This window comes from Ideonella sp., assembly GCF_041914305.1.
GTDB lineage: Bacteria > Pseudomonadota > Gammaproteobacteria > Burkholderiales > Burkholderiaceae_C > Ideonella.
This window is the reverse complement of sequence record NZ_JAYSDQ010000009.1, coordinates 111,189-213,621: the sequence shown is the minus strand read 5'-3', so window position 1 is coordinate 213,621 and position 102,433 is coordinate 111,189. Positions and strand designations below refer to the sequence as shown.

Here is a 102,433-nt window from a genome sequence, read left to right as displayed (position 1 = left end):
CGGAGTTTGAAAAGCTGGAAGGCTGCGTGACGTGCTTGTCGGTGCGACTGCGAGCACTGCCTTCGCCTTAGTTGGGAGATCACAAGATCTCGGAGCCGGTGTCCGTGTCGTCCGCCGCCAGTCCATCCTTCAAGGCAGGGCGTGACGGCGGTCGCGGCTAACCGCTGACCTGCCCGTACAGGCCCGTTGACCGTTGACCGTTGGCCCGGTGCTGGCGGCCTCGTCGCTGCAGCGCCTCTCGATCAACGTAGGTAGCCATGATCTTCAACGCCTACCACCCGACCGATCGACCGCATGACCGCTGAGGAAGCCCTTCAACGGGTTCGAACGATCTACGCCGAAACAGGCAAGACGCTTGGCGAAGACGTCAGCGTCAGACCGTCGCATGTTCGAACCGGTGGATGGTTTTCTCCCCGGAAACAGATCTGGGTCGTTTGGACGAATGCGACCCAGCGCGGTGGGAACCGCGTCTTCGAGTTTGATGCGAAGTCAGGTGAGTTGCTGAAGGACTTTGTGCTGCCAAGGTAGGTGATGCGATGCCGAGGGAGATGCGCCTGTCGCACCCCGGACTGTCGCCATGGTGGGTGGCAGGTCCAGACTGGGTGCTGTCGCTCGCTGACAGCGGCCCGAATGTCGGCGGAGTTGGTCACCTGTCGTTCGTCGACCGGCGCCGCGAAGGGCCGCTGCACCTAGGTCACCGGTCACTCGATCGTTGTGGTCAGCTGATGGCGAGCGAGCGTCTCCATCCGCTTGCGTTGGTCGTCGGCGCCCGACCCATCGGCGACATAGCCGCCTTCGAACTCGTCGCCCCCAAGCTACCAGTCGCATGCCTTCCAGAGGAAGGGACTTAGGTCGCTTTTCACAAGGAACCAGCAGCAGCCCACTCGTCGTAGTTCATCGGTGGATGCTATTTTCTTTAGCTGACAAGCCTGGCCTACCAACGGCTGTGACCGATCAAAGACGGATGACTGTCAAACCGCCTGCGTTGGCAGGATCAGTCAGGAGCCTCTCCAACTTCCTGACCTGAGTGTGGGGCGTAGCAATCGCCAGCAAGCGCTGGGCACGCGAGGCCCCGACGTAGACTTTCCGAAGCTCCTCCGCCATTGCGGGCGGCGCGCCGGTCTCGAGATACTCGATCGTGCGCTTCGCCTTTCTAGGGGAGAGCACCACGCACACCGCGGGGAACTCGGCTCCCTTCACACTATGAATGGTCCGAGCTGAGTAGCCATGCGTCGGAAGCGGTGGCAGTGCCTCTGCCAGCAAGTCATTGCGCTTCAGAACCTGCTTGATCGACTTGTCACTACATGCAGGCAGCTTAGCTTTAAGAATGTCTCGAGTTCAAGCATTCGATCATTCGGGTAGCACTGCGCCGAGAGAGCATTGTGCAGGTCAAGACGGTGGTGCTGATCGCCTTGCTGGCCCTGTCCAGGAAGTTCATCGTGCTGGACAGCAAGGTCACGGAAGCACAGACCATTGCCGCACTGGCGCTTGCCACGCTCGTCTTGGGAATTGTCTACTGGCTGCTCCGCGAGCGCGATGATCGACTGTCGAAGGACCGTTGTACGGGTCCGGGAGATGAGCTGGGAGACGCGTGACGGGGCTCAGTTCTGCGCCACAGCGCGTCTCGGCTCTGAGCGCCCCTACTTTCACCGAGTCTGGGAACGCATCGTAGCGTGCGCCCACTGTTGGGAGGCAGCTCTGCGGCCGAGTCTCGCGGGTTGTAAGACCGCTGTGGGTCGGGCGCGTGAGTTGGCGTCCAGATGAAGCAGCCGCTCAATTGCCCGACGACTCATGAAAGCACTGCCCGCTAGTCGAAGGTCAGCAGTGCCTTCGAGACCAGTCGGTCGTGGCGCAATCGTTCGTGTGGATCACCGACTGGTAGGTGGCCGTGACCGTGACTGCCGCGTCGAGGATTGACCGACTGGACCCGCTGCAAAGCCGCCGATAAACCCCCGACTCCGCCCCCTTGCTGGCTGCAAGAGCGCCGCTCAATCTGCGGCAGGCTTGACCTGCCCGTTGATGTTGACCAAGCGAACGGTCGACACGTTGAGCACAGCCCTCAAGGACTCCAGGTCTGGCACTTCGACCATCACGACCGGGAGAACGGAAAAGTCGTAGACGACCCGGGCACCCGCGAGTTGGCCGTCGGGGAATGCGCCGTCTTTGGCTGCGCGCAGCCGACTCTTCAGCTTGGCCACGACGGCGGCGTCGCGCGTCTTGGCCTCGGCGTCGATTGCATCGATGAGTTCCTTGGCGCCGCCGGCAGCAGCCCTTCGCCGATCCGTCTCGTCGGAAATCGCGACCCGCTCTCTGGCAATCACCGTATCCAGAAAGCCCACGTTCAACTCGACCAGCAGGCGCTGCACCTTGCCTGCCTTGGCGTTCTCCCAGACCTCCTGAGACCCCAGCTTGTGCGCGTAGGCCGCCGCTTCAGGGTCCGACTGGGCACTCGCGAACTGTGCTGACGTGACCAGTGCGATCACAATCGCTGTCCATCCAAGCCACTTCACGTTTCTTCGTCTTTCCATTGCCAAGAATACCTGTCACAGGACAGCGCCTCAGGCGCCGGATGGCCACGCAAGGGCTGGCCTCCGGCATGGCAGCGCACCAACCCCTGCGCAGCATGCCGCAGGATTCTCCTTGCGTCGAACGTTGGGTCTCATGATGCATCCCCCGAACGGCACCTTCATCTACCTCTTGGGCATCGCAGGATGCGGGAAGCTGACGATTGCGAAGGCCATCCACAGGCGTCACGGCTGCATCATCGTCGACAACCATCACATCAACAACGTCATCTTCTCGCTCATCGATCCAGACGGAATCACGCCGCTTGTGCCGGAGGTCTGGGAGAAGGTTTCGCGCGTCCGAGCTGCGGTGCTGGAGACAGTGAGAGATCTTGGCAAGCCCGGGCGAACCTTCATTTTCACGAACGAACTGCTTGAGGGAATTCCAAAGCACAACGAGGTCTTCGAAGACGTGCGGCGAGCCTCGGCTGAGCGTGGGGCGCGCTTGTGCGCGGTCCGTCTGCAAATCGATCCCGAAGAGGCTGCGCGTCGAGCAACGTGCCCTGGCCGAGCAGAAGCCTTCAAGGAGATTGATCCAGACAATGCAAGAAGGAAGGCCAGGGAAGCGACTGTGCTGCGCCCGCAGGGCGTTGAAACCTTGAACCTCGATGTGACCCGCCTCACGCCGGATGAGGCGGCGGAGCGAATACTTGCGCATGTACTCGCCTCCGAGGCCTAGCGGCCAACTGTTCGACTGAGCCACGCCACCGAGAGCCGCTCGCCTCTTCGCTGGTGAGCGCAGATCACTCTTAGGTCAACCACCCTTGCGGCTCCATCGCGCTGTTCCAGAACAGCACCTGTCCATGGCGGGTGTAGTCGCCGACGAAGAGCACGAAGTAGGAATCGGCGCCCTCTCCTCTTCGCTCGTATTGGAAGGCGCCCAACTCGGTGACGACAGGGGCAACGCCCGCCTCCTGTAGCGACGCGGCATAGTGCCCGTGGGTCTGCTCGTAGCCCATCAAGGCCCGAACCATCGGATCTCCAGCAGCCTTCACGGCTTCGAGACTAATCGCGGGAGCCTGGGGACTGCACGCCGCCACGGCAAGACACAGCGCGAAGTGAACACGGCGAATGGCGTGTCCGAACGGGCCGGCCAGATGCATCGTCGCCAGGCTCACACCGGCTCCACCGTCACCCCCACCAACGGCTGCGCCCGGCCCCCACCGCGGATCACGCCGCGCAGCGGCGCCACATCCGCATAGTCCCGCCCCCACGCCAGCGTGACGTGGTCGGTGCCGGCGGGCACGGCGTTGGTCGGGTCCAGCGCCACCCAGCCTTGGGTGGGGCACCAGACCTGGACCCAGGCATGCGAGGCGTCGGCGCCGACGAGCCTGGGTTGACCGGGTGGCGGTTGGGTGAGCAGGTAGCCGCTGACGTAGCGCGCCGCCAGGCCGAGGGATCGGCAGGCGCCGATCATCACGTGGGCAAAGTCTTGGCAGACGCCGCGCAGCTCGGCGAGCGCTTCGGGCGCGCGCGTGGCCACTGTGGTGGACAAGGGCTCGTAGGTGAAGCGCTCGTGGATCAGCTGCATCAACGCGAGCGCGCCGGCGACCACGCTCACGCCGGGTGTGAAGGCCTCGTGGCCCAGCGCGGCCAACGCGGCGTCGCGCGGGGCGTAGGCCGAGGGCAGGCTGAACTCCACCGCTTCGGATCGCACGGCGCCGGCGTGGTAGCGCAGCGCTTGGGCCACTTCTTCCCACGGTGGGCTGTTGGCGGGGTCGGGCTCGGGCTGCGGCAACAGGCCGGCTTCGAAGGTGCTTTGCACCTGCAGGCGCTCGTGCACACGCGCGTGGCTGAAGGCGACGCGGGTGTTGCCCCAGCTGTCGACGCTGCTCTGGCCTTGGGGCACGCCGCAGGCATCGGTCGGGCGGCCTTGCAGCCATTCGTCGGGCGGTGGGTCGACGACCAGGCGCCAGCCGCGCACCTGCTGCAGCGCCGTGTCGCGCGGCGCCAGGTGGGCCATGTGGTGGGCCAGCTCGACCGGCGCGTCGTAGTCGTAGGCGGTGTCGTGGCGCACCTTGAGCCAGATGCGGCCGTCGGCACCGGTGGCCGCTGGCGCGGCGGCGTTGCCGCCGGGCTCGGGCAGTGCTTCGTTGGCGGCGTCGGGCATGGTGGTCATCGGGTGGGTCGCTGCGGGCGCGCTCACTGCCACACGGCGCGGTCCACCGCGCCCACGTGCGAGAACAAGCGCCTGCCCAGTGCATCGGACAGGCCCTGCGCCTGCACGCTGCAGTCACGCAGCGCGGCCACCAGCGGGCCGTGGCTGCCGGTGTCGTCGGGGGCGGCCATCAGGTCCAGCGGCCAGTCTTCGGGGCGCGGCAGTGTCTGTGCCATTTCATGGGCCCACAGTGGCTCGTGGCGTGCCAGTTTGACGAAGCGGTCGCGCATGGTGCGCGCCACCCAGGCCAGCGAGCGCGGGTTGTCGGTGTCGTGCACCAGCAGGTGCAGCAGCGGCGGCACCTCGCGCCGGGCCTGAAACTGCGCGCGGTAGGTGATGGTGGAGTCGAAGATGCCCAGCAGCAGCGCGAAGCCGTCGTCGCGCTGCTGCAGGCCATGCTCGAAACCGGTGGCCAGCGCATGGCTCAAGAAATCGAGCCGCTCGATCTGGCGGCCGACGCTGAGCAGGCGCCAGCCGTCGTCGCGTGTCATGCGGTCGGTCTGGGCACCGGTGATCGCGGCCAGGTGCGTGGTCACGCGCCCCAGCACGCCCAGCGCATCGGCCAGCGGCTCGTTGACCGGGCTTTGCATCACCTGCTCGTAGTGCTGCTGAAAATGGTCGCCCACCTCGTGGATGAGCTTCCAGTGCTCTTGCGACAGCCGCTCGCGCAGCGCTTGTGCGCAGCTGCGCAGCGCCAGCAGGTTGAAGGCCACACTGCGGCTCGATTCGGCATCGCCCAGCGCATAGACCAGCGAGCGCTCGAACACGCGCAGGCTCTGCTCGGGCGACGGCACCTCGGCGCCGACCAGGCCGTGGCGGCGGGCCAGCGTGTCCAGCACGCGCAGCACGGCGGGCGATGCGCCGTAGATGAACGAGCCGGTCAGCGCCTCCAGCGTCAGGCGGGCCAGGCGCACGGTGTTTTCGGCGCGCTCGGTGTAGCGGCCGAGCCAGAACAGGTTCTCGGCCGAGCGGCTGGTCACCGTGCGGTGCCAGCCGGCCAGGTCGGCTGCGGTCAGCGGCTTGGGCAGCAGGCTGGTGGTGTCGATCTCGCCTTCGGTCTGGACCCAGGTGTCGGCGCTGGCGCTGCCGCGCTGCATGCTCAGCCATGGGTCGTGCGCGGCGTCGCGCCGGTGGCTCACGCGCGCCAGGCCGCCGGGCAGCACGCGCCAGCCGCCGGCGCCGTCGCTCAACGCGAACACGCGCAGCACGGTGGCGCGCGGCTCCAGCGCGCCCTCGCGCCAGACGGGCGTTTCGCTCGGGCGCACGCGGGCCTGCAGCGTGTGAGCGGCGGGGTCGGCGTCGATGCGGGCCTGCAGCGTGGCGCGGGCGCCGGGGGCGAGCGCGGCCGTCACCAGCGGGGCGAAGCCGCTGGTGGGTGCGCCGCTGCCAAAGCCGCCGGCACTGGCGTTGTTGCTCGGGAAGGTGGGCGCCACCACAAAGTCGGCCAGCTTGGGCGCGAGGCGTTTCCACACCGCCTCTTCGCCGCACCACCAGTTGGTGGTGGCCGGCAGCAGCAACTCTTCACCCAACAGCTTCTCGGCCACGCTGGGCCAGAAGGCGGCCAGGCCCGGGCTTTCGAGCCAGCCGGCGCCGGGCGAGTTGGCCACCACCACCTCGCCGGCGCGCAGGGCCTGCAACAGGCCGGGCACGCCTAACGCCGAATCAGGGCGCAGCTCCAGCGGGTCCAGATAGTCGTCGTCGACACGGCGCAGCAGCACGTGCACACGCTCCAGCCCGTGCAGCGTCTTCAGGTACAGGCGGTTGCCGCGCACGGTGAGGTCGCCGCCTTCCACCAGCGTCAGGCCCAGGTAGCGGGCGAGAAAAACCTGCTCGAAGTAGGTTTCGTTGTGCGGCCCAGGTGTCAGCAGCACCACGCGCGAGCGTTCACCTGCTGGCGAGAGGCGCAGCAAGCCCTGCAGCAGCGTCTGGAAGCTGGCCGCCACGCGCTGCACGCGCAGGTCGCGAAACGCCTCGGGAAACTGCTGGGCGATGATCAGCCGGTTCTCCAGCAGGTAGCCCAGGCCAGATGGCGCCTGCGTGCGCTGGCCCAGCACCCACCAGCCGCCGTCGGGGCCGCGCGTCAGCTCGAAGGCGGCGATGTGCAGGTGCACGCCGCCGCGCGGCTTGACGCCGTGCAAGGGCCGCAGGTATTGCGGGTGGCCCAGCACCAGCGAAGGCGGCAGCAGGCCTTCGTCCAACAGGCGGCGCTCGCCGTAGACATCGGCCATGGCCGCGTTCAGCAGCCGGGCGCGCTGCGCCACGCCGGCCTCGATGCCGGCCCACGCTTCGGCGCCGATCAGCACCGGCAGCAGCTCCAGCGGCCACTGCCGGGTGGCCTCGGTGTTGCCGTCGGAGTAGACGTTGTAGGTGGCGCCGTCTTCCTGCACGCGGCGCTGCACGCGCTGGGCGCGGGTGGCCAGGTCTTGCCAGCCTGCGGTGCCGCTGGCGTCGAAGAACTGCTGCCACAACGGGGCCAGTTGCACGCGGGCCGCGCGCGTGGTGCCGGGCTCGTTCAGCCGGCCGTGCAGTTCGTCGTAGTGGCCTTCGGTGCCCTGGGTGGCGGCGGCCGCGGCGAGCACGGCCGCCTCTGGCAGCTCGTCGGACAGCAGGCTGGATTGGCGAGGCGACTCGGCGCCAGGGGGCAGGCTCGTGGGGGACATGACAGCGCGGTATGAGCCCGCATCATGCCTGCCCGCCCCGGGGCCGCCAATTCATGGCGCCCCCAAGGGGCAGCAAGGCCGGGGCATCACGCACGCCGCAGGTCGAGCGTGAACGGGAACTCGAGGCTGCGTTGCGGCGGCGGCACCTGGCTCGTGCCCGCCGTGTGGCCCATCGGGAAAAAGCGCGACAGGCGGCGGCTTTCGGCCTCGAAGGCGTTGACCGGGAAGGTGGCGTAGTTGCGGCCGCCCGGGTGGGCCACGTGGTACTGGCAGCCGGCGAGCGAGCGGTTCATCCAGGTGTCGATGAGGTCGATCGTCAACGGCACGTGGGCGCCGATGGTGGGGTGCAGCGCCGAAGGCAGCTCCCACGCCCGGTAGCGCACGCCGGCCACGTATTCACCGACGCGGCCGGTGGGCTGCAGCGGCACCGCCACGCCGTTCACCGCCACACGGTGTCGCGGGTCGACCAGGCCGCTGACATGCAGCTCGATGCGCTCGAGCGACGAATCGACATAACGCACCGTGGTGCCGGCGGCCCCCTCTTCGCCCATCACATGCCACGGCTCCAGCGCGTTGCGCAGCGTCAGGTGCACACCGCGCGCCGTCAACTCGCCGATCTTCGGGAAGCGGAACTCGAAGTGCGGCGCAAACCACGCCGCGTCGAAGCCGTAGCCGGCGGCGGCCATGTCTTCGAGCACGTCGTCGAAATCCATCTTCAAGAAGCTGGGCAGCAAGAAGCGGTCGTGCAGCTCGGTGCCCCAGCGCACCAGCGCGGCCTTGTAGGGTGTCTTCCAAAAGCGGGCGACCAGCGAGCGCAACAGCAACTGCTGCACGATGCTCATGCGCGCGTGCGGCGGCATCTCGAAGGCGCGCAGCTCCAGCAGGCCCAGGCGCCCGGTGGCCGAGTCTGGCGAGTAGAGCTTGTCGATGCAGAACTCGCTGCGATGGGTGTTGCCGGTCACGTCGACCAGCACGTTGCGCAAGGTGCGGTCGACCAGCCATGGTGGCATTTGCGAACCGTGGATCTGCGTGGCGCGTTCGATCTCACCCAGCGCGATCTCCAGCTCACGCAATTGGTCGTTGCGGGCTTCGTCGACGCGCGGGGCCTGGCTGGTCGGGCCGATGAACAGGCCTGAGAACAGGTAGCTCAAGGCCGGGTGGTTGTGCCAGTAGGCCAGCAGCGAGGCCAGCAGATCGGGCCGGCGCAAGAAGGGCGAATCGGCCGGCGTGGCGCCGCCGAGCACGAAGTGGTTGCCGCCGCCGGTGCCGGTGTGGCGGCCATCGAGCATGAACTTCTCGGTCGACAGGCGCGACTGGAACGCGGCGTCGTAGAGAAACTCGGTTTGCTGCACCAGTTGGCGCCAGCTGTGCGCGGGGTGGATGTTCACCTCGATCACGCCGGGGTCGGGCGTGACCTGCAGCAGCTTCAGCCGCGGGTCGCGCGGCGGCGGGTAGCCTTCGAGCACGATCTTCACGCGCTGCGCGGCGGCGGTGGCTTCGACCGCGGCGAGCAGCTCGAGATAGTCTTCCAGCGCTTGCAGCGGCGGCATGAAGACGTACAACACGCCGGTGGCCTTGCCGGTGTTCTCGGCCTTCGGGCCGTTGGCACGGCGCGGGTCGCGCGCTTCGACGCACAGCGCGGTGCGGGTGATCCAGTGGGCCGACTGTTGGCGCTCGGGGAAGGTGGTGTCGGTGGCGACGGGGCCGCTGCCCTCGCCCTGCCCGGGCGCACCACTGGGCGCACCACCGGCCCCACCACCACCAGGGGCACCTTCGCCCGGCGCCCCCCGCAGCGCCTGCAGCCCGACCACGCCACCTTCGGCAAAACCGCCACCTTCGCTGTGCGGCGCGTAGCCGCCACCGTATTGCGCGCGCAGCGCGGCCGGGCCGGGCAGCTGGCCGCGCGGGGCGAACGGGTCTTGCTCGTGCAGGTAGGGGTAGTCGCTCTTGGCGACCCAGGGCAGCGAGTCGAGCGGCAAGCGGTAGCCCATCGGCGAGTCGCCGGGGTGCAGGTACATGCGCTCGTCGCGAAAGAACCAGGGCCCGGTGACCCACTTGTTGCCGCCGAGCTGCGGGCCTTCGCTGCGCTTCAACGGCAGCACATAGCCCACCTCGTGCTCCAGCCCCTGGCTGAAGATGCGGCGCAGGCGAGTGCGCTCGAGCTCGTCGTCGAGCCTGGCGTTGAACGGGTCGACGTTGACCGGCAGCCGGCGCTCGCGCCACAGGTAGTACCAGGTGTCTTCATAGCCGGTCTGCACATACTGCGCATCGAGCCCGAGGCGGTCGGTGAGCCCGCGGATGAAGCGCTTGGCGTCTTCGCTGGTGTAGGCGTGCGGGTCGCGCTCGTCGGCGAAGAGGCTGGGGTCGTGCCAGCAGGGTTGGCCATCGGCACGCCAGCAGATCGACAAGGCCCAGCGCGGCAGCTGCTCGCCCGGGTACCACTTGCCTTGGCCAAAGTGCAAGAAGCCGCCTTGGCCGTATTCGGCGCGCAGCCGGTGCACCAGGTCTTGCGCGAACATGCGCTTGGTGGGGCCCAGCGCGTCGGTGTTCCACTCGGCGCCGTCGCGGTCATCCACCGAGACGAACGTGGGCTCGCCGCCCATCGTCAGGCGCACGTCGCCGGCCTGCAGCTCGTCGTCGACCTGCTCGCCGAGTTGCAGCACCCGCGTCCACTGATCTTCGGTGTAAGGCTTGGTGACGCGGGGCGATTCCCAGATGCGGGTGATCGCCATCTCGTGCTTGAACTGCACCTCGCTCTCGTCGACCGCGCCGCTGACCGGCGCCGCGCTCGAAGGCTGCGGCGTGCAGGCCAGCGGAATATGGCCCTCGCCGGCCAGCAGGCCCGAGGTGGGGTCGAAGCCGATCCAGCCGGCCCCCGGCAGGTAGACCTCGCACCAGGCGTGCAGGTCGGTGAAGTCGACCTCGGTGCCGCTCGGGCCATCGAGTGCCTTCACGTCCGGCGTCAGCTGGATCAGATAGCCCGAGACGAAGCGCGCGGCCAGGCCCAGGTGGCGCAGCGTCTGCACCAGTAGCCAGCCGGTATCGCGGCACGAGCCGCTGGCGTTGACCAGCGTCTGCTCCGGCGTCTGCACGCCGGGCTCCATGCGGATCAGGTAGCGAATGCCGTGCTGCAGCCGCTGGTTCAGCCCGACGAGAAAGTCGATCGTGCGGGTTTCGCTGCGGTCGATGCTGTCGACGAACTTGGCGAACGCGGGGGTCAGCGGCTCGGTGACGAGGTACGGCGCCAGCTCTTGCGCCAGCGCCTCGTCGTAGCTGAAGGGAAAGGTCTCGGCGCCCGGTTCGAGAAAGAAGTCGAACGGGTTGTAGACCGACATCTCGGCCACCAGGTCGACCGTGACCTTGAACTCGGTCGTCTTCTCGGGAAAGACCAGCCGCGCCAGGTAGTTGGCGAACGGGTCTTGCTGCCAGTTGATGAAGTGCTCGGCCGGCTCGATCTTCAGCGAGTACGACAGGATCGGCGTGCGGCAGTGCGGCGCCGGGCGCAGCCGCACGATCTGGGGCGACAGCCCGACGTTGCGATCGTATTGGTAGTGCGTGACATGCTTGAGCGCGACATGAATCGACAAGGGGCGTCCTTCGCGTTCGTTGATCAGTGCACGGCCGCGACGAGGAAATCGCGGCTGATGCCGGCACCGAGGTCGCCCACGCGGTCCAGAAACTGCGTCAGGTAGGCATGCAGGCCGGTGGCGAGGATCTCGTCGATGCGGCCGTAGTCCAGGTCGGCCTGCAAGCGGCCAGCACGGCGCTGGGTGTCGGCCGACTGCTCGTTGGCGACCAGCTTCAGGTTGGTGACCACCTCGTGCATGCAAGCCGCCAGCGAGCGCGGCATGTCGTGCCGCAGGATCAGCAGCTCGGCCACCTTCTCGGGCGTGATCACGTTGCGGTAGACCTTGCGGTAGACCTCGAAGCCCGACACCGAACGCAGGATCGCCGACCAGTGGTAGAAGTCGTACTCGTTGTCCTTCTCGTCGGCGGCGCCGTAGAAGTCGCTCTGCACGGCGTGAAATTTCACGTCGAGCAGGCGCGCGGTGTTGTCGGCCCGCTCGAGGAACGAGCCGATGCGGATGAAGTGAAAGGCTTCGTCTTGCAGCATCGTGCCCACGGTGACACCGCGGCTCAGGTGCGAGCGGAACTTGACCCACTCGAACAGGCTGGCCGGGTCGCGCGTCAGGCTGCCGTCGGCCAGCAGGCGGTTGAACTCGAGCCAGGTCTGGTTCGTCGTCTCCCACACCTCGGTGGTCAGCGTGCCGCGCACGGCGCGGGCGTTTTCGCGCGCGGCGCGCAGGCAGCTCAGGATCGACGACGGGTTGCGCTCGTCTTTCACCATGAACGACATCACCTGGCGCGGGTTGATGCCGCCGTAGCGAGTGGTGTAGTCGTGCGTCAGCTCGCTGATGCTGAGCAGCCCCTGCCAGCCCTGCTCGGCCACGCCGGCCGATTGCGGCAGCAGCGCGGTCTGGTAGTTGACGTCCAACATCCGAGCAGTGTTCTCTGCTCTTTCCATGTAGCGCGCCATCCAGAAAAGATGGTCTGCTGTACGTGAAAGCATCTCGTCCTCCCGACCCGTTAGTCTTCCAACACCCAGGTGTCCTTCGTGCCACCGCCTTGAGACGAGTTGACGACGAGGGAGCCTTCTTTCAGCGCGACGCGGGTCAGGCCGCCGGGCACCGTCTGCACGCTGGTACCCGACAGCACGAAGGGCCGCAGGTCGATGTGGCGCGGCGCGATACCGGACTCGACGAAGGTCGGGCAGGTGGACAGGCTCAGCGTCGGCTGGGCGATGTAGTTGCTGGGGTTGGCGACGAGGTGCTCGCGGAACGCCGCGATCTCGTCCTTCGTGGCCGCCGGGCCGACGAGCATGCCGTAGCCGCCGGCGCCGTGCACCTCTTTGACCACCAGGTCGGGCAGGTGGTCGAGCACGTATTTCAGATCACCGGCCTCGCGGCACAGGTAGGTCGGCACGTTGTTGAGGATCGGTTTCTCGCCGAGGTAGAACTCGATCATCTTCGGCACATACGGGTAGATCGACTTGTCGTCGGCGATGCCCGTGCCGATGGCGTTGCTGAGCGTCACGTTGCCGGCCTTGTAGGCCTCGACCAGGCCGGCGCAGCCCAGGGTCGAATTCGGGCGGAAGACCTTGGGGTCGATGAAGTCGTCGTCGATGCGGCGGTAGATCACGTCGACCCGCTTCGGGCCCTGCGTGGTGCGCATGAAGACGAACTTGTCTTTGACGAACAGGTCTTGCCCCTCGACCAGCTCCACGCCCATCTGCTGCGCGAGGAACGCATGCTCGAAGTAGGCCGAGTTGTACATGCCGGGCGTGAGCACGACGACGGTCGGCTCGTTCACGCCCTGCGGCGCGACGCTGCGCAGCGTTTCCAGCAGCAGGTCGGGGTAGTGGGCCACCGGCGCGATGCGGTGCTCGCTGAACAGCTCGGGGAACAGCCGCATCATCATCTTGCGGTCTTCGAGCATGTAGCTGACACCGCTGGGCACGCGCAGGTTGTCTTCGAGCACGTAGTAGCTGCCCGAGCCGTCGGGGTTGGCGGCGCGCACGATGTCGATGCCGGCGATGTGCGAGTAGACGTTCTGCGGCACGTCCACGCCCATCATCTCGGGGCGGAACTGCGCATTCCTCAGGATCTGCTCTTCGGGCACCAGGCCGGCCTTGAGGATCTCTTGGCCGTGGTAGACATCGTGGATGAAGCGATTCAGCGCGGTCACCCGCTGGCGCAGGCCTTTTTCCATCTCGCGCCATTCGTGCGCGGGGATCACGCGGGGGATCAGGTCGAAGGGGATCAGGCGTTCGGTGCCCTCGCCTTCGTCCTTGTCGCCATAGACGGCGAAGGTGATGCCGACGCGGCGGAAGATGACCTCGGCTTCTTCGCGCCGGCTCTTCATCATGTCGCGCGGCTGTTGCGCGAGCCACTGGGCGTAGGTCTTGTAGTGCTCGCGAACGCTGTCGCTGCTGGCATGCATCTCGTCGAAGCTGGGTCTCGTCATTCAGACACTCCTCTGACTTCAATCAGTAGCAACAACCACACCACCTGCGGGCGACAGCGCAGGGGCCTGCCAGTGCCAGTATCGCTTGCGCACGACTCTTGTGCACCATGCACCATCGTCTTGCTCGAGCCACGCACCGCAATGGTCGCTGCGCACCACCGGGATGCCCGCGGCGGCGTAACGCGCCAGCACCGCAGGGTGCGGGTGGCCGAAACGGCTGCGGTAGCCCACCTGGATCACCGCCACCTTCGGCTGCACGGCGGCCAGGAAAGCGGGGGTCGACGAGGTCTGGCTGCCGTGGTGGGGCACGAGCAGGATGTCGCTCTTCAGGCCTGAGCCCAGGCGCTCGACCAGGGCCTGCTCTTGCTCGGCCTCGATGTCGCCGGTGAGGAAGGCGCTGTGACCAGCGGCGTCTTGCACGCGGACGGCGCAGCTCATCGCGTTGGGCTTCAGGCCGTGGTGCCACAGGTGGGCGGGCGGGTGCAGCACCTCGAACCGCACACCGTCCCACTGCCAGGTTTGGCCGGCTTCGCAGTCGACATGCGGCACTGGCTGCCCGCCGGGGCCGGTGGACTGGCGCAGCGGGTGGTTCGGCTCCAGCCCGGTGCGCAGCTCGCCCACCGGCAGGGCGGCCAGGATGGCCGGCGCACCGCCGACGTGGTCGGTGTCGCGGTGGCTGATCACCAGGCTGTCGATGCGCGTTTCGCCGCGGGCGCGCAGCAGCGGCAGCAGCACGCGCTGGCCGGCGTCGTTGTCCTGGCCGTAGCTGGGACCGGTGTCGTGCAACAGCAGGTGATGGGCCGTGCGGACGAGGATGGCGCTGCCCTGCCCCACGTCGGCGGCCAGCAGCTCGAAGTGGCCGGGCGCCGGGCGCTGGATGGCCGGCCACAGCAGCGGCAGCAGCAAGGGCAGCCCGGCCAGGCGGGCGCGCCAGGGCAGCGGCAGCACCAGCAGCGCGCCGCCGAGCAAGCACAGCGCAGCGGCCCAGGTGGGCGCGGCCGGCACCGTCCACACAGCCATCGGCACCTGGCCCAGCCAGCCCAGCACCGTGAGCAACGGCTGCAGCGCCCAGCCGGCCAGCGCCCACAACGGCGGCAGCACCAGCCCGGCCAGCGCCAGCGGCGTGACCACCAGCGTGACCCAGGGCACCGCCAGCAGGTTGGCGACGAAGCCAATCAGCGAGATCTGCTGGAACAGCAGCAACGTCAGCGGCGCCAGCGCGAGCGTGGCGATCACCTGCTGGCGCAGGGCCCCCCGCAACGCGGCAACGGCACGCTCGCGCCAGCCCAGCGCCTGTTCGGTGTCGACCTCGGGTGGGTGGCTGGCGATCAGCAGCGCCACCGCCACGAACGACAGCCAGAAGCCCGGCTGCAGCAAGGCCCACGGGTCCAGCGCCGCCACCGCCGCGCCGGCCAGCAGGCAGACCAGCAGCGCGGGCCAGCGCAGGCCCAGCTGCTGCAGGCCCACGGTCAGCGCCAGCATCCACACCGTGCGCTGCGCCGGCACGCCCCAGCCGGCGACCAGCGCATAGCCGGTGGCCAGCAACACACCGCCCCAGCGCGCGGCATAAGGCGTTGGCCACGCAAGCATCAGGCGGCGGCTCTGGCGCCAGAGGTGGCCGACCAGCCCACCAGCCAGCCAGGCGAACAGCGTGATGTGCAGGCCGCTGATGCTCATCAGGTGCGCCACGCCGGTCTGGCGGAACAGGGCCCAGCCCGGTGAATCGATCGCCGACTGGTCGCCCACCGTGAGCGCGGCCAGCACGCCGGCCACGTCGGGCCCGCCGCCTTGCAGCAGCGCCGCGTCGCGCCAGCGCTGGCGGGCGGCGTCGAGTTGCTCGTCGGGCCGCCACCAGCGGGGGTGGCCCAGCCGCTGGGGGTCGGTCGGTGCACTGGCGCGCACCGAGCCGACCGCGCCAATGCCTTGCTCGAACAGCCACAGCTCGGCGTCGAAGCCTTCGGGGTTCATCGCGCCGTGCGGGCGCTTCAGCCGCAGCGGCAGTTGCCAGCGCTCGCCGGCCAGCACCTGCGGCAGCGCACCGGCGCCCTCGCGCGGCCAGGCCAGCCACAGGCGCGGCGGCAAGGTGACGGGTTGGTTGTCGGCGCCGCGGGCGTCGTCGGGCGCGAAGAGAAAGTGCAGGCCTTCGGCATCGACCTGCGGCAAGCGGATGATGCGGCCGCTGACGACCAGGTCACGGCCTTCGAGCGCGGCCGGCAGCGTGTCGGCCACACGCGCACCGCCACGCAGCCCTGCTTGAGCGCAGGCGAGCGCGCCGGTGGCCACGCAGGCGGCCAGACACACCGCCACGCCAGCGCCAAGTCGGCCGGCCCGCCAGGCGGCCCCTGCTAGCACCAGCACCGCCGCCGCCCCCATCACCAGGTAGACGCCGGGCGCCCACAATTCGGCCTGCTGCAGTTGCAGGGCGCTGCCGGCCAACCAGGCCAGTGCCAGCGCCGCGATCACGCCCCCCTGCATGCCCCAGTGTAGGATGCCCGCCGAATCATTTTCTTACCGGAGAAACCCATGTCTGTTGCCGCACGCCTGGCAGAGCTCGGCATCGATCTGCCGCCCGTGGCCATCCCCGCCGCCGCCTATGTGCCTTTCGTGCAGACGGGCAACCTCGTGTTCATCTCCGGCCACATCGCCAAGAAAGACGGCAAGCCGCACGTGGGCCAACTGGGCCTGACGATGGGCACCGAAGAAGGCAAGGCCGCCGCCCGCGCGATCGCGATCGAGCTGATGGGCACGCTGAAGGCGGCCTGCGGCGGCGACCTGGAGCGCGTGGCCCGCATCGTCAAGGTGATGAGCCTGGTCAACTCGGCCCCGACCTTCACCGAGCAGCACCTGGTGACCAACGGCTGCTCTGAGCTGATCGGCGAGGTGTTCGGCCCGCAGGTCGGCGCTCATGCGCGCAGCGCCTTTGGCGTGGCGCAGATCCCGCTCGGCGCGTGCGTCGAGATCGAACTGATCGCAGAACTCAAACCCTGAGGTTGATGCCCATGGATGGCTTGCTCGGCCGCCCGGCCCCGGTGCTGGCACTGATCGCGCTGATGTGCTTCGGCTCGGTCGGCCTGGCGCTGGTGTCGCAGTACCAGTTCGACATGCAGCCCTGCCCCTGGTGCACGTTCCAGCGGCTGCTCTTCTTGCTGATCGGCGCTTTTGCCGTGCTGGGGCTGTTGATGTCGAACGGCATCCGCCGCGTGCTGGCCGCCGGCGGGCTGATGATCGCGGTGTGCGGTGTCGCCGCGGCGCTGTGGCAGTATTTTGTCGCGGCCAAGAGCGACAGCTGCAACCTCACGCTGGCCGACCGCATCATGCAGGCGATGGGCCTGTACGACCATGCGCCGCAGGTGTTCGCGCCGATGGCCTCGTGCGCCGAGGCATCGGTCACGCTGCTGGGCATCCCCTATGCGTTCTGGAGCCTGTTGGCCTTCTTGCTGGTGGGGCTGGGGTGTGTGCAGGTGATGCGCGTCGCGCGCATCTGATCGCCCGGCCTGTCGAGCTGGCATGAAACGGGGCGGCTCGCGGGCCGCCCCGTTGTCATTTGGGGCCTGTTAATGCATAAATCACGGCCCCGCCGGGGTGCTCTGGGGATGCAGCGCTAGACGCCGGCCGAGGTACGGGCCTGATGCCCGTGCCTCGGCCGGTAACGCCGCGATGCGCTCCAAAGCACCCCGGCCCTTCGGGTGACCGTCCAGAGCGGGCGCACTCGTTGTTACGAGGCCACCGACGTGGGATCGACCACGTCGGCAGCCTCGCGCCTAGATTGAGCCCGCTCCGAACGGCCACGCGGCCGCGATTTACGCAATAACAGGCCCTACCCGTTGGCGCGCGGCTCGCCGTATTGGTTGACGGTCACCGTGCGGCCCGGCGGGCGCTCCATCTGCACGTGGTGCTCGGTGCCACGGAAGGTGTAGATCACGTCCCAGTAGTCGGGCCGCTCGTCACCGCGCACGGTGGCGCAGCGCTGCACCCGCGTGGTGTTGGGCCGGCCGTCGTCGACGTTGGCACCGATCACCGCGCCGGCCACGGCGCCGCCGGCGGTGGCCAGGTCGCGCCCACTGCCGGCGCCGATCTGGTGACCGAGGATGCCGCCGAGCACCGCGCCGACCACCGCACCGCCCACGTTGGGCCCGTCGGGCACACGCTCGCGCTCGATCCAGCAGCGCTGCTCCGGCGGGCCGACCACGGCCCGCACGGCCACCACGTTGGCCTCGAACAGCTTTTCACCGCCGCGGCGGCGGTAGTCGACCACCATCACCGGCGGCGGCGCATAGCGGCGGTCGTCAACGCGCACGTTCGATGCGATCAGGCGCACCGAGCTGACCTGGTTGTTCAGGCCCATCGCCGCGAGCGAGGGGTAGCTGCCGGGCCGCAGGATCACGCAGTGGCCGCGGAACGAGGCGTCTTCGCAGACCTCGTAGCGCTGCCGGTCGACGATGACCGACGACGCACGGTCGTTCAGGCCATAACGGGCCAGGTTGTTGATCGGGCTGTAGGTCGTGAAGGCGCGCCCGCCGAACGACTCGTGTTGGTAGAACGTGACCTCGGCCACCGCGTGGCCGGCCAGGATGGCGGCGGCCGACAACACCACCGCGGTCTTCAGGGAGCTTTTCATCGCCTTCTCCATGGATGTGATCAACGCCTTGCCCGGTCCCTCCAAGGGCCTGGACAAGGGCTGGTGCACAGCATGGAGACGAGCGAGCGCCGCGACTACCGGACGCATTCGCCGCGCGCTGTAGCCGCAGTCCTACACGGCCGCGGCAGGCGTGCCCCTCGGCGGGCGTGGGCGCCACAGGTAGCCGGGGTCAGGCGCGCTCGCACCCGCGCATCCCGCGCGGGCCGAAGGCAGCCTCCAAAACGACAGCGCCCGCCGAAGCGGGCGCCGGTGTCTTCAGGGGAAGGCTGGCATCGTGAGGTCGATGCCTTTGCGCTGGGCCTCGGGGTGGCGGTTCTCGAGCAGCGCCTGGATCTCTTCGACGCGCGAGTGCGGCACGTCGACCATCAGCAGGATCTTGCCGGCTTCGAGCTCTTCTTCGAACGGCTTCAGCGCCACGCTGGGGGTCGACACCCCGATCAGCGTGGACGCCCAGGCACCGAGCAACAGGCCGGCGATCGTGCAGATGATCAGCGTGCCCACGTCGAAGTTGTAGCCCCCGCCCAGGTCGGTCATCTTCAGGATGACGCCGAGGGTGGCGCCGCCCAGCACGCCCAGGCCGGCGCCCAGGAAGAAGGCATGCCGCACATCCGACTTCTGCAAGAAGCTGGCCTCGCGCAGCTCGCCGAGCGACATGTCGCGCCGGCTCAGGAAGTGCATGTGCCGGTCCTCGATGCGGGCCAGCAACAGATCGTTGGCGGTCTGGCGTGCACTGGCCACGTCAGGTAACACCACATACAGGCGTCTACGCATACGGCCTCCTCACCCGCCCGAAGACACACAAGAGGTGGGCGCGGTGCGACAGGTTTACGCCTGAAGCGAAAACCTGTCAATCAGCGCGGGCAAGCCCACCTAAACGTTGTGACAGGCGCTCGGCGGCGCGCCGCACGGTGGCGGCGAAGGTGGCCTTCAGGCGCGTGTCCGGCAGGGTCAGCGTCAGCGCGCCGAGCAGCTCGCCCGCCGACCCCCAGACCGGTGCCGAGATGCCGGTGAGGCCAGGCACGCGGTCGCCGCTGGCGGCATAGACCCCGTCGCGGCGGATCTGGTCATAAAGCTTGCCGCGCGCGCCGCCGCCGGGCCCGAACGCCAGCAGCACCCGGCCACCGGCGCCGCGGTCGAGCGGCAGCACGTCGCCGGCGCGGATGTGGTCGCGCAGCAGCTGCGGCGAATCGACCCGGTACAGGCACAGCCGCTGCTCGCCCTGGCGCACGTGGAAGGCTGCGCTTTCCCGCGTTGCCTCGACCAGCGCCTGCAACGCGGGCAGCACCTGCGCTTCGAGCGAGAACGAGGCCGCGTAGACCGACTGCAGCCGCGCCACCTCGGGGCCGAGCGCGTAGCGGCCATCGGGCGTGCGCTGCAGCAGCCGCGCATGCTCCAGCGAGGCCAACAGCCTCAGCGCGGTGCTTTTGTACAGCCGCGTGCGCTCGGCCAGCTCGGCCAGCGACAAGGCCGCATCGCCCGCGTGAAACGCCGTCAGCAGGCTCAGCGCCCGGTCGACCGAGGCGGCGCCGCCGGGGGCGGCATCTTCATCGGCGGCAGCAGGTTGGGCGGCCTTGCGCGGCATGGTCGGCTGGGCTTATGATTTCAATTGACAGAACGATGTTCTATCTTACAGAACACACTGAAACGATGTCAATCGCACCCCCATCCGACCGCCCGTCCGTCCTCATCAGCGAGGTCGGCCCGCGTGACGGCCTGCAGAGCGTGGCGCGCACCATGCCCACCGCCGCCAAGCTGGCCTGGGTCGACGCGCTGGTCGGCGCTGGCCTGCGCGAGATCGAGATCGGCTCGTTCGTGCCCGCCCGGCTGCTGCCGCAGATGGCCGATGTGGCCGAGGTGGTGCGCCATGCCCTGCGCCACCCGGGGCTGACGGTGATGGCGCTGGTGCCCAACCTGCGCGGCGCCGAGGCCGCGCTGGCCGCCGGCGTGCACAAGCTGACCGTGCCGGTATCGGCCAGCACCGCGCACTCGCTGGCCAATGTGCGCAAGACGCCCGAGCAGATGGTCGACGAGGTGCGCGCCATCGTGGCGCTGTGCCGCGAGCGTTCGCCGCGCGTGGTGGTCGAAGCCGGCATCTCGACCGCCTTCGGCTGCACGCTGCAAGGCCCGGTGGCCGAAGACGACGTGCTGCGGCTGGCCGAGGCGCTGGTGCACGCGGGCGTCGACGAAGCGGGCTTGTCCGACACCACCGGCATGGCCAACCCGGCGCAGGTGCGGCGCCTGTTCCAGCGCCTGCGCGCGGCCGTGGGCGAGCACGCCGGTGCCGCCCACCTGCACAACACCCGCGGCCTCGGCCTGGCCAATTGCCTGGCGGCCTACGATGTCGGTGTACGCACCTTCGATGCCTCCCAGGGCGGCCTCGGCGGCTGCCCGTATGCACCCGGCGCGTCGGGCAACGTCGTGACCGAAGACCTGGTGTTCATGTTCGAGGCGATGGGGGTGGACACCGGCGTCGACCTCGAACGCCTGGGCGCCGCGCGCGCCACCTTGCTGCAGGGCCTGCCGGGCGAAGCGCTGTACGGCATGACGCCCGAGGCCGGCCTGACCAAGGGCTTTGCCTATGCCGATGGGCGCCGCCCGGCCCGCGAAACCTTGTTGAACACCGCCGAGAAAGAGACCGAATGAGCGATGCCCCCACCCTGCCGCTGGCCGGCACCCGCGTGGTCGAGTTCACCCACATGGTGATGGGCCCGACCTGCGGGCTGATCCTGGCCGACCTGGGCGCCGAGGTGGTCAAGATCGAGCCGCTGGCGGGCGACAACACACGCCGCTTGCTCGGCTCGGGCGCCGGCTTCTTCGGCATGTTCAACCGCAACAAGCAAAGCCTGGCGGTCGACGTGAAAGACGCGCGCGGCCGCGAAATCGTGCTGAAGCTGGCCGCGGGCGCCGATGTGTTCAGCGAGAACTTCAAGGCCGGCACGATGGACAAGCTGGGCTTCGGCTACGCCGCGTTGTCGGCACTGAACCCACGGCTCGTCTATGTCTCGCACAAGGGCTTTCTGCCCGGCCCCTACGACCACCGCACCGCGCTCGACGAGGTGGTGCAGATGATGGGCGGCCTGGCCTACATGACCGGCCCCGAAGGCCGGCCGCTGCGCGCCGGCAGCAGCGTCAACGACATCATGGGCGGCATGTTCGGCGCGATCGGTGTGCTGGCCGCGCTGCAGCAGCGTGAACGCACCGGCCACGGCCAGCAGGTGCAAAGCGCGCTGTTCGAGAACAACGTGTTCCTGGTCGCGCAGCACATGCTGCAGTACGCGGTCACCGGCCAGCCCGCGGCGCCGATGCCCAGTCGCATCTCGGCCTGGGGCGTGTACGACGTGTTCACCGTGAGAGACGGCGAGCAGATCTTCCTCGCCGCGGTGAGCGACACCCAGTGGGCGCTGATGTGCCGCGAGTTCGGTTTCGACGACCTGCTGGCCGACACGCGGCTAACCAGCAACAACGACCGCGTGCGGGCCCGCGAGTGGCTGCTGCCGGTGCTGCGCGAGCGCTTCGCCGATCTTTCCGCGGGCGAGCTCGGCCAGCGCTTCGAGCGCGTCGGCCTGCCCTATGCGCCGATCACCAAGCCGCAAGATCTGTTCGACGACCCGCACCTGCTGGCCACCGGCGGGCTGGCGCCGATGACGATCCCGGCCGATGGCAGCGGCGCCGGCGAGGCGGTGAACACCCGCACGGCGCTGCTGCCGCTGACGCTCGATGGCGAACGGCTGCCCGTCAGGCGCGACCCGCCCGCATTGGGCGAACACACCAATGCGCTGCTGCGCGGGCTGGGCTACCGCGACGGCGAGATCGCCGCGCTGCATGAGGCGGGCATCGTGCGCTGGCCCGGCCACGGGCTTGGCGTGGCATGATCAGCCCATGGACAGCTTTGGCATCGAAGCCCACGGCAAGCACCCGGCCACGTCGCACCGCAAGCCTGCGCGCTACCTGCTGCTGATCGACTCTGGCGGCAGCACGGTGGCGCAGCTCTTCACCGAAGCGCGCGAGCTCGCCGCCGAGTTCGACGCCGGCTCGGAAGAGGTCGCCGTGATGACCCAGCGCCTGAAGCCCGGCGGCGGCGCCGAAGCCCCCGAATGGGACCACGCCCTCGAAGGCCACAGCCAAGCCGAGCGCGCGGCCGCGGTGGTCTACACACTCGACATCTGACCTCCATGCTTTGCTGGGCCTCCCCCACGTGGGGGGATTCGACAGGCACGGCGCCGGCGCTATGCTCCCTCGACATCGAGGGAGGATCGAAATGAACCGGTTATTTCAACGCGCCAGTCTGCTGCTGCTTGTGCTGCCAGCCCTGGCCAGCGCCGAGCAGCTCTACCGCTGCGGCAACACCTTCAGCCAGAAGCCCTGCGGCACGGATGCCACCACGGTGCGTGTGCCCGGTGCCGCGGTCCCCACCGCGGGTGGCGGCGGCTCGCCGGGCCAGGTTTGCGGGCAACGGGTCATCGCCTCGATGAGCGCGCAGGGCGGCAGCGCCCAGATCGACAGCGTTCAAACCGCAGGCACCGAGGTGATCCAGTACGCCAAACAATCGGTCGCCGCGCACCTGTATGCCGTGACGCTGTCGCGCATCGACTCGCAAGGCCGCAGCCTGGGCCAGGTCACCGTTCAGTGTTACCTGAGCGAAGACGACCAGCGCGTGCTGAGGGTCGTGAACTGACGCCGCGGCGCGGCCACGCCGGCCCGCGCCGCCAGCAGGCACCCCGCCCCACCCGAACCTGAGATCGCGCCGCGCCGCCATCGCCGGCGATGGCCGAAAGACCATTTAAATTGTGTGCAATTAAATTGCTCGCTACAGTTACGGCCATGACGAACAGCCGCAAGCCCCGCACAACCAGCCCAACCCCCGCCTCGTGGCTGGCGCTGGACATGCAGCTGTGCTTCGCCTTGTATTCGGCTTCGCTGGCGATGACCAAGCTGTACAAGCCGCTGCTCGCGCCACTGGGCCTGACCTACCCGCAGTACCTGGTGATGCTGGTGCTGTGGGAGGAAGACGGCCAACCCGTGAACGCGATCGGCGAGCGGCTGACGCTCGACTCGGGCACGCTGACCCCGCTGCTCAAGCGCCTCGAAGCCGCGGGCTTGGTGCAGCGGCTGCGCGACGCGGCCGACGAGCGACGCGTGCTGATCCAGCTCACCGCCGAAGGCCGCGCGCTGAAGACCCGCGCCCAGGCCATCCCGCAACACGTGCTGTGCGCCACCGATTGCCAGCTCGACGAAGTTTCCTCGCTCACGCAGCGTTTGAAGTCGCTGCGCGACAACATCGCCCAGGCCGCGGCCTGAGCACCTGATCCCTCCCCCGACCATCATCAAACCCAAGGAAGACACCATGGCTCTCGACAAGGTTCTGTACACCGCCCACGCCACCTCCACCGGCGGCCGCGCCGGCACCTCGAAGTCCGACGACGGCCGGCTCGAGCTCAACCTGAGCACGCCGAAGGAACTGGGCGGCGACAGCGGCCCGGGCACCAACCCCGAGCAGCTGTTTGCGGCCGGTTATTCGGCCTGCTTCATCGGCGCGATGAAGGCGGTTGCCGCGGGCCAGAAGATCGCCCTGCCGGCCAACGTGTCGATCACGGCCGACGTGGGCATCGGCCCGATCACCGGCGGCTTCGGCATCCAGGTGGCGATGGCCATCACCGTGCCGGGCATGGAGCGCGCCGCGGCTGAAGCGCTGGTCGCCGCCGCCCACAAGGTGTGCCCGTACTCGAACGCCACGCGCGGCAACATCGACGTCACGCTGACGGTGGTCTAAGGCCTCAGCGCTGTCACCGGCCCGTCATGCACGGGTCACGACAGCGTCACCCGCCTTCGCGAAGCTCCTCGGGTTGTATCGACCCGAGGAGCTTTTTTCATGCTGAACAAGACCATCGTCGGCGCCGTGGCGCTGGCCTGCGCCGCCGTTTTCGCACCCGCTCATGCCGCCGTCACGCTGATCGCCAAGGGCAGCCTGCCCGGTGATGGCAGCGACCTGTCGGGCCTGACCCACACGCTGGAAAACGGCGTGCCCGCCAACCTACTGGGCGGCCTCGGATCTGGCCTGGCCTGGGCCGGCGGCAACACCTTCGTCGCCATCCCCGACCGCGGCCCGAACGCCACGACCTGGAACGACTTCGTCGACAACACCACCAACTGGGTGCCGCGCTTCGACACGCTGACGCTGGCCTTGTCGCCGGTGGCCGACGGTGCCCTGCCCTTCACGCTGACGCCGCAGCTGACCGGCACCACGCTGCTGTATGCACGCGAGGCCCTCGTCTACGGCCCGGCCGTGCCGCCGAACAACCACAAGGGCGTGCGGTACTTCAGCGGCCGCTCGGACAACTTCGACGGCGACACCGGCTCGCTGAGCCCGATGGACGCGCGCCTGGACCCCGAAGGCATCCGCGTGTCGCGCAACGGCAAGCATGTCTACGTGTCGGACGAATACGGCCCCTACGTCTACGAGTTCAGCCGCGAGACCGGCAAGCGCACCCGCGTGTTCGCGCTGCCCGAGTCGACCTTCGCGGTGGCCACCAAGTCGGCCCTGGGCGCAACCGAGATCAGCGGCAACACCCGCGGCCGGGTGGCCAACAAGGGCATGGAAGGGCTGGCGATTTCGCCCGATGGCAAGACCCTGTTCGGCTTCGTGCAAAGCCCGCTGATCCAGGACGGCGGTGACGGTGGCCGCGCCAACCGCATCGTCAAGATCGACATCGCCACCGGCGCGGTGAGCCAGTACGCCTACGACAACTTCATCCCGGCGCTGAACAAGGCCTACAACTCGAGCGAGATCCTCGCGCTGAACAGCCACGAGTTGCTGGTGCTCGAGCGCGACGGCAAGGGCCTGGGCGACAACTCGGTCGCCGTCGTCAAGCAGGTCTGGAAGGTCGACCTGGCCGGCGCCGAGGACGTGAGCGCCCTCGAAGGCGCGACCGCGTTGCTGGCCAAGGCGCCGGCGAAGACGCTGTTCGTCGACCTGCGCGCCGCGCTGAACGCCGCCGGCATCGGCGACGCGCAGATCCCCGCCAAGCTCGAAGGCATGGCCTTCGGCGACGACGTGGTGGTCGATGGCGTCACCAAGCACACGCTGTACGTCGCCAACGACAACGACTTTCTGGCGGTGGCGCCGGGCGGCCTGGCCAACCCGAACCAGTTCTTCGTCTTCGCCTTCGACGACGCAGACCTGGCCGGCTCGGCCTACGAGCCGCAGAAGTTCAAGCTGCAGAACTGAGCAGCTGCAACAGCAGCTCGACGCGCGCCTTGGCCGGCGACAGCTCGCCGGCCGAGGGCAGCGCGCCGGCCGGCGCCCCGACCACCGCGGCGCCCGCGCACCGGGTGCCGCGCAGCACCGGCAAGCCCGCAGCCTGGGCCCGCTCGACCGCAGCCAGCAGCGACACATGCACCGTGCCGTTGCCGGTGCCCTCGATCACCAGGCCACGCGCACCGGCGGCCACCAGCGCGTCGACCACCACGCCGTCGACCCCCGCGTGGCTGACGACGATGTCGACCCGCGGCCAGCTCGATGCCTGGAACGCGATCGTGTCCAGCCCCAGCGCCTGACACGCCGGCCACGGCCGCAGCGGGCGAACCTGCCCCTCCTGGATCAGCGCCACCGGGCCTGCCTCGCCCGAGCTGAACGCGTCCAGCGCGAACGGCAGGGCCTTGCGCACATCCACCGGCCCGTGCACGCGGCCATGCAGCGCCGCCAGCACGCCACTGGCACCCGGGTGGGCGGCCAGCGTCACGGCGTCCAGCAGGTTCTGCGGGCCATCGGATTGCAGCGAGGTCACGGGCCGCATCGCCGCGGTGAAGACCACCGGCTTGGCGGGTGACAGCACCCGGTGCAGGAAGTAGGCGGTTTCTTCCAGCGTGTCGGTGCCGTGGGTGATCACGATGCCCGCCACCTCGGGCCGCGCCAGGTGGTGCGCCACGCGCGCCGCGAGCGTCTGCCAGATCGCGTGGCTCATGTCCTTGCTGTCGACCTGGGCGACCTGCTCGGCTTCGAGCGGCCGGTCGGCCAGGGCCGGCACCGCGGCCACCAGCTCTTTCACGCCGACCTGGCCGGCCACGTAGCCGACGTCGTCACCCGAGCCGGCGATCGTGCCGCCTGTGGCGAGGATGACGATCAACGGTGCTTGTCCCGATTTGTTTTGCATTTCTTGCATGTCTGGATAAAAATACAGATACTGGATGCAACCTCAGCCGTACCGTTCTCGCGCTAGTTTTCACTCGCGAGGGCGGTCTGGCGCCAAGCCGCCATGATCGAAAGCCCCAAGCTCACCGCCCGCCAGCAGCAGATTCTCGACCTGGTGCAAACCACGATCGAGCGCACGGGCGCCCCACCCACCCGCGCCGAGATCGCGGCCGAGCTGGGCTTTCGCTCACCCAACGCGGCCGAAGAGCACTTGCAGGCGCTGGCGCGCAAGGGCGTGATCGAGCTGGTGGGGGGCACCTCGCGCGGCATCCGCTTGCAGTCCGGCACGCTGCGGGCCCTGAACGAGGCCCGCGGCAAGCAATTCTCGCTGCCCTTGCCGAGCCTGGCCCAACTCACCTTGCCGCTGGTCGGCCGGGTGGCCGCCGGCAACCCCATCCTCGCGCAAGAAAACATCGACCAGACCTATGTGCTCGAAGCCAGCCTGTTCCCGCGCCGGCCCGACTACCTGCTGAAGGTCAAGGGCATGAGCATGCGCGACGCCGGCATCATGGACGGCGACCTGCTCGCGGTGCAGAAGACGGCCGAAGCCCGCAACGGCCAGATCGTCGTCGCCCGGCTCGATGACGAGGTCACCGTCAAGCGCCTGCACCGCACCAAGCAGACGATCGAGCTGCTGCCCGAGAACCCCGACTTCGAGCCGATCATCATCGCCCCGGGTGACGTCGAGTTCGCGATCGAGGGCGTCGCCGTGGGGCTGGTGCGCCAGCACATGCTGTTCTGAGCCCCTGACCGTCGAAGGATGTCGCAGTGAGCCGCACGTCGTCACCAGTCCGGCAGATCAAGGCACCCAAGGCCGCCTCGGCCGGCGAATGCCAGACGCTGGAACAGCTGCCCAACGTGGGCCCCGCGATGGCCGGCGACCTGCGCCTGCTCGGCCTGCACCACCCCACCGACCTGCGCGGGCAAGACGCTTTTGCGCTGTACCGCCGGCTCGAGCGCGCCACCGGCCACCGGCAAGACCCCTGCGTGCTCGACACCTTCATGGCGATCGTCGACTTCATGAACGGCGCCGCCCCCAAGCCCTGGTGGGCCTACACCGCCGAGCGCAAGCAGCTGCATGGGCAGGTGCACGACCCGGTGCACAGCTGAGCGATCTGCCCCACGCGTGGGGCGTCAGGCGACACAAGACGTACCATGGCCCTTGCCTTTCCACGTCAGTCACCTACAAGGTTGCCCGCCCCATGACCGCATTCGCAGTGAAACACATCGTCGGCGACCTCGGACCTCTTTCGAAGGTCATGAAACAGGTCAGGAAGGCCCCATACTCGTACACGTCCAGCGAGCCCGAAGCCACGAACGCCGCGCTGGGCAATTTCATCTACGTGTTCGAGGTGCGCGCAGAGCCCAAGGGCCTGCGCTCGTACTGGCTGGGCTACAAGTTTCGGGCGTTCGAAAAGTACCCGCCTGCCGGCGGCGGCAAATGGCTCGAACAGTTCAAGTTCAAGAACGCCGCCAGGGCCTGTGAACACGCCGAAGGCAGCTATGTGGACGAGCCGATCGAGATCGTCGAGCCCCGGCTCACCGCCTGGCTGGGCGACAAGCGGCCGGGCATGGCCGAGATCCCGCCCGAGTTCGTGGCGACCTTGGACGACCTGTTGGGCGACCCCGCCAACAATGCCAAGGCGTTTGCCTGACGCCTGAGCCGCGAACGGCGCGCACCGGGTGAAGCACGCCGCGTTCTTTCGCAACCTGCGCCTGCTGGACAAACACGGCTGAACACAGGCCCGGCAGGCCCGGCGCAGCGCCCACGCGGGCCCACTGCAGCGCCTATAGTGCGCAACTCCCACCGCTGCCGGGTGCTGCCATGACCGCCGGACTCTCGCTCGCCTCGTTGCCCCGCCGATTCGCCCGGCCGCTGCTGGCCGCATGCATGGCCTGCCTGCCGGCGCTGGCCGCGGCGGCCACCACTGAAGAGGAATTGCGCGCCGTCGAAGACCAGCGCCAGGAGGCGATCCGCATTCAGGATTTCGCCACACTGGGCCGCATCTACGCGCCCGAGTTCGTCGCGGTGGACGGCAGCGGCCAGGTGATCGACCGCAGCCAGTTGTTCCAGGTCTTTGCCAAGGGCGGCTCGGCGCAGAAGTTCAGCACCGACGAGATCCGCGTGCTGGACCTGGGCGAGACGGCGGTGTTCATCGGCCGCCTGGTGGCCCGCGCGCCGACCGGCGTCATCACCTACAGCGCCCGCTTCAGCCACGTGTTCGTGCGGCGCGACGGTCACTGGCTGTGCGTGTCGGGCCAGTCGACGACGATCCCCGAACCTTGATGCTTCACTGACCATCCATCCCGTCGCCAACGCATGACCCACCTGCCCCGCCGCCCCGCGCTGGCAAACCTGGCCGCCACCTTGCTCGGCGCCCTGGCGTTGACGCTCGCTGAGCCCGCCCTGGCCGCCGCGCCGAACGCTGCCGACCTGGCCCACCTGACCCGGCAATCGAATGAATGGGACGCAGCGATCGTGCGCAAGGACCGCGCCGCGATCGAGGCCAACATGGCCGATGACTTTCGCCAGATCGATGGCGATGCCGACATCGAGACCAAGGCCTCGTTCGTCGATGGCCTGATGTCGCCCAAGCTCAAGATCGACCCGTACACCGTCGAGGATTTCGAAGTCCGCCAGTACGGCGACACCGCCCTGCTCAGCGGCCGCACCCACATGACCGGCAGCTGGGACGGCAAGCCGTTCACCAGCCACTACCGCTACATCGACATCTACACCCGGCAGAACGGCGCGTGGAAGATCGTCAGCGTGCAGATCACGCGCCTGGCGAAACCCTGACGCCCAGGTTCAGCGCAACCCGGCGTTCAGCTTGGCCAGCACCGCGGCCCCCGGGCACAGCTCGGGCTCGGCCAGCGCATTGAGCGGCCGTGCCGCGGTCTTCAGGGCGTGGTGCAGGTCGCTCGCATCCGGGTCCACGTACAGCAGCCCCGAGACGATCTCGCCCTTGGCCTGTTGCGCCATCAGGTATTCCATCGCCCGCACCCGGTCGGTCGGGTCGTAGCCCGCGTGCAGCTTGCGCAGCCGCATCGTGCTGCCATCGGGCTGCGGCAGGTCGATCGATTCACCCGGCGCGGGCTCGGCAATGCGCTCGGGGGCGGGGTCGTAGAAGTCGATGCGGCTCACCGCCTCGTTGTGCTCGCGCACGTAGTCGTAGCTGCGGGTGCTGCCGGCGTGGTTGTTGAAGGTCACGCAGGGGCTGATGATGTCGATGAAGGCGGCGCCGCCGTGCGCGATCGCGCCTTTGATCAGCGGCACCATCTGCGCCTTGTCGCCCGAGAAGCTGCGCGCCACGTAGGTGGCCCCCAGTTGCAGCGCCATCGCCACCATGTCGACCGGCGCATCGGGGTTCGGCACCCCCTTCTTCGAGGTCGAGCCCCGGTCGGCGGTGGCCGAGAACTGGCCCTTGGTCAGGCCGTAGACGCCGTTGTTCTCGACGATGTAGACCATGCGCACGCCGCGCCGCATCGAGTGGGCGAACTGGCCGAGGCCGATCGACGCCGAATCGCCGTCGCCCGACACGCCGAGGTACAACAACCCGCGGTTGGCGAGGTTGGCGCCGGTCAGCACGCTGGGCATGCGGCCGTGCACGGTGTTGAAGCCGTGGCTCGCGCCGAGAAAGTAGTCGGGCGTCTTGCTCGAACAGCCGATGCCCGACAGCTTGGCGACACGGTGCGGCGCAATGTCGAGCTCCCACGCGGCCTGCACGATCGCGGCCGAGACCGAGTCGTGGCCACAGCCGGCGCAGAGCGTCGAGACCTTGCCCTCGTAGTCGCGCCGCGTGTAGCCCACGGCATTGCGCTCCAGCGAGGGGTGGTGGAGCTGCGGTTTCGCCAGATAGGTCATGGGTGCACCCTTCGGCCTGAGGCCGGCCCCGCCGAGCGGGAATGAGCCCTTTCGGGCGATCGTGCGAGGCTCATGCCTGCTCCCTCTTCGGCTCCACCGCCAGCTTCAGCACCCGCTCGGTGATCGCCTGGGTGATGAAGCGCGCGGTGATCGGCGTGCCGTCGTAGTGCAGCACCGGCGGCAGTCGCTTGGGGTCGATCTCGAGCTCGTCGACCAGCAGGCGCCGCATCTGGCCGTCGCGGTTCTGCTCGACGACGAAGACCTGTTCGTGCGCGGCGATGAACTCGGCCACGCTGGCCGGGAACGGGAACGCGCGCAGGCGCATCGCATCGAGGTGGATGTGCTGGCCGGCCAGCGTGTGCAGCGCTTCGTCCATCGCCGGCGTGGTGGAGCCGAAGTACAGCACGCCCAGGCGGGTCTTCTGTGCGGCCGCCCGCAGCACCGGCGCCGGCACCAGCGTTGCCGCGGTGGCGAACTTCTTCAGCAAGCGCTGCACGTTGTAGACGTAGTCTGCACCGGCCTCCGAGTAGCGGGCGTACGGGTCGCGCGTGGTGCCGCGGGTGAAGTAGGCCCCCTTCGACGGGTGCGTGCCCGGCAGCGTTCGCCACGGGATGCCGTCGCCGTCCACGTCCTTGTAGCGGGCGAATTCCTTGCCGGCTTCCAGCTCGTCGGCGGTCATCACCTTGCCGCGGTCGTAGCGGCGCTCGTCGCTCCAGGCCAAAGGCTGGGCCAGACGCTGGTTCATGCCGATGTCCAGGTCGGTCATCAGGAAGACCGGGGTCTGCAGCCGGTCGGCCAGGTCGAGCGACGTGGCGGCGAACTCGAAGCATTCGGCCGGATCCTGCGGCAACAGCAGCACATGCTTGGTGTCGCCGTGCGAGGCGTAGGCGCAGGCCAGGATGTCGGCCTGCTGCGTGCGCGTGGGCATGCCGGTCGACGGGCCGCCGCGCTGCACGTTGATGATCGTGACCGGGATCTCGGCGAAGTACGCCAGGCCGATGAACTCGGTCATCAGCGATACGCCGGGGCCCGAGGTGGCCGTGAAGGCGCGTGCGCCGTTCCAGCCCGCGCCGGTGACCATGCCGATCGACGCGATCTCGTCTTCGGCCTGCACGATAGCATAGCGGTGCTCGCCGGTCTCGGGGTCGACGCGGAACTTCTCGCAGTATTTCTGAAAGGCCTCGGCCACCGACGACGACGGCGTGATCGGATACCAGGCGCAGACCGTGGCACCGCCGTACACGCAGCCCAGCGCCGCGGCGCTGTTGCCGTCGACGAAGATGCGATCGCCCACGGCTTCGGCTCGCCGCACGCGCAAGCCCAGCCCGGGCCCGCGTGGCGGGCTCAGGTGGTCACGCGCGAATTCGCGGCCGGCGTGCAGCGCGCGCACATTCGACTCCAGCAGCTTCTCCTTGCCCCGGTATTGCTCGGAGAACAGCTTCTCGATCACCGACGCATCGATGTCCATCAACGCCGACAAGGCGCCGAGCACCATGATGTTCTTGAACAGCTGGCGCTGGCGCGAGTCTTCGTAGGTCGCGTTGCAGATCGCCGTGACCGGCATGCCGATCACGGTGATGTCCTTGCGAAAGGCGCTCTGGGGCAAGGGCCGCGTGCTGTCGTAGAAAAGGTAGCCCCCCGGCTCGACCTCGGCCACGTCCTGCGCCCAGGTCTGCGGGTTCATCGCGACCATCAAATCGACACCACCGCGCCGGCCTAACCAGCCCGCCTCACTGACGCGCACCTCGTACCAGGTCGGCAAGCCCTGGATGTTGCTCGGAAAGATGTTGCGCGGGCTCACGGGCACGCCCATGCGCAAGATCGCCTTCGCGAACAGCTCGTTGGCCGAGGCCGAACCCGAGCCGTTGACGTTGGCGAACTTGACGACGAAGTCGTTGACTGCTTCTACACGTTGCGTCATGTCTGCCCCTCGTTCGATGAATACATCGACCGATCCCCCGAGGGGATGCCGGCCGGCTCGGGAGCGGCCCAGCGCTCGTCCGGCTTCATTTGCAGTGCACCCCCACCTGGCGCCCACCATGGCTGCGACACGCGGGCCCGGCCTGCGTCGTCTGCAGCAAGAACTTCTGCATGTCCCACGCCCCGGTGGGGCACCGCTCGGCGCACAGCCCGCAGTGCAGGCAGACGTCTTCGTCTTTCACCATCACCCGCGCGGTCTTCAAGGGCCCGCTCACGTACAGGTCTTGCTCGGCGTGGGGGGCGGGCGCCTGCAGCCGGCCACGCAGGTCGGCCTCGTCACCGTTGGTGGTGAAGCTGATGCAGTCCATCGGGCAGATGTCGACGCACGAATCGCACTCGATGCAGGCCTTGGCGGTGAACACCGTCTGCACGTCGCAGTTCAGGCAACGCTGCGCTTCCTTGAACGCCGTCGCGGCGTCGAAGCCCAGTTCGACCTCGATCTTGATGCTGGCCAGCGCCGTCTCGGCGGCCGTCCACGGCACCTTGTTGCGCAGGTCGTTCGACACCGCGTTGTCGTAGCTCCACTCGTGGATGCCCATCTTCTGCGACATCAGGTTCACATGCGGCGGCGGCCGGTCGGCCACCGCCTCGCCGTGCAGGAACTTGTCGATCGACACCGCCGCCTCGTGGCCGTGGGCCACGGCGGTGATGATGTTCTTCGGCCCGAAGGCCGCATCGCCGCCGAAAAAGACGTTCGGCAGGCTGGACTGCATCGTCTTCTCGCCCACCACCGGCAAGCCCCATTTGTCGAACGCAATGCCGCAGTCGGGCTCGATCCACGGGAAGGCGTTCTCTTGCCCAACCGCGATCAACACCTCGTCGCACGGCAGCAGCACATCGGGCTGGCCGGTCGGCACCAGCTCGCGCTTGCCCTTGGCGTCGTAGCGCGCCTCGACGATCTCGAAGCGCATGCCGACCAGCTTGCCACCCTCGATCTCGAACGACTTCGGCACGTGGAAGTTGAGGATCGGGATGCCCTCGTGCATCGCGTCTTCCTTCTCCCACGGCGAGGCCTTCATCTCGTCGAAGCCGCTGCGCACGACCACCTTCACGTCGCTGGCGCCCAGGCGCCTCGCCGAGCGGCAACAGTCCATCGCCGTGTTGCCGCCGCCCAGCACGATGACACGCGGCTCGACCTTCGTCACATGGCCGAACGAGACCGACGACAACCAGTCGATGCCGATGTGGATCTGGTCTTTCGCCTCGTCGCGCCCGGGAACACGCAGGTCGCGCCCGCGCGGTGCGCCGGAGCCGACGAAGACGGCGTCCCAGCCTTCGGCCAGCAGCGCCTTCATCGAGCCGATGTAGTGACCGCTGCGAAACTCGACGCCCAGGCCCAGGATGTAGCCGCACTCCTCGTCGATCACGGTCTCGGGCAGGCGAAAGCGCGGCACCTGCGTGCGCATGAATCCACCGGGCTTGGCATCGCCATCGAACACGGTGACCTCGTAGCCTTGCGTCGCCAGGTCGCGCGCCACGGTCAGCGACGCCGGGCCGGCACCGACGCAGGCCACGCGCTTGCCGTTTTTCGCCTCGGGCCGCGGCATGCGCGCCCGCACCTCGCCACCCTTGAAATCGGCGGCCACGCGCTTCAGGCGGCAGATGGCGACCGGCTCGGGCTTCTCGGCGTTGCGCTCTTCGACCCGGCCGCGCCGGCAAGCGGGCTCGCAGGGCCTGTCGCACGTTCGCCCCAGGATGCCCGGGAAGACGTTGGACACCCAGTTGACCATGTAGGCGTCGTCGTAACGACCCTGGGCGATCAGCCGGATGTATTCCGGCACCGGCGTGTGGGCGGGGCACGCCCATTGGCAGTCGACAACCTTGTGAAAGTAGGCCGGGTCCGCCACGTTGGTGGGTTGCACGCGCGCTGTCTCCTGAAGCCGGAGTAGCCGCACGCGCCAGGATCACTGCCGCTGTCGCCGCACCCCGATCACCTTGATCGAGCCAGTCTACTCCCGCGCGTGCACCACCCGGTTCAGGCGGCGCTGAATAAGCCCCCGCGAGGCTGCGCGCCCTGGTTTGGGGTGACTGCGTTGCCTTCAGTCAAACCCGGGTGGGCGTGGCCATCGTCGGCGAGGCCTGGGCCACAGGGCTCGCGCCGCGGCTGCCAGCGCCGTAGTGGTCGAGGTTCACGTCGCGGCAGGCCAGCATCGCGCCCAGGCGGCGATCGGCCGGTGCGTCGAAACCGCACTCGCCCTCGAAGCGCCGGGGGTTGCGGAACGAGCCGAACAGCAGGTCCCACAGCGGGAAGTCGGCGTAGTTCAGCGCGTGGATGCCGCGCCGGTGGTGCTCGCAATGCGACTCGGGCCGCTGAATGACATAGCCAACCCAGGCGGGCGTGTTCACGTTCCAGTGCTGGAACATGCCATGGAACGCCGCCACCACGCCGACCAGCGCCGCCGCGAGCGGATCGAGCCCCAGCACGATCACCGTGACGAACAGCTGCAACATCACCTGAACCCCCATCTCGAACGGGTGGAAGACCACCGAGCCCGAGATGTCAACACGCTGCGGCGCGTGGTGAACCTGGTGCGACAGCCGCCACATCAGCGGCGATGCGTGGCACAGCCGGTGGTAGCCGTAGCTGACGAGCGAGAGCACCACCCAGCCGGCCAATGTGCCGCCCGCCACGCCCAGGCGGGTGCCGTCGACCCAGCGTTGCGCCGCCATCCAGTCCACCGGCAGCAGCAGCGGCACGACCGCGCCGACCGTGGCGATCAGCACCAGAAAGCCCAGGCCCACCCAGCGCCAGCCGCGCCGCGGCGGAAACACCCGCGCCGGCCAGCGCGCCTCGGCGGCCAGCATTACACCGTACATCAAGGGCACCAGCAGGCCGACGCTCTCGGCCAGTTCGTCGTTCGACATGATCCACTCCTTTCGAGGGCAACGGGCTCGCACGCCCCACCACTTGGTCGGCGCGCCCTGCACCACCTTACGCTGTAAGTCGAGATCTGGATGCAGGGTTCTTACGGTGTAAGCTCAACCCATGGTCACCCGCCCGGCCCACCCGCCCCGATCACCGGCGCCCCGCCGGCCCCGCCCCACGCTGACGCCCGCCAGCATCCTGCAGGCCGCCCTCGACCTGGTGGCCGAAGACGGCCTGGCGGCCTTCAGCACCCGCCGCCTCGGCCAGCGCCTGGGCTGCGAGGCGATGAGCATCTACCACCACTACCCGAGCAAGCACCACCTGCTCGACGCGATGGTCGACCACGCGGTCGGCAGCATGGCCTGGCCCGCGGCCGACCTGCCGCCCCGCGACCGGTTGCGCCAGGCGATGTACGCCTACCGCGAGATGGCGCATCGCTGGCCGGCCTTGTTTCCGCTGGTGGCCGTGCACCGGCTGAACACGCCCACCGGGGTGCGCTTCATCGAGACCGTGTTGTCGCTGGTGCAGGCGGTGGTGCCCGACGCCGAGCTGGCCGCCCGGCACTTTCGAACGCTCGGCTACTTCCTGGTCGGCGCCGCGCTGGACGAAACCTCGGGCTATGCGCGCGGGCCGTCGGCCGCCGAGCCTGTCGACGGCGCCTACATCGCCCGCGAGTGCCCCCGCCTGGCGAGTTCGGCGCCCTATTTCCAGTCTTCGCAATGGGACGCGACATTCGAATTGGGCGCCCAGGCGTTGCTCGACGCGATGACGCGCGACGCCGGGCGGGTGCGGCGTTCGACCTGAACTCGGGCCACGGCCCATGGCCACAACCGCCGATCGACCGTCAATCAACCACCTACAAATTTCTCTCTTGACAGAAATTACAGAAGCGATACGCTCGGCACCATGGAACTCAGCGAAACCGGCCGCCGCTTCATCGTCCACTGGGGTGAGATGGGCTCGGCCTGGGGCGTCAACCGCACGGTGGCGCAGATCCACGCGCTGCTGTTCTTTCACGGCAAGCCGCTGAATGCCGAAGACATCAGCGACACGCTGGCCGCCGCGCGCTCCAACGTGAGCACCAGCCTGAAAGAGCTGCAGAACTGGAACCTGATTCGCGTGACCCATGTGCTGGGCGACCGGCGCGACTACTTCGAAACTTCGCACGACGTGTGGGAGCTGTTTCGCACCATCGTGCGCGAGCGCAAGGAGCGCGAGTTCGACCCCACATCGCGCCTGCTGCAAGAGCTGGTCTCGCAGCCCTCGTTCCAGCAAGAGCCGCCCGACGTGCAAGACCGCCTGCGCGAAACCCAGCGCTTCATGGAGGCCCTGGGCGCCTGGTCCGACGAGATGCTGCGCCTGACCCCCGCCACGCTCGAAAAGGTGATGGGCCTGGGCGCCAAGGTGCAGAAGTTCTTGCGCAGCCCCGAGCCCGGCACCGCCCTGGCCGAGCCGCCGCAACTGCCACCGCCGCTTTTCTGACGCCAGCCCCTTTTTTTGAGTACATATTTCTGTCTTTGCCGAAATTTCAGAAGGAGAAAACATGACCACCGCCCTCTACCCGCTGACGCTGTACTACGAGTCGGCCTGCGCGCTGTGCAACGGCGAGATGACCAACCTGATGCTGCGCGACACCGACAGCAAGCTGCGCTTCGTCGATGTCTCGGCCCCGGGCTTCGACAGCCTGCCGCCCGGCACCACCACCGCCGACCTGCTGGAGCTGATCCACGCCCAGACGGCCGACGGGCGCGTGCTGCGCGGCGTCGAGGTGTTTCGCCACGCCTACCGCGCGGTCGGCCTCGACTGGCTGGTCGCGCCGACCAACTGTCCGCTGCTGGGGCCGCTGGCCGACCGGCTCTACCCGCTGCTGGCCCGCAACCGGCACCGCATCCCGCGCGTGGTCAGCCACCTGCTGTTCGAGACGGCCACCCGCCGCGCCGCCGAACGCGCCGCGTTGCGCCGTTGCCGCCCCGGCAGCGCCTGCGAACTTTGAAGACAAGGAGTCGTCGATGAACACCACCACGTTCGTGCTCTCGCTCGCACTGGCCGGCAGCCTGCCGATCGTCGCCGTGCGCTACCTCGAACCGATCCTCGTCAAGGTGTTGCGCGGCATTTGCGATGCCGAGGGCGGCGCCGAGTTCTGGGTCCGCTCGGCCTACCTGCTGGCCGTCAGCGGCACGCTGGTGCTGCTGCTGAGCTTTGGCCGCTTCGAGCCGCTGGCCGACCCGGTGGATGTGCTGCGCCGCACGCTGTGGCTGGTGCTGGCGGGCGTGTTCGCCACTGTCGCCTTCATCGCCAGCAGGGTCTGGAAGCAGATCGCGCGCATGCTCGACCCCGCGCCACTGGCCACCCGCCCGGCGCAGCCCGTCAACCCGGCCCACGCGGCGGTGAGGAGCACGTCATGAAAGTGCTGGTGTGTGGCGGGCGCGGCTTCATCGGCCGGCACATCGCCACGGCCCTGCGCGGCGCCGGCCACGAGGTGTTGGCCACCGTCTCGGGCCAGCCCGGCCCGGGCGAGCTGCGGGTGGACTTTGCGCGCGACACCACCGCCGCCGCCTGGCTGCCTCGCCTGGCCGGCATCGACGCGGTGGTCAATGCGGTGGGGGTGCTGCGCGACTCACCACGCCGGCCGATGACGGCGGTGCACCTGCTGGCGCCGATGGCGCTGTTCGCCGCCTGCGCGCAGGCCGGGGTCAGGCCCGTGGTTCACCTGTCTGCCCTGGGGATCGACAGCGGCACGACGCCGTATGCCCACACCAAGCGCGCGGCCGAGCGGCAACTGCTGGAGCGAAGCGCCCGCGGCGAACTCGACGGCGTGGTACTGCGCCCGAGCGTGGTCTACGGGCCGGGTGGCGCCAGCAGCCGGTTGTTCGACACCCTCGCGCGGCTGCCGGTGCTGCCGCTGCCAAGCGTGGCCGCAAGTGCCCGGATCCAGCCCGTCCACGTGAGCGACCTGGCCGAGGCGGTGGTGCGCCTGCTCACCCCGGCCGCAGTGCGCCACGGCTCGATCGATGCGACCGGGCCACGCGCGATGACGCTGGCCGCCTTCATCGGCGAGTTGCGTGCACAGCGGGGCCGGGCGCCGGCACGCACCTGCCCCCTGCCCGAGCGCTGGACGCGGTGGTCCGCCAGGCTGGGTGATGCATGCCCACTGACGCCATGGGGCACGCAGACGCTGGCGCTGCTGTCGGTCGACAACACCGCCGACCCGGGCCCGTTTCGCTCGCTGCTGGGCCGCGAGGCGCAGGACCCGTGCCGGTTCACCGCCCCGCCCCACCCGTTCGCCCACCCACCCGCCGGATCGGCATGTCCACCTACCTCGTCCTGAAGTGGCTGCACGTGTTGTCGAGCGTGCTGCTGGTCGGCACCGGCTTCGGCACGGCGTTCTTCGGCTTCTTCGCCCACCGCAGCGGCAACCTGCAGGCGCAGGCGGTGGTGGGCCGGCTGGTCGTGCGCGCAGACAGCTGGTTCACCACGCCGGCGGCGATCTTCCAGCCCCTGTCGGGCATCGCGCTGGCGCACCTGGCCGGGTGGCCGCTCGGCACACCCTGGCTGGCCACCTCGATCGGCCTGTTCGCACTCACCGGCGCCTGCTGGCTGCCGGTGCTGTGGCTGCAGTGGCGCATGGCCCAGATGGCCGGGGCCGCCGTGGCGCGCAGCGAGCCCCTGCCGCCCGCCTATGCGCGCTACGCCCGCTGCTGGCAAGCGCTCGGCTACCCGGCGTTCATCGCGATGCTCGGCGTGTACTACCTGATGGTGAACAAGCCGGCGCTGTGGCGTTAGTGTCCTGTCCTGCGGGACAGGACACTGGATCAGCCGGCAATCACCCGCAGCGGCTTGACGATGCCTTCGACCTTGTGGCCCTTGCGGGCGCGCTTGCCGACATGGCCCGCCAGCGAGGCGCCCTTCAGCAACTCGTCCTTCGCCTTGCCGCCGCGGCCGGTGCCGAGCACGCGCAGCGTCTCGCCGCAGGTCGCCACCGACAGCAGCGGGTCTTTCGCGTCGACATCCATCAGCGTCAGCCCACGGCCGCCCTTCGATTGCAGCTTCAGCTCGTTCAGCGGGTAGACCAGCAACCGGCCGCTCAGCGACAGGCAGGCCACGTTGCCGTGTGTCGTGGCCACGGCGGCCGGCGGCAACACGTGCTCCTTGTCTTCCAGCGTCAGGAAGCTCTTGCCGCCGCGCTGGCGCGTGGCCAGGTCGGCGCAGCGCGCCAGCAGGCCGAAGCCGCCGGTGTTGGCCAGCAGCAGCGTGGTCTCGCCGGCACCGGCAAAGTAGTGCGCGGGCTGCGAGCCGGCCTCCAGGTCGATCAGCGAGGTGATCGGCTGGCCGTCGCCGCGGCCGCCCGGCAGGCTGGCCACCGCCACGTTGTAGACGCGGCCATTGCTGCCGAACACATAGAGCGTGTCCACCGAGCGGCAGGGGAACGCACCATACAGCGAATCGCCGGCCTTGAAGGTCTGTGCCGCCACGTCCACCTCGTGGCCCTTCAACGCGCGCACCCAGCCCTTCAGGCTGACGATCACCGTGACCGGCTCGTCGATGATCTTCACCTCGGCCACCGCGCGCTTTTCTTCCTGGATCAGCGTGCGGCGCTCGTCGCCATACTGCTTGGTGTCGGCCTCGATCTCCTTGATCATCGTGCGGCGCAGCGTGGCCGGGCTGCCGAGGATGTCTTCGAGCCTGGCCTGATCCTCGCGCAGGCCCTTCAGCTCCTGCTCGATCTTGATCGCCTCCAGCCGCGCCAGCTGACGCAGGCGGATTTCGAGGATGTCTTCGGCCTGGCGGTCGCTGAGCTTGAAGCGCTCGATCAGCGCAGGCTTCGGCTCGTCCGCGTTGCGGATGATGTGGATCACCTCATCGATGTTCAGCAGCACCGTCTGCCGGCCTTCGAGGATGTGGATGCGGTCGAGCACCTTCTGCAGCCGGTGCTGCGAGCGGCGCTGCATCGTCGTCTGGCGGAAGGCGATCCACTCGACCAGCATCTGGCGCAGGCTCTTCTGCGTCGGCCGGCCGTCGATGCCCACCATCGTCAGGTTCACCGAGACGCTCGATTCGAGGCTGGTGTGCGCCAGCAGCGTGTTGATCAGCTCCTGTTGCTCGACCGTGCGGCTCTTGGGCTCGATGACCAGGCGCACCGGCGCGTCCTTGCTGGACTCGTCGCGCACCGTGTCGAGAATGGCCAGCACCGCGGCTTTGAGCTGCGTCTGCTCGGCGGTCAGCGCCTTCTTGCCGGCCTTGACCTTCGGGTTGATCAGCTCCTCGATCTCTTCCTGCACGATCTTCGTGCTGCTGCCCGGCGGCAGCTCGGTGACCACCAGCTGCCACTGGCCGCGGGCGAGGTCTTCGATCTTCCAGCAGGCACGCACCTTCAGGCTGCCGCGCCCGCTGGCATACGCCGCGCGGATCTCGGCCGCGCTGGAGATGATCTGGCCGCCGCCCGGGAAGTCGGGGCCCGGCAGCAGCGTGTGCAACTCGTCGTCGCTCAGCTTGTCGTTGCGGATCAGCGCCACCGCGGCGGCGGCCACCTCGCGCAGGTTGTGGCTGGGGATCTCGGTCGCCAGGCCCACGGCGATGCCCGAGGCGCCGTTGAGCAGCGAGAACGGCAGGCGTGCCGGCATCAGGCGCGGCTCTTCTTCGCTGCCGTCGTAGTTCGGCATGAAGTCGACCGTGCCTTCGTCGATCTCGTCGAGCAGCAGGCGGGCGATCGGCGCCAGGCGCGCTTCGGTGTAGCGCATCGCGGCGGCGCCGTCGCCATCGCGGCTGCCGAAGTTGCCCTGGCCGTCGATCAGCGGGTAACGCAGGCTGAAGTTCTGCGCCATGCGCACCAGTGCGTCGTAGGCGGCCTGGTCGCTGTGCGGGTGGTACTTGCCGAGCACATCGCCGACGACCTTGGCGCACTTGACCGGCTTCGGGCCGCTGGCCGTGGTGAAGCCCAGGCCCAGGCGGTCCATCGCGTAGAGGATGCGGCGCTGCACCGGCTTGGAGCCGTCGCACACATCGGGCAGCGCGCGGCCCTTGACCACGCTGAGTGCGTATTCAAGGTAGGCGCGCTCGGCGTAGTGGGCCAGCGTGATCGCATCGCTGCCGCCGCCGTCGCCACCGTCGGGCGTAAAGGTCAAAGGGGTCTGTTCCATCGTCATGCTTTTCAGAGGATTCGTTCAACGCCGGCGCGTGGATGCGCGGCGGCCGGGTCAATGGGCGCCAGGCTCCACGCTGACCACCGGGCCGGCCAGGCGCAGCTCGCGCGCCCGGCCCAGCTGGCGCTGCTGCAGCAGCGCCCAGTAAAGCTCCAGCACCATGTGCACGTGCGAGCGGGTTTCGGCGATCTCGGGCATCTGCCCGCCGCTCTGGCGCACGCGGCCTTCGCCGGCGTTCCAGGCGGCCAGCGCCAGGTGCATGCCACCGAAGCGGCGCGACAGGTCGGCGAGCATGCGCGCGCCGATCAAGACATTGCTGCGTGCATCGCGCAGGTAGTCGTCCACCGGGCGGGCGGCCGTTTCTTCGCGCGTCAGGTAACGGCCCGCGGTGGCCGGCGTGATCTGCATCAGGCCCACCGCGCCACGCGGGGACACGCTGTCACCCTTGTAGCCCGACTCGACCGTGATCACGGCTTTCAGCAGCTCGGCGTCGACCCCGGTGGCCAGCTCAGCCTCGCGCAGCCAGGGCTGCGCCGCCTTGACCTCGGGGGCAAACTCCAGCCAGGTCAGCAGCTTGCTGCGCGTCATCGTCTTGCCGGGCACGTGGTCGGCCTCGCCCGACTCGCGGCCGCGCAGCACCAGCGAATAGCGCGAGTCCACCGCGTGGTCTGCCACATGCGCCACGCCGGCGCCGTCGACATAACCCCAGACATCGTTGCCCGCCGCCTGCGCAGGCAGCGCAGCGATCAGCAGACAGGCGAGCCACGCGCTCTTCACGCGAGTCCCTCCAGCGGGGCTTCCAGGCCCATCGCGCGGCGGGCCTGGTATTCGCGGTCCAGCAGGCTCATCACGACCAGCGTGTCGTAGCCATCGGCGCCGTCGATCTCGACCCGCACGCTCTCGCGCAGGCGGCCTTCGATGACGAAGCCTTCGCTCTCGTACAGCGCCAGCGCGCGGGTGTTGAGCGACTTCACGTCGAGCCAGAAGCGGTGTGCGCCGAGGTCGCTGAAGGCCATCGCCTTGAGGCGCCGCACACAGGCCCGCCCCAGGCCCTGGCCCTTGGTCTGCAGCACGATGCGCTTGAGCTCGACGCTGCGGTGCTGGTTGCGGCAGCCCTGCAAGATCACGAAGCCCAGCCGCTCGTGGCTGTCGCCGGCTTCGACGATGAAGTGGCGAAAGTCAGGAAAGCGGATCGCGCCCTCGTGCTGCGTGCGGTCCCACGGCGTGATGAACGGCAGGTTCTGCTGGTCGCGCTCGATCGCAACCACAGCGTCCAGGTCCGACACCATCGTGGGCCGCAGCAACACACGAGACACCATCAAATGTCCACCTCGACGGAGTCGCCGTGCAGTTCCATCAGCTCGCGGCGGGCTTGGGCTTCACCCTTGCCCATCAGCTTGGTCAGCGATTCGGTGGTGGCGGCCGTGTCGAGCACGCCGTAGCCCACTTGCAGCAAGCGGCGGGTGTCGGGGTTCAGCGTGGTGTCCCACAACTGCTCGGCGTTCATTTCGCCCAGGCCCTTGAAGCGGCTGATGGTCCAGCTGTTCTCGCGGGCGCCTTCCTTGCGCAGCTTGTCCAGCGAGGCTTCCAGCTCGCCTTCGTCCAGCGCATAGAGCTTGGCCGCGGGCTTCTTGCCGCGGGCCGGTGCGTCCAGGCGAAACAGCGGCGGCTTGGCCACGTAGATGTGGCCAGTCTCGATCAGCTTGGGGAAGTGGCGGTAGAACAGTGTCAACAGCAGCACCTGGATGTGCGAGCCGTCGACGTCCGCGTCCGACAGGATGCAGACCTTGCCATAGCGCAGGCCCGACAAGTCGGGGGTGTCGTTCGGCCCGTGCGGGTCGACGCCGACGGCGACCGAGATGTCGTGGATCTCGTTGTTCTTGAACAGCAGGTCGCGCTCGACCTCCCAGGCGTTCAGCACCTTGCCGCGCAGCGGCAGGATGGCCTGGGTCTCCTTGTTGCGGCCCATCTTGGCCGAACCACCGGCAGAGTCACCCTCGACCAGGAACAGCTCGTTCAGGTTGAGGTCGCGGCTTTCGCAATCGGTCAGCTTGCCCGGCAACACCGCCACGCCCGAGCCCTTGCGCTTCTCGACCTTCTGGCTCGCGCGCTGGCGCGTCTGCGCCTGCTTGATCACCAGCTCGGCCAGCTTCTTGCCGTAGTCCACATGCTGGCTGAGCCACAGCTCGAGCGCCGGCTTGACGTAGGCCGAAACGAGCCGCAGTGCGTCGCGGCTGTTCAGGCGCTCCTTGGTCTGGCCCTGGAACTGCGGGTCGAGCACCTTGGCGCTCAGCACGAAACTGGCGCGAGAGAACACGTCTTCGGGCATCAGCTTGACACCCTTGGGCAGCAGCGAATGCATCTCGATGAAGCCCTTGATGGCGCCGAACAGGCCGTCCTTCAAGCCGGCTTCGTGCGTGCCGCCGGCCACTGTCGGGATCAGGTTGACATAGCTCTCGCGCAGCAGGTTGCCCTCTTCGGTGAAGGCCACACACCAGGCCGCGCCCTCGCCCTCGGCGAAGTTCTCGGTCTCGCCCTTGTCGGCGTAGTGCGCGCCTTCGAACAGCGGGATCATCGGGTCTGCCGGCAGCGACTGCTGCAGGTAGTCGCGCAGGCCGCCCTTGTAGGCCCAGGTCTGCGTCTCGCCGGTCTTCTCGCTCGTCAAGGTGACGGTCACGCCGGGCATCAGCACGGCCTTGCTGCGCAGCAGATGCATCAGCTCGTGGCGCGGCAGCTCGGCACTTTCGAAATACTTGGCATCGGGCCACACGCGCACCGACGTGCCTTGCTTGCGCTCGCCGGCCGCCGACTTGCGCGTGACCAGCGGCTCGATCACGTCGCCGCCCGAAAACGCCAGGCTCGCGCACTGGCCTTCGCGCCACACGGCCACCTGCAGCCGCTTGGCCAGCGCGTTGGTCACGCTGACGCCCACGCCGTGCAGGCCGCCCGAGAAGCTGTAGGCGCCGCCCGAGCCCTTGTCGAACTTGCCGCCGGCATGCAGCCGGGTGAAGACGATCTCGACCACCGGCACCTTTTCTTCGGGGTGCAGGCCAAAGGGGATGCCGCGGCCATCGTCGTCGATGCTGACCGAGCCGTCGGCATGCAGGGTGACGGCGATGCGTTTGCCAAAGCCGGCGAGCGCCTCGTCGGCGGCGTTGTCGATCACTTCTTGCACGATGTGCAAGGGGTTGTCGGTGCGGGTGTACATGCCGGGCCGCTGCTTGACGGGCTCCAAGCCCTTCAGCACGCGGATCGACGCCTCACCGTAGTTCACGGGTGTCTGAGCCATAGGGGCGTGATTCTAGGGAGGCGGGTCGGGCCTCCCCGGCCAAAGCCCCCTGCCGGCGGTCAGGCCGTGCAAAGCTGCCGCCGGCCGAGGGGTGGCGCCGTCAGCGGTAGCGGTCCAGCGTCAGGCCGTCGAGCGAAATCTCGGGTTGGCGGCCCGAAATCAGGTCGGCGATGACCCGGCCGGTGCCGGCGGCCATCGTCCAGCCCAGCGTACCGTGGCCGGTGGCCAGCAGCAGGTTGGGCACTTTCGTCGGCCCGACGAGCGGCGTGCCGTCGGGCGTCATCGGGCGCAGGCCGCACCAGAAACTGGCTTTGGAGACATCGCCACCGGTCGGGAACAGGTCGGTCACCACGTGGGTCAAGGTTTCGCGGCGCGGTTCACGCAAGGCCAGGCTGAAACCCGCGATCTCGGCCGTGCCGCCAACGCGGATGCGCTCGCCCAGCCGCGTCACCGCGACCTTGTGGGTCTCGTCCATCACGGTCGACTCGGGCGCGCCTTTCGGGTCGGTGATCGGCACGGTGATCGAGTAACCCTTGATCGGGTAGACCGGCAGGTCCAGGCCCAGCGGGCGAACCATCTGTGGCGTGAAGCTGCCGAGCGCGGCCACGTAACGGTCGGCCGTCAGCGTGCCGGCGCTGGTGCGCACGCCCGTCACCTGGCGGCCGTCGTGGTCGATGCCCTCGATGCGGGTGTCGAAGTGAAAGCGCACGCCCAGCGCCTTGGCCATCTCGGCCAGCCGGGTGGTGAAGAGCTGGCAGTCGCCGGTTTCGTCGCCCGGCAGGCGCAGCGCGCCGACGAACTTGTCCTGCGTCCGCTTCAGCGCCGGCTCGACCCGCAAAAAGCCGGGCTTGTCGAGCACCTCGTAGGGCACGCCGTACTGTTTCAGGATCTCGATGTCCTTGGCGGTGCCGTCGAGCTGCTTCTGGGTGCGGAACAGCTGCAGCGTGCCCATCGCCCGGTCGTCGTAGGCGATGCCGGTCTCGGCGCGCAGGGCTTTCAGGCAATCGCGGCTGTATTCGGCGATCGGCACCATGCGGCTCTTGTTCAGCGCATAGGCCTTTTCGGTGCAGTTGGCCAGCATGCGAAGGCCCCAGCGCCACATGGCCGGGTCGAGCAGGGGCCAGATCACCAGCGGGCTGTGGCGCATCACCATCCACTGGATGGCCTTCAGCGGCACGCCGGGCCCGGCCCAGGGCGACGAATAGCCGGGCGAGACCTCGCCGGCGTTGGCGAAACTCGTCTCCAGTGCCGGCCCGGGCTGGCGGTCGACCACCGTCACCGAATGGCCGGCCTTGGCCGCGTAGTAGGCGATGCTCGTCCCGATCACGCCGCTGCCCAGCACCAACACGCTCGCCATACACGCTCCTCCTCGTAAGTTGCATCCGGCAAAACTGCATCCGGCGTTTGCAGGCTCGCTCGGGCCCACACCGCATGTGGCGATGATTCTTCCGCTAAATTGCCCCGATGCCTACCATCACCGCTCCGCAGCCGCGAGCCACGCTGTCGATGACTCAGGTGCTGCTCTGCGGCGCCGCGATCGTCACCCTGTCCATGGGCATCCGCCACGGCTTCGGCCTGTGGCTGGCGCCGATCACGATGGACCGCGGTTGGACGCGTGAGACCTTCGCCTTCGCGATCGCGATCCAGAACATCGCGTGGGGCGTGGCGGGGCCGTTCGCCGGCATGCTGGCCGATCGGTTCGGCGCCTTCCGGGTGCTGGTGGTGGGCGCGTTGCTGTATGCGGCCGGGCTGGTCGGCATGGCCTTGTCGACCTCGGGCCTGGCCTTCACCGGCTCCACCGGGCTGCTGCTGGGCATGGCGCAGTCGGGTACCACCTATGCGGTGGTCTACGGGGTGATCGGCCGCAACGTGGCGCCAGAGAAACGCTCGTGGGCCATGGGCGTGGCCGCCGCGGCCGGCTCGTTCGGCCAGTTCCTGATGGTGCCGGTGGAAAACTGGCTGATCGGCGCCTGGGGTTGGCAAAGCGCGCTGTTCATCCTGGGCTGCCTGGCGCTGGCGATCGCGCCGCTGGCCGCCGGCCTGCGCGAGCCGCCGCAAGCCGCGCACAGCGGCCCCCAGCAAAGCATCGGCGCCGCGCTGAAAGAGGCGATGGCCTACCCGAGCTTCCGCTGGCTGATGGCCGGCTATTTCGTCTGCGGCTTCCAGGTCGTCTTCATCGGCGTGCACATGCCGAGTTACCTGAAAGACAAGGGCCTGACGCCCGACGTGGCGACCACCGCGCTGGCGCTGATCGGCCTGTTCAACGTCTTCGGCACCTACACCGCCGGCGTGCTGGGCCAGCGGCTGGCCAAGCGGCACATCCTGTCGGCGATCTACCTGGCGCGCTCGGTGGCGATCACCGTGTTCCTGCTGGTCCCGCTCAGCCCGGCAAGCGTGTATGTGTTCGCGTCGGTGATGGGTTTCCTGTGGCTGTCCACGGTGCCGCCGACCAACGCGGTGGTGGCGCAGATCTTCGGCGTGCAATACATGTCGATGCTGGGCGGCCTGGTCTTCTTCAGCCACCAGGTCGGCTCGTTCATGGGCGTGTGGCTGGGCGGCCGGCTGTACGACACGACCGGCAGCTACGACATCGTCTGGTACCTGGCGATCGCGCTGGGCGTGTTCGCCGCGCTGGCCAACCTGCCGGTGCGCGAAACGCCGATCGTGCGGGCGGCGGCGCGGCCGGTCGCTGCATGAACGCCGACCCACGTCGCACCTGGCTGCGCGGCGCGGCGCTGGCTGCTGCCGGGCTCCTGTTGGCGCTGGTGTTCATGGCTTACCAGAACCCGCACACGGTGGTCGACCTGGCCAACCGCGTCTGGGCCTGCTTTTGATGACGCACGGCAGCGGCGCGCCAAGCGACTGGCTGCTGCGCTGGGCCCACCTGCTGCCGGCCGGTGGCGCGGTGCTGGATTTGGCCTGCGGTGGCGGAAGGCATGTGCGCTGGCTGGCGGAACAGGGTTTTCGCGTCACTGCGCTGGACCGCGATGCGGCGGCGGTCGAGCCGCTGCGCCCGGTGGCAGCCGAGGTGATCGTCGCCGACATCGAAGGCGGCCCGTGGCCGTCGGCCGAACGCCAGTTCGACGCAGTGCTGGTCACCAACTACCTCTGGCGGCCACTTTGGCCGGCGATCGGCGCGGCCCTGGCGCCGGGCGGATGGCTACTTTACGAAACCTTTGCCAACGGCCACGAACGGCTGGGCCGGCCGTCACGCCCTGATTTCCTGTTGCAACCGGGTGAACTGCTGCGCGTCAGCGAACAGCTGGGCCTGCGCGTTGTGGCCTACGAAAGTGGCCAGCTGGCCGACCCGCCGCGCATCGTGCAGCGCGTGGTCGCCCAGCGCCCCGGCGCGGGCCCCGAGCCCGCCGCGCCGCCCCTGGCCGGGAGTCGCTCGCCAGGTGGCTAAAATCGGCCGGTTGCAAGGAACCCTGATGAAACCGATTGTTGGCAGCATCGTCGCCCTGGTGACGCCGATGCACGAGGACGGCAGCGTCGACTACGCCGCGTTGCGCGCCCTGATCGACTGGCACATCGCCGAAGGCACCGACTGCATTGGCGTGGTCGGCACCACCGGTGAATCGGCCACCGTGTCGGTGGAAGAGCACTGCGAGATCATCCGCGTCGCCGTCGAGCACGCGGCCGGCCGCGTGCCCATCATGGCCGGCGCCGGCGCGAACTCGACCGCCGAGGCGATCAACCTGTCGCGCTATGCGAAAGAGGTGGGCGCCGACTGCACGCTGCAAGTCGTGCCCTACTACAACAAGCCGTCGCAAGAGGGCATCTACCGCCACTTCAAGGCCATCGCCGAGGCGGTGGACATCCCGGTGGTGCTTTACAACGTGCCTGGGCGCACGGTGGCCGATATGCAGCACGACACCGTGCTGCGGTTGGCTCACGTGCCCGGCATCATCGGCATCAAAGAAGCCACCGGCAACATCGAGCGTGCCGCCTGGCTGATCAAGCACGTGCCCCAGGGCTTCTCGGTCTATTCGGGCGACGACGGCACCGCCGTGGCCCTGATGCTGCTGGGCGGCCACGGCAACGTCAGCGTCACGGCCAACGTGGCGCCGCGCCAGATGCACGAGATGTGCATGGCCGCGATCGCGGGTGACGTCAAGCGCGCCCGCGAGATCCACCTCGGCCTGCTGCCGCTGCACCGGCAAATGTTCTGCGAGCCCAGCCCGGCCCCCGCCAAGTGGGCGCTGTCGCACATGGGCCGCTGCCGCGCCAACGTTCGCCTGCCGCTGGTGGAACTCACCGAGGCCGGCCAGGCTCTGGTGAGCAGCGCGCTGCGCGAATGTGGCCTTTTCTGATCTTTGCCCTCTCCCCTCAAACCGAAAACCTCTGGAACAGCCGCTGCGCGCGGTGGCTGGCGACACGACATGCATTCCAAGAAACCTGACTTCGTGATCACGCCGCTGCGTGCCGGTGTGCTCCTGCTGGCTTTCGGCCTGGGCGGATGTTCCCTGCTGAGCGACACCACGCCCGGCACCGACTCGCTGGACTACCGCAGCGGCGCCACCAAGACGGCGACGCTCGAGGTGCCGCCCGACCTGACGCCGCTGGCGCGTGATGGCCGCTACCTGCCGCAGACCGGCTCGGTCAGCGCGTCGGCCCTGGCCAATGGCACGGCCCGCCCGGTGGTCGATGCCGGCGCGCCGTCGGTGGCGATCGTGAAGGCCGGCGACGTGCACCTCGAACGCGCCGGCGACCAGCGCTGGATCGTCAGCCCGCAGACGCCCGAGCAACTGTGGCCGAAGGTGCGCCAGTTCTGGCTCGACCGCGGCTTCACCATCGCCAGCGAAGACGCCGAAGCCGGTACGCTGGAAACCGGCTGGGCCGAGAACCGCGCCAAGCTGCCGAACGACATCGTCCGCCGCACGATCGGCTCGGTCGTCAGCGGCCTGTTCGACACCGGCGAGCGTGACCGCTTCATGATGCGCATGGAGCGCGGCGCCAACGGCACCGAGATCTACGTGGCCCACCACGGCATCGAAGAAAAGGTGATGGGCCGCAACGCCAGCGAAGAGGTGAAGTGGTCGGCCCGCCCGGCCGACCCGCAGCTCGAGCGCGAGGTGCTGACCCGGCTGATGATCAGCCTGGGCGCCAAGGACGAAGTCGCCCGCGCCGAGATGGCCGCGGCCACCGGCGGCACCAGCGCGGCCCCGAAGGCGCGTGTCGTCAGCGGCAAGCCGGGCGCGGCGCTGACCGTGGACGACGGCCTCGAGCGCGCCTGGCGCCGCATCGGCCTCGCGCTGGACCGCGGCGGCTTCACGGTCGAAGACCGCGACCGCAACCAGGGCCTGTACTTCGTGCGCTTCGTCGACACCAAGGAAGCCGCGAAGGACGAACCGAACTTCTTCACCCGCTGGTTCACCAGCGACGACCAGGCCAAGAAGGCGCTGAACCGCTACCGCATCCAGGTCAAGGCCGACGGCACCGGCACGCTGGTCACGGTGCTGAACTTCAAGGGCGAGCCGGACAACTCGGCCAACGCGCAGAAGATCGTGTCCTTGCTGGCCGACGAGCTCAAGTTGTGAGCCCCCACGCCCCTTCCGGGGGCTGCCCCCCCAAGGGGGCTCGCGCAGCGGACCGGCAAAGCCGGATCCGCGCACGCCACTTGATGGGCGGCGGCGCTACGCGCGCCTAGGAAGAGCTTTCCAGAAACAACAAAGCCGCCCGAGGGCGGCTTTGTTGTTGGCAGCACCCCGGCCGTTAGACCCGGGTGCCGGCTCCAATTACTTGCTGGCGGCCGAAGCGGCTTCCATGGCAGCAGCCGGGGCTTCGGAAGCGGCGGGCATGGCGGCCGAAGCGGCTTCAACGGCCGAAGCGGCGACCGGGGCGGGAGCCACGACCGGAGCAGGAGCCTCTTCCTTCTTACCGCAGGCGGCCAGAGCAACGACAGCGACGAGGGAAGCCAACAGGAGCGACTTGTTCATGAATGTCCTCAAACAATGAATCGAACAATTACCGGTAATTTTGGAAGCTCGCTGTTCGCGCGCGCCTCCTCCTCGAGACAGACCAGAAAACACTCGAGCGCTCGAGACACTCAAGCTGAAGTTTTCTGTGCCTAGCCTTACATTATAGCCATGCTAGGGGGGATCCCTAGAGTCCCAGTGTGACGGCCGGGAAGGCCTCGGATGACCGTTGCAAAATTACATCGATCTCTTCGCGCGCGCGCTGCACGTCAGCGCCGTCCACGCGCACATAACCCCGCATCCGCTCGAGGTCCAGCATGCGCAACACGGCCACGTGGTCAGCCACCAAAAGGGTCGGCATGTCGGGCCCCGCCATCTCTTGCGGCGAGCGGCAGCTCAACACGTGCGAGAAGCTCTGCCGCCAGCGCGTCAGCCGCGGCATGCGGCGCCGCACGCGCTCGAAATCGTGACCGATCCAGGTGATGTGCGCGCCCGGCGTTCGCGCCCAGTGCGTCAAGGCATCGAGAACTTCGGGCTCGTCCAGCGGCCAGTCCGCGTAGTCGGGTGACACCCACCACAGGTGCCGCACGCCCGCCTCCGACGCATTCAGGATGAAGGCGCGCACGGCCGCCTGGAAGTCGGCGCGGGCCGCGATCGGCCCGGCCGGAAAGTGCTTGCGTTGTTCGTCAGTGCTGTTCATCGCCATGGACCCAGCCGGCCTCCGCCCAGTCGCCCAGCAGCTCGCGCGCCGGCCCGCTGAGCTTCGCGACCGAGCGGGCGTCCAGGCACCGCGCATCGGCCAGCGACTGCATCAGCCGGGCGTCACGGCCCGAGGCCTGGAAGGATTCGCCGTTGATGAAGACATGCCGAGTGTCGTACATCATGCGCGTGCGCGCATCCAGGCGAACGCCCTGCCCGTCGCCCAAGGCGCCGCCGCCGTCGAACCAGACGATGGACTTGGGCTCGGTGAGCGACTCGCCCAACGCGCAGGCCAGGCTGTGCGAATCGTTGAGCGCATCGATCACCGCTTTCGCCGCAAAGGTCTGCAGCGCTTCGGGGATGCGCCCCGGCGTTGCGGTGGCGCTGCCGGCCGGGTCGCGGTAGGGGCGCTCGTCGTCGTTGGGCTCCAGCGCGTCGGTCATGCGCTGCAGCACCTCGCGCGCCAGCTCGGTCGGCCGCGGGGTGCGAAAGCCCACCGAGCAGGTCATGCAATCGGGGCCGACCGCCACGCCGTCGTGGCCCCAGCCCGGCGGCACATACAGCATGTCGCCCGGCTCCAGCACCCACTCTTCAGTCGGCTCGAAGTGCGCCAGCAGCTTGACCGGCACGCCATCGACCAGGCGCGCATCGCCCACCGGCCCGACGCGCCAGCGCCGCCGGCCGTTGACCTGCAGCAGGAAGACGTCGTATGAATCGAAGTGCGGGCCGACGCCGCCGCCATCGCTGGCATAGCTGATCATCAGGTCATCGAGCCGCGCCTCGGGCACGAAGCGAAAACGCGACAGCAGCTCGTGGGCCGCGGGCACATGCAGGTCCAGCCCCTGCACCAGCAGCGTCCAGCCCGCCTGGCTCAATGGGGGCAGTTGACGACGATTGAACGGGCCGTGGCGCAGCTTCCAGCCGCTCTTGCCACTGGACACCACGCGCGACTCGACATCGTCGCGGCCGGCAAGGTCGAACAGCTCGGTGCGGGCGATCGGCGCCTGGGCGCCGGGCACGGCCTGGCGGATCAGGCAGGGCTTCTTTTGCCAATGACGGCGCATGAACTGCTGCGGCGACAGGCCACCCAGCAGCGTGAGTTTCTGGTCTATGTCCATCGAAGGCATTGTCGCTTGCGGAACCCGGCAAGCCTTGTGCGATCATTCTTCGATGGACATCACTTCTCCCTGCGTCGTGACGCTGATCTGGACGCTGTCGGACGCTCAGGGCCAGCTCATCGACGAGCTCAACGAGCCGGTCGAATTTCTTTATGGCGGCGACGACCTGCTGCCCAAGGTCGAAGAGGCGCTGGCCGGTCAATCGGTCGGCTTCGAGGCCCAGCTGCATCTGGAGCCTGAGCAGGCCTTCGGCGACTACGACGCCGACCTGGTCTGCTACGAAGAGCGCTCGCTGTTCCCCGAAGCGGTCGAGCCCGGCATGCAGTTCGAAGGCCTGCCCGATGGCGCGACCACCGAAGGCATGCCCGACGACCTGGTCTACACCGTGACCGAGGTCTACCCCTCGCACGTGGTGCTGGACGCCAACCACCCGCTGGCCGGCATGGCCCTGCGCATCCAGCTCAAGGTGATGGACGTGCGCGACGCGACCGAAGACGAGGTCAGCGCCGGCACGGTGGGCGACTCGCCGCTGTCGGTGTTGAACGGCGCGCCGCCGGACGAACCGCTGCACTGAACCTCTGACCCCCACGGCCCTTCCGGGCCTGCCCCCCGAGGGGGCTCGCGCAGCGGACCGGCCAAGCCGGATCCGCGCACGCCACTTGATGGGCGGCGGCGCTGCGCGCGCCTGCGGATTCAATTTCTGCCGCTGGAGCCGAAGCCGCCTTCGCCGCGGTGGCTCTGGTCGAAGCTGTCGACGCGCTTGAAGGTGGCCTGCACCACCGGCACGATGACCATCTGCGCGATGCGCTCCATCGGCTGGATCGTGAACGCGGTCTGGCCGCGGTTCCAGCAGCTGACCATCAGCTGGCCCTGGTAGTCGCTGTCGATCAGGCCGACCAGGTTGCCCAGCACGATGCCGTGCTTGTGGCCCAGGCCCGAGCGCGGCAGGATCATCGCCGCCAGCCCGGCGTCTTCGATGTGGATCGCCAGCCCCGTGGGGATCAGCGTGGTCTGGCCGGGCGCCAGCTCGATCGCCTCGTCCAGGCAGGCCCGCAGGTCCAGGCCCGCACTGCCGGGCGTGGCGTAGGCCGGCAGTTGGCTGGCCATGCGTTCGTCCAGCACCTTGATGTCGATGGTCGTGTTCACGTCGATGTCTTCAGTCGTTCGGCGATCTCGCCCACCAGTTCGCGGGCGAGCGCCAGCTTGCCGGCGGTCGGCAGTTCACGGTGGCCGTGCTCGTCCACCAGCAGCAGCGTGTTGTCGTCTTGGCCGAAGGTGGCCGGGCCCAGGTTGCCGACGATCAGCGGCACGCCCTTGCGCAGCCGCTTGGCCTGCGCGTGGGCCAGCAGGTCCTGGCTCTCGGCGGCAAACCCAACGCAGTAAGGCGGCTTGGGCAACCGCGCGACGGCGGCCAGGATGTCGGGGTTCTCGACCATCTCGATCGCCGGTGGTCGGCCGCTGCCGTCTTTCTTGATCTTGTGTTCGTGGGCCGCCGCCGGCCGCCAGTCGGCAACCGCCGCGGTGGCGATGAACACGTCGTGCGCGCCCGCCATCGGCAGCACCGCGTCGTGCATCTGCTGCGCGCTCTGCACGTCGGTGCGCATCACGCCGCGCGGCGTTGGCAGTGCGACCGGGCCGGCCACCAGCGTGACCTGGGCACCCGCCTCGCGCGCGGCGCGCGCCAACGCGAAGCCCATCTTGCCGCTGGACCGGTTGGTGATGCCCCGCACCGGGTCGATCGCCTCGAAGGTCGGGCCGGCGGTGATCAGCACGCGCTGGCCGGCCAGCCGCTTGGGCTGGAAGAACGCGATCAGCTCTTCGGCCAGGTCCGCGGGCTCGAGCATGCGGCCGTCGCCGATCTCGCCGCAAGCCTGGTCGCCGGCGTCGGGGCCCAGCAGCGTGGTGCCATCGGCGCGCAGCTGCGCGGCGTTGCGCTGCGTGGCCGGGTGGGCCCACATCTCGCGGTTCATCGCCGGCGCGATCAGCAACGGGCAGCGCTCGATCGGCCGCGCCAGGCACAGCAGCGACAGCAGGTCGTCCGCGCGCCCTTGCACCAGCTTGGCCATGAAGTCGGCACTCGCCGGCGCAATCAGCACCGCATCGGCTTCACGCGACAGGTTGATGTGCGCCATGTTGTTCGGCTCGCGCGCATCCCACTGGCTGGTGTAGACGGGCCGGTTCGACAAGGCCTGCAGCGTGACCGCGGTGATGAAGGCCTCGGCGGCCTCGGTCATCACCACCTGCACCGTCGCCCCCGCCTTGACCAGCTCGCGCACCAGCTCGGCCGACTTGTAGCAGGCGATGCCACCGCTCAGGCCCAGCACGATGTGCTTGCCTTGCAACTCGAGTGATGTGCTCATCGGTCGATCAAAGGTGAAGGTGTCCGGCGACGGGCCGCCCCTAGCCGGACGCTTCCCCTCGGGGGGGCGACGCCGCAGGCGTCTTGGGGGCCCACTACTGCATCTGTGCCCCGTGGCACTTCTTGAACTTCTTGCCGCTGCCGCAGGGGCAAGGGTCGTTGCGACCCGGCAGCGCGTCGACGCGGCGCGGCGGCGGCTTGGGCGCGTGGTCGAGCCAGTACAGGCGCAGGTCTTGCGCGGCGTAGAGCGCCTCCTGGATCAGCTCGTCGCGGCTGAGTTGTTCGCCTTCGTAGAGTTCTTCGAAGACTTCCTTCAGCTCCTCGTCGTCCATCGTCAGCGACGCGACGCGCAGCAGCGTCTCGTCGTAAAGCTGGCCTTCTTCGGTCTCCAGGTCGGGCTCGGGCCAGTCGTTCGGAAAGTCCTGCGTCGCATCGAGAAAGCCCACGGCCCAGACCTCGCCGGTCTGCTCCAGCAGCGCCATCTCGTCGGCGTTCACATGGCCTTCGCTGATCAGGCGCTCTTTGTCTTCGTCGCTCAGCTCGATCATCAGCGGCGCCAGGCGCAACACATCCGGGTCGTCGAGGATCAGCTCGGGGTCGAGTTGGTCGGCCAGCACCTGCCAGCGCGCGTCGATCACGGCGCGCGCCGCCTGGGCGTCCGCCGGGTCGGCGAAGGTGCGCGCGAACACACCGTCGGCGAACACCGCCAACCACTCGTCTGCCTCGATCCGGCGCGGGCCGGCCAGCAAGGCGGCCATGTAGCCGTCCAGCCATTCGAGCGACACCTCGTCTTCGAAACCAGCCATGCGCTGGCAGATGGCGTCCAGCGCCTCGATCTCTTCTTCGCTGCTCATGCGGGGTTCGGCCATCGCCACCCTCCTCTCGCTTCGGGTAATCCGAAAGTGTCGCACGCCGGCTCGGCGCTGCGGGGCACCTGACGCGCGTTCAGGCCGCTGTTGGTGCGGCCGGGGCCCAGCGTGGGGGGTGCGGATGCAGCCGCGCCATCATCAGCGAGTCGACGTATTCGCCGTCGCGCAGGGCATACGCCCGCTGCCGCCCCTCCAGCTCGAAACCGAACTTGCGGTACAGCGCCTGCGCGGGCAGGTTGTCGGCATAGACCCCCAGCTCGATGCGCAACACGCCCAGCCAGTTGTCGGCGTAGTTGCACAGCTCGGTCATCAGGGCCGAGCCCACGCCACGGCGCTGCCAAGGCACCGCCACCGACATGCCGAGCGCCATCACATGGCGGCGCCGCAGCTGCGTCGCCGCGGGGTGCAGGCCGGCGCTGGCGATGACCTCGCCCTGCACCTCGGCCACCAGGTGCAGCTCGGGGCTGGTCGGCGCGTTCTGGCTGCTCAGGCGGGTGCGCCACAACTCGGCGTCAGGGAACGGCAGCTGCAGCAGCTGCCGGAACACCTCGTGCTCTTGCATCATGCGGGCAAAAGCCTCGGCGTCGGACGGCCGGGCACGGCGCAAGGTCCAAGGGATGGTGCTGGGTTCGCTCATCGTGCTCACGAAAAATGCAGGCCGCCGATGCGCAGCCAGGGCAGCACGGTGCTGCCGGTGTCCAGCCGCTCGCGGCTGACGGCCAGGATCTCTTTCAGCATGCGGGCGATGTTGCCGCTGATCATGACCTCGGACAACGCCGGGCCGACCACACCGCCATCGATGCGGAAGCTGTTCTTGATCACGCCCGAGAAGTCGCCGTTGGCGGCCGGCATGCCCATCGACAGGCGGCCGACGATCGCGCCCCGCTCCACCTGGCCCACCAGTTCGGCCCTCGGGGTGGTGCCGGCCGCCATCTCCCAGCCATAGGTCGTCGGCACATGGGCCAGGCCGGTCTTGCGGCTGCCGTAGAGGCTGGGCAGCAGCGTCTGCAACCGGCCCTGGGTCAATACATCGACCGGCGGGGTGTTGAAGGCATCGCCGGACAATGGCACCACGCCAGGCGCCGCGAACCGGCTCGCCAACCCCAGCAAGGGCGAGGCAATCGCCTGGCCCACCTGGTCGCGGTAGAGCGAGCTGCCGGCGATCAGCTGCGCGTCACCCAGTTGGCCCAGCAGCCAGCCCAGCAGGTCATCGACCGCGTTCGGCGTGAACACCACGTCGCCAACGAACTTGGCGCTGAAGCGACCGGTGTCGATCTGCTGCGAGGTGTCGCGCATCATGTCGCCGATGCCGAACCAGGCCTCGGCCGACTGGCCGGCCCAATCGTGCGTGTCGCCCCCGGCGTGGTTGAACGAGCTGGTGCGGTCACCCTCGCGCGCGGTGCCGAACGCGCCGAGCGACAACCAGCCGGCGCGGCTGGCCAGGTCGCTGCCGCCCGTGGTGAGCGTGTGCGATTGGCTCAGGTGGTGCGCGGTGCTGCCCTCTTCGAGCGTAAATCGCGGCGTTTCGCGGGCACGAAAGGCCAGCAGCTCGGCCATCGTGTCGGCCAGCAGCACCGGGTCGGCCTCTTGCGGGCCCTGCACGACACGGGCGTGCTGGCTGCTGGACACGGTGTTGGCTTCGTCCTGCGGCGCGGCCTGCGCCGCGGCGAACAGCTCGGCGACACCATGGCGCAGCGAAGCCGGGTCGAGCGAGCTCAACTCGGTGCTCGCGCGCCGGCCGTCGAGCAGGCCGAGCAGCGACACCCGGCTCTGCTCGGTGCTGCGCATCAGGCTGGGCTCGTTGTGGGCCACGTTCAGCTCGCTCTGGCGATGCCAGCCGACACTCACCTGCGCCTGGTCGAAGCCCTGCGCGCGCATCAGGCCCAGCACCTGCTCGGCGTGGTCACGCAAGACGGGGTCGAAGTCTTGGGCCGCCATGATCATTCACCCCCCATGTGCGCGCGCGCCCGCAGCGCGGGCCCGCCCATCGACACCACCATCGGCTGCTTCTTGCCGCAGTAGCCGCTGCAGCTCCAGTACATGTCGTTGGACACCGCATCGACCGACTGCAGCACCTTGATCGCCGAGCCGGACACCGTGGTGTCGCGGATCGCCGGGCCCAGCTTGCCGTTGTTGATCTCGTAGGCCAGGCTGATGCCGAACATGAATTCGGTCGTCGAGTCGGCCTGGCCGTTGGCCGTCTTCATCAGCAGGTAGCCGCTGTCGACGCCGGCGATCATCTCGTCCAGCGTCGACTGGCCGGGCAGGATCGCCGTGTTGCGCATGCGCACCAGCGGCTCGTCGCTCGGCCCGTAGGCGCGCGCGCTGCCGGTGGGTGCGGCGCCCAGGCGGGCCGCCGTCTCGCGGCTGTTCATGAACTCGGTCAGGATGCCGTTCTTGATCAGCCAGGCGTCGCGCGCCGGCGTGCCTTCGTCGTCGGCGTAGACCGGGATCATCACCTCGTCGCCCTGGTAGCGGTGGGCAAAGTCGACCATGCTGACCAGGTCGCTCGCGACCCGCTGGCCCAACAGCCCACCGGTGACCGCGCCGCCGAGCACGATGTCTGCCTCGCACGGGTGCCCCATGGCCTCGTGCGCCAGCATGCCGGCCAGCGGCGGCGCCAGCACCACGGTTTGCAGGCCGCCGCGCGCCGGCACGGCCTCGCACTTGGCGCGCAGGTGGCGGTGCAGCTCGTCCAGCTGCGGCGCGAGCGTGTCGATCGACCAGTCGATGTCGGCCAGGCTGCCCTTGCCGGACACCTGCTCGACCAGCTCGACCGGCGCACCGTCGGCCGATTGGGCAACGAACACCACCTGACACAACGCACGCTGGATGCTGGCCAGCGACTGGCCGCCGGTGCTGGTGGCCAGCCACTTCGAGTGATGCTCGTCGGCCACCACGAAGCGGATCGACTTCAGGCCCGGGTAACGATGCTTGCACCACGCGTTCAGTGCAGCCAGGCGGTCCTGGATCTCGGCCTGCCCCAGGGCCTGGCGGCCGCGGTAGACATGCTCGCCGCGGTAGGCGCCCACAGGCAATGCCACCGACGAGCGCTGGCCGAAGCGCGCCATCGCCTGCACGTTGTCGTGCGCCTGGCGGCCCACCCGCTGGGCCGCGTCGGCGCCGGTGCCGGGCACTGACGCAAAGCCCCAGTAGCCATCGCGGTAGACCCGGGCGCTGGTGCCGCCCTCGCTGCTGCGGCCGTTCAACGTCAGGTTGCCGTCGATCATCATCACGCGGGACTTGCGCAGCTCGTGCTGGCGCAGTTCGCTGTACTGCAGGCCAGCCGACAAGGCGGGCGCCGACAGGGCCGGTGGGTTCGAACTCATCCGTGTCTCCCTGGCACCTTGTGGGCGCCTCGTGCTGTGAAGCGGTCGATCAATGCTGGTCGTGCTCGAGCCGTTTGCCCAGGCTCACCACGTTGTCGTCGGCGTATCCCAACGCCGCATAAAAGGCCAGCACGGCTTCGTTGCCCCGCCGGACCTGGAGGTTGATTTTGGGGCAGCCGCGCTCGCGCAGCCGCGCTTCCGACCAATCCATCAATTGACGGCCCAGACCCTGCTGCTGGCGCGACGGATCGACCGCCAGGTAGTTGATCCAGCCGCGATGGCCTTCATAGCCGGCCATCACGGTGCCGACGATCTCGCCCTCGTCGACCATCACGCCGAACAGATCGGGCTGTTCGGCGAGCTTGCGTCGAATGTCCTTGGCCGGGTCGTTCCAGGGCCGCGTCAGGCCGCAGCGCTGCCACAGTGCCACGACGGCGGGTTCGTCGGCATCCTCAAACGGGCGGATCTGAATTGCCATCGGCCAAGTCTTCCGTCAGTTGCCCGCCTGGGCGCCCAGCAGGTAGTCCGACTTGCCCAGGTCGACGCCGTTGTGGCGCAGCAGCGCATACGCCATCGTGACGTGGAAGAAGAAGTTCGGCAGCGCATAGTGCTTCAGGTAAGCCTCGCCCTTCATCGTGCGGGTCTTGTCGCGCCCGACCGGGAAGGTGATGTCGACCTCTTCGCGACCATCCAGCTTGTCGCCCGGCACGGTGGCGAGCCATTCCTGCGTCTTGGCGACGCGCTGACGCAGGTCGGCGAACGTGGATTCGTTGTCGTCGAACTTCGGTGCCTCGATGCCCGAGATGCGCGCCACGGCCAGCTTTGCCGCGTCGCAGGCGATGCGGATCTGCGCGGCGAACGGCAGCATGTCAGGCGCCAGGCGCACGCCGACCAGCACGTTCGGGTCGAACTTGCGCGCCGCGGCATTGGCCTCGGCCTTGGCCAGGCAATGGTCCAGATTGGCCAGGCCGGTACGGAAGATCGGCAGGCTCGCAGAAGACAGGGTGATGGCCACGGTGGTGTCCTTGTTGTCGCAGGGGGAGCGCCATGATACGCAGGGGTTTTCCGCGATGGTCTGGGCATTGGAATCAACCCTAAAAGCGCTGGAAAACGCGGCGCGCTCGGGCAGAATTCGCCGCTGTTTCAGATGAACACCAGAGGGAGCAGGGAATGACAATGGCGCGATTCATGGCCGGGCTCGTATTGGCCGCCGGCACGGCGGTGACGCAGGCGGCACCGCCGCCGGTCGCGGACTTTTTCAAGAAGCCTATCCTCAGTACAGCGGTACTGTCGCCTTCAGGCAAGTACCTTGCGGCCACCCGTTACAACGACAAGACGGGGCACCAGTTGCTCGTGATCATCGACCTGGGCGAGAAGCGCGAAGCGAAGATCGTGGCCGCCTACAACGACGCCGACGTGTCGGACGTGCGCTGGGTCAACGACGATCGCCTCATCTTCAAGATGCGGGAGGGGAACGCGACTTACTTTCACAGTCACGCGGCCGGCCTGTTCTCGGTCGACCGCCGTGGCGACGAGAACCCAAAAGTGCTCATCAGGCGAACTTGGGAGGCCGCAGAAGTCAACGCACCGGTAGAGATCGCGCGGGTTCGCCCACGCGACTTGTCCCTCGATCCCAATCACTCATTTCACTCGCTGCTGCATGACGGCAGCCTGAACGTGTTGGTGGTCAAGAACAACTGGGCCACCGACGACTCTCTGACCAGCCGTCAACTGATCAAGCTCAACACCGAGACGGGGCGTTCCGAAGTCGTGGGGCAAAACGCTCCACCCCAATCCACGGGTTGGGTCGCCGATTCCACCGGCAACGCGCGCGTCGTCTATTCGAACGACAAGGCGACGACCAACATCCACTGGCGATCCAACGCGCAAGGAGATTGGACGTTGTTGCGCCAGATGCCTCGATACGACAAGGTAGTCGGCAAAGACGCCGTGCTGAACGTACTCGGCCTGGGAGATGACGAGCGGCTCTACGTCGTCACCGGCGGAGAGAACGCCGACGGCACCAGCGTCCTGGCGACGATGGACATGAAGAAGCCTTCGCCGCCACTCGTGCCCCTCGTCGCCACGCCGGGCTACGATTTCTACGGCTCGCTGGTCTACAACGCCAAGGGCAAGGTCGTCGGCGTCAACTACCTGACCGATGCCAAAGGCACGCACTGGTTCGACCCCAAGCTCAAGGCCATCCAGGAACAGGTCGACAAGCTGCTGCCCAACACCAACAACCTGATCGACTGCGGTGCTTGCGACGATCCTTCCCGCGTACTGGTCGAAGCATATTCCGATCGCCAGCCCAGCGTTTTCGTGCTCTACCACGTGGCCAGCGGCAAGGTTGAACCCGTGTCCGGCACGCGCCCGTGGATCAAGCCCGAGGAAATGTCCTCGCGCAGCTTCGAGCGCATCAAGGCGCGCGACGGACTTCAGTTTCCGGTGCATGTCACGCGCCCCAATGGCGTCAAAGGTGCCGCGCCGACCATCGTGCTGGTTCACGGCGGTCCGTGGGTTCGCGGCGGCGAGTGGGAGTGGGACGAAACGAGCCAGTTCCTGGCTTCGCGCGGCTACGCAGTCTTGGAGCCTGAGTACCGCGGTAGCACGGGCTACGGCTCGAAGCTGACCTACGCTTCCTGGAAGCAATGGGGCCTCGCGATGGAGGACGACCTGGTCGACGCCGTGCAATGGGCCGTGGACAAGGGCATTACCGACCGAAAGCACGTCTGTATTGCCGGTGGCAGCTACGGCGGCTATGCCACCTTGATGGGTCTGGTCCGCTACCCCGACGTCTTCCGTTGCGGCATCGACTATTTCGGGGTGACCGACATCGAGTTGATGTACACGAGCAACTGGAGCGACTTCGGAGCGGACTGGAAAGCCTTCGGCATGCCAGCGCTCATTGGCGACCGCCAGGCCGACGCTGCGCAGCTCGACGCCACGTCGCCGCTGAAGCAAGCGGCCAAGATCAAGTCACCGTTGTTGATGGGTCACGGCCGGCAGGACCCCCGCGTGCCAATCGAGCACTACAACAAGCTGCTCGACAAGCTGAAGGGCCAGAATCCGGGCCTCGAATCCGTCGTTTACAACGAGGAAGGCCACGGCTGGTTCCTCGACAAGAACGAGATCGACTTCTGGACCCGCGCCGAGAAGTTCCTAGACAAGAACCTGAAGAACGCACCCTGACGCTCCGCCGCGTCGGCAAGCAAAAGGGCCGAGACGCCGCAAAGCGTCTCGGCCCTTTCTGTTGGGCGGTACGTCAGGCGCGCTCAGCCACCCAGTTCGGCACGCTCGCCAGCGCGGCGATCAGCTTGCTCGGGTCAGTGCCGCCAGCCATCGCCAGGTCGGGCTTGCCGCCGCCCTTGCCGCCGACCTGCTGGGCGACGAAGTTGACCAACTCGCCGGCCTTGACCTTAGCCGTAGAGTCGTTGGTCACCCCGGCCGCGAGCTGGACCTTGCCGCCGTCGACTGCCGCCAGAACGATGGCCGCGGTCTTCAGCTTGTCTTTCAGCTTGTCCATCGTCTCGCGCAAGGCCTTGGCGTCGGCGCCTTCGAGCGTCGCGGCCAGCACCTTGATGCCCTTGACGTCGACCGCTTGCGACAGCAGTTCGTCGCCTTGCGAAGACGCCAGCTTGCCCTTCAGCGCGGCGATTTCCTTCTCCAGCGTACGGACGTGGTCCAGCACGCTGGCGATGCGGGCCGGCACCTCGGCGGGCGACACCTTCAGCGAGCCGGCCAGGCCGTTCACCGTGTTCTCCAGGCTTTGCAGGTAGGCCAGCGCGTTCTCGCCGGTCACCGCTTCGACCCGGCGGATGCCGGCGGCCACGCCGCCTTCGCCCACGATCTTGAACAGGCCGATGTCGCCGGTGCGGCCGACGTGCGTGCCGCCGCACAGCTCCTTGCTGGAGCCGATGCTGAGCACGCGGACCGTGTCGCCATACTTCTCGCCGAAGAGCATCATCGCGCCGCTCTTCTGCGCATCGTCCAGCGCCATCACCTGGGCCGACGCGCCAGCGTTGGCCAGGATCTCGGCGTTGACGATGGCCTCGACCTTGGCGATCTGCTCGTCGGTCATCGGGCCGGTGTGGGCGAAGTCGAAGCGGGTGCGATCGGCGTTGACCAGCGAGCCCTTCTGCTGCACGTGGGCGCCCAGCACTTCACGCAGCGCCTTGTGCATCAGGTGGGTCGCGCTGTGGTTGCGCACGGTCTTGGCGCGGCGCTCGGCATCGACCTTGGCGGTGAACACGTCACCGACCTTGATCTCGCCTTCGGCGACGCTGCCGTGGTGGCCGAACACGTCGGCCTGGATCTTCAGCGTGTCGTCGACGACCACGCGCGTGGTGGCGTTGCGGAACTCGCCGGCGTCGCCAACCTGGCCGCCGCTCTCGGCGTAGAACGGCGTGTGGTCAAGCACCACAACGACATCGTCACCGGCGCGAGCCAGGTCGACCTGGCTGCCGTCGACGTAGAGCGCGGTGACCTTGGCGCCTTCGTGCACGAGCTCGTCGTAGCCGTGGAAGGTGGTGGGCGTGCCTTCGTACGTGAGGCCTTGGGCCATCTTGAACTTGCCCGCCTCGCGAGCACGATCCTTCTGCTCTTTCAGCAGCACGTTGAAGCGCGCTTCGTCGACCTTCACGCCACGCTCACGGCAGACATCCGCGGTCAGGTCGACCGGGAAGCCGTAGGTGTCATGCAGCTTGAAGGCGGTGTCGCCATCGAGCATGGCCGGCTTGGCCGCCAGCGCGGTCTCCAGAAGCTCCATGCCGTTCGCGATGGTCTGGAAGAAGCGCTCTTCCTCTTGCTTGAGCACCTCGGTGACACGCGTCGCGCCTTGGCGCAGCTCGGGATAGGCCTCGCCCATCTGCTCGACCAGCGCCGGCACGAGCGTGTAGAAGAAGGGCTTGCGCGAGCCGAGCTTGTAGCCATGGCGAATCGCACGCCGGGCAATGCGGCGCAGCACGGAGCCACGCCCCACGTTGCCCGGGATCACACCGTCGACCACCGCGAAGGTGCAGGTGCGGATGTGGTCGGCGATGACCTTCAGGCTCGGCGAGTCCTTGTCGCAATCACCACCACCCGCCGCATCGACCGCCTTCTTCGCCGCCGCCAGCAGCGCGACGAACAGATCGATCTCGTAGTTCGAATGCACATGCTGCAGCACCGCGGTGATGCGCTCCAGGCCCATGCCGGTGTCCACGCTCGGCTTGGGCAGCTTGTGCATCACACCGTCTTCGGTGCGGTTGAACTGCATGAAGACGTTGTTCCAGATCTCGATGTAGCGGTCACCGTCTTCATCGGGGCTGCCGGGAGGGCCACCGGCCACTTCGGGGCCGTGGTCGTAGAAGATCTCGGTGCAGGGGCCGCAGGGGCCCGTGTCGCCCATCATCCAGAAGTTGTCGCTGGCGTAGCGCTTGCCCTTGTTGTCGCCGATGCGCACGATGCGCTCGGCCGGCACGCCGACGACCTTGTTCCAGATCTCGTAGGCCTCGTCGTCTTCTTCGTAGACGGTGACCCAGAGCTTTTCCTTGGGCAGCTTGAAGTGCTCGGTCAGCAGCTCCCAGGCGTACTGGATCGCGTCGTGCTTGAAGTAGTCGCCGAACGAGAAGTTGCCCAGCATCTCGAAGAACGTGTGGTGGCGTGCCGTGTAGCCCACGTTGTCGAGGTCGTTGTGCTTGCCGCCGGCGCGGATGCACTTCTGCGAGGTCGTCGCGCGGTTGTAGGGCCGCTTGTCGAAGCCGAGGAAGACGTCCTTGAACTGGTTCATCCCGGCGTTGGTGAACAGCAGCGTCGGGTCGTCGCCGGGCACCACCGGGCTCGAGGCGACGATGGTGTGGCCCTTCGATTCGAAGAACTTCAAAAAGGTCTGGCGGATCTCGGAGGCTTTCATCCGGGGCTTTCTGGGTGCATGCCGCGCGGTGATGCGCGGAGGGAAAGGGAAACCAAAAGGGGAACTGGCGATTATTCCAGCTCGCGCGCGAGAAACGCGAACAGCCGCTCATCGCCCGAGAAGGCGACGTTGAAGCGCATCCAGTCGGTCGGCTGCAACTCGGCGCGGAACAGGTGGCCGGGGCCGAGCATGATGTCGGCCTCGGCCGCGCGGTTGGCCAACGCCGGGGCATCGGGCAGCCTGGGGTGGCGCGCCCAGAGGAACATGCCGGCCTTGGGCTCGGCGAACAGCTCGAAACCCAGCGCCACCAGCCGGCCACCGACGCGCTGGTGGGCCTCGGCCAGGCGCTCGCGCAGCGACTTCAGGTGCTTCCGGCGGCGGCCGTCGAGCAGCGCCGAGAGCGCCAGCCGCTCGCCGAACTCGGCCGAGGTCAGGCCCGAGATCATCTTCAGCTGGGCCAGGTCTTCCAGCAGGTCGGGGTGGGCGGCGAGAAAGCCGACGCGGATGTTGGGCGAGATCGTCTTCGAGTAGCTGCCGATGTAGATCACGCGGGTCAGCTGGTCGAGGCTGGCCAGGCTGGGGCGCGGCTCGGGGTCGAGCTCGACGTAGATGTCGTTCTCGACGATCGTCAGGTCGTGTTTCTCGGCCAGCTGCAGCAGCCGGTGCAACTGGCCCAGCGGCGCGGCCGAGCCGGTGGGGCTTTGCAGCCGCGGCTGGGTGAAGAAGACCTTGGGCCGGTGTTCGGTGACCAGCGCCTCCAGCGCGGCCAGGTCGTAGCCCTGCGGCGTGCGCGGCACACCCAGCAGCCGGGCGCCCTGGAAACGCAGCGAAAACAACAGGTTGGCGTAGCCCGGGTCGTCGACCAGCACGGTGTCGCCGGCGCGCACCAGGCGGCGCACGCACAGGTCCAGCGCCTGGCTGGAGCCCTGGGTCAGCAGCACCTGGGCCGGCGGCACGGTCACTTGCTGCTCGGCCAGCGCCTCGCAAATGGCCTGGCGCAGCGGCGGGTAGCCCTTGGGGTCGCCGTAGCCGCCCAGGTCGGCATCGTCGGCGGCGAGCGCGCGCAAGCCTCGGCGCAGGCCGTCTTCGAACAGCCAGTCGCCCGGCAGCCAGCCGCAGCCGGCTTTGACGGCCAAGTGGCGGTTTTCGAAGATGCGGCGCAGGTACCAGGCCGAGTCGAAACCCTGCGGGCTGGCCGGCACCGGCTCGGCCGCACCGGCTGCCGCCCGGCGCCGCACGAAAAAGCCCGAATGCGGGCGAGAGACGAGGTAGCCCTGCGCCACCAGCCGGTCGTAGGCCTCGACCACGGTGAAGACGCTGACTTGGTGGCTCTGGGCGAACTGTCGGATCGACGGCAGCTTGGTCCCTTCGCGCAGCGCCGCCTCGTCGATCTGGCGGCCCAGGCCCTGCACGATCTGGGTCACGAGCGGCAAGGCGGCCTGGGAATCGAGGGTCAGCAGCATTCGGGCGGTTGGGCGGTGTACTGGTCGTGCACCCAGCACAGTGCGCGACCAGGGGCTTGGGTGCTGTACATGGTAGCGGCTGGCCCGGCGGGACTAGAGTGGCAGTCTTGGCGCCTTGGGGCATTCGCCCGGCGCCGCACCACACCCCCAGGAGCCCGATATGCACCGCGACCCCGCCGCCACCGCCAAGACAAATGCCGCCCTGATGGCGCGCCGCCGCGCCGCCATGCCCACCGGCCTGGGCCAGACCTACGACGTGGTCGCTGACAGGGCAGAAAACGCCGAGGTGTGGGACGTCGAAGGCAAGCGCTACATCGACTTCGGCGGCGGCATCGCGGTGCTGAACACCGGCCACCGCCACCCGAAGATCGTCGCCGCCGTGAAGGCCCAGCTCGACAAGGTCCACCACACCTGCTTCCAGGTGCTGGCCTACGAGCCGTATATTGACCTGGCCGAGCGCCTGATCGCCAAGACCCCGGGCGACTTCGCGAAGAAGGCCTACTTCCTGTCGACCGGCGCTGAAGCTGTCGAGAACGCCGTCAAGATCGCCCGCGCCGCAACCAAGCGCCAGGCCGTGATCGCCTTCGGCGGCGGCTTCCACGGCCGCACGCTGCTGGGCATGGCGCTGACCGGCAAGGTCGCGCCGTACAAGGCCGGTTTCGGCCCCTTCCCGGCCGAGATCTACCACGCCGAATACCCGAACGCGCTGCACGGCGTGTCGGTGGCCGACTCGCTGAAGTCGCTCGAGCACATCTTCAAGTACGACGTCGAGGCCGAGCGTGTCGCGGCCATCATCCTGGAGCCGGTGCAAGGCGAAGGCGGCTTCTACATCGCCCCGCCGGAGTTTGCGCAAGCGCTGCGCCGCCTGTGCGACAAGCACGGCATCGTGCTGATCGCCGACGAAGTGCAGACCGGTGCCGGCCGCACCGGCACCTGGCTGGCCTGCGAGCAGTGGGGCGTGGCGCCGGACATGGTCACGATGGCCAAGTCGATGGCCGGCGGCTTCCCGATCTCGGCCGTGATCGGCCGCGCCGACCTGATGGACAAGCCGCTGCCCGGCGGCCTGGGCGGCACCTACGCCGGCAACCCGCTGGCTTGCGCCGCCGCGCTGGCGGTGCTGGACATCTTCGAAGAAGAAAAGCTGCTCGACCGCTCGAAGGCCGTCGGCGAAACGCTGGTCAACGGGCTGAAGGCGATCGCCGCCAAGCACAAGGCCATCGGCGACGTGCGCGCGCTCGGCGCGATGGTCGCGGTGGAACTGTTCAAGAACGGCGATCTGCACCAACCCGACGCCGACCTGACCAAGCGCGTCTGCGCCGAAGCGATCAAGCGTGGCCTGGTGATGCTGTCGTGCGGCAGCTATGCCAACGTGCTGCGCATCCTGGTGCCGCTGACCGTGCCGCAGGCGCAGCTCGAAGAAGGCCTGAAGATCCTCGCCGACGCCTTCGACGCCGCTGTCGCCGGCTGAGGCAACGTTGAACGAGTCCCTCGCGGCATGCCCGCAGGGACTCATGCAACGTCATCTGTAACAGCGCTCGGACGACCTCGGCATAGGATGTAGCCATGGACATGAAGACCTCCCCCCTCTCGACGCTGAACGACCCCAGCCTGCTGAAGACCGACTCGCTCATCGGTGGCGAGTGGGTGGCCGGCGACGCGCGTTTCGACGTGACCGACCCGGCCACCGGCTCCAAGCTGGCGGACGTGGCCAACCTCGGTGCCGAGTCGGCCGAAGCGGCCATCGCCGCGGCCAACAAGGCCTGGCCGGCCTGGCGCAACAAGACCGCCAAGGAACGCGCCGCGATCCTGATGAAGTGGTTCCACCTGCTGCATGCCAATGCAGACGACCTGGCCCGCATCATGACCGCCGAGCAGGGCAAGCCATTGGCCGAGGCCAAGGGCGAGGTCGGTTATGGGGCCAGCTTCCTCGAGTGGTTTGCCGAAGAGGCCAAGCGCATCTACGGCGAGACGGTGCCGACCACCGACAACAACAAGCGCTACCTGGTCATCAAGCAACCGGTGGGTGTGTGCGCGGCGATCACGCCGTGGAACTTTCCGATCGCGATGATCACGCGCAAGGTCGCGCCGGCGCTGGCCGCCGGCTGCCCGGTGGTGATCAAGCCGGCCGAGGCCACGCCGCTGTCGGCGCTGGCCGTGGCCGAGCTGGCGCAGCGCGCCGGCATGCCCGCCGGTGTGCTGAACATCGTCACCGCCGATGCCGACAACTCGATCGCCGTCGGCAAGGTGCTGTGCGATTCGGACGTGGTGCGCCACCTGTCGTTCACCGGCTCCACCGAGGTCGGCCGCATCCTGATGAAGCAGTGCGCGCCGACGGTGAAGAAGCTGTCGCTCGAACTCGGCGGCAACGCGCCCTTCATCGTCTTCGACGACGCCGACATCGACTCGGCCGTCGAGGGCGCGATGATCAGCAAGTACCGCAATGCCGGCCAGACCTGTGTCTGCGCCAACCGCTTCTACGTGCAATCCAAGGTCTACGACAGCTTCGTCGAGAAGCTGGCCGAGAAAGCCAAGGGCATCAAGGTCGGCAACGGCTTCGAAACCGGCGTCAACCAGGGCCCGATGATCGACGACCAGGCGATCGCCAAGGTCGAATCGCATGTGGCCGATGCGGTGGGCAAGGGTGCCACCGTCGTCACCGGCGGCGAGCGCATCAGCGAGCGCTTCTACAGCCCGACCGTGCTGTCCAACGTGACGCCCGAGATGGTCGTGTCGCGCGAAGAAACCTTCGGCCCGGTGGCACCGGTGTTCCGCTTCGAGACCGAAGCCGAGGCGATCGAGCTGGCCAACGCGACCGAGTTCGGCCTCGCCAGCTACTTCTACAGCCGCGACATCGGCCGCATCTTCCGCGTCGGCGAGGCGCTGGAATACGGCATGGTCGGCGTCAACACCGGCCTGATCTCGACGGCCGAAGTGCCCTTCGGCGGCGTCAAGCAATCGGGCCTGGGCCGCGAGGGCGCGCACCAGGGCATCGACGACTACGTCGAGGTCAAGTACCTCTGCCTGGGCGACATCAACAAGTGAGCGCCCGGCGCCGGGCCGCAGGGGCCGGGGCCGCACTGGCCCTTTGCCTGTTCCAGGCCGCCGTGCTGGCCGGCCCGTTGGCCGTGCGCGGGCCCGACGGCACCCGCTGGCGCATCAACGACGACGACGAGCCAACGCTGCTGGAGCGCAAGCTGCCCGGCGGCGGGCTCGACCCGGCCTTCGGCAAGGCCGGCCGGCTGGCGCTCGATTTCGGCGGCGGCGACGCCAACGTGGCCGCGCTGCGCGTGGACACCGCCGGCCGCATCTGGCTGGGCGTGACCTCGCTCGCCTCGGGCACCAGCAGCCCGATGGTGCAGCGCCTGCAGGCCAACGGCCAGGCCGACACCAGCTGGGGCGCCGCGGGGCGCAGCATCGCGTCGCCGGTGGGCCAACGCCTGATGGTGACCGACCTGCTGCCGACCGACGACGGCGGCGCCTGGGTCACCGGCACCTTGTACGGCTCACAGGGTGAGAACGACACCGGCTTGTGGCGCCTGAAGCCCAACGGCGCCATGGACTACGGCTTCGGCGCGGGCGGACTGTGGAAACGCCCGGGGGCCGAGCGCAGCCGCCCACTGTCGCTGGCCGCAGGGCCGGACGGCGTGGTGGCCCTCGGCGTCGACGTGCTGACCGGCCAGCAACCCGGCCGCGAGGTCTATGTGATCGGCCCGAACGATCGCCAGCCGCGCCTGGCGCCGATGCCCGGCGGGCCGGCGAACGAAGACGACGATGAGCCCTACCTTTTGTGGGGCGGCCTCGGCTGGCTGTGGCGCACCGGCGTGCAGACCGCCGAACTCTCGGGCCTGCCCGCGTTGACGATGGCGGCCACCACGGCCACCCCGGCAGCGCCGCCCCCGGGCGAGGCCGGGCACATCGCGCTGAACCCGTTTGCCGGCCCCGAGACAGCGGCCTCAGCCGTGGCACCCCCACCGCCGGCAGACGAACTGCCGTGGGGCTGGCTGCTGGCGGGCGGCTTGGGCCTGGTGGGCCTGTTCACCGTCTGGTGGCGCGGGCGCGGCAAGGCCGCCTAGCTGTTGAGCTTCGACGCGGGTCGGACACCAGTTCACGACTCGTCGTTCGCCGCCGCGCCCTGCCCGAGCAGCCGGCCGAAGCTGCCGCCCGAGGCCAGGCCCACGGCGTGGCGCAGCAGCGTGGCGGCATCTTTGCCGTGGGCGGGGTACTGGCTCACGCCCAGGCGCGCGCCCACCGGCACATCCTGCCCGGCCACCTGGAACGGTTGGTTGACGGCGGCCAGCAGCTTGCGCGCCACATGGTCGGCGTCTTCGTCGGCGTCGAGCCAGGCCAGCAGCACGGCGAACATGTCCGGCCCGAGCGAGGCGACCACGTCGCTCGCCCGCAGTGAGCCACGCAGGCGCACCGCCGCCTTGCGGCGCAGCACGTTGGCGGCCTCGGTGCCCAGGCTGGCCTCGACCGCGCGGAACCCGTCGAGGTGCAGCACGATCAGCGCCATCGCCGCGGGCTCACGCTCACGCAGCGCCAGCAGGTGGGTCATGTGCTCTTGCAGCTGGTTGTGGTTGGGCAGACCGGTGGTCAGGTCGATGCTGTAGGCGCGCCGCGCCGAATCGTCGATGCGCTTGCGCTCGATCGCCAGCCGCAGCACGCGGCCCAGCGCCTCGGGCGTGGCCTCGCGGCTCGACAGCACATCGCGCACCCCGGCCTGCAGCAGCCGCAGGCACACCGCCGGCGTCGGCTCGGGCCCGATCACGACCACGGCAGATTCGAGCACCGCGCGCGGCAGGCCCGCCCAATGCAGCAGGCGATCGGCCCCGCCGGTCAACTTGAGGTCGAACAGCACCGCGTCGTACGGCTGCAGGTGCAGCTGGTTGGACAGCTCATCCAGCTTGCCGCAGGCCTGGACCACAAACGGCCCGAAGGCCGAGGTCACCAAATCCGGGGCCTGGGCACTGAGGCAAAGAATATTGAAGGGGTCGGACATGGGTGCGCGCCTCTTTGCGGGCGTGAACCATCATGCACGTTCCGCGCCTGGGTCGACACGCTTGTAAACACCAAGGTGGTGCAAACCACGAGAGCGAGGTTCGGATGGCGGCGATTACCCCGGCACCAAGCGCCTCACAACGCGGCCAGCGCTCGGCCCCTCCGGAGCGGCCGCGTACCCTCTCGGAGGGTAGTGCCGGTACCCCGGCACCGGGTGTCTCACGACGCGGCCAGCGCTCGGCCGCTCCGGAGCGACCGCGCACCCTCTCGGAGAGGTAGTGCCGGTACCCCGGCACCGGGTGTCCCATCTAATGCGCCTCTTCCCAGTTCGCCCCGACCCCCACCTCGGCCAGCAGCGGCACGCTGAACGTGGCCACGCCGGCCATCAGGCGAGGCACCGCCTCCTTGGCCCAGTCGAGCTCGGCCTCGGGCACTTCGAGCACCAGTTCGTCGTGAACCTGCATCACCATGCGGGTGGCGCGCTGCTCGGTGTCGAGCGCGCCCTGCACCGCGATCATCGCGAGCTTGATCAGGTCGGCGGCCGTGCCCTGCATCGGCGCGTTGATCGCCTGGCGCTCGGCGCCCGAGCGGCGCGGGCCGTTGCCGCCGCGGATCTCGGGCAGGTAGATGCGGCGGCCGAAGATCGTCTCGACATAACCCAGCTCGGCGGCACGCAACTTGGTCTCGTCCATGTAGCGCTTCACGCCGGCGAAGCGGTCGAAGTAGCGGTCGATGTAGTTGCGCGCGGCCTTCTGGTCGATCCCCAGGCTTTGCGCCAGGCCGAAGGCGCCCATGCCGTAGATCAGGCCGAAGTTGATGGTCTTGGCATAACGCCGCTGTTCAGAGGTGACCGTGTCGGGCGCGATGCCGAACACCTCGCTCGCGGTGGCGCGGTGCACGTCCATGCCTTCGGCGAAGGCCTTGGTCAAGCCCGGGTCGCCGCTGATGTGGGCCATGATGCGCAGCTCGATCTGCGAGTAGTCGGCGCTGACGATCTTGTGGCCCGGCGGCGCGATGAAGGCCTCGCGCACGCGCCGGCCTTCGGGCGTGCGGATGGGGATGTTCTGCAGGTTCGGGTCGTTGCTCGACAGGCGCCCGGTCACCGCCACCGCCTGCGCATAGTTGGTGTGCACGCGGCCGGTGCTGGGGTTCACCATCAGCGGCAGCTTGTCGGTGTAGGTGCCTTTCAGCTTGCTTAGGCTACGGTGCTCCAGCAGCTTGGCCGGCAGCGGGTAGTCGGCGGCCAGCTCCTGCAGCACGTCTTCGTCGGTGCTCGGCGCGCCGCTGGCGGTCTTCTTTTTCACCGGCAGGCCGAGCCGGCCGAAGAGGATCTCGCCGATCTGCTTGGGCGAGCCCAGGTTGAAGGGTTGGCCGGCCAGCTCGTAGGCCCCGCGCTCGAGCGCCAGCATGCGCTCGGCCAGCTCACGGCTTTGCGTGGCCAGCAGCGCCGAATCGATCAGCACGCCATGGCGCTCGACCCGCTCGAGAATCGTCGAGACCGGCATCTCGATGCGCTCGTAGACCTCGCGCATGCCCTTCTCGGCCTCGATCTGCGGCCAAAGCGTCTGGTGCACCTGCAGCGTCATCTCGCTGTCTTCGCCGCTGTAGGTGGTGGCCTGCGCCAGGTCGACCTGCGAGAACGGGATCTGGTTCGCGCCCTTGCCGCAGACCTGCTCGTAGCTCAGGCCTTGCCGGCCCAGGTGACGCTCGGCCAGGCTTTCCAGGCTGTGTTTCAGGTGCGCTTCCAGCACATAACTCTGCAGCAGGGTGTCATGGGCGTAGCCGCGCACCTCGATGCCGTGGTTGGCGAACACGTGCTGGTCGTACTTGATGTTCTGGCCGACCTTGGCCGCCGTGGCGTCTTCGAGCCAGGGCTTCATCAGCGCCAGCACTTCGTCGAGCGGCAACTGGTCCGGCGCGCCAGGGTAGTCGTGCGCCAGCGGCACATAGGCGGCACGGCCGGGCTCGATGGCGAACGAGACGCCGACGATGCGGGCGCGCATCGGGTCGAGCGAATCGGTCTCGGTGTCGATCGCGGTCAGCGATGCGGCGCGCAGCACGTCGAGCCAGGCGTGCAGGCGCTCGCGGCTGGTGACGCACTCGTACTCGCGGGCCAGTGCCAGCGGCGGCAGCGTCAGCGCGTTGGCAGCGCGGGTCACCGACGCGTCGGTGGGCGCGCCGTTCGCGGCCCCCGCCAGCCCGGCATCCGCCGGCGCGCTGCCGCCGGCCATGGTGGCTTCCAGCTCCTTGCGGAAGGTCTTGAAACCGAAACGCTCGTAGAAGGCCAGCAGGCCTTCGCTGTCGACGGGCTTCAGGGCCAACGCGTCCAGCGCCGGCCAGCCGCTCACGTGGCCGGTCAGGTCGCAGTCGGTCACCACGGTGATCAACCGGCGCCCCTGCGGCAGCCAGTCCAGCGCCTTGCGCAGGTTCTCGCCCGCCACGCCCTTGATGCTCGCCGCGGCGGCGATCACGCCGTCGAGCGAGCCGTGGTCGGCGATCCACTTCGCGGCCGTCTTCGGCCCCACCTTCTCGACCCCGGGCACGTTGTCGACCGTGTCGCCGATCAGCGTGAGGTAGTCGATGATGCGGTCCGGCGGCACGCCGAACTTGGCCTTGACGCCCTCGATGTCGAGCGTCTCGTTGCTCATCGTGTTGATCAGCGTGACCCGGTCATTGACCAACTGGGCCAAATCCTTGTCACCAGTTGATACAACCACCGAATGCCCCGATTGGGCGCCGATGCAGGCCAAGGTGCCGATCGCGTCGTCGGCCTCGATGCCGGGCACCATCAGCACCGGCCAGCCGAGCAGCTTGACCACCTTGTGGATCGGCTCGATCTGCTTGCGCAGGTCGTCCGGCATCGGCGCGCGGTGGGCCTTGTACTCGGGGTACCACTCGTCGCGAAAGGTCTTGCCGGGGGCATCGAACACGCAGACGGCATGTTCGGAGGGCACCTGCTCACGCAGACGCTTCATCATCGCCACCATGCCGTGGATCGCCCCGGTGGGCACACCGCCCGGGCCACGCAGATCGGGCAAGGCGTGGTAGGCGCGGTACAGGTAGCTGCTGCCGTCGACGAGCAGCAGGGTGTTGTTTTCACTCATGCGCGAGATTGTGCAGCCCCCGGAGTGGCGAGTACGCCACCCCGCCCCCCGAGGGGGCGCGCGGCCGCTTCGCAGCGGCCGTTCGCTGGCCACGCCATGCGCAACCCCAGGGCAGCGCGCACGCAACCCTGGGGCGGGCCATCCGCTCAGCGCACCGGCAAAGTCATCGTCATCTGGCTGTTGCCATCGAACGCCATCGACATGCGGAACATCTCGCCGAAATGCACCGGCGCGCCGTACAGGCTGTCGGCGGTGTCGAACACCAGCGCCAGGTGGTGGCCGGCCGGCACGTCGTAGGCGATCGCGTTCATGTCGAACGAGAAGTCGGTCACTACACCGGGCGTGGCCCAATGCACCGCCCGTGCGCCGTGGGTGACCAGCGTGCCGAAGCCCGCCCAGTCGACGTCGTACAGGTACGCCACCAGCATGCCGCGCTTGAGGTTCGGCTTGGCGCGGATCTGCAGCTTGGGCGAGCCGCGCAGCTTGACAGGCGCGTTCAGCGCATCACCCTCGTAGCGGATGCCGTTGCCCGCCAGGATCGTGGCCATGTGGTTGATGACCGGCAGGCCGGCGCTTTCCATGATCGGCGACAGGATCGGGATCAGGCCGGTGGTCGCGGTCGTGTCGAGCAGGCTGTCGATCTGGTCACCATAGCTCTGGCGGTTGGGCGACGTGCCGAGCGTGCCGGTCACGCCCTTCCAGCAGAAGCAGCCGAAGTCCCAGCGCAGCGCGCCCCGCGGGCCCAGGTAGTAGGTGTTGCTGCGCAGCTCAGGCGCCGGCCAGTTGCTCAGCGTTTCGCGGTTGCCGCCGAACTTGAGCTGCATGTTCACCTTCGGCTCGGTGTCCACGCCGTTCTGGACGCCCTTCAGCCAGCGGTCCATCCAGCGGTGCACCTGGTCGAACACCGGGTTGTCGACGCCCAGCGTGGCCCCGGCCAGCTCGGCCGATGCGTGGATGCCGGGCTGCAGCAGCAGCTTCTTCGGGCCGGTCAGCCGCGTGTACATCAGCAGCGTGGAGTTCGGCGAAAACATGTCGTCCTGGTAGTTCTTGCTGATCAGCACCGGCACCTTGCGGGCGTTCAACGCGTCGACCGCGTTGAGCGGCGATCGGACCACCCCCCAGGCCGTGATCTCTGCGATCTTGGCCGGCGAGACATCGGGGTCGCGGATGGCTGCGTCGTACTCGTAGATGATCGGGTCCATGTTGCCGGTGAAGGTGCCCGACAGCGTCAGGATCGACAGCCACGTCGGGTTCGGCACCGAGTTGCCGTACATCTGGTCGATCAGGTTCGACCAGCCCGACATCGAGGCCACGGCCTTCACACGGCTGTCGCCCGCCGCACCGAGCACGGACAGCCCGGCACCGTAGGAGATCCCGGCTGCACCGATGCGGTTCACGTCGGCCGCGGTGTTGGCCACCAACCAGTCCAGCACGCTGCTGAAGTCGTACGCATCCTGCGCACCGGCCACGCCGACCACGCCTTCGGAGCCATAGAACCCCCGCGCGGTGTAGGCCAGCGCCACATAGCCGTTCTGGGCCATGCGCTGCTGCTCACCCAGGTATTCGAAGAAATCGGCGGCCGCCCAGCTGGCGGGGTAGACGACGGCAGGGAACTTGCTTCCACTGTTGGCCCCAGGGGGCAGGAAGACATTCGCGGTCAACCTCACGCCGTCGCTTGTGGCCACGGTGAAGTTGTTCAGGAAACAGGTCCCGTCCTTGGGTGAGATCACGCCCGGCATCAACAAGGGCGTGGTGTACACGGCCGCTTCGGCCGGGGTGGGCGCTCGGCAGCTGGGCGCTGCTTCTGCATAGGTGGAAAACAACGGCACGCACACAACCAGGGCAGCAAGGCGCCGCCCAAAAAATTTCGGCATGTGAAAGTCTCCGTTCCGGGGAGCAGTGGATTCACGATCGAACGCCCCGAAATCGCACGACCGTTCGTTCCATTTGCTGCTCGCTTTTCTCAATGCGCAACGGGACCAGTCCGGAGATTTTGTTACTTGTTACCTCGCCTCCGCGCCACGTCACCTGGCTGACGCGGGGAGCAGGCCGCGTCCGACAAGGCCCGCCGGGGACGGGGGCATAGAATCCGGCGCATGAAAACGCTCTGGCCTGCCCCGCTGACACTGCTGCTGCTGGCCACCGCCGCCGTGCGGGCTGAAGAGGCCGCGCCGCGCACGCCGCCCGAGCCTCAGGTGCTGCAGCAAGTCACCGAAGACGACAAGATCCGCATCGAGGAATTGCGGGTCCGCGGCCAGACCAAGCGCCTGACGGTGCAGCCCAAGATCCGCGGGGTCGGCCCCTACGAGATCGCATCGCCCGAACCCGGCCGCGCGCCGGCGGACGACCCCAAGGCGGGCCAGCGCGTCTGGCTGTCCATCACCTTCTGATACACCGCCGCGCCGTGCTTGCGCGGCGCTTCACCGGCAAGTCATGGCGGTCTACACCGAAGTGAGCCTGGGCCAGGCCCAGGCACTGTCCACGCAGCTGCAACTGGGCACCGTGCAGTCGCTGCAGCCCATTGGCAGCGGCATTGAAAACACCAACTACTTCCTGTCGACGGACGCCGGCGACTGGGTGCTGACGCTGTTCGAGCGCCTGTCGGCCGAGCAGCTGCCGTTCTACCTGCAGCTGATGCAGCACCTGGCACGGCACGGCCTGCCGGTGCCCGAGCCGCACGCCGATGGCAGCGGCGCGCTGTGCCACCAGGTGGCCGGCAAGCCGGCGGCGGTGGTGAACCGGCTGCCCGGCGCGCCGGTCGATGCGCCCGATGTGCACCACGCCGACCAAGTCGGCGCCACCCTCGCGCGCATGCACAAGGCGGTGGCCGACTTCGCGCCCTACCAGCCCAACCTGCGCGGCCTGGCCTGGTGGCAGGCCACCGCACCGGCCGTGCGCCCGCACCTGGGCGCCGACAGCGCCGCCCTGCTCGACGACGAACTGGCCTACCAGCTGCACCTGGCCGCCTCGCCCACCTACGCCCAGCTGCCGCACGGCGCGGTGCATGCCGACCTGTTCCGCGACAACGCGCTCTTCGAGGGCCTGCCCGGCCGCGAGCGCCTGTGCGGCGTGTTCGACTTCTACTTCGCCGGCGTCGACAGCTTTGCCTTCGACCTGGGCGTGGCGATCAACGACTGGTGCATCGACGACGACTCGGGCCACCTCGACGAGACACGCGCCAACGCGCTGATCGCCGGCTACCGCGCCGAGCGCGAACCCACCGGCGTCGAATGGCGCACGCTGCCGGCCATGCGCCGCGCCGCCGCCCTGCGCTTCTGGCTGTCGCGCCTGGCCGACTGGCACGCGCCACGCGACGCCGCCCTGTTGACCCCCAAGGACCCGCGCCACTTCGAGCGCGTGCTGCGCGACTGCGTGGCCAACCCCTGGCACCCCGGCGCCTGAACCACCGATGGGATTGAAACTGCAAGACGTGCCGGCCGCCGCAGGTTGGCGATGGGTCAAACAAGGCTTCGGCGAATACTTCCGCCATCCGCTGGCCTACATCGGGCTGTTCATGGCGTTCCTGTTCGCCGTGCTGCTGACGATGCTGCTGCCGTGGATCGGCGGTGTGCTGCTGATGCTGTCGGTGCCGCTGCTGAGCCTGGGCTTCATGATGGCCACCCACGCCTCGCTGCGCGAGCGGCCGGTGCATGCCGGCGTCTTCCTGCTGCCGTGGCAGCAGCGCGAGCCTGACCGGCGCGCGCCCTTGCTGGTCTTGCTGGTCGCCTATGCGGTGCTGACCGCGATGGCGTTGTGGTGGTGCGAGTGGGTCGACGGCGGCGCGTTCGATGCCTGGTTGACGGCCTTGGCCAAGGGCAACACCCCGCCAGACGAGCTGGCACGCCTGGGCAATGCACCGGGCGCCTCGGCGGGCGCGCTGTGGCGCTTCGGGCTGAGCACCTTGCTGAGCATCCCGTTCTGGTTCGCGCCGGCGCTGGTGTTCTGGGCCCAGCAGGGTGTCGCCCAGGCCTTGTTCTCGAGCACGCTCGCGCTCTGGCGCGCGCGCGGCGCCTTCCTGGTCTTCGGCATCGGCTGGCTGGCGGTGCTGGGGCTGGCCGGCACGCTGACCAGCGTCATCGCCGCGGTGCTCGGCCCGGCCGCCACCAGCCTGCTGGCGATGCCGGTCGGCCTGGTGCTGACCGCCGTCTTCTACGTCTCGCTGTACTTCAGCTTCCGCGACTGCTTCGGCGAGCCCTGAGCGCCGGGCCCCCCTTGATCAGGCCGCGCTGCGCGGCGTCACCTTCACCGTCAGGCGGCCGTCCTGGCGCGCACGCTCGAAGTCGTCGGCGGCGCGCACCAGCGCATCGGTCGAGGTGGCATCGGTGCCATTCAGGCCCACCGCCCGGTCGCGGCCCATCGCCTTCGCGCTGTAGAGGCCCATGTCGACCAGGTTGACGGCCTGCTCCCACGGCAGCGTGGTGCCGTGCGGCGGCAGCGGGAAGCCGGCGTAGGCCATCGACATCGTGACCGAGATCTCGCGCCCGTCGGGCAGCTTGAACGGCCGGTTGCCGATCTCGCCCAGCACCCGCAGCGCCAGCGTCTCGAGCGCCTCGCCACGCAGGGCCGGGGTGTGCAGCAAGAACTCTTCGCCGCCCCAGCGGCAGGCCACGTCGCCGGCACGCACGCAGGCGGCCAGGCGCTGCGCCACCTCGACCAGCACCGCATCGCCCACCGCGTGGCCATGCTCGTCGTTGATGCGCTTGAAGTGGTCCACGTCGAGCAGGATCAGGCCGCCGACGAAACCGTCGCCCTCGTCGTCCTGGCGCGCGGCCAGCGCTTCGCGGAAATGCCGGCGGTTGGCCAGGCCGGTCAGCGGGTCGCGCTCGCTCTGCACCTTCAGCAAGGCCTCGCTGCGACGCAGCTGCAGGTTGGCGTGCCGCGTGCGGCGCAGCTGCACCACCAACACACCGGCGGCCAGCGCCAGCGCCACAGACGCGAGCATCCACACCCGCTGCATCAGCGACTGGTTCTCCAGCCGCGCCGTCTTCAGGCTGTTTTCGCGCTCGGCCAGCTCCAGGTCGCGCTGGCCGGCCTCAGTGCGAAACCGCTCCTTCAGCTGGCCGAGCACGGCGTCGCGGGTGTCGTTGTCGATCTGCTCGCGCAGCCGGGTCGCGCGGTGGAAATGCTCCAGCGCTGCCTTCACGTCACCCACCGCCGCCAAGGCATCGGCCGATTCGTTCAGCGCGGCCTCGATGCGAGCACGCGCGTTGGCCTGCTCCCACAGCTGCAGGGCGGCTTCGAGGTCGGCCTTGCCCTGCGCCAGCTGGCCCAGCCGTATCCGCGCCAGCCCGCCGTTGTGCAGCATCACCGGCAGGTTGCGCCGGTCGTTGAAGCGACGCATCACCGGCAAGGCCCGCTCCACCGCGGCCAAGGCCTCGCGGGCCCGCCCGGCGCGCAGGAATTCGTCGCTCAGCGAGCCCAGGATCTGCGCCTCCAGGCGCACCGAGCCCACGTTGCGGGCGATGCGCACCGCCTCTTCGAGCGCCGGCTGCGAGCCGGCGTGGTCGTTGCGGGCCGAGGCCAGCACCGCGGTGTTCATCAGCACCCGGATCATCGCGCGCCCGGTCGGGTCTTTCTTGGCATGACGCTCGGCCTGCGCCATCTCGCGGCGCGACTTCTCGGCATCGTTCAGGTAGTGGCTCAGCACCGCCTGCGCCGACAGCCCCCAGGCCAGCAGCGCGTCGTCGTTGACCTGCGCCGCGAGCTCGTTGGCGCGTTGCTGCAGGCGTGCAGCTTCGAGCCGGTTGCCCTGGCGGTCGGCCCGCAGCGTCAACAGCCGCACCACCTGCCACCAGCCGCGGTGGTCGCAGCTGTTGCTGCGCTGCACCCCACCGGCACAAAAGCGCGCATAGGCGGCATCGGCCTCGAGCGCGTGGCCGGTGGCCGACTCAGTGCGCCACAGCTGGTCGTCGAGCATGGCCCGCACCATCGCCGCATCGGCCGCCGCCACCGGGTCGCGATCGGCCATCTGCGACAAGCGGCCCGCGGCCTCCTGGGCCACGGCCTCGCGCCCGGCGCGCGCGGCCACCAGGCCCCGCGTGCGCTCGACCACCCGCGCCCAGGCCAGCGACGGCGCCGCCGCCAGGCCTTGTTGCAGCTCTTCGAGCCGGTCCAGCACCACATCGGGTTCGTCGAAACCCTCGGCCGCCCAGCGGCTGGCGAGGTCGTTCAACTCGGCCAGCGCAATGGCGCCGTCTAGCTTTTCGAGCCCACGCCACGCCGCCAGCGGATCGGCAGCAGGCGCGTTCGAGCCAGCGCGCGACGTGCCGGCCTGCGGCGCGGCCACCATCGACGCGTTCGCGGCCGGCCAGCCCGCCACTGGCCAGGCCAGTGCGGCCACGATCAGGCAGGCCTGCAACCGGCTCACGAGTGGGCCTCCGCCGCGGGGCCTTCAAGCACCGTCAACTGCACGCGGCCTTCGCGCCACGATTGCTCCAGGTCTTGCACCACGGTATCGACCTCGGCCAGCGTGACGGCCGGCACCTGACTGACGCCACACGCGCGGTTGCGGCCCAGGGTCTTGGCCACGTACATCGCGTTGTCGACGATGTCGACCGCCAGGTCCCAGGGGATGTCCAGGCGGTGCGGGTCGAGCGGAAACTCGGCAAAACCGAGCGAGGTGGTCACGCTGACCCGCTTGTCGCCCACGATCACCGGCATGCTCGCCACCGCGTTCAGCAGCCGCTGCGCCAGCGGCTCGACACGCTCGTGCGTCATCGCCTGCACCAGCACCAGGAACTCTTCGCCGCCCCAGCGCACGACCAGGTCTTCCTCGCGCAGCACCGCGCGCAGCCGCCGCGCGGTCTCGACCAGCACCGCGTCGCCGGCGGCGTGGCCGTGGTGGTCGTTGATGCTCTTGAAGTGGTCCAGGTCCAGCAGGTACATCGTGCCGCGCGCGGGGCCGCCGCTTCCGTCGCCGCTGGTGATCTCGTGGAACTGGCGCCGGTTGGCCAGGCCGGTCAGCGGGTCTTGCAGGCTGTGGCGGCGAAGCTGCGCGTTGCGCAGGCGCAGCGCCTGCTGCGTGGCCCGCAGGCCACCGTACATGCGCGCGGCCAGCGCCAGCAACGACAGCACGATGCCGGCAGTCAGCGCCCAGATCTTGTACTCCAGCTCGCGGCCGCGCAGCTGTTCTTCCTTCAGCGCGTTGTCTTCGTTCAGCAAGGCCAGCTCGCGCTTGCGCTGCTGGGCATCGAAGCTCTCCTGCAGCTCGAGCACCGCCTCTTGCTGGTCGCGCCGGGCCAACTCGTTCGACAGCCCGCGCAGCGACTGGTAGGCCGCATAGGCCTCGGCCAGGTAGCCGGCTTTCTCGAGGTAGGTCGCCACGTCGCTGGTCGATTCGGCCAGGCTGGCGATGTCGTTGGCCGCACGGTCGATCTCGAGCAGCGGCCGGATCATCGCCAGGCCTTCGTCCTTGCGCTTCATCGAGATCAGCGCGAGGCCGCTGTTCAGCAGGGCCAGGTTCTCGGTCGACACGTCGTGCAGCGTGCGGGCCAGCGGCACCGCGCGCTGCGCGATGTCGTAGGCGCGCTGGTACTCGGCCGCGTGCAGGTAGTAGTCGGACAGATTGGCCAGGCCCAACGCCTCGTCGCGCGCGGCGCCGGCCTTGCGGGCGTATTCGATCGTGCCGGTCAGCGCCGCCAGCTCTTCGGCCGGGTGGCCGCTGTCGGTGAGCAGGATGCTCTCGGTCATCATGGCCTCGGTCATCGCCATCCAGTCCTGCGCTTCGGTGGCGATCTTCTTGGCCTCTTCGTTGAGCCGGGTGGCGTGTTCGAGCTGGCCGCCGCGGTACAGCGTGTAGGCCAGCGACGAGCGGTAGGCACTGCGCCGCCACGCCATGCCACCCTCATCGGCCAGGCGGATCACCTCCTGCGACAGGCGCACCGCCTCGTCGATGTGGCCGATGCGCTGCTTGATCCCGGCCGCGGTGGACAGGCAGCGCATGCGCAGCCGCACCGACGGGATCGCACGCAGCGAGTTCTCGACCTCGGACCACTGCGTGTCGGCACGCGTCAGCGAGCCCCCGTCCTGCAGTGCGATCGCCGCCCGAATGCACACCGCCGCCGCGTTGAGCTGGTCGGCAGGCAGCCGGGCGTAGGCCGGCGTGCCCGGCTTGACCAGCGCCTGGGCCACGGTCTCGGCCGCGCCCGGCTGGTGCACATAGGCGCGCAGCATGCCCAGCAGTTGTTCGGCGTCCAGCCGCGCGATGCCCTCGATCGGGCCATTGGCCAGCATCCGCTCCAGCTCGTCGGCGATCACCTCGGGCTTGGCGCGGCTCTCGCGCTCGAGCCGCTCGATCGCTTCGGGCTCGGCCGCCAGCGCGGTCGCCGCGGGCCCGAACGGCAGCCCCAGCCACAGCCCCGACAACAACACCCCCATGCCGGCCATGCGCCGAAACAGGGGGGGCTGCCGCGCAGGCCGGGTCATCGTCTATTCCGTCGGGGTCAGCTTGGCCACGGACAAGGCCAGCCACTTGGTGCCGTGGCGGCCGAAGTGCACCTGGGCGCGTGCATCGGGCCCGGCGCCTTCGAGCGTGACCACCACGCCCTCGCCGAACTTGTTGTGGAACACCCCCTGCCCCACCCGCAGCCCATGGCCGGCCTGCTTGGCCGCAGCTTCGGCCATGCGGGCCGGTACCGGCGGCGGTGCGGGCGCCTGCCAGCCGGCATTGCGCCCGGCGCCCACCATCGAGCCCAGGCCGCTGCCGCGTTGCCAGGCGGCTTGGTAGTCGCGTGCATAGCCCGAGCCGAAGCCCTGGTTGCGCGGCGTCAGCCACTTCAGCGCGCCTTCGGGCAGCTCGTCGAAGAAACGGCTCTTGACGTTGTAGCGCGTCTGGCCGTGCAGCATGCGGGTCTGGCTGAAGCTCAGGTACAGGCGCTGGCGGGCGCGTGTGATCGCCACGTACATCAGGCGGCGCTCTTCCTCGAGGCCGTCGGCGTCGGACAACGAGTTCTCGTGCGGAAACAGGCCTTCCTCGAGGCCGGTGATGAACACGGCGTCGAACTCGAGACCTTTGGCCGAATGAACCGTCATCAATTGCAAGGCGTCCTGTCCTGCTTGCGCTTGATTGTCACCAGCCTCCAGCGCCGCGTGTGTCAGAAATGCGGCCAAGGGGCTGATGATTTCGCCGGTTTCGGCGTCTGGCGTGACATCGACCGCGGCCAGCGCCGGCGGCGTGCCAACGGCCAGCGTGCCGGGCGACTGCTCGTCCACCGGCAGGGCCACCGCGTCCTTGCCGAAGCCCTCTTGGGTGACGAAGGCCTCGGCCGCGTTGACCAGTTCTTCCAGGTTCTCGATGCGGTCGGCGCCTTCTTTCTCGGTGCGGTAGAAGTCGACCAGGCCGCTGGCCTGCAGCATCTGCTCGATGATCTCGCGCAGCGTCATGCCCTGGGTCGTCGCGCGCAGGTTGTCGATCAGCGCGTGGAACGCCGCCAGGTTGGCGCCGCCCTTGCCGCTGATCGCGCCGGCCGCCTGCCACAGGCTGCGGCCGCTGCTGCGGGCGGCGTCCTGCAGTTGTTCGAGCGTGCGCGCACCGATGCCGCGGGTCGGGAAATTGACGACCCGCAGGTAGCTGGTGTCGTCGTTCGGGTTCTCGACCAGCCGCAGGTAGGCCAGCGCGTGCTTGACCTCGGCCCGCTCGAAGAAGCGCAAGCCGCCGTAGACGCGGTAAGGCACGCCGGCATTGAACAGCGCCGATTCGAGCACCCGCGACTGCGCATTGCTGCGGTACAGGATCGCGATCTCGCGCCGCGGCATGCCGCCGCGGTGCAACTGCTGCGCTTCTTCCAGCAGCCACTGCGCTTCGCTGAAGTCGCTGTTCGATTCCTGCACGCGAACGGGCTCGCCCGGGCCGGCCTCGGTGCGCAGGTTCTTGCCCAGCCGGTGCGTGTTGTGGCTGATCAGGTGGTTGGCACTGTCGAGGATGTTGCCGAAGCTGCGGTAGTTGCGCTCGAGCTTGATCAGGTGCTTGACGCGGAACTCGCGCTCGAAGTCGGCCATGTTGCTGACCTGCGCACCGCGGAAGGCGTAGATGCTCTGGTCATCATCGCCGACCGCGAAGACCGCGCCGCCGCCCTCGCGCGGCGGGCCGGCGAACATCTTCAGCCAGGCGTATTGCAGGCGGTTGGTATCTTGGAACTCGTCGACCAGGATGTGGGCGAAGCGGCGCTGGTAGTGCTCGCGCAGCGCCAGGTTGTCGCGCATCAATTCGTAGCTGCGCAGCATCAGCTCGGCGAAGTCGACCACGCCTTCGCGCTGGCACTGGTCTTCGTAGGCCTGGTAGACCTCGACCATCTTCTGCGTCTGGCCGTCGCGGATCTCCACGTCCTTCGGCCGCAGGCCGTCTTCCTTGCTGCCGGCAATGAACCACGCCACCTGCTTGGGCACGAAGCGCTCTTCGTCCAGGTTCATCGCCTTGATCACGCGCTTGACGGCCGACAGGCTGTCGCCCGAGTCGAGGATCTGAAAGCTCTGCGGCAACGCGGCGAGCTTCCAGTGCGCGCGCAGAAAGCGATTACACAGGCCGTGGAAGGTGCCGATCCACATGCCGCGCACATTGACCGGCAGCATCGCGCCCAGCCGCGTCATCATCTCCTTGGCGGCCTTGTTGGTGAAGGTCACGGCCATCACCCCGCCGGGCGAGACCTGGCCGGTCTGCAGCAGCCAGGCGATGCGGGTGGTCAGCACCCGGGTCTTGCCAGACCCGGCGCCGGCCAGGATCAGCGCCGGCTCGGCGGGCAGCGTCACCGCTGCCAGTTGCTCGGGGTTCAGGGCGCGCAGCAGCGCGTCGCCCGCGGCCGGGTGGCGGGCGTCGTCCGCGCCGGCAGCAAATAGATCGGTCATCGCCGCATTCTAGGGAGCAGACGGCCCGCGGCGTGCCCGCCACGCGGGCGTCACCCGGCAGGGGCATGCTTCGTGCGTGCCGGCCCCGCGCCATCACTAGACGAACGCCGATGACCTGGTTGCCCTGGCACCGCCCCCGCCCCCTGGCCCTTGCGCTGCAAGGCGGCGGTGCGCATGGCGCGTTCACCTGGGGGGTGCTGGACGCCCTGCTGGCGCGCGAAGGCGTCGAACTGCGCGCCGTCAGCGGAGCCAGCGCTGGCGCGATGAACGCGGTGGTGCTCGCGCATGGCTTGGCCGAGGGTGGTCGCGAAGGCGCCCGCGCCGCGCTGCGCGCGTTCTGGCAGGCGCTGGGCACCCGCTTGCCCTTCGAGTGGTTCACCACCGGTGGCCACGAGGCCCCGGGCTTCGCGCCGGCGGCGCGCGCCGCCTTGCGCTGGGTGCACCTGGTGTCGCCCTACCAGTTCAACCCGATGGGGCTGAACCCGCTGCGCGAGATCGTCGAGGCGCAGGTCGACTTCGAGCGCCTGCGCCGCGCGAGCCCGGTGCGGTTGTTCGTCGCCGCGACGCACGCGGCCTCGGGCCGCCTGCGCCTGTTTCGCGAGCACGAGATCAGCGCCGACGCGCTGCTCGCCTCGGCCTGCCTGCCCAACCTGCACCACAGCGTGCTGATCGACGGCGAGGCCTATTGGGACGGTGCCTTCGCCGCCAACCCGCCGCTGTGGCCACTGCTGGCCGACACCGGCGCCGACGACCTGATGCTGGTGCTGCTGGCCCCGCCGGCCGACCCCGGCGGCCCGCCGCGCAGCGCCGACGAGATCCGCCACCGTGCGCAAGAGCTGGCCTTCACCGCGCCGCTGATGCGCGAGCTGCAATGGCTGGCCGATTGGCGCCTGGCACCGGGCGGATGGCCGATGAGCGCGCGCGAGCGGCGGCTGCGCCGGCAGCGGCTGCATCTGGTGGACGGGCGCCCGCACCTGGCGGCGCTGGCCGGCGAGACCCGGCTGATCGCGCACCTGCCGTTTCTCGAGCACCTGCGCTCGTTGGGCGAGGCCGCTGCCGAGGCCTGGTGGGGCCAGCACGGCCGGCAACTGGGCCGCGAATCCACGCTTGACCTTGCCCGCCTGCTGGCAGGGGTGCCCGCGTAGAATGCGCCACCGGGCCCAAACTCTGCGCCCGGTTTTCATTTGGCCCGCACCGCCCTCGCCTGGCGGCCTTCGCGAGCCCGAACCGGCACAGGTCAAGCGCTCGCAGCCCACGGCGACGCACTGCGACCAACGCGCCGCCATGACACGCAATGCGAAGCCATGGAAATCTTTGACTACGACAACATCCTGCTCTTGCCGCGCAAGTGCCGGGTCGACAGCCGCGCCGAATGCGACCCCAGCGTCGAGTTTGGCGGCCGCCGCTTCAAGCTGCCGGTCGTGCCGGCGAACATGAAGACGGTGCTGGACGAAAACATCGCCGAATGGCTGGCCGCCAACGGCTACTTCTACGTGATGCACCGCTTCGACCTCGACAACGTCGGGTTCGCGCGCCGCATGCGCCAGGCGGGCCTGATCGTGTCGATCAGCGCCGGCGTGAAAGAGGCCGACCGCGCCGCGATCGACCAACTGGCCGCCGAGGGCCTGGGCGCCGACTACATCACGATCGACATCGCCCACGGCCACGCCGACAGCGTGCGCCGCATGATCGAGCACATCAAGCAGAAGCTGCCGCAGGCGTTCGTGATCGCCGGCAACGTGGGCACGCCCGAGGGAGTGATCGACCTCGAGAACTGGGGCGCCGACGCCACCAAGGTCGGCATCGGCCCGGGCAAGGTCTGCATCACGCGGCTGAAGACTGGCTTCGGCACCGGCGGCTGGCAGCTTTCGGCGCTCAAGTGGTGCGCCCGCGTGGCGACGAAGCCGATCATTGCCGACGGCGGCATTCGCCACCACGGCGACATCGCCAAGAGCGTGCGCTTCGGCGCCGCGATGGTGATGATCGGCTCGCTGTTCGCCGGCCACGAAGAATCACCCGGCCAGACGGTCGAGGTCGACGGCAAGCTCTACAAAGAGTACTTCGGCTCGGCCAGCGACTTCAACAAGGGCGAGTACAAGCACGTCGAAGGCAAGCGCATCCTCGAGCCGATCAAGGGCACGCTGGCCGAGACGCTGCGCGAGATGCAGGAAGACCTGCAAAGCTCGATCTCCTATGCCGGCGGCCGCGCGCTGCCTGACCTGAAGAAGGTCAACTACGTCGTGCTGGGCGGCGAGAACGCGGGCGAGCACCTGTTCATGTGAGCGCGGCGGCCGCGCACCCTCTTGGAGGGTAGCCGCCGTGCCCGGTAGCCGGGTGCGCGCGCACCCTCTCGGAGGGTGGTGGCGGCACCCTGCCACCGGGTGCCCTTACTTGCCGATCATGCCGCGGCGCTCGCCGGCCTCGACCCAGTGCGGCCGCTCGGACGGCTTGCGCAAGCCGAGGATCTTGGTCTTGGCGGCAGCCGCCAGCGTCGGGCAGCCGAAGCCGTCGGCATGGTCTTCGGCGGCGATGATCAGCGGGTCGGTCTCGGAGCCCTGGGGCTGGCTGAAGTCTTCGGCCACCGGGCACGAGGCGTCGAAGCCGTCGAAGTAGCGGCCCTCGTTCTTCGAGTTGACCGACTCGAAGTTGACCGCATTGACCACCGCGCCGCAGCCATCGGGTTGCGGCAGGAAGCCCACCGGCTTGCCGCAGGTCGTGTCGCCGATCGTCACCACCGTCACGTAGGGGCGCAGGCCGTTGATGACCTGTTCGCTGGCCGAGCAGGTGCGCGGGCCGGTCAGCACATACACGCGCGACAGCCCGGTCGCATTGGCGTAGTTCTGGAAGCGGAAGCTCTCGTTGTGGCCCGAGCGCTTGTCGTTGTAGAGCAGGCTCGCGAACACGTTGCCGCTGGTCGCCGAGGCGTTCGGGAACGATGCGATCTTGTTGGCCACCGAGACCAGGCCGCCGCCGTTGTAGCGCAGGTCGATGATCACGTCCTGCACGCCGGCGGCCTTGAACTGGCCAAACGCCACGTCGAACGGCCCCACGGCCTGGTCGATCATGTCCTTGACCTGGATGTAGCCCATCTTGCGGCCGTCGGGCGTCGCCAGCACACGGCTGCTGGGCACCGGCTGCAGGTCGTAGATGTCGGCCGCGAGCTGCACCCGGCTGTCGCCGTCGGCGGTGCGGATGTCCAGCGTCACCATGTCGCCCTCGTTCTGCGGCGACAGGTCGGCGTAGTTGTTCTCGGCAATGATCTGGGCCGAGGTCTTGCCGTTGACGGCCAGGATCTGGTCACCCCGCCGCAGGCCGGCCAGCGCCGCCGGTGAGCCCGGCTCGACGTAGCGGGCCAGCAGCGGCCAGTCCGGGTGGCCCGTGACCTCCAGGCCGGCGACCATCAGGCCGTAGCCCAGCGTGCGGCCGTCGCCGAAGGTGCGGTCGTAGGTCTCTTGCGAAACGATGTAGCTCCAGTCGTCGGCCCGCGGGAAATCGGGCAGCGAGCCGTCGTAGAGCAAGGCGTTGAAATAGCTGTCGACCGACGCGTAGCCCGACGGGTCGGGGCTGGGGCTGACCTTGTACCAGAAGTACCAGTCGTCCATGTACTCGCGCAGCCAGACCTTCTCGTCGGCGGTCGAGCAGGTCAGCGGGCCGCCGTCGCCACCACCGCCGCAGGCGGCCACCAGGACGGCCGCCGCCACCGCGGCGATACGGCCCGGCCAGCGGCCCAAAGCCACCGTTTTCACTCGGGAATGCAAGCTCATCCAGGTCTCCTCATTGGTCTTGGCCGCACACCCGTGCGACCTACAATCGGCCCAACTCTTTTGGCGCCATGCGGGTTGACATGCTTTACGTGTCAAGCTGTTGCAGCAAACGCCGTTCCTCACCCATGACCGACCTCGCCAAATCCTTCGAGCCCTCTGCCATCGAAGCCCGCTGGGCCCCTTTGTGGGAAGCCAGCGGCATCTATGCGCCGACGCTGGACACCAGCAAACCCTCGTTCTGCATCCAGCTGCCACCGCCAAACGTGACCGGCACGCTGCACATGGGCCATGCGTTCAACCAGACCATCATGGACTCGTTGACACGCTACCACCGCATGCGCGGCTTCAACACGCTGTGGGTGCCGGGCACCGACCACGCCGGCATCGCCACGCAGATCGTCGTCGAGCGCCAGCTGCAAGAGCAAGGCACCAGCCGCCACGACCTGGGCCGCCAGAATTTTGTCGCCAAGGTCTGGGAATGGAAGGCGCAGAGCGGCGCCACCATCACCCGCCAGATGCGCCGCATGGGCGACTCGGTGAGCTGGGCGCACGAGTACTTCACGATGGACGACAAGCTCTCGGCCACCGTGACCGAGACCTTCGTTCGTCTGTATGAAGAAGGCCTGATCTACCGCGGCAAACGCCTGGTCAGCTGGGACCCGGGCCTGATGTCCGCCGTGTCCGACCTCGAGGTCGAGAGCGAAGAGGAAGACGGCCACCTCTGGTTCATCCGCTACCCCATCGAGGGCAGCGGCGAATCGCTGGTCGTGGCCACCACCCGGCCCGAGACGATGCTGGGCGACACCGCGGTGATGGTGCACCCTGAAGACGAGCGTTATGCCCACCTCGTCGGCCAGCAGGTGCGCCTGCCGATCACCGGCCGCCTGGTGCCGGTGATCGCCGACGACTATGTCGACAAGACCTTCGGCACCGGCGTCGTCAAGGTGACGCCGGCACACGACCCGAACGACTACCAGGTCGGCCTGCGCCACGGCCTGCCGATGCTGACCATCTTCACGCTCGAAGCCAAGGTCAACGACGAAGCGCCTGCAGACTACCGCGGGCTTGACCGTTATGTGGCCCGCAAGAAGATCGTTGCGCAGCTCGAAGCTGAGGGCCTGCTGGTCGAGACCAAGAAGCACCGGCTGACCGTGCCGCGCTGCGCCCGCTCGGGCCAGGTGATCGAGCCGATGCTGACCGACCAGTGGTACGTCGCGATGACCAAGCCCGGCGCCGACGGCACCAGCATCGCGCAAAAGGCGATCGACGCGGTCGACTCGGGCCAGGTCAAGTTCGTGCCCGAGAACTGGGTCAACACCTACAACCAGTGGATGAAGAACATCCAGGACTGGTGCATCTCGCGCCAGCTCTGGTGGGGCCACCAGATCCCGGCCTGGTACGGCGACAAGGGCGAGCTGTTCGTCGCCCGCACCGAGGCCGAGGCACGCGCCAAGGCCGACGCGGCCGGCTACAGCGGCGCGCTGACACGCGACCCCGACGTCCTGGACACCTGGTACTCGTCGGCCCTGGTGCCGTTCTCGACGCTGGGCTGGCCCGAAAAGACCATCGAGCAAGACCTCTTCCTGCCGTCGTCCGTGCTGGTCACCGGCCACGACATCATCTTCTTCTGGGTCGCCCGGATGATCATGATGACCAAGCACTTCACCGGCCAGGTGCCGTTCAAGCACGTCTACATCCACGGCCTGGTGCTCGATGCACACGGCAACAAGATGAGCAAGTCCGAGGGCAACGTGCTCGACCCGGTCGACCTGATCGACGGCATCGCGCTGCCCGAGTTGCTGGACAAGCGCGTGGTCGGCCTGCGCAAGCCCGAGACCGCGCCGAAGGTGCGCAAGTCGACCGAGAAGGAATTCCCCGACGGCATTCCGGGCTACGGCGCGGACGCCTTGCGCTTCACCTTCGCCGCGCTGGCCTCGCTGGGCCGCACGATCAACTTCGACTCGAAGCGCTGCGAGGGCTACCGCAACTTCTGCAACAAGCTCTGGAACGCGACCAAGTTCGTGCTGATGAACTGCGAGGGCGCCGACTGCGGCCTCAAGGAGCACAGCAAGGCCGACTGCGAGCCGGGCGGGCCGTTCCACGGCTACATGAAGTTCTCGGCCGCCGACCGCTGGATCACCGGCGAGCTGCAGCGCGTCGAGATGGCGGTGGTGCAAGGCTTTGCCGACTACCGGCTCGACAACGTCGCCAACACGATCTACTCGTTCATCTGGGACGAATACTGCGACTGGTACCTCGAGCTCGCCAAGGTGCAGATCCAGACGGGCAGCGAAGCCGAAGCGCGCGCCACCCGCCGCACGCTGGTCCGCACGCTCGAAACCGTGCTGCGCCTGCTGCACCCGATCGCACCATTCATCACCGCCGAGCTGTGGGACACGGTGGCGGTGGTCGCCGGCCGCCGCGCCGAAGGTGACGGCAGCACCGTGGCCTCGGCCGCCTACCCGGTGCCGCAGCCGGACAAGATCGACCCCGCTGCCGACGCCTGGATGGCACAGCTGAAGGCGATGGTCGGCGCCAGCCGCGGCCTGCGCGGCGAGATGGGCCTGTCGCCGGCCGAGCGCGTGCCACTGATCGTGATCGGCGAGCCCGAGTTCTTTGCCGCCGCCACGCCGGCGCTGAAGGCGCTGGCCAAGCTGAGCGAGGTGCAGATCCTGTCCGACGAGGCCGCCTTCGCCGCCGCCACGGCATTGGCCCCGGTGGCCGTGCAGGGCAACGCGCGGCTGGCGCTGAAGGTCGAGATCGACGTCGCCGCCGAGCGCGAGCGCCTGGGCAAGGAAATCAAGCGCATCGAGGGCGAGGTCGGCAAGGCCGAGGCCAAGCTGGGCAACGAGAACTTCGTCGCGCGCGCCAAGCCCGAGGTGGTGGTGCAAGAGCGTCAGCGCCTGGCCGATTTCGGCCGCACGCTGGCCTCATTGCGTGAACAACTGGGCCGATTGCCGCCCGCCTGACCGCACACGGGGGCACAATCTTTGCCACCCGGACTTGATGCCTCACAAGGAACACAAAGCGTGATGAAAATCAACAAGGCCATTTTCCCGGTCGCCGGCCTGGGCACCCGCTTCCTGCCGGCCACCAAGGCGCAGCCGAAAGAGATGCTGCCGGTCGTCGACAAGCCGCTGATCCAGTACGCGGTCGAAGAGGCTTACGACGCGGGCATCCGTCAGATGATCTTCGTCAACGGCCGCAACAAACGGGCGATCCCCGACCACTTCGACACCGCCTACGAGCTGGAGTCGGAGCTCGAAGCCGCCGGCAAGACCGAGCTGCTCGAACTCGTCCACTCGATCAAGCCGGACGACATGGAGTGCATCTACATCCGCCAGCCCAAGGCCCTGGGCCTGGGCCATGCGGTGCTGTGCGCGCAGTGCGTGGTCGTCAACGAGCCCTTCGCGGTGCTGCTGGCCGACGACCTGATGGTCGGCCAGCCGTCGATCCTGAAGCAGATGGTGCAGCAGTTCGACGAATGGCACGCCTCGATCATCGCGGTGCAGGAAGTGCCGGCCGAGCACACCAAGCGCTACGGCATCGTCGCCGGCACGGCCGTCAACGACCGCATGATGGACCTGACCCACATCGTCGAGAAGCCGGCCCCTGAAAACGCCCCGTCCCGCCTGGGCGTGGCCGGCCGCTACATCCTCACCCCCGGCGTGTTCCGCGAGATCGCCAACCAGCCGCGCGGCGTGGGCGGCGAGATCCAGCTGACCGACGGCATCGCCGCGCTGATGCGCCGCGAGAAGGTCTTCGCGTACCGCTACCACGGCAAGCGCTACGACTGCGGCAGCAAGGAAGGCTTCCTCGAAGCCAACGTCGAACTCGCACTGGCCCACCCGCAACTCGGCCCGGGCTTCCGCGAGTACCTGAAAAAGCTAGAGCTGTAGGCAACGTCGACCAAGGAACCGGCATGGACGTGCACAAGGAACTGGACACCCGCGGCCTGAACTGCCCGCTGCCGATCCTGAAGGCAAAGAAGGCGCTGGCCGACATGACCAGCGGCCAGGTTCTCAAAGTGGTCGCGACCGACCCCGGCTCGATGCGCGACTTCCAAGCGTTTGCCCGCCAAACGGGCAACGAGCTGCTTGATCAGCAGACGCAGAACGCCGATTTCATCCACTTCCTGCGCAGGCGGTAGTCAGTGCCCCCAGCGCCATAAAAGAGGCCACCCGCAGGTGGCCTCTTTTATTGGCGCTCTTCGAGTGGCGTGCGCGGATCCGGCTCTGCCGGTCCGCTGCGCGAGCCCCCCTGGGGGGCAGCCCCCGGAAGGGGGCGTGGGGGCGCCACATTCGCGAACTCGATGAACTTCGGCTCGATGCCACGGCCACGCAACCATTCGGCCAGCGCGTAGCCGGTGCCGGCCGGCCAGCACAGCGTGTCGCCGGGCTCGAACAATTTGTATTCGGCCAGCTCGGGCGACAGCACGATCTCGCCGCGGGCCTGCACGTGGTAGGCGATGATCACCTGGTTCATGCGCTGGAAATCGTAGACGCCGATCAGGTGGACGGCCTCGGCGACCAGCGAGGTTTCTTCCAGCACCTCGCGCGCAATGCCTGCTTCGGGCGTTTCGCCGGCCTCCATGAAGCCGGTGATCAGCGCGAACATGCGGCCCGTCCACGCCGCGTTGCGGGCCAGCAGCAGCTTACCGCCGCGGTCCACGCACTCGACCACTGCCGCCAGCACCGGCGTCGGGTTGTTCCAGTGGGTGAAGTCGCAGGCGGCGCAGCGCAGCCGGGTCTTGGCACCGCCGTCTTCCTCGGCTTCGACCCAGGCCAGCGCGCCGGCGCACTGCGGGCAGAACTTGTAGTCCGCAGCCATGCGCGTCAGGCCGGAAAGACGCCGGTCGACAGGTAGCGGTCGCCGCGGTCGCAGACCACGAACACGATGGTCGCGTTCTCGACCACCCGCGCCACCTGCAGCGCCACCCACAGCGCACCCGCGGCCGAGATGCCAGCAAACAGGCCTTCTTCGGCCGCGAGCCGGCGCGCCATGTCCTCGGCGTCACGCTGGCTGACGTAGACCATCTCGTCGACCGCACTCGGGTCGTAGATCTTCGGCAGGTAGGCCTCGGGCCATTTGCGGATACCGGGGATGCGCGAGCCTTCGGACGGCTGGGCGCCGATGATGCGCACGCCCGGCTTCTTCTCTTTCAGGAATCGCGACACGCCGGTGATCGTGCCGGTGGTGCCCATCGCGCTGACGAAGTGCGTGACCTGGCCGTCGGTGTCGGCCCAGATCTCGGGGCCGGTGGTCTCGTAGTGGACGCGCGGGTTGTCGGGGTTGGCGAACTGGTCGAGCACGCGGCCCTTGCCGTCGTTCTGCATCTGCTCGGCCAGGTCGCGGGCCAGCTCCATGCCACCCGACTTGGGCGTCAGGATCAACTCGGCGCCGAAAGCCTTCATCGTCTGCGCCCGCTCGACCGACAGATCCTCGGGCATGATCAGCAGCATGCGGTAGCCCTTGATCGCCGCGGCCATCGCCAGCGCGATGCCGGTGTTGCCCGAGGTCGCCTCGATCAACGTGTCGCCCGGCTTGATCTCGCCGCGCGCCTCGGCGTTGCGGATCATGCTGATCGCCGGCCGGTCTTTCACCGAGCCGGCCGGGTTGTTGCCTTCGAGCTTGCCCAGGATCACGTTGCCGCGGGCCTGCACCTCGGGGCCAGGCAGGCGTTGCAGCCGCACCAGCGGGGTCGATCCAATCGCGTCTTCCAGCGTCTTGTAGGCAGGCATGTCGAGGTCGTGAAAAGGACTGCGTTGCATTATGGTCGCAGGGCCAAAGCCAGCGCCCGCGCATGCCATAATCCGCCCCCGACGTGCCTTCGGCGCTGTGCAACACAGCCGCCAGCAAGACACGAGCACACGCAAGCACACACTGGCCCGGGTGGCGAAATCGGTAGACGCAGGGGATTCAAAATCCCCCGCCGCAAGGTGTGCCGGTTCGAGTCCGGCCCCGGGCACCAGTGACCTTCAGCTTCACGCTTCCAGCGACACACCATGCCGCCGATGCCTCCCGTCACCAAGGCGCTGATGCTGGTTTGCGCAGCGATCTACCTGCTCGATCAGCTACTGGGAAATATGTTCCCGCTGGGCGTGTGGTTTGCGCTGTGGCCGCTCGACTCGGGCATGTTCTACCCGTGGCAGTTGGTCAGCTACGCGTTCTTGCATGGCGATCTGTCGCACCTGATCTTCAACATGCTCGGCCTGTGGATGTTCGGCGCCGAGCTCGAACGCCTGTGGGGCCACCAGCGCTATTGGCAACTGCTGCTCGCCAGCGTGTTGACCGCCGCGGTGGCCCAATTGCTGCTGACCTACGTGATCGGCTCGCGGGTGCCCACGGTCGGCGCGTCCGGCGCGCTGTTCGGCCTCTTGCTTGCCTACGCGATGTTGTTTCCGCGGCGCCAGTTCGACCTGATCGGCTTCTTGCCGATGGCGCTGCTGATGATCCCGGGCCAGATCTTCTACACGATCGGCATCGTGCTGTTCGTGGTGCTTCTCACCAATCGGCAGGCCGTCCCGATCCCGCCGATGCCGGTGCCCGCGCTGACCATGGTGATGATCTATGGCGCCATCGAGCTGATTCTCGGCGTCGCCTACACCCGGTCGGGCGTCGCCCACTTCGCCCACCTGGGCGGCATGCTGGGCGGCTGGCTGATGATCCGCTTCTGGCGCGGCCAGGCGCCCTTCCCGTCGCGCCGCCGGCGCTGAGGCGAGGCTGAGCGGCGACCTATTCCGCGTCGCCCTGATTCGGCACACCGCTTGCCGCCCGTCTGCGGGACAAGCGCCCCCAACGAGTAACCCTGCGGCTTGATGGCCGACGCCGCTCGGCGCATGCTCGGGCCGGGGTCACGGCCAGCCGTCGTGGAGGTGTGCCATGCGTCGCGTCGTTCGCACCGTGCTTTTCTGGGCCTGGGCTTGGGCGCTCGCATGCGCCTGGCCGACTGCGCTGTGGGCCGGCGACGAGATCGCCTCGTCCGAGGGCATCAAGCGCGCCAGCGATTCGGTCGTCGGTGTGCTGGCCAAGGCGGTCGACAACGCCACCTCCAACGCGACGCTGGGCCCGGTGCGGCAAGGCTCGGGCGTGGTCATCGGCCCGGACGGGCTGGTGCTGACGATCGGCTACCTGGTCCTCGAAGCCGACCAGGTGTTGCTGCTGCTCGACGACCGGCGCCGGGTGCCGGCGCGCGTGGTGGGCTACGACGTGGCCACCGGCTTCGGCCTGGTCAAGGCGCTGATCCCGCTGGACCTGCCGGCGGCCCCGCTCGGCGAGCCGGGCCGGGTGACCGACGAGGACACGCTGCTGATCATCTCGGGCGGCGAAGACGCCGGCATCAGCATGGCCCGGCGGGTGTCGCAGCGCTCGTTCTCGGGCTACTGGGAATACCACCTCGACCACGCGCTGTTCACCGTGCCCGCGCGCACCGACCACAGCGGCGCCGCCTTGTTCAACCTGCAAGGCGAGTTGCTCGGCGTCGGCTCGCTGGTCGTCAGCGACGCCCTGGGGCCGGACCAGCCGTCGGTGGCGGGCAACATGTTCGTCCCGATCGACCTGCTCAAGCCCATCCTCGGCGAGCTGCTGGCCCAGGGGCGCTCGGCGCAGAGCAAGCGCGCCTGGATGGGCGTGAACTGCATCGAGCTGGGCGGCGAGGTGCGGGTGCTGCGCGTCAGCCGCGCCGGCCCGGCCGAGGCCGCGGGCCTGAAGCCGGGCGACCAGATCGTGCGCATCGACGGCCAGCCGGTCGACAGCCTGCAGACCCTGTGGCACCGGCTCTGGGGCGGCGGTGCGCCAGAGCGCGACGTGGCGCTGGACATCCTGCGCAACGGCCGGTCGCTGCAGCTGCCGCTGCACACGGTCGACCGCCAGAGCTCGATCAAGCAACCCGAAGGGACGTGAGCGGCCACGCCGGCGGTCCGGCCGCATCCACTGGCCGGCGCCACCGGCGCGACCGCGTTCGCGCTGTAAGAACGCGTAAGGTCTGCGGCGAAGCGGGTTGACGGCATTGCCCGGCGCGGGTGAGGCCCGTAGCATCGCGCGCAGCGCTGGCTCCCCCTTGCCGGGGCCGCCCAGCTGCACCGGCGCCAGTGCGCGCCGGTCACCTCGTTCCCATCCCCCGGAGACCCGTCCATGCGAGATTTCTTGCTCGATCTGCCGCGAAAGTCGGCAAAAATGACAACGCTGTCGGCGATGTTAATGCTGTGCTCGTCATGGTCCGCATGGGCCGCCCCCGTTCGAGAAGCCGCCGCGCCGCCCGATGGCACCCTCGCCGCAGCCCCTGCCAGCGACACCGCCCTGGCTTGCGGCGACTTCGCGCTGTGCGACAACTTCGAGTCGGCCACGCCGGGCGGCCCGCCCAGCCCCGCGTTGTGGACGGTGGGCGGCGCCAACTGCACCGGCACCGGCGTGGCCACGGTCGATGCCACCGTCGCCCACCGCGGCAAGCAGTCGCTGAAGGTCACCAGCACCGGCGGCTACTGCAACCACATCTTCGCCGCCACCCCGATCCCCGCATCGCTAGGCCAGCGGGTGTTCGGCCGCTTCTTCGTCCGCTTCGCCGACGCGCTGGGCGACGGGCACGTCACCTTCATGGCGATGAAGGACAGCGCCGACAACCAGCGCGACCTGCGCATGGGCGGCCAGAGCCGCATCCTGATGTGGAACCGCGAGTCCGACGATGCCACCGTGCCGGTGCTGAGCCCGTCGGGCATTGCGCTGAGCGTCTCGCCGGCCGCTGGCGAGTGGCACTGCGTCGAGTTCACCGTCAACGGCAACAAGGGCACGATGAAGACCTGGTTCCACGGCGCCGAGGTGGCCGGCCTGCATGTGGACACCACGCCGACGCCCGAGGTCGATTCGCAGTGGCTGGCGCGCGGCAGCTGGCGGCCGGCGCCGGTCGACTTCAGGATCGGCTGGGAGAGTTACGCCGGCCAGCCGATGACGCTGTGGTTCGACGACGTGGCGCTGAGCAAGCAGCGCATCCGCTGCAACTGAAGCGGCCCCGCCCGCGGCACCGTCACGCCGCGGCGTTCAGGCCTTCGGCCACCGTCGGGTAGCGCAGGCGCACGCGCAGCTCGCGCTTCAGCCGGCGGTTGGACAAACGCCGCGACTCGCTCAGGAAGCTCATCTGCACCGGCGACATCTGCTGCGCCGCCTCGGCGCGGCTGAGGCGCGGCGGGCGCGGCAGGCCGAAGCGGTCGGCCACCGCGTCGAAGTGGTCACCCATCTTCAGCACGCTGTCGTCGCAGACGTTGTAGGCCCGCTGCGGCGCACCGCGCAGCAACGCAGCGACACAGGCACGCGCCAGGTCATCGGCGTGGATGTGGTTGGTGTGGACATCGTCCTCGGCGGCCAGCACCGGCGCGCCCCGGCGCACCCGCTCGCGCGGGTCGCCGCCGTCGCGGTCCAGCGCGTAGATGCCGGGCACGCGCAGCAGGCTGACGCGCCAGCCGAACGCCCGGCCGGCCCAGCGCAGGCGCGCCTCGGCGTCGGCCCGCCGCTGCCCGCGCGCGGTGGCCGGCGCGAGCGCGCGGGTCTCGTCGACCCAGTCGCCGGCGCAGTCGCCATAGACGCCGGTGGTGCTGGCGTAAACGATGCGCCGCGGCCCGCCACGCAGCGCGAGCGCGCGCAGCAGGTGGGTGGTGCGGCTGTCGGTGCGGCCCTCGCCCGGCGGCGGCGCCAAGTGCAGCACCACGTCGGCCAGGCCGGCCAGCCGCGCCAGCGTGGCCGGCTCGTCCAGGTTGCCCAGCAGCGGCACCGCGCCCGCGGCGCGCAGGCTGGGCACGCGCGCAGCCGAGCTGGTCAGGGCCAGCAGCCGCCAGCGGTGGCCCGCGGGGCCGAGCAGACGCAGCACGCGCAGGCCAACGTCACCACAACCGACGATCAACAGCGTGGGGCGTTTGGCACGGAGGGTCTTGGGGTGCATCAATCGGGGGCGGCAAGGCGCCGGGCAGAATGGCGGTCGGATCGCGCGCCAGTGTAGGCGGCGGCCCACCACCCGCTGCCCGTCGTGCCGCGAGCCTGCCGAAGGTCTCGCCGCGAACGCCTCTGCCTGCCTCGACCATGACTTTCACCGTTACCCTCCAGCCCTCCGGCCGCAGCTTCGACGTCACGCGCGACGAGCCCATCCTCGGCGCCGCGATCCGCCAGGGCATCGGCCTGCCCTATGGTTGCAAGGACGGCGCCTGCGGCACCTGCAAGAGCCGCCTGCTCGAAGGCCGCGTGATCCACGGCGCGCACCAGCTCAAGGCGCTGTCGGAAGCCGAAGAAGCCAATGGCCTGATCCTGACCTGCTGCGCCACACCGCAGACCGACTGCCTGGTCGAGGCCCGCACGGTGCCCGGCGCCGGCGAATTCCCGATCCTGAAGATGCCGGGCCGCGTGCTGAGCATCGAGCGCCCGACCGGCGATGTCGCGGTGATCCGGGTGCAACTGCCGGCGAACCAGAACTTCCAGTTCCGCGCCGGCCAGTACATCGAGTTCATCCTGCGCGACGGCGCCCGCCGCAGCTACTCGATGGCCAACGCGCCGCACAACCTGGGCACGCCGCCGTCGATCGAGCTGCACATCCGCCACATGCCCGGCGGCAAGTTCACCGACCACGTCTTCGGCACGATGAAAGAGAAAGACATCGTGCGGATGGAAGGCCCGTTCGGCAGCTTCTTCCTGCGCGAAGACTCGGACAAGCCGATGATCCTGCTCGCCTCGGGCACCGGCTTCGCGCCGATCAAGGCGCTGATCGAGCGGCTCGACGAGCTGGGCAGCACCCGCCCCGCGGTGCTGTACTGGGGCGCCCGCGGCAAGGCAGACCTGTACCTGCACGCATGGGCCGAAGCCGCCGCCGCACGGATGCCGAACCTGCGCTACGTGCCGGTGCTGTCCGAGCCCAAGCCCGAAGACCACTGGGACGGCCGCACCGGCTTCGTCCACCACGCGGTGATGGCCGACTGGCCCGATCTGTCGGGCCACCAGGTCTACGCCTGCGGCGTGCCGATCATGGTCGAGTCGGCGCACCGCGATTTCGAAGCCCAATGCGGCCTGCCGGACGACGAGTTCTACGCGGACAGCTTCACGTCCGAAGCCGATAAGCATTAGGCCCCCACGGCCCCTTCCGGGGCCTGCCCCCCGAGGGGGCTCGCGCAGCGGACCAGCAAAGCTGGATCCGCGCACGCCACTTGGAGGGGGCGCGGCGCTGCGCGCGCGCCCCGTTCGGGCTGTCAATTCGTGCGGGGTGCGTTCACGCTCCTTCCGTTCGGGCTGAGCTTGGCGAAGCTTTCGTCAAGCTACGCCAGGCCGACCTCCTGCCGGTACCGCGCGGCCTCTTCGTCCAGCCAGTCCGCAAACGCCTTCAGCGCCGGCGACGCGGCCTTGTGCTCGGGGTAGAGCAGGTGGTAGCGGCGGTCGCTCAAGAAGGTGTGGGGCACAACCTGCACCAGGCGGCCGCTGGCGAGCTCGTTGTCGACCAGCATGCGCGGCACCAGCGCCACGCCCAGGCCCTGCACCGCGGCTTCGCTCAGCATCGAGAACAGCTCCATCCGCGCGCCGGCCATGTCGTGCTCGACTTCGAGGCCTTGTGATTCGAACCAGTGGCGCCAGGCGTAGGGCCGGGTGCTGGCCTGCAGCAGCGGCAGGGTCGACAGCGACTGCGGCGTCCAGTCGGTGCGGCCTTTCAGCAGCGCCGGGCTGGCCACCGTGACCAGCGTCTCGGGCATCAACAACCGGCCTTCGGTGCCGGGCCACAGGCCGTCGCCGGCGTGGATGGCCGCGTCCAGGCCCGTGTCGGCAAACAGGAACGGCCGAGTGCGTGAGCTGAAGTGCACCGTGATGCCCGGGTGCGCAGCCTGGAACCGCGACAGCCGCGGCAGCAGCCATTGGGTGGCGAAGGTCGGCACCACGGCCAGCTCCAGCGCCCCGCCCTGCCCACCCAGGCCGGCCTGGGCCATCAGGTCCAGCGTGTCGCGCTCGACCTCGTCCAGCCGCGCCGCCACGCTGCGGCTGTAGCGCTGGCCCGCCTCGGTCAGCCCCACGCCGCGCTGGCTGCGGCGAAACAGTGCCACCCCGAGAAACGATTCGAGCGACGCGATCTGGCGGCAGACGGCGCTCTGCGTCACCGCCAGCTCGGCCGCGGCCTTGGTGAAGCTCTGGTGGCGCGCCGCCGCCTCGAAAGCGGCCAGCGCAGCGGTGGAAGGCAGCTTTCGGCGCATTGGGCACTCCGGAGTTCCATCAACGCACAGATCAGTGCGAAAAAGGCGTTTGATTGCCAAACTTTGGCATTCTATGATTCCAGGCTGGAACAACTGGAGACATCGCCATGGCTTCTCGCGCCGCTTTTCACTGGGACGACCCGCTGCTGCTGGACCAGCAACTGACCGACGACGAGCGCCAGGTGCGTGACGCCGCCCGCGCCTACTGCCAGGACCGCCTGGCCCCGCGCGTGCTCGAAGCCTTCCGCCACGAGCAGACCGACCCGGCGATCTTTCGCGAGATGGGCGAGTTGGGCCTGCTGGGCCCGACCATCCCCGAGCAGTACGGCGGTGCCGGCCTGAACTACGTCTGCTACGGCCTAGTGGCGCGTGAAGTCGAGCGCGTCGACTCGGGCTACCGCTCGATGATGAGCGTGCAGTCGTCGCTGGTGATGGTGCCGATCAACGAGTTCGGCAACGAAGCCACCAAGCAAAAATACCTGCCCAAGCTGGCCACCGGCGAGTGGATCGGCTGCTTCGGCCTGACCGAGCCCAACCACGGCTCCGACCCTGGCAGCATGATCACCCGCGCCCGCAAGGTCGACGGCGGTTACAGCCTGACCGGCAGCAAGATGTGGATCACCAACAGCCCGATCGCCGACGTGTTCGTCGTCTGGGCGAAAGACGACGCCGGCCAGATCCGCGGCTTCGTGCTCGAAAAGGGCTGGAAGGGCCTGAGCGCCCCCGCCATCCACGGCAAGGTCGGCCTGCGTGCGTCGATCACCGGCGAGATCGTGATGGACGAGGTGTTCTGCCCTGAAGAAAACGCCTTCCCCGAAGTGCGCGGCCTCAAGGGCCCCTTCACCTGCCTGAACAGCGCCCGCTACGGCATCGCCTGGGGTGCGCTCGGTGCGGCCGAGTTCTGCTGGCACACCGCGCGCCAGTACACGCTGGATCGCAAGCAGTTCGGCAAGCCCCTGGCCGCCAACCAGCTGATCCAGAAGAAGCTGGCCGACATGCAGACCGAGATCACGCTGGGCCTGCAAGGCTGCCTGCGCCTGGGCCGCATGAAGGACGAAGGCACGGCCGCGGTCGAGATCACCTCGATCATGAAGCGCAACAGCTGCGGCAAGAGCCTGGACATCGCCCGCACCGCGCGCGACATGCTGGGCGGCAACGGCATCTCCGACGAGTTCGGCGTCGCCCGCCACCTGGTCAACCTCGAAGTCGTGAACACCTACGAAGGCACGCACGACGTGCACGCGCTGATCCTGGGTCGCGCGATGACCGGTATCGCGGCGTTCTGAACGTCTTGTAGAGGTCGAGCGGCCAAGGCCATCGGGTGGCCCATTCCGCTCATGTCCCCCGCCAAGAGCCTGCGGCTCTTGGCTCCTCCTAATACTTCGCTGCACGGGCCACCCGACACCCTTGGCGGCCACCCGCTTTGCACGGCGACGGTCTCGAACCGCACCGACGGTGCCGGAGCTGGGGACGGGGTGTATTGCGCAGTGAAGTAAAGGAG

90 protein-coding genes, 1 tRNA gene and 2 pseudogenes are annotated in these 102,433 nt (G+C 68.7%); 47 read left to right on the top strand and 46 right to left on the bottom strand.

The genetic code is table 11. The features are described 5' to 3' along the window. Positions 1 to 329: 329 nt before the first annotated feature. A pseudogene (locus tag ACE3SG_RS14250) lies at positions 330 to 482 on the top strand (hypothetical protein); the annotation flags it as partial. Positions 483 to 954: 472 nt separating this feature from the next. Here ACE3SG_RS14250 and ACE3SG_RS14245 read toward each other — a convergent pair. After that, the gene (locus tag ACE3SG_RS14245) at positions 955 to 1,290 is read right to left on the bottom strand and encodes a 3'-5' exonuclease (protein WP_374565989.1); all 336 of its coding nucleotides are present in this window, start codon (positions 1,288 to 1,290) and stop codon (positions 955 to 957) included. Positions 1,291 to 1,331: 41 nt separating this feature from the next. On the opposite strand from ACE3SG_RS14245, the pseudogene ACE3SG_RS14240 reads away from it, so the two are divergent. After that, positions 1,332 to 1,595, top strand: a pseudogene (locus tag ACE3SG_RS14240) (phosphate-starvation-inducible PsiE family protein); the annotation flags it as partial. Positions 1,596 to 1,988: 393 nt separating this feature from the next. On the opposite strand, the gene ACE3SG_RS14235 reads toward ACE3SG_RS14240, so the two are convergent. Further along, entirely contained in the window at positions 1,989 to 2,483 is a 495-nt protein-coding gene (locus ACE3SG_RS14235) for a hypothetical protein (RefSeq protein ID WP_374565932.1), read from the bottom strand. A 178-nt stretch (positions 2,484 to 2,661) separates the two neighbouring features. Between ACE3SG_RS14235 and ACE3SG_RS14230 the strand changes: the two genes are divergently transcribed. Continuing rightward, positions 2,662 to 3,243 (top strand): hypothetical protein, encoded by a 582-nt coding sequence (locus ACE3SG_RS14230; RefSeq protein ID WP_374565930.1) that lies wholly within the window; start codon positions 2,662 to 2,664, stop codon positions 3,241 to 3,243. Positions 3,244 to 3,313: 70 nt separating this feature from the next. On the opposite strand, the gene ACE3SG_RS14225 is transcribed toward ACE3SG_RS14230, so the two are convergent. The 7 genes from ACE3SG_RS14225 to ACE3SG_RS14195 form a co-directional block, all read right to left on the bottom strand. Next, a complete protein-coding gene (locus ACE3SG_RS14225) occupies positions 3,314 to 3,682 on the bottom strand; it encodes a hypothetical protein (RefSeq protein ID WP_374565928.1) in 369 nt (122 codons plus the stop codon). Next, positions 3,679 to 4,674 carry a transglutaminase domain-containing protein gene (locus ACE3SG_RS14220; protein WP_374565927.1) on the bottom strand — a complete coding sequence of 332 codons (996 nt, stop codon included), beginning with the start codon at positions 4,672 to 4,674 and terminating at the stop codon, positions 3,679 to 3,681. The genes ACE3SG_RS14225 and ACE3SG_RS14220 overlap by 4 nt, the downstream gene beginning before the upstream one ends. Positions 4,675 to 4,706: 32 nt before the next feature. After that, positions 4,707 to 7,382: a circularly permuted type 2 ATP-grasp protein gene (locus ACE3SG_RS14215; RefSeq protein ID WP_374565925.1), complete on the bottom strand. Its 2,676-nt coding sequence runs from the start codon at positions 7,380 to 7,382 to the stop codon at positions 4,707 to 4,709. Positions 7,383 to 7,468: 86 nt separating this feature from the next. Then, entirely contained in the window at positions 7,469 to 10,969 is a 3,501-nt protein-coding gene (locus ACE3SG_RS14210; RefSeq protein ID WP_374565924.1) for a DUF2126 domain-containing protein, read from the bottom strand. Between the two features lie 23 nt (positions 10,970 to 10,992). Next, the gene (locus ACE3SG_RS14205) at positions 10,993 to 11,952 is read right to left on the bottom strand and encodes an alpha-E domain-containing protein (RefSeq protein ID WP_374565922.1); all 960 of its coding nucleotides are present in this window, start codon (positions 11,950 to 11,952) and stop codon (positions 10,993 to 10,995) included. Positions 11,953 to 11,969: 17 nt separating this feature from the next. Beyond that, the gene (locus ACE3SG_RS14200; RefSeq protein ID WP_374565920.1) at positions 11,970 to 13,406 is read right to left on the bottom strand and encodes a circularly permuted type 2 ATP-grasp protein; all 1,437 of its coding nucleotides are present in this window, start codon (positions 13,404 to 13,406) and stop codon (positions 11,970 to 11,972) included. 18 nt (positions 13,407 to 13,424) lie between these two features. Next, entirely contained in the window at positions 13,425 to 15,869 is a 2,445-nt protein-coding gene (locus tag ACE3SG_RS14195; protein ID WP_374565918.1) for a DNA internalization-related competence protein ComEC/Rec2, read from the bottom strand. A gap of 60 nt (positions 15,870 to 15,929) precedes the next feature. Between ACE3SG_RS14195 and ACE3SG_RS14190 the strand changes: the two genes are divergently transcribed. Both ACE3SG_RS14190 and ACE3SG_RS14185 read left to right on the top strand, forming a co-directional pair. Next, positions 15,930 to 16,394: a RidA family protein gene (locus tag ACE3SG_RS14190; protein WP_374565916.1), complete on the top strand. Its 465-nt coding sequence runs from the start codon at positions 15,930 to 15,932 to the stop codon at positions 16,392 to 16,394. Between the two features lie 11 nt (positions 16,395 to 16,405). Then, on the top strand, positions 16,406 to 16,891 hold the full coding sequence (locus ACE3SG_RS14185; protein WP_374565914.1) for a disulfide bond formation protein B: 486 nt from the start codon (positions 16,406 to 16,408) through the stop codon (positions 16,889 to 16,891). A 332-nt stretch (positions 16,892 to 17,223) separates the two neighbouring features. Here the strand turns inward: ACE3SG_RS14185 and ACE3SG_RS14180 are convergent, their stop codons facing one another. From ACE3SG_RS14180 to ACE3SG_RS14170, 3 genes are all read right to left on the bottom strand, one after another. After that, on the bottom strand, positions 17,224 to 18,024 hold the full coding sequence (locus ACE3SG_RS14180) for a beta/gamma crystallin-related protein (RefSeq protein WP_374565912.1): 801 nt from the start codon (positions 18,022 to 18,024) through the stop codon (positions 17,224 to 17,226). Between the two features lie 276 nt (positions 18,025 to 18,300). After that, positions 18,301 to 18,816: a DUF1269 domain-containing protein gene (locus tag ACE3SG_RS14175; protein ID WP_374565910.1), complete on the bottom strand. Its 516-nt coding sequence runs from the start codon at positions 18,814 to 18,816 to the stop codon at positions 18,301 to 18,303. Between the two features lie 76 nt (positions 18,817 to 18,892). Further along, positions 18,893 to 19,627 (bottom strand): IclR family transcriptional regulator, encoded by a 735-nt coding sequence (locus tag ACE3SG_RS14170; RefSeq protein WP_374565908.1) that lies wholly within the window; start codon positions 19,625 to 19,627, stop codon positions 18,893 to 18,895. A gap of 65 nt (positions 19,628 to 19,692) precedes the next feature. On the opposite strand from ACE3SG_RS14170, the gene ACE3SG_RS14165 reads away from it, so the two are divergent. From ACE3SG_RS14165 to ACE3SG_RS14135, 7 genes are all read left to right on the top strand, one after another. Beyond that, complete coding sequence (locus ACE3SG_RS14165; protein ID WP_374565907.1) at positions 19,693 to 20,688, top strand: hydroxymethylglutaryl-CoA lyase; 996 nt, start codon at positions 19,693 to 19,695, stop codon at positions 20,686 to 20,688. Beyond that, a complete protein-coding gene (locus tag ACE3SG_RS14160) occupies positions 20,685 to 21,917 on the top strand; it encodes a CaiB/BaiF CoA transferase family protein (protein WP_374565905.1) in 1,233 nt (410 codons plus the stop codon). Before ACE3SG_RS14165 ends, ACE3SG_RS14160 begins: the two co-directional genes overlap by 4 nt. Before the next feature lie 7 nt (positions 21,918 to 21,924). Then, positions 21,925 to 22,212, top strand: a complete 288-nt coding sequence (locus ACE3SG_RS14155) for a hypothetical protein (RefSeq protein WP_374565903.1) — start codon at positions 21,925 to 21,927, stop codon at positions 22,210 to 22,212. Positions 22,213 to 22,303: 91 nt separating this feature from the next. Beyond that, positions 22,304 to 22,720 carry a hypothetical protein gene (locus ACE3SG_RS14150; RefSeq protein WP_374565901.1) on the top strand — a complete coding sequence of 139 codons (417 nt, stop codon included), beginning with the start codon at positions 22,304 to 22,306 and terminating at the stop codon, positions 22,718 to 22,720. A 146-nt stretch (positions 22,721 to 22,866) separates the two neighbouring features. After that, positions 22,867 to 23,343 (top strand): MarR family winged helix-turn-helix transcriptional regulator, encoded by a 477-nt coding sequence (locus tag ACE3SG_RS14145; protein WP_374565899.1) that lies wholly within the window; start codon positions 22,867 to 22,869, stop codon positions 23,341 to 23,343. 46 nt (positions 23,344 to 23,389) lie between these two features. Beyond that, on the top strand, positions 23,390 to 23,815 hold the full coding sequence (locus ACE3SG_RS14140; protein ID WP_374565898.1) for an organic hydroperoxide resistance protein: 426 nt from the start codon (positions 23,390 to 23,392) through the stop codon (positions 23,813 to 23,815). Positions 23,816 to 23,914: 99 nt separating this feature from the next. Further along, positions 23,915 to 25,270, top strand: a complete 1,356-nt coding sequence (locus ACE3SG_RS14135; protein WP_374565896.1) for an esterase-like activity of phytase family protein — start codon at positions 23,915 to 23,917, stop codon at positions 25,268 to 25,270. Here ACE3SG_RS14135 and ACE3SG_RS14130 read toward each other — a convergent pair. Beyond that, a complete protein-coding gene (locus tag ACE3SG_RS14130; protein WP_374565895.1) occupies positions 25,254 to 26,195 on the bottom strand; it encodes an asparaginase in 942 nt (313 codons plus the stop codon). The two genes, ACE3SG_RS14135 and ACE3SG_RS14130, sit on opposite strands and share 17 nt — an antisense overlap. Positions 26,196 to 26,297: 102 nt before the next feature. On the opposite strand from ACE3SG_RS14130, the gene lexA reads away from it, so the two are divergent. The 5 genes from lexA (at position 26,298) to ACE3SG_RS14105 (ending at position 29,033) form a co-directional block, all read left to right on the top strand. After that, positions 26,298 to 26,975: a transcriptional repressor LexA gene (lexA, locus tag ACE3SG_RS14125; protein WP_374565894.1), complete on the top strand. Its 678-nt coding sequence runs from the start codon at positions 26,298 to 26,300 to the stop codon at positions 26,973 to 26,975. A gap of 26 nt (positions 26,976 to 27,001) precedes the next feature. After that, complete coding sequence (locus tag ACE3SG_RS14120; RefSeq protein ID WP_374565892.1) at positions 27,002 to 27,343, top strand: helix-hairpin-helix domain-containing protein; 342 nt, start codon at positions 27,002 to 27,004, stop codon at positions 27,341 to 27,343. A gap of 92 nt (positions 27,344 to 27,435) precedes the next feature. Next, positions 27,436 to 27,888, top strand: a complete 453-nt coding sequence (locus tag ACE3SG_RS14115; protein ID WP_374565891.1) for a hypothetical protein — start codon at positions 27,436 to 27,438, stop codon at positions 27,886 to 27,888. A gap of 170 nt (positions 27,889 to 28,058) precedes the next feature. Then, the gene (locus ACE3SG_RS14110) at positions 28,059 to 28,520 is read left to right on the top strand and encodes a nuclear transport factor 2 family protein (RefSeq protein WP_374565889.1); all 462 of its coding nucleotides are present in this window, start codon (positions 28,059 to 28,061) and stop codon (positions 28,518 to 28,520) included. Between the two features lie 33 nt (positions 28,521 to 28,553). Further along, positions 28,554 to 29,033 (top strand): nuclear transport factor 2 family protein, encoded by a 480-nt coding sequence (locus tag ACE3SG_RS14105; protein ID WP_374565887.1) that lies wholly within the window; start codon positions 28,554 to 28,556, stop codon positions 29,031 to 29,033. A 9-nt stretch (positions 29,034 to 29,042) separates the two neighbouring features. On the opposite strand, the gene ACE3SG_RS14100 is transcribed toward ACE3SG_RS14105, so the two are convergent. The 4 genes from ACE3SG_RS14100 to ACE3SG_RS14085 form a co-directional block, all read right to left on the bottom strand. After that, positions 29,043 to 30,098 (bottom strand): 2-oxoacid:ferredoxin oxidoreductase subunit beta, encoded by a 1,056-nt coding sequence (locus ACE3SG_RS14100; protein WP_374565886.1) that lies wholly within the window; start codon positions 30,096 to 30,098, stop codon positions 29,043 to 29,045. Positions 30,099 to 30,168: 70 nt separating this feature from the next. After that, positions 30,169 to 32,019 carry a 2-oxoacid:acceptor oxidoreductase subunit alpha gene (locus ACE3SG_RS14095; protein WP_374565884.1) on the bottom strand — a complete coding sequence of 617 codons (1,851 nt, stop codon included), beginning with the start codon at positions 32,017 to 32,019 and terminating at the stop codon, positions 30,169 to 30,171. Between the two features lie 85 nt (positions 32,020 to 32,104). Next, positions 32,105 to 33,940, bottom strand: coding sequence for an FAD-dependent oxidoreductase (locus tag ACE3SG_RS14090; RefSeq protein WP_374565883.1), 1,836 nt, complete (start codon positions 33,938 to 33,940; stop codon positions 32,105 to 32,107). Between the two features lie 181 nt (positions 33,941 to 34,121). Next, positions 34,122 to 34,943, bottom strand: a complete 822-nt coding sequence (locus ACE3SG_RS14085; RefSeq protein WP_374565882.1) for a sterol desaturase family protein — start codon at positions 34,941 to 34,943, stop codon at positions 34,122 to 34,124. A 121-nt stretch (positions 34,944 to 35,064) separates the two neighbouring features. On the opposite strand from ACE3SG_RS14085, the gene ACE3SG_RS14080 reads away from it, so the two are divergent. From ACE3SG_RS14080 to ACE3SG_RS14055, 6 genes are all read left to right on the top strand, one after another. Then, positions 35,065 to 35,748 (top strand): TetR/AcrR family transcriptional regulator, encoded by a 684-nt coding sequence (locus ACE3SG_RS14080; RefSeq protein WP_374565879.1) that lies wholly within the window; start codon positions 35,065 to 35,067, stop codon positions 35,746 to 35,748. A gap of 102 nt (positions 35,749 to 35,850) precedes the next feature. Continuing rightward, positions 35,851 to 36,426: a GbsR/MarR family transcriptional regulator gene (locus tag ACE3SG_RS14075; RefSeq protein WP_374565878.1), complete on the top strand. Its 576-nt coding sequence runs from the start codon at positions 35,851 to 35,853 to the stop codon at positions 36,424 to 36,426. Positions 36,427 to 36,487: 61 nt separating this feature from the next. After that, positions 36,488 to 36,937 (top strand): thiol-disulfide oxidoreductase DCC family protein, encoded by a 450-nt coding sequence (locus ACE3SG_RS14070; RefSeq protein ID WP_374565876.1) that lies wholly within the window; start codon positions 36,488 to 36,490, stop codon positions 36,935 to 36,937. A 16-nt stretch (positions 36,938 to 36,953) separates the two neighbouring features. Further along, complete coding sequence (locus ACE3SG_RS14065) at positions 36,954 to 37,349, top strand: hypothetical protein (protein WP_374565874.1); 396 nt, start codon at positions 36,954 to 36,956, stop codon at positions 37,347 to 37,349. Beyond that, positions 37,346 to 38,272 (top strand): NAD-dependent epimerase/dehydratase family protein, encoded by a 927-nt coding sequence (locus tag ACE3SG_RS14060; RefSeq protein ID WP_374565872.1) that lies wholly within the window; start codon positions 37,346 to 37,348, stop codon positions 38,270 to 38,272. Before ACE3SG_RS14065 ends, ACE3SG_RS14060 begins: the two co-directional genes overlap by 4 nt. Beyond that, on the top strand, positions 38,251 to 38,727 hold the full coding sequence (locus ACE3SG_RS14055) for a DUF2269 family protein (RefSeq protein WP_374565870.1): 477 nt from the start codon (positions 38,251 to 38,253) through the stop codon (positions 38,725 to 38,727). Before ACE3SG_RS14060 ends, ACE3SG_RS14055 begins: the two co-directional genes overlap by 22 nt. 29 nt (positions 38,728 to 38,756) lie before the next feature. Here ACE3SG_RS14055 and parC read toward each other — a convergent pair whose 3' ends face one another. The 5 genes from parC to ACE3SG_RS14030 form a co-directional block, all read right to left on the bottom strand. After that, positions 38,757 to 41,081, bottom strand: coding sequence for a DNA topoisomerase IV subunit A (gene parC, locus ACE3SG_RS14050; RefSeq protein ID WP_374565868.1), 2,325 nt, complete (start codon positions 41,079 to 41,081; stop codon positions 38,757 to 38,759). Between the two features lie 57 nt (positions 41,082 to 41,138). Beyond that, positions 41,139 to 41,861 carry a lytic transglycosylase domain-containing protein gene (locus tag ACE3SG_RS14045; protein WP_374565867.1) on the bottom strand — a complete coding sequence of 241 codons (723 nt, stop codon included), beginning with the start codon at positions 41,859 to 41,861 and terminating at the stop codon, positions 41,139 to 41,141. Further along, positions 41,858 to 42,403: a GNAT family N-acetyltransferase gene (locus ACE3SG_RS14040; RefSeq protein WP_374565865.1), complete on the bottom strand. Its 546-nt coding sequence runs from the start codon at positions 42,401 to 42,403 to the stop codon at positions 41,858 to 41,860. The genes ACE3SG_RS14045 and ACE3SG_RS14040 overlap by 4 nt, the downstream gene beginning before the upstream one ends. Next, positions 42,403 to 44,373, bottom strand: coding sequence for a DNA topoisomerase IV subunit B (locus ACE3SG_RS14035; protein ID WP_374565863.1), 1,971 nt, complete (start codon positions 44,371 to 44,373; stop codon positions 42,403 to 42,405). Before ACE3SG_RS14035 ends, ACE3SG_RS14040 begins: the two co-directional genes overlap by 1 nt. A 100-nt stretch (positions 44,374 to 44,473) precedes the next feature. Continuing rightward, the gene (locus ACE3SG_RS14030) at positions 44,474 to 45,730 is read right to left on the bottom strand and encodes a D-amino acid dehydrogenase (RefSeq protein WP_374565861.1); all 1,257 of its coding nucleotides are present in this window, start codon (positions 45,728 to 45,730) and stop codon (positions 44,474 to 44,476) included. Between the two features lie 107 nt (positions 45,731 to 45,837). Between ACE3SG_RS14030 and ACE3SG_RS14025 the strand changes: the two genes are divergently transcribed. From ACE3SG_RS14025 to bamC, 5 genes are all read left to right on the top strand, one after another. Continuing rightward, positions 45,838 to 47,070, top strand: coding sequence for an MFS transporter (locus tag ACE3SG_RS14025; protein WP_374565859.1), 1,233 nt, complete (start codon positions 45,838 to 45,840; stop codon positions 47,068 to 47,070). Further along, entirely contained in the window at positions 47,067 to 47,207 is a 141-nt protein-coding gene (locus tag ACE3SG_RS14020) for a hypothetical protein (RefSeq protein ID WP_374565857.1), read from the top strand. Before ACE3SG_RS14025 ends, ACE3SG_RS14020 begins: the two co-directional genes overlap by 4 nt. After that, a complete protein-coding gene (locus tag ACE3SG_RS14015) occupies positions 47,207 to 47,779 on the top strand; it encodes a class I SAM-dependent methyltransferase (protein WP_374565855.1) in 573 nt (190 codons plus the stop codon). Before ACE3SG_RS14020 ends, ACE3SG_RS14015 begins: the two co-directional genes overlap by 1 nt. A gap of 25 nt (positions 47,780 to 47,804) precedes the next feature. Further along, on the top strand, positions 47,805 to 48,686 hold the full coding sequence (dapA, locus tag ACE3SG_RS14010) for a 4-hydroxy-tetrahydrodipicolinate synthase (RefSeq protein ID WP_374565853.1): 882 nt from the start codon (positions 47,805 to 47,807) through the stop codon (positions 48,684 to 48,686). A 69-nt stretch (positions 48,687 to 48,755) separates the two neighbouring features. Continuing rightward, a complete protein-coding gene (bamC, locus tag ACE3SG_RS14005; protein ID WP_374565851.1) occupies positions 48,756 to 49,913 on the top strand; it encodes an outer membrane protein assembly factor BamC in 1,158 nt (385 codons plus the stop codon). 198 nt (positions 49,914 to 50,111) lie between these two features. Here bamC and ACE3SG_RS14000 read toward each other — a convergent pair whose 3' ends face one another. From ACE3SG_RS14000 to ACE3SG_RS13990, 3 genes are all read right to left on the bottom strand, one after another. Then, positions 50,112 to 50,312, bottom strand: coding sequence for a hypothetical protein (locus ACE3SG_RS14000; RefSeq protein ID WP_374565849.1), 201 nt, complete (start codon positions 50,310 to 50,312; stop codon positions 50,112 to 50,114). A 166-nt stretch (positions 50,313 to 50,478) separates the two neighbouring features. Continuing rightward, positions 50,479 to 50,991: a hypothetical protein gene (locus tag ACE3SG_RS13995; RefSeq protein WP_374565848.1), complete on the bottom strand. Its 513-nt coding sequence runs from the start codon at positions 50,989 to 50,991 to the stop codon at positions 50,479 to 50,481. Continuing rightward, entirely contained in the window at positions 50,978 to 52,108 is a 1,131-nt protein-coding gene (locus tag ACE3SG_RS13990; RefSeq protein WP_374565846.1) for a cupin domain-containing protein, read from the bottom strand. The genes ACE3SG_RS13995 and ACE3SG_RS13990 overlap by 14 nt, the downstream gene beginning before the upstream one ends. A gap of 52 nt (positions 52,109 to 52,160) precedes the next feature. On the opposite strand from ACE3SG_RS13990, the gene ACE3SG_RS13985 reads away from it, so the two are divergent. After that, a complete protein-coding gene (locus ACE3SG_RS13985; RefSeq protein ID WP_374565844.1) occupies positions 52,161 to 52,682 on the top strand; it encodes a peptidylprolyl isomerase in 522 nt (173 codons plus the stop codon). 119 nt (positions 52,683 to 52,801) lie between these two features. On the opposite strand, the gene dut is transcribed toward ACE3SG_RS13985, so the two are convergent. The 8 genes from dut to ACE3SG_RS13945 all read right to left on the bottom strand — a co-directional run bounded on the left by dut (position 52,802) and on the right by ACE3SG_RS13945 (position 59,680). After that, entirely contained in the window at positions 52,802 to 53,254 is a 453-nt protein-coding gene (gene dut, locus ACE3SG_RS13980) for a dUTP diphosphatase (protein WP_374565843.1), read from the bottom strand. Further along, a complete protein-coding gene (gene coaBC / locus ACE3SG_RS13975) occupies positions 53,251 to 54,468 on the bottom strand; it encodes a bifunctional phosphopantothenoylcysteine decarboxylase/phosphopantothenate--cysteine ligase CoaBC (RefSeq protein ID WP_374565841.1) in 1,218 nt (405 codons plus the stop codon). The genes dut and coaBC overlap by 4 nt, the downstream gene beginning before the upstream one ends. Before the next feature lie 94 nt (positions 54,469 to 54,562). Next, the gene (locus ACE3SG_RS13970) at positions 54,563 to 55,336 is read right to left on the bottom strand and encodes a UPF0149 family protein (protein WP_374565839.1); all 774 of its coding nucleotides are present in this window, start codon (positions 55,334 to 55,336) and stop codon (positions 54,563 to 54,565) included. A gap of 76 nt (positions 55,337 to 55,412) precedes the next feature. Continuing rightward, positions 55,413 to 55,973, bottom strand: coding sequence for a GNAT family N-acetyltransferase (locus tag ACE3SG_RS13965; RefSeq protein ID WP_374565837.1), 561 nt, complete (start codon positions 55,971 to 55,973; stop codon positions 55,413 to 55,415). A 5-nt stretch (positions 55,974 to 55,978) separates the two neighbouring features. After that, complete coding sequence (locus ACE3SG_RS13960) at positions 55,979 to 57,274, bottom strand: metallopeptidase TldD-related protein (RefSeq protein ID WP_374565834.1); 1,296 nt, start codon at positions 57,272 to 57,274, stop codon at positions 55,979 to 55,981. 2 nt (positions 57,275 to 57,276) lie between these two features. Continuing rightward, on the bottom strand, positions 57,277 to 58,665 hold the full coding sequence (locus tag ACE3SG_RS13955) for a TldD/PmbA family protein (RefSeq protein WP_374565832.1): 1,389 nt from the start codon (positions 58,663 to 58,665) through the stop codon (positions 57,277 to 57,279). A 49-nt stretch (positions 58,666 to 58,714) separates the two neighbouring features. Then, positions 58,715 to 59,137 (bottom strand): GNAT family acetyltransferase, encoded by a 423-nt coding sequence (locus tag ACE3SG_RS13950; RefSeq protein ID WP_374565987.1) that lies wholly within the window; start codon positions 59,135 to 59,137, stop codon positions 58,715 to 58,717. 21 nt (positions 59,138 to 59,158) lie between these two features. After that, positions 59,159 to 59,680 carry a DUF1993 family protein gene (locus ACE3SG_RS13945; protein WP_374565830.1) on the bottom strand — a complete coding sequence of 174 codons (522 nt, stop codon included), beginning with the start codon at positions 59,678 to 59,680 and terminating at the stop codon, positions 59,159 to 59,161. A 155-nt stretch (positions 59,681 to 59,835) separates the two neighbouring features. Here ACE3SG_RS13945 and ACE3SG_RS13940 point away from each other — a divergent pair, with 155 nt between their 5' ends. Further along, positions 59,836 to 61,857: an alpha/beta hydrolase family protein gene (locus ACE3SG_RS13940; protein WP_374565828.1), complete on the top strand. Its 2,022-nt coding sequence runs from the start codon at positions 59,836 to 59,838 to the stop codon at positions 61,855 to 61,857. A 73-nt stretch (positions 61,858 to 61,930) separates the two neighbouring features. Here ACE3SG_RS13940 and alaS read toward each other — a convergent pair whose 3' ends face one another. Next, entirely contained in the window at positions 61,931 to 64,558 is a 2,628-nt protein-coding gene (gene alaS / locus ACE3SG_RS13935) for an alanine--tRNA ligase (RefSeq protein WP_374565827.1), read from the bottom strand. A gap of 71 nt (positions 64,559 to 64,629) precedes the next feature. Then, positions 64,630 to 66,018, bottom strand: a complete 1,389-nt coding sequence (locus tag ACE3SG_RS13930) for a PLP-dependent aminotransferase family protein (RefSeq protein ID WP_374565986.1) — start codon at positions 66,016 to 66,018, stop codon at positions 64,630 to 64,632. Between the two features lie 163 nt (positions 66,019 to 66,181). Here ACE3SG_RS13930 and gabT point away from each other — a divergent pair, with 163 nt between their 5' ends. The 3 genes from gabT to ACE3SG_RS13915 all read left to right on the top strand — a co-directional run bounded on the left by gabT (position 66,182) and on the right by ACE3SG_RS13915 (position 70,094). Next, on the top strand, positions 66,182 to 67,489 hold the full coding sequence (gene gabT, locus ACE3SG_RS13925; protein ID WP_374565825.1) for a 4-aminobutyrate--2-oxoglutarate transaminase: 1,308 nt from the start codon (positions 66,182 to 66,184) through the stop codon (positions 67,487 to 67,489). A 95-nt stretch (positions 67,490 to 67,584) separates the two neighbouring features. Then, positions 67,585 to 69,063 carry an NAD-dependent succinate-semialdehyde dehydrogenase gene (locus tag ACE3SG_RS13920; RefSeq protein ID WP_374565823.1) on the top strand — a complete coding sequence of 493 codons (1,479 nt, stop codon included), beginning with the start codon at positions 67,585 to 67,587 and terminating at the stop codon, positions 69,061 to 69,063. After that, positions 69,060 to 70,094, top strand: a complete 1,035-nt coding sequence (locus tag ACE3SG_RS13915) for a hypothetical protein (RefSeq protein WP_374565821.1) — start codon at positions 69,060 to 69,062, stop codon at positions 70,092 to 70,094. The genes ACE3SG_RS13920 and ACE3SG_RS13915 overlap by 4 nt, the downstream gene beginning before the upstream one ends. A 32-nt stretch (positions 70,095 to 70,126) precedes the next feature. Here the strand turns inward: ACE3SG_RS13915 and ACE3SG_RS13910 are convergent, their stop codons facing one another. The 3 genes from ACE3SG_RS13910 to ACE3SG_RS13900 all read right to left on the bottom strand — a co-directional run bounded on the left by ACE3SG_RS13910 (position 70,127) and on the right by ACE3SG_RS13900 (position 75,997). Continuing rightward, positions 70,127 to 71,020: a diguanylate cyclase domain-containing protein gene (locus ACE3SG_RS13910; RefSeq protein WP_374565819.1), complete on the bottom strand. Its 894-nt coding sequence runs from the start codon at positions 71,018 to 71,020 to the stop codon at positions 70,127 to 70,129. Positions 71,021 to 71,327: 307 nt separating this feature from the next. Further along, positions 71,328 to 74,123: a DNA polymerase I gene (gene polA, locus ACE3SG_RS13905; RefSeq protein WP_374565817.1), complete on the bottom strand. Its 2,796-nt coding sequence runs from the start codon at positions 74,121 to 74,123 to the stop codon at positions 71,328 to 71,330. 146 nt (positions 74,124 to 74,269) lie between these two features. Continuing rightward, complete coding sequence (locus tag ACE3SG_RS13900; RefSeq protein WP_374565815.1) at positions 74,270 to 75,997, bottom strand: CocE/NonD family hydrolase; 1,728 nt, start codon at positions 75,995 to 75,997, stop codon at positions 74,270 to 74,272. Positions 75,998 to 76,219: 222 nt separating this feature from the next. On the opposite strand from ACE3SG_RS13900, the gene ACE3SG_RS13895 reads away from it, so the two are divergent. From ACE3SG_RS13895 to ACE3SG_RS13885, 3 genes are read left to right on the top strand one after another with little or no spacing between them, the layout of a single operon-like run. Continuing rightward, positions 76,220 to 76,513, top strand: a complete 294-nt coding sequence (locus ACE3SG_RS13895; RefSeq protein WP_374565813.1) for a hypothetical protein — start codon at positions 76,220 to 76,222, stop codon at positions 76,511 to 76,513. Between the two features lie 43 nt (positions 76,514 to 76,556). Then, positions 76,557 to 77,525, top strand: coding sequence for a homoserine kinase (locus ACE3SG_RS13890; protein WP_374565811.1), 969 nt, complete (start codon positions 76,557 to 76,559; stop codon positions 77,523 to 77,525). Between the two features lie 7 nt (positions 77,526 to 77,532). Beyond that, positions 77,533 to 78,321 (top strand): BPSS1780 family membrane protein, encoded by a 789-nt coding sequence (locus ACE3SG_RS13885; RefSeq protein ID WP_374565809.1) that lies wholly within the window; start codon positions 77,533 to 77,535, stop codon positions 78,319 to 78,321. Positions 78,322 to 78,339: 18 nt separating this feature from the next. On the opposite strand, the gene ACE3SG_RS13880 is transcribed toward ACE3SG_RS13885, so the two are convergent. The 3 genes from ACE3SG_RS13880 to ACE3SG_RS13870 are packed head-to-tail and all read right to left on the bottom strand — an operon-like array spanning position 78,340 to position 84,962. Then, positions 78,340 to 80,490: a diguanylate cyclase domain-containing protein gene (locus tag ACE3SG_RS13880; RefSeq protein WP_374565807.1), complete on the bottom strand. Its 2,151-nt coding sequence runs from the start codon at positions 80,488 to 80,490 to the stop codon at positions 78,340 to 78,342. Then, positions 80,487 to 82,547 carry a diguanylate cyclase gene (locus tag ACE3SG_RS13875; RefSeq protein ID WP_374565805.1) on the bottom strand — a complete coding sequence of 687 codons (2,061 nt, stop codon included), beginning with the start codon at positions 82,545 to 82,547 and terminating at the stop codon, positions 80,487 to 80,489. Before ACE3SG_RS13875 ends, ACE3SG_RS13880 begins: the two co-directional genes overlap by 4 nt. Positions 82,548 to 82,550: 3 nt before the next feature. After that, positions 82,551 to 84,962: a UvrD-helicase domain-containing protein gene (locus ACE3SG_RS13870; RefSeq protein WP_374565803.1), complete on the bottom strand. Its 2,412-nt coding sequence runs from the start codon at positions 84,960 to 84,962 to the stop codon at positions 82,551 to 82,553. Positions 84,963 to 85,072: 110 nt separating this feature from the next. On the opposite strand from ACE3SG_RS13870, the gene ACE3SG_RS13865 reads away from it, so the two are divergent. Beyond that, a complete protein-coding gene (locus tag ACE3SG_RS13865) occupies positions 85,073 to 86,107 on the top strand; it encodes a patatin-like phospholipase family protein (protein WP_374565802.1) in 1,035 nt (344 codons plus the stop codon). Between the two features lie 159 nt (positions 86,108 to 86,266). Continuing rightward, the gene (locus ACE3SG_RS13860) at positions 86,267 to 87,244 is read left to right on the top strand and encodes a GMP reductase (protein ID WP_374565800.1); all 978 of its coding nucleotides are present in this window, start codon (positions 86,267 to 86,269) and stop codon (positions 87,242 to 87,244) included. A 105-nt stretch (positions 87,245 to 87,349) separates the two neighbouring features. Here the strand turns inward: ACE3SG_RS13860 and ACE3SG_RS13855 are convergent, their stop codons facing one another. Continuing rightward, entirely contained in the window at positions 87,350 to 88,726 is a 1,377-nt protein-coding gene (locus tag ACE3SG_RS13855; protein WP_374565798.1) for a S41 family peptidase, read from the bottom strand. Positions 88,727 to 88,851: 125 nt separating this feature from the next. Between ACE3SG_RS13855 and ACE3SG_RS13850 the strand changes: the two genes are divergently transcribed. The 3 genes from ACE3SG_RS13850 to ACE3SG_RS13840 all read left to right on the top strand — a co-directional run bounded on the left by ACE3SG_RS13850 (position 88,852) and on the right by ACE3SG_RS13840 (position 92,876). Further along, on the top strand, positions 88,852 to 91,695 hold the full coding sequence (locus ACE3SG_RS13850) for a valine--tRNA ligase (RefSeq protein ID WP_374565796.1): 2,844 nt from the start codon (positions 88,852 to 88,854) through the stop codon (positions 91,693 to 91,695). Between the two features lie 63 nt (positions 91,696 to 91,758). After that, positions 91,759 to 92,625: a UTP--glucose-1-phosphate uridylyltransferase GalU gene (gene galU / locus ACE3SG_RS13845; protein ID WP_374565794.1), complete on the top strand. Its 867-nt coding sequence runs from the start codon at positions 91,759 to 91,761 to the stop codon at positions 92,623 to 92,625. 23 nt (positions 92,626 to 92,648) lie between these two features. Next, positions 92,649 to 92,876 (top strand): sulfurtransferase TusA family protein, encoded by a 228-nt coding sequence (locus ACE3SG_RS13840; RefSeq protein WP_374565792.1) that lies wholly within the window; start codon positions 92,649 to 92,651, stop codon positions 92,874 to 92,876. A gap of 47 nt (positions 92,877 to 92,923) precedes the next feature. Here ACE3SG_RS13840 and ACE3SG_RS13835 read toward each other — a convergent pair whose 3' ends face one another. Together ACE3SG_RS13835 and cysM are read right to left on the bottom strand one after the other, a co-directional pair. Continuing rightward, complete coding sequence (locus ACE3SG_RS13835; protein ID WP_374565791.1) at positions 92,924 to 93,556, bottom strand: NUDIX domain-containing protein; 633 nt, start codon at positions 93,554 to 93,556, stop codon at positions 92,924 to 92,926. A 5-nt stretch (positions 93,557 to 93,561) separates the two neighbouring features. Next, positions 93,562 to 94,467, bottom strand: a complete 906-nt coding sequence (gene cysM / locus ACE3SG_RS13830; protein WP_374565789.1) for a cysteine synthase CysM — start codon at positions 94,465 to 94,467, stop codon at positions 93,562 to 93,564. Positions 94,468 to 94,612: 145 nt separating this feature from the next. Between cysM and ACE3SG_RS13825 the strand changes: the two genes are divergently transcribed. The 4 genes from ACE3SG_RS13825 (at position 94,613) to ACE3SG_RS13810 (ending at position 97,723) form a co-directional block, all read left to right on the top strand. Next, positions 94,613 to 94,697, top strand: a tRNA-Leu gene (locus ACE3SG_RS13825). Between the two features lie 34 nt (positions 94,698 to 94,731). Further along, entirely contained in the window at positions 94,732 to 95,442 is a 711-nt protein-coding gene (locus tag ACE3SG_RS13820; protein ID WP_374565787.1) for a rhomboid family intramembrane serine protease, read from the top strand. 166 nt (positions 95,443 to 95,608) lie between these two features. Further along, complete coding sequence (locus tag ACE3SG_RS13815; RefSeq protein WP_374565785.1) at positions 95,609 to 96,628, top strand: S1C family serine protease; 1,020 nt, start codon at positions 95,609 to 95,611, stop codon at positions 96,626 to 96,628. 273 nt (positions 96,629 to 96,901) lie between these two features. Then, the gene (locus tag ACE3SG_RS13810; RefSeq protein WP_374565783.1) at positions 96,902 to 97,723 is read left to right on the top strand and encodes a hypothetical protein; all 822 of its coding nucleotides are present in this window, start codon (positions 96,902 to 96,904) and stop codon (positions 97,721 to 97,723) included. 22 nt (positions 97,724 to 97,745) lie between these two features. Here the strand turns inward: ACE3SG_RS13810 and ACE3SG_RS13805 are convergent, their stop codons facing one another. After that, a complete protein-coding gene (locus ACE3SG_RS13805) occupies positions 97,746 to 98,654 on the bottom strand; it encodes an SDR family oxidoreductase (protein ID WP_374565781.1) in 909 nt (302 codons plus the stop codon). Positions 98,655 to 98,791: 137 nt separating this feature from the next. Between ACE3SG_RS13805 and ACE3SG_RS13800 the strand changes: the two genes are divergently transcribed. Next, positions 98,792 to 99,823, top strand: coding sequence for a CDP-6-deoxy-delta-3,4-glucoseen reductase (locus ACE3SG_RS13800; RefSeq protein WP_374565780.1), 1,032 nt, complete (start codon positions 98,792 to 98,794; stop codon positions 99,821 to 99,823). A 188-nt stretch (positions 99,824 to 100,011) separates the two neighbouring features. Here the strand turns inward: ACE3SG_RS13800 and ACE3SG_RS13795 are convergent, their stop codons facing one another. Continuing rightward, positions 100,012 to 100,932: a LysR family transcriptional regulator gene (locus ACE3SG_RS13795; RefSeq protein ID WP_374565778.1), complete on the bottom strand. Its 921-nt coding sequence runs from the start codon at positions 100,930 to 100,932 to the stop codon at positions 100,012 to 100,014. A gap of 107 nt (positions 100,933 to 101,039) precedes the next feature. On the opposite strand from ACE3SG_RS13795, the gene ACE3SG_RS13790 reads away from it, so the two are divergent. Further along, the gene (locus tag ACE3SG_RS13790; protein ID WP_374565777.1) at positions 101,040 to 102,218 is read left to right on the top strand and encodes an acyl-CoA dehydrogenase; all 1,179 of its coding nucleotides are present in this window, start codon (positions 101,040 to 101,042) and stop codon (positions 102,216 to 102,218) included. Positions 102,219 to 102,433: the final 215 nt, after the last annotated feature.

What these genes read in the sequence shown, in the direction of transcription:
- ACE3SG_RS14185 (WP_374565914.1), top strand. Translation starts at nt 16,406, where the DNA reads ATGGATGGCTTGCTCGGCCGCCCGGCCCCGGTGCTGGCACTGATCGCG.
- ACE3SG_RS14205 (WP_374565922.1), bottom strand. Translation starts at nt 11,952, where the DNA reads ATGCTTTCACGTACAGCAGACCATCTTTTCTGGATGGCGCGCTACATG.
- ACE3SG_RS14215 (WP_374565925.1), bottom strand. Translation starts at nt 7,382, where the DNA reads ATGTCCCCCACGAGCCTGCCCCCTGGCGCCGAGTCGCCTCGCCAATCC.
- ACE3SG_RS13885 (WP_374565809.1), top strand. Translation starts at nt 77,533, where the DNA reads ATGGGATTGAAACTGCAAGACGTGCCGGCCGCCGCAGGTTGGCGATGG.
- ACE3SG_RS13820 (WP_374565787.1), top strand. Translation starts at nt 94,732, where the DNA reads ATGCCGCCGATGCCTCCCGTCACCAAGGCGCTGATGCTGGTTTGCGCA.
- ACE3SG_RS13990 (WP_374565846.1), bottom strand. Translation starts at nt 52,108, where the DNA reads ATGGACATAGACCAGAAACTCACGCTGCTGGGTGGCCTGTCGCCGCAG.
- ACE3SG_RS13865 (WP_374565802.1), top strand. Translation starts at nt 85,073, where the DNA reads ATGACCTGGTTGCCCTGGCACCGCCCCCGCCCCCTGGCCCTTGCGCTG.
- ACE3SG_RS13870 (WP_374565803.1), bottom strand. Translation starts at nt 84,962, where the DNA reads ATGACCGATCTATTTGCTGCCGGCGCGGACGACGCCCGCCACCCGGCC.
- polA (WP_374565817.1), bottom strand. Translation starts at nt 74,123, where the DNA reads ATGAGTGAAAACAACACCCTGCTGCTCGTCGACGGCAGCAGCTACCTG.
- cysM (WP_374565789.1), bottom strand. Translation starts at nt 94,467, where the DNA reads ATGCCTGCCTACAAGACGCTGGAAGACGCGATTGGATCGACCCCGCTG.
- ACE3SG_RS14115 (WP_374565891.1), top strand. Translation starts at nt 27,436, where the DNA reads ATGACCGCATTCGCAGTGAAACACATCGTCGGCGACCTCGGACCTCTT.
- ACE3SG_RS14145 (WP_374565899.1), top strand. Translation starts at nt 22,867, where the DNA reads ATGACGAACAGCCGCAAGCCCCGCACAACCAGCCCAACCCCCGCCTCG.
- ACE3SG_RS13895 (WP_374565813.1), top strand. Translation starts at nt 76,220, where the DNA reads ATGAAAACGCTCTGGCCTGCCCCGCTGACACTGCTGCTGCTGGCCACC.
- ACE3SG_RS14165 (WP_374565907.1), top strand. Translation starts at nt 19,693, where the DNA reads ATGTCAATCGCACCCCCATCCGACCGCCCGTCCGTCCTCATCAGCGAG.
- ACE3SG_RS13810 (WP_374565783.1), top strand. Translation starts at nt 96,902, where the DNA reads ATGACAACGCTGTCGGCGATGTTAATGCTGTGCTCGTCATGGTCCGCA.
- ACE3SG_RS14180 (WP_374565912.1), bottom strand. Translation starts at nt 18,024, where the DNA reads ATGAAAAGCTCCCTGAAGACCGCGGTGGTGTTGTCGGCCGCCGCCATC.
- ACE3SG_RS13815 (WP_374565785.1), top strand. Translation starts at nt 95,609, where the DNA reads ATGCGTCGCGTCGTTCGCACCGTGCTTTTCTGGGCCTGGGCTTGGGCG.
- ACE3SG_RS13800 (WP_374565780.1), top strand. Translation starts at nt 98,792, where the DNA reads ATGACTTTCACCGTTACCCTCCAGCCCTCCGGCCGCAGCTTCGACGTC.
- ACE3SG_RS14175 (WP_374565910.1), bottom strand. Translation starts at nt 18,816, where the DNA reads ATGCGTAGACGCCTGTATGTGGTGTTACCTGACGTGGCCAGTGCACGC.
- ACE3SG_RS14030 (WP_374565861.1), bottom strand. Translation starts at nt 45,730, where the DNA reads ATGGCGAGCGTGTTGGTGCTGGGCAGCGGCGTGATCGGGACGAGCATC.
- ACE3SG_RS14020 (WP_374565857.1), top strand. Translation starts at nt 47,067, where the DNA reads ATGAACGCCGACCCACGTCGCACCTGGCTGCGCGGCGCGGCGCTGGCT.
- ACE3SG_RS14220 (WP_374565927.1), bottom strand. Translation starts at nt 4,674, where the DNA reads ATGCCCGACGCCGCCAACGAAGCACTGCCCGAGCCCGGCGGCAACGCC.
- ACE3SG_RS14065 (WP_374565874.1), top strand. Translation starts at nt 36,954, where the DNA reads ATGAACACCACCACGTTCGTGCTCTCGCTCGCACTGGCCGGCAGCCTG.
- ACE3SG_RS13835 (WP_374565791.1), bottom strand. Translation starts at nt 93,556, where the DNA reads ATGGCTGCGGACTACAAGTTCTGCCCGCAGTGCGCCGGCGCGCTGGCC.
- ACE3SG_RS13795 (WP_374565778.1), bottom strand. Translation starts at nt 100,932, where the DNA reads ATGCGCCGAAAGCTGCCTTCCACCGCTGCGCTGGCCGCTTTCGAGGCG.
- ACE3SG_RS13840 (WP_374565792.1), top strand. Translation starts at nt 92,649, where the DNA reads ATGGACGTGCACAAGGAACTGGACACCCGCGGCCTGAACTGCCCGCTG.
- alaS (WP_374565827.1), bottom strand. Translation starts at nt 64,558, where the DNA reads ATGAAAGCCTCCGAGATCCGCCAGACCTTTTTGAAGTTCTTCGAATCG.
- ACE3SG_RS14230 (WP_374565930.1), top strand. Translation starts at nt 2,662, where the DNA reads ATGATGCATCCCCCGAACGGCACCTTCATCTACCTCTTGGGCATCGCA.
- dapA (WP_374565853.1), top strand. Translation starts at nt 47,805, where the DNA reads ATGAAACCGATTGTTGGCAGCATCGTCGCCCTGGTGACGCCGATGCAC.
- ACE3SG_RS13955 (WP_374565832.1), bottom strand. Translation starts at nt 58,665, where the DNA reads ATGAGTTCGAACCCACCGGCCCTGTCGGCGCCCGCCTTGTCGGCTGGC.
- ACE3SG_RS14130 (WP_374565895.1), bottom strand. Translation starts at nt 26,195, where the DNA reads ATGCAAAACAAATCGGGACAAGCACCGTTGATCGTCATCCTCGCCACA.
- ACE3SG_RS14190 (WP_374565916.1), top strand. Translation starts at nt 15,930, where the DNA reads ATGTCTGTTGCCGCACGCCTGGCAGAGCTCGGCATCGATCTGCCGCCC.
- ACE3SG_RS13855 (WP_374565798.1), bottom strand. Translation starts at nt 88,726, where the DNA reads ATGAGCTTGCATTCCCGAGTGAAAACGGTGGCTTTGGGCCGCTGGCCG.
- gabT (WP_374565825.1), top strand. Translation starts at nt 66,182, where the DNA reads ATGCACCGCGACCCCGCCGCCACCGCCAAGACAAATGCCGCCCTGATG.
- ACE3SG_RS13910 (WP_374565819.1), bottom strand. Translation starts at nt 71,020, where the DNA reads ATGTCCGACCCCTTCAATATTCTTTGCCTCAGTGCCCAGGCCCCGGAT.
- ACE3SG_RS14105 (WP_374565887.1), top strand. Translation starts at nt 28,554, where the DNA reads ATGACCCACCTGCCCCGCCGCCCCGCGCTGGCAAACCTGGCCGCCACC.
- ACE3SG_RS13900 (WP_374565815.1), bottom strand. Translation starts at nt 75,997, where the DNA reads ATGCCGAAATTTTTTGGGCGGCGCCTTGCTGCCCTGGTTGTGTGCGTG.
- ACE3SG_RS14070 (WP_374565876.1), top strand. Translation starts at nt 36,488, where the DNA reads ATGACCACCGCCCTCTACCCGCTGACGCTGTACTACGAGTCGGCCTGC.
- ACE3SG_RS14095 (WP_374565884.1), bottom strand. Translation starts at nt 32,019, where the DNA reads ATGACGCAACGTGTAGAAGCAGTCAACGACTTCGTCGTCAAGTTCGCC.
- ACE3SG_RS14015 (WP_374565855.1), top strand. Translation starts at nt 47,207, where the DNA reads ATGACGCACGGCAGCGGCGCGCCAAGCGACTGGCTGCTGCGCTGGGCC.
- ACE3SG_RS14110 (WP_374565889.1), top strand. Translation starts at nt 28,059, where the DNA reads ATGACCGCCGGACTCTCGCTCGCCTCGTTGCCCCGCCGATTCGCCCGG.
- ACE3SG_RS13790 (WP_374565777.1), top strand. Translation starts at nt 101,040, where the DNA reads ATGGCTTCTCGCGCCGCTTTTCACTGGGACGACCCGCTGCTGCTGGAC.
- ACE3SG_RS14160 (WP_374565905.1), top strand. Translation starts at nt 20,685, where the DNA reads ATGAGCGATGCCCCCACCCTGCCGCTGGCCGGCACCCGCGTGGTCGAG.
- ACE3SG_RS13890 (WP_374565811.1), top strand. Translation starts at nt 76,557, where the DNA reads ATGGCGGTCTACACCGAAGTGAGCCTGGGCCAGGCCCAGGCACTGTCC.
- ACE3SG_RS13850 (WP_374565796.1), top strand. Translation starts at nt 88,852, where the DNA reads ATGACCGACCTCGCCAAATCCTTCGAGCCCTCTGCCATCGAAGCCCGC.
- ACE3SG_RS13985 (WP_374565844.1), top strand. Translation starts at nt 52,161, where the DNA reads ATGGACATCACTTCTCCCTGCGTCGTGACGCTGATCTGGACGCTGTCG.
- ACE3SG_RS14060 (WP_374565872.1), top strand. Translation starts at nt 37,346, where the DNA reads ATGAAAGTGCTGGTGTGTGGCGGGCGCGGCTTCATCGGCCGGCACATC.
- ACE3SG_RS13920 (WP_374565823.1), top strand. Translation starts at nt 67,585, where the DNA reads ATGGACATGAAGACCTCCCCCCTCTCGACGCTGAACGACCCCAGCCTG.
- ACE3SG_RS13875 (WP_374565805.1), bottom strand. Translation starts at nt 82,547, where the DNA reads ATGACCCGGCCTGCGCGGCAGCCCCCCCTGTTTCGGCGCATGGCCGGC.
- ACE3SG_RS13960 (WP_374565834.1), bottom strand. Translation starts at nt 57,274, where the DNA reads ATGGCGGCCCAAGACTTCGACCCCGTCTTGCGTGACCACGCCGAGCAG.
- lexA (WP_374565894.1), top strand. Translation starts at nt 26,298, where the DNA reads ATGATCGAAAGCCCCAAGCTCACCGCCCGCCAGCAGCAGATTCTCGAC.
- ACE3SG_RS14155 (WP_374565903.1), top strand. Translation starts at nt 21,925, where the DNA reads ATGGACAGCTTTGGCATCGAAGCCCACGGCAAGCACCCGGCCACGTCG.
- ACE3SG_RS14080 (WP_374565879.1), top strand. Translation starts at nt 35,065, where the DNA reads ATGGTCACCCGCCCGGCCCACCCGCCCCGATCACCGGCGCCCCGCCGG.
- ACE3SG_RS13965 (WP_374565837.1), bottom strand. Translation starts at nt 55,973, where the DNA reads ATGAGCGAACCCAGCACCATCCCTTGGACCTTGCGCCGTGCCCGGCCG.
- ACE3SG_RS14040 (WP_374565865.1), bottom strand. Translation starts at nt 42,403, where the DNA reads ATGGTGTCTCGTGTGTTGCTGCGGCCCACGATGGTGTCGGACCTGGAC.
- ACE3SG_RS13940 (WP_374565828.1), top strand. Translation starts at nt 59,836, where the DNA reads ATGACAATGGCGCGATTCATGGCCGGGCTCGTATTGGCCGCCGGCACG.
- bamC (WP_374565851.1), top strand. Translation starts at nt 48,756, where the DNA reads ATGCATTCCAAGAAACCTGACTTCGTGATCACGCCGCTGCGTGCCGGT.
- ACE3SG_RS14200 (WP_374565920.1), bottom strand. Translation starts at nt 13,406, where the DNA reads ATGACGAGACCCAGCTTCGACGAGATGCATGCCAGCAGCGACAGCGTT.
- coaBC (WP_374565841.1), bottom strand. Translation starts at nt 54,468, where the DNA reads ATGAGCACATCACTCGAGTTGCAAGGCAAGCACATCGTGCTGGGCCTG.
- ACE3SG_RS14170 (WP_374565908.1), bottom strand. Translation starts at nt 19,627, where the DNA reads ATGCCGCGCAAGGCCGCCCAACCTGCTGCCGCCGATGAAGATGCCGCC.
- ACE3SG_RS14085 (WP_374565882.1), bottom strand. Translation starts at nt 34,943, where the DNA reads ATGTCGAACGACGAACTGGCCGAGAGCGTCGGCCTGCTGGTGCCCTTG.
- ACE3SG_RS14140 (WP_374565898.1), top strand. Translation starts at nt 23,390, where the DNA reads ATGGCTCTCGACAAGGTTCTGTACACCGCCCACGCCACCTCCACCGGC.
- ACE3SG_RS14055 (WP_374565870.1), top strand. Translation starts at nt 38,251, where the DNA reads ATGTCCACCTACCTCGTCCTGAAGTGGCTGCACGTGTTGTCGAGCGTG.
- ACE3SG_RS14135 (WP_374565896.1), top strand. Translation starts at nt 23,915, where the DNA reads ATGCTGAACAAGACCATCGTCGGCGCCGTGGCGCTGGCCTGCGCCGCC.
- ACE3SG_RS13805 (WP_374565781.1), bottom strand. Translation starts at nt 98,654, where the DNA reads ATGCACCCCAAGACCCTCCGTGCCAAACGCCCCACGCTGTTGATCGTC.
- ACE3SG_RS14035 (WP_374565863.1), bottom strand. Translation starts at nt 44,373, where the DNA reads ATGGCTCAGACACCCGTGAACTACGGTGAGGCGTCGATCCGCGTGCTG.
- ACE3SG_RS13860 (WP_374565800.1), top strand. Translation starts at nt 86,267, where the DNA reads ATGGAAATCTTTGACTACGACAACATCCTGCTCTTGCCGCGCAAGTGC.
- ACE3SG_RS14075 (WP_374565878.1), top strand. Translation starts at nt 35,851, where the DNA reads ATGGAACTCAGCGAAACCGGCCGCCGCTTCATCGTCCACTGGGGTGAG.
- ACE3SG_RS13995 (WP_374565848.1), bottom strand. Translation starts at nt 50,991, where the DNA reads ATGAACAGCACTGACGAACAACGCAAGCACTTTCCGGCCGGGCCGATC.
- ACE3SG_RS14000 (WP_374565849.1), bottom strand. Translation starts at nt 50,312, where the DNA reads ATGAACAAGTCGCTCCTGTTGGCTTCCCTCGTCGCTGTCGTTGCTCTG.
- ACE3SG_RS14025 (WP_374565859.1), top strand. Translation starts at nt 45,838, where the DNA reads ATGCCTACCATCACCGCTCCGCAGCCGCGAGCCACGCTGTCGATGACT.
- ACE3SG_RS14100 (WP_374565886.1), bottom strand. Translation starts at nt 30,098, where the DNA reads ATGACCTATCTGGCGAAACCGCAGCTCCACCACCCCTCGCTGGAGCGC.
- parC (WP_374565868.1), bottom strand. Translation starts at nt 41,081, where the DNA reads ATGGAACAGACCCCTTTGACCTTTACGCCCGACGGTGGCGACGGCGGC.
- ACE3SG_RS14150 (WP_374565901.1), top strand. Translation starts at nt 22,304, where the DNA reads ATGAACCGGTTATTTCAACGCGCCAGTCTGCTGCTGCTTGTGCTGCCA.
- ACE3SG_RS13970 (WP_374565839.1), bottom strand. Translation starts at nt 55,336, where the DNA reads ATGGCCGAACCCCGCATGAGCAGCGAAGAAGAGATCGAGGCGCTGGAC.
- galU (WP_374565794.1), top strand. Translation starts at nt 91,759, where the DNA reads ATGAAAATCAACAAGGCCATTTTCCCGGTCGCCGGCCTGGGCACCCGC.